Below are 90,777 nucleotides of genomic sequence, written 5' to 3' on the forward strand. Positions count from 1 at the left end.
GGGGTGGGAATAATTCCGTCCATCGACGTATTTATTCCGTTTTGTGCTGTGCTTCCCCCGGAAAACCAGCCCAACCCTTCTTATTCGTTAACTAAACGGATGGCCGCAAACCAAGTGGTTGCCGGCCCTCCTCAAGCAGCTGGAATCAGCGGTGCTGAATTACCAGGAAGACTTGGTGATGCCCGGGAGCTCACCGCGGTGAGCCATGTCGCGGAAGCGAACACGGGAGATACCGAACTTCTGGAAGGTACCGCGCGGACGGCCGTCGATGATGTCGCGGTTACGCAGACGGATCGGGGAGGCGTTGCGGGGCAGCTTCTGCAGGCCGAGGCGTGCAGCTTCGCGTGCTTCGTCAGTCGCGTTCGGGTCAACCAGGGTCTTCTTCAGCTCGAGGCGCTTTGCAGCGTAACGCTCAACGATGACCTTGCGCTGCTCGTTGCGAGCAATCTTGGACTTCTTAGCCATGTGTTTAGCGCTCCTCTCGGAATTCGACGTGCTGGCGGATCTTGGGGTCGTACTTCTTCAGGACCAGGCGGTCCGGATCGTTACGACGGTTCTTACGGGTTACGTAGGTGTAACCCGTGCCCGCGGTCGACTTGAGCTTGATGATCGGACGTACGTCCTTGTCCTTTGCCACTAGAGCTTCACTCCTCGTGCCAGGATGTCGGCGACGACAACGTCGATGCCGCGTACGTCGATGGTCTTGATGCCCTTTGCAGAGACCTGCAAAGTGACATTACGGCGCAGGGACGGAACCCAGTAGCGCTTCTTCTGGATGTTCGGGTCGAACCGGCGCTTGTTGCGACGGTGCGAGTGCGAAATGCTGTGTCCAAAGCCCGGCTCGGCTCCGGTCACCTGGCAGTGTGCTGCCATGACGACTCTCCTCTGAAAAAATGAAATGAAACGGCTGGCAGAGTTCTGCTTCACCGTGCGGCAGGCGGCGTCCGGATCCAGTCTCATGTGTCCGCACGCTCCAACACCGGCGAACCGGGTTTACTGCTGCGGGATACGACGAGCCGCGAACACCTGGCAATGGAAGCCACTGCGAAGTGCCGGGATACTGGGCGAATACAGGAATGCACGCAACTTGAGCCCCTAACTACCGGCCTCCGGGACTGTGAATACTGCCAACAGCCACCGCAAACCGGAGCAATTGCACACGCTCCGCGCCACCTAGCGCCAACCAAGTCTACGAGACACGCGAATTAAAGACCAATCCGGCGTGGACTGGTGTTATAGAGCAGCCCCGGCCGTTCAGCGTGCACGGCCCTCCGGCCACCCCCGTCGGGACGGCCTTTCTCCAAGACATATCCGGAAAGAAGGCTCCTCACAGCAAAGTCAAAGGCTCGGGGCGGAATCTTGAGCCATGAACACACAGCTCTTGCCCTCCCCCGGGGCCGGCACTCCGACGCGTCCGCACCGCCGGCCTGCTCCGGTTCGGGAGACCGGCCGCTTCGCCGGCCAGCACCGGCGCAGGCTTCTCCGCGCCGACGCCCTGACAGTGGCGGCCTGGTCCTCGTTGGCAGCCTCGCTTGCGCTCTGGCTTGCCGACGGCGGCCTGACGGCGGCGTCCTCGCCGGCCGGCATGATCACGGCGCTGGGCATCATTGCCGGCCTTGCCGGCATGGACCTCGTGCTGCTCATGCTCCTGCTGGCCGCCAGGATCCCCCTGATCGACAGCGCGGTGGGGCACGACCGGGCCCTGGAGTTTCACCGGAAGCTCGGGAAACCGTCGCTATACCTGCTGTTGGCCCACGGTCTCCTCATCGCGGTGGGCTACGGCATGGCAGAAGGGCTCGACCCGGTCAGCGAAGCGGTGGCGCTCTGGGTGCTGGTGCCCGACATGTGGCTCGCGTTCATCTCCCTGGCGCTCTTCATCGCGGTTGTTGTCACGTCCCTGGTGGCGGTCCGCCGGCGCTTCCCTTACGAATTCTGGTATGCGGTGCACCTGCTCACTTACGCTGCCGTGCTCACGTCGCTGCCGCACCAGTTCAGCGTGGGCGGGCTCTTCGCCGTCGGCACCTGGCAGCGCTGGTACTGGCTCGCCATCTGCATCGCCACCGGGGCCGCCCTGCTGTACTACCGGATCATCCAGCCCGTACGGGCCACCTTCAGGCATCAGCTCACGGTTGAGCGGGTCACCCCTGTGGCTCCCGGCGTGGTCAACATCGAAATGAGCGGACTGCAGCTCGGCTCCCTCGCCGGCAACGGCGGACGGTTCTTCATCTGGCGCTTCCTCGCCCCGGGCCTGTGGTGGCATCCGCATCCGTTCAGCCTGTCTGCGGAGCCGGTGCGGACCGGACCGGACGGGCACGGGAGACTGCGGATCACGGTGCGTAATCTGGGCCGGGGTTCGGCGCAGCTGCTCAGGCTGCGGCGCGGAACGAAGGTTGCCGTCGAAGGACCCTACGGACTCTTCAGCTCAGCAGCACGCAGCAAGGACCGCGTGGTCATGATCGGCGCCGGCATCGGTATCACGCCGTTGCGGGCTCTCCTGGAGACCACCCCTTTCGCCCCGGGCCAGGCGACGGTCCTGCTCCGCGGGCACAGCGGCCAGGAGCTCTACCTGGGCGAGGAAATTCTCGAACTGTGCCGGCGGCGCGGCGCCACCCTCTTCCACCTGACCGGCGGACGGGACCCCGGCTCGCCCGACAGCTGGCTTCCGGCCGCCGAGCACCGCTCGGGGTATTCCCTGGCGGACTACGTCCCGGAAATCTCCCACGCCGACGTCTATGTCTGCGGGCCCTCACGGTGGGCAGGCAACGTCCTGGACGCCGCCCGCGCCGCAGGCGTCCACGAAGATCAGCTCCATCACGAAAGGTTCGACTGGTGAGAATCAGAGCAGCAGTTTCAGCCGCCCTGGCTTCGGCCGGCATCCTCCTGGTCGGTTGGCAGTCAGGTGTCCATGTGGCCGACACACGCAGCGCGGTTGCGGCCGCAGCAACGGGAAATCAGGCTTCGGGGACGGGAACCACGGACGGCAGCGGCACCGGCTCGTCGGGATCATCGGCGTCGTCCGGCACGACAGACAGTTCCGGCACGACTGGCGCATCCGGCGCGGCCGGAGCCGCAGGCGCGGCAGGCGCGGCGGCCAAGGCCGGCGGCACGTACGACGGCGATGTGGTCCAGACCCGCTTCGGTACCGTGCAGGTCCAGATCACCGTGAAGGCCGGTCAGATCACCGACGTCACGGCCCTGAAACTGACCGACGCCGAGGGCCGGTCCGTACAGATCAGCAACTACGCCGCCCCGGTTCTTCGCAGCGAGGTGCTCCAGGCACAGTCTGCCAACGTGCAGACCGTGGGTGGCGCCACCGTGACCAGCGACGCCTATCTCACCTCCCTCCAGGCAGCCCTCGATGCAGCAAACCTCTGAGGTCACCCACCGCCTCCGGGCCCGGACCTTCACCTGCATGGGGACTGTCATCAGCCTGACTGTCCCCACGGACGCGCACAAAGCACCCCAGGCTGCGGCTGATGAGCTGGAAGCGGCCACCGCCGTCGTCGAACGCCTTTTCACGCAACTGGACAGCATCTTCAGCCTCTACCGCCCCGATTCGGAGGCGAGCCGGCTGGTGCGCGGTGAACTCGCACTGCCGGAGGCGTCGGCGGAAATGCGGGCGCAATACGAGGAGGCGGCCGAGTGGAGGCTCCTCACCGAGGGTGCGTTCACGCCGGAACGTCCGGACGGCGCGCTGGATCTCTCCGGCATCGTGAAGGGGCACGCCATCAGGGAAGCCGGCACGTCGCTGCTGGCCCTGGGCATGGGCAACTGGTGCCTGAACGCCGGCGGGGACGTGCTGGTCAGCGGCTCTCCCAGCCCCGGCACCGATGTGCCCTGGCGGGCGGGGATCGTTGATCCGGCCGACCGGAGGACCCTGCTGGCCGGTTTCCCGCTGGGCGGAAAGACGGCCGACGGCGGGACCAGGCTGGCGCTGGCCACCTCCGGTTCCGCTGAACGCGGGGACCACATCTGGAGCGTCACGGCAGGGGCCGTGGAATTCCGGCAGGTCTCCGTCGCCGCGGCGGACGTTGTCACGGCCGATGTTCTGGCAACCGCGATCGTGGCCGGCGGGGTTCCCATGCTCAACCGCGCCACCGCCATGTGGGACATCGAGGCGCTGGCCGTCCGTGCAAACGGCGAACTGCTGGCGACGAGCGGATTCCGGCAGGGTTAGAGCCGGGTGAGCTGGGCGTACCTCGGCTGGAGGTAGTCACCGGAGGACTTTCCGGTGACCCGCCGGACCACCCACGGAGCGGCGAATTCCCGGACCCAGCGGGCGTTGGCCCGCAGCGCCTCCGCCTTGCTGAGCTCCGGAACGGGGGTCATCGGCGGAACCTCGATGGAGTGCTCGTGTTCGAGAACCGTCAGGACACGCCTGGCCATGTTGGCGTGGCCGGCGGCGGACATGTGCATCCGGTCCTTCGCCCACATGCCCCAGTCGTAGTATTCGTTGAAGCGCCAGTAATCCACCAGCAGGGCGCCGTGGTCCCCGGCGATGCCGCGCACGAGTTCGTTGTAGATGGCCGTACGCCCCCGCATGGTGCCAAAGACCTTCGAGCCCCGCGCGTCGAACCCCGTGAACAGCACCACGGTGGCACCAGTGGCCGCGAGCTTTTCCACAGCTTTTTCGTAATCCGCGAGCAGGTCGTCGATGTCGATTTTGGGCCGGAGAATGTCGTTGGCACCGGCATAGAGAGTCACCAGGGTTGGCCTGAGCGCAATGGCGGCATCAACCTGTTCGGCCAGGATCTGCCGCAGCTTGCGGCCGCGGATGGCGAGGTTGCCGTAACCGAAGCCGGGGTCAGCCGAGGCCAACTGCTCCGCTACCCTGTCAGCCCAGCCGCGCACCCCGTTGGGCCGCATAGGGTCGTCGTCGCCGACGCCCTCCGTGAAGGAATCTCCAAGGGCGACGTAGCGGGCCGTGAAATCCATGGGAGCAAGTCTGCCACCCGTTGCCGGGAGCAACCAAGACACAGTGCGTGGCGCGCCGGGGAAACGGATTGCCCGGGTGGTGCTACTGCTGCTCGCGGAGGATCCAGTGATTGCTGTCCAGGCGGGCCACAATCTTTTCGCCGATGCGGGCGAGGTCCGCCACGTCACGCTCAGTCAGGGCGTCAAGGAACAGCGAGCGCACGGATTCCACGTGGCCAGGGGCCAGTTCCACGATGGTGGACATGCCCTCTTCGGTGAGGTGCGCGGTGGTGACGCGGGCGTCGCCGGGATGCGGCCGGCGTTCCACCCAGCCACGGTTCTGGAGCTTCGTGACCACATGGGACAGCCGGGAGAGGGAGGCGCTGGTCCGGGCCGCCAGCTCGCTCATGGGCAGGAAGCGCCCTTCGGCCTCGGAGAGCATCGCCAGCACGTTGTAGTCGAACAGCGACACCTTGCCCGCGGCATGCAGTTGGGTATCGAGCGACGCGGGCAGCATGGTGTTGATGCTCAGCAGGGCAAGCCATGCCCGGCGTTCATTGGCGGTCAGCCAGCGCGGTTCGGTCATTACTCCATCCTAGGAGAACTGACGCTTGACGGTTCAAGGCCGCTTCCGGCGGCGGCGAGCCGCCGGGAGCCGGGCCCTGGCGGTAGGCTGGCGGTCATGTACGTAGTTTCCCTGACCTACAAAGTTGCCCAGGAGATCGTGGACCAGCACCTGGACGCCCACGTGGACTGGCTGAAGGATGCCTTTGACCAGGGCGTCTTCATCGCCGCCGGCCGCAAGGTTCCGCGCACGGGCGGCGTGCTGCTCTCCAGGACCGACCGTCCGACGCTCGACGAGTCACTGGCCAAGGACCCGTTCAACGTGCACGGCGTTGCCGACTTCGAGGTCATGGAATTCGCCGCGAACCGCGCTGCCCCGGGGTTCGAAAACCTGCTCGACTAATCGCGGGCTAATCGGCCGGCGGCTCCATCAGCTTTTTCAGGCCGCCCTTGCGCGGGACCTTCACCGGTTGCGGCCACCGCGGGCAAAGGTTGTCGCCCAGTGTGACGCCGCGAAGCTTCCGGCCAAAGAGCGGCAGCACCCAGTCGTTCACCCAGCGCCGCTGCCGACGTTCCCAGTCGCGGAGCGTCACCCTGGCCAGCGGCTCCCACTCCTTGAGGCTGATCTTGTGCGGCACGCCCAGATGGTCCAGGACTTGGGCGGCGAGGTACTTGTGGCCGGCCTTGGACATGTGCAGCCGGTCGGTGTCCCACATCCTGCGGTCATGGAAGGCCTCGAAACACCAGTAGTCCACCAGTACAGCCCCGTACTTGGCCGCGATCTCACGGACCCGCCGGTTGTACAGGGTATTCCGCTTCTTCAGCGGTTCCAGCACCGCTGACACCTTGACGTCGAACCCGGTGAACAGGACCAGAGTGGCGCCGGTGGCCGCCAGCCGGGCCACCAACTCCTCGTATTGGGCCAGGAGTTGGTCCATGTCGGTGCCAAAGTCCAGGATGTCGTTGCCGCCGGCGTAGAGGGTAACGAGCGTGGGTTTCATGGCGAGCGCCGGTTCCAGCTGTTCATCCACGATGTGGCGCAGCCGCTTGCTCCTGATCGCAAGGTTGGCGTAATGCCAGCCGGGTTCTGCCTTGGCCAGCTTCTCCGCAACGCGGTCCGCCCAGCCGCGCACTCCGTTCGGCATCCGGGAACTCCGGTCACCGACGCCCTCGGTAAACGAATCCCCGAGGGCAACGAACACCCGCCGTCTGCCCCGGTCGGGAAGCAATGGAGAGACACCCACCCGGACAAGGTACACGTGCGGAGCAACACCCAAGGAAACCGGAGATGAACGACGGCGGGCCTTCACCCAAGCCTTGAAGGTGCGGAAGCGTCGTGGTTCATGCGACGAAACCTGAGGAAGGGTCGGGGTTGAGGCGACAGGAACTGAGGGAGCGTCTGTGCCGCCCGGGCCCCTGGGTCAGAGCTCGGCTTTCCCCTGCCGCCAGTACCCCATGAACGCCACCTGCTTCCGGTCCATCCCGACGTCGCGGACCAGGTAGCGGCGCATCCCCTTGATGACCCCGGCCTCCCCGGCGATCCACGCGTAGAAGGGCAGGGCACCCGCGGGCTTGTCCGGGTTCTTCGTGGTGCTGACGGCGGCTGCGTCGAGGCGGGCCGGGGTTTCCCAGAGGATCTCCTGGTCCACGTTCACGTCGTCGGGCTCCGGTCCGGCGGCTGCGGCGGACTTGATGCCCACCCAGCCGGGCACGGGGACGGCCGCGCGAACCGCTTCCTGAAGGAGTTCGCCGTGCGGCTGGGACCTGCCGATCGAGGCGCCGCGCGCCAGCCAGGTGATTTCGACGTCGGCCGCTGTCTCCAGGTCCAGGAAGTCGCCCGCCTCGGGAACTTCCAGGAAAGCGTGCCCGGTCATGTATCCGGGCAGGCTTTCGAGGATGGCGCTGATCGCGGGGACCGCCGTCTCGTCACCAGCCAGGAGCACGCGCCCGGCCAGGCCGGGCCGCCATTCGATGCCCGAGTACGTTTCCGCTGTGACGCAATGCGCCGCCCGGTTGTTCGGCCCGATCAGGGTGAGGGCGTCGCCCGGCGTGGCCGTCAGCGCCCAGTTCGCCCCAGGGCCGCCGTTCCCGTCGGCGTCGAAATGCGTCACGAAGTCGACGTCGATTTCCGGATACACGGCGTCCAGCCGGGCCTGCCGGACGGTGTAGGTGCGCATGGAGCCGCGGGTGGCCGGATCCATGGCCAGCCACTCTTGGTACCAGCCGCTCTCCTCCATCCGGAACTTCGGCAACGGAAGCCGGCTGCCGTCCGGTGCCAGCGACGGGATCATGAGCTTGATGCGCAGGTCCAGGCTGTCGCCGTGGACGCCGAAGTCGCGCAGCGAGTAGCCGCCGAACGTCACGCGCCGGAAGTTCGGGCTGAGCTCCTGCACGGCCGAGACGGTGACATCAAACGCCAGGGTCATCGGCTCGGTGGCAAAGCCCGGACGGTCCGTGGTGGAGGTGCGGGCGGAACTGTTCTGTACTGCGCTCATGAAGCCATCTCCAGGGTCGTGGTCGGAACTTTTGGGTCGGCGTGGTGCCTGCCGAGCGGAATGATCAGCGGCGTGCCGGACACCGGGTCCGGCACCACACGGGATTCCAGCCCGAAGACATTCCGGACCAGCTCCTCGGTAATCACGCTGGACGATGGGCCCTCGGCCACGATCTGCCCGGCCTTAAGCGCGATGACGTGGTCCGCGTACCGCGCGGCAAGGTTGAGGTCGTGCAGCACGATCGCCACGGTGGTGCCGCGCTGCCGGTTGAGGTCCGTGACCAGGTCCAGCACCTCAACCTGGTGCGCCAGGTCCAGGTAGGTGGTGGGCTCGTCGAGCAGCAGCACCTCCGTTTCCTGGGCGAGCGCCATGGCGATCCACACCCGCTGGCGCTGACCGCCGGACAGTTCGTCGACGTTCCGCCCGGCGAGCTCCAGCGTTTCGGTGGCTTCCAGCGCACGCTGCACGGCGGCGTCGTCCTTCTCCGACCAGCTGCGGAAGAAACCCTGGTGCGGATAGCGCCCGCGGCCCACCAGGTCATGGACGGTGATGCCGTCCGGCGCTGCCGGGTGCTGCGGCAGCAGGCCGAGGGTGCGGGCCAGCTCGCGCGCCGGGCGGGAGTGGATGTCCTTGCCGTCGAGGGTGACGCTGCCGCCGGCAGGCTTGAGGAGCCGGGACAGGCCACGCAGGAGCGTGGATTTTCCGCAGGCATTGGCGCCCACGATCATGGTCACCCTGCCCTCGGGTATCTCCGCTGTGAGGTTTTCCACGACCCGGCGCTGATCGTACTGCAGCGTGAGGTCCCGGGCTTGCAGAACAGCCATCAGGCATCCTTTCGGTTGGACGTGACCAGGAGCCACAGCAGGAAGGGGGCACCGAGGGCGCCGGTGACGACGCCGACCGGCAGGACGGTGCCGTCCAGCAGCAGCGGGGCGATATTGGCCGCGAAGTAATCCGCAGCCAGGACGGTCAGGGCGCCCACCAGGGCCGACGCCGGGAGGCTGGATCGGCCGGTAAAACGGCGCGCGATGGGGCCGGCCAGGAAAGCGACGAACGCCACGGGTCCGGCAGCCGCCGTCGCCACTGCGGCCAGCGCGACGGCGGTGAGTACCAGACCCAGCCGGGTGGCACCCACCCGGATGCCGAGTCCCGCAGCGGCGTCGTCCCCCAGCTCGAGGATGCGCAGCGGCCCGGCCAGCAGGGCGGCGGCCGGAACCAGGACCGTCAGCGCCAGGGCCAGGACGCCGGCACGGTCCCAGCTGGCGGAGTTGAGTGAGCCGTTGATCCAGATCAGCGCCTCGGCGGCGGTGCGGATGTCGGCCCGGGTCATGAGGAAGCTGACCACGGCGTGCAGCGCAGCGGCGATGCCGACGCCGGCAAGGATGAGGCGGCTGCCGGCGGCGTTCCCGCGGCTGCCGCCTCCAATACCCAGGGATCCCCTGCGGGAGATGCCGTAGATCAGCGCCGCCACGGCCATCGCACCGCCGAGGGCAGCGCCGGACACCGCGGCGCCGGAGGCCCCGAACACCACAATGGCCAGGACCGCGGCCGCGCTGGCGCCGGAGCTGATGCCGATCACGTCCGGGCTGGCGAGCGGGTTCCGGAGCATGGTCTGGAACAGCGTGCCCGAGAGCCCGAAGGCCAGTCCGATCAGCGTGCCAATGACCGCCCGCGGCAGCTTGGCCTCCATCACGATGAAGCTGGCGCCGGGGATCTTCTCGCCGCCGGTGAAGTGGACGGTGAGGATTTTGAAGAAGTCCGGGATGGTGACGGTGTAGCTGCCCAGCAGGATGCTGGCGGCCAGGAGAAGCACGACGGCGGCGGCCAGTACCGTTGTCCGGTTCAGCAGGCGTCCGCGAGATGGCAGATAACGGCGATGTTTGCGCGCAGCACTGCCGCCAAGTGCCATCTCGGTGGCGGATTCCCGGGCCTGGGACGCGGTAGTCACAGGCCGGCCCCCTTGCCGCGGCGGACCAGCCAGACGAACACCGGCGCACCGATCAGCGCGGTCATGATGCCGGCCGGGACCTCGCCGGGCAGCAGGACGACACGGCCCACGACGTCGGACGCCAGCAGCAGCGCGGGGGCGAGCACGGCGGAGAACGGCAGGATCCAGCGGTAGTCGGGGCCGGTCAGGGAGCGGACAGCGTGCGGGACAACGAGGCCCACGAAGCCGATGGGGCCGGCCAGCGCCGTCGCCGACCCGCACAGCAGGACGATGCCCAGCGCGGTGACCGCCCGCGCCAGGCCGACGTTCTGGCCCAGGCCGCGGGCCACGTCGTCGCCGAGGGCCAGGCTGTTTAGGACCCTTCCGGTCAAAAGCACGATCAGCGCCCCCAGGATGAGGAACGGCAGGCCGGGCAGCACCACGGACCAGTCCCGCCCCGCAATGCCGCCCACCTGCCAGAAGCGGAAGCGGTCCAGGGTGTCCTGGCTGGAGACCAGGATGACGTTCATCAGGGAGAACAGCCCCGCGCTCAAGGCGGCGCCCGCCAACGCGAGCTTGACCGGCGTCGCGCCGTCCCGGCCCATGGAGGCGATGAGGTAGACGACGACGGCGGCAGCCGCCGCGCCGATGAACGCGAACCAGATGTAGCCGGTCAGCGAGGAGACGCCGAAAACGTAGATTCCGGTGACCACGGCCAGGGCGGCGCCGGCGTTGACGCCGATGATGCCCGGGTCTGCCAGCGGGTTGCGCGCCACGCCCTGCATGGCGGCCCCCGCCAGGCCCAGGGCGGCGCCCGCGAGCAGGCCCAGCACGGTCCGCGGGATCCGGGCGTTCACCACCGCGTGGTCGCCGTTCGCGGGATCGAACTGGGTCAGGGCCTGCCACACGGTTCCGAGGGACAGGCCCCGGGCGCCGACGGCCAGCGAGGCGCAACAGACAACAGCGAGCACGACGGCGGACGCCAGCAGCCAGGCGGCACGCGGCCCGGGGGCTTTGCGCGCGGGCTGGGCGCGAACTGGCAGGTAATGCCCCTTCGCACGCATTTTGGCGTCGTTATCTGCCAGTTCGCGCTGGGTGGCGGGGGCCGGCGTCGTGCCCGGTGTCATCAGGGGTTGCTTACTTGACTGGGCTTACTTGACCGCGTCAGCGCCGGCTGCGAGCTGCGGCAGGAACTTGTCCAGGGCCCAAGGCAGGCTCAGCGGGGACGACGCGGAGATCGCCAGTGTCAGGGTGTTGTCCGAGTCGGCAACCAGGGCGCCCTTCTTGACGGCCGGGATCTGGCTCAGCAGAGGATCCTTGACGATCTGGTCCTTGGTCTTGGCATCCGGAACCCAGGTCACGAAGACGTCGGACTCCAGCTCGTTGGCCTTCTCGGCGGACCACCCGGTGAAGAACTCCTTCGAGCCCTTGGACTTCTCCTCCACAATGGCGGCCGGCTTCATGCCGATGTCGGTCAGGAAGCGCGGGCGGTTGTCGGCGGCGAGGTAGACGTTCACGCCGTCACCCTTGGCCGGTTCCAGGTTGCCGTAGATGAAGGTCTTGTCCGTGATCTGTGGGTACTTGGCGGCCTCGGCCTTGATGGTGGCCTCGGTGTCGGTAACGAGCTTCTCCGCTTCGGTGGTCTTGCCGAGAGCCTTGCCGATCAGGGTCGTGGCTTCCTGCCACGGAGTGCCGTACGCGAGCTCAGGCTGAGCCACGACGGGGGCGATTTCGCTGAGCTTCTTGTAGTCCTCTTCCGTCAGGCCGGAGTAGGCGCCCAGGATGACGTCGGGGTTAAGCTTGGCGATTTCGGTGAAGTTGATGCCGTCCGCCTCGGAGAACTGGGCCGGCGCCTTGTCCGAACCGAAGCCCGCGCCGAGCTTCTCCAGCGCGGCGTCCTTCCACGGCGTGGAGCCCTGGGCGTTGCCGCCCCACTCGTTCTTGGGAACGCCCACCGGCACCACACCCAGAGCGATGGCAACGTCGTCATTGACCCAGGAGACGGTGACGACGCGCTTGGGCTGCTCCTTGATGGTGGTTTCACCAAAGACGTGCCTGAGGGTCACCGGAAACTGTGCGCTGGCGGACGATGCGGCGCTGGCCTCCGAAGCGGTGGAGGCCGGCCCCGTGGAGCACGCGGTCAGGGAAAGTGCCGCGGCGGCGAGGACGGCGGTGGCCTTGCCGGCGGTCCTGAGCAGGGAGCGGCGCGTGGTGCCGGCGGCAGCAGCGCCGGAGACGGCCTGCCGGCCGGGGAAGAGGGGGGAAGTCACGGAACTCCTTAGGTGAATGAAGCGAACCTAAGTAAGGCTAGCCTATCCTTTCGGAGATTACGAAAGGTTTGCGTCACGTAATTGCCCCGAGTGGCCAGACTAGCGCCCCCGCACCTTGCCAGCCTAGGGTGAACAATGGTTCACTCGAAGGAGTAAACGCCCGTTCACCCTTATTCCGGGCACCCCCTCCGCCACAAAGGCCGCACATGACAGCACCCCCTGCCCCGAAACCGACCCGCAGCCCGTCCGCCATCACCACGGTCCTGGCGCTCAGCGGCACGCTCGTGGCACTGATGCAGACCCTCGTGGTGCCACTGTTGCCCGATTTTCCGCGGATCCTCTCGGTCACGGCCGACGACGCATCCTGGCTGGTGACCGCCACGCTCCTCGCCAGCGCCGTCGCCACGCCGATCGTGTCCCGCAGCGCCGACATGTACGGCAAGCGGAAGATGATGGTCGTCTGCCTGGCGATCATGGTGGCCGGTTCGGTCATGGCCGCCGTGGGCGGGACGTTCCTGTGGCTGATCATCGGGCGGGCGCTTCAGGGGTTCTCTGCGTCGCTGATCCCGGTAGGCATCAGCATCATGCGCGATGAACTGCCCAAGGAAAAGATGGGCTCCGCAGTGGCACTCATGAGCGCCACCCTGGGCATCGGCAGCGCCATGGGCCTCCCGCTCGCCGGCCTCCTCTATGAAAGCCTCGGCTGGACGTCGATCTTCTGGGTTTCCGCGGCCGCCGGAACGCTGCTGCTCCTCGCCGTCGTGTTTGTGGTTCCGGAATCCAAGGTGCGCACTCCCGGGCGGTTCGACTACGCGGGCGCGCTGGTGCTCTCCGCCGCACTGGGCTCGCTGCTGCTGGCCATTTCCAAGGGCGGCGCCTGGGGCTGGGGCTCGGAGCCCGTGCTCGTGCTGTTCCTCGCGGCGGCGCTGCTGCTGGCCGTCTGGATTCCCTACGAGCTCAGGGTGGGCCAGCCCATGGTGGACCTTCGCACCACCGCCCGGCGGCCTGTCCTGATGACCAACCTCGCGTCGCTGCTGATCGGTTTCGCGATGTTCGCCAACATGCTCCTCACCACCCAGCAGCTCCAACTCCCCGGCGCCACCGGCTACGGCTTTGAACTGAGCGTCATCACGGCCGGCCTCTGCATGGTGCCCTCCGGACTCGCCATGGTGGTGTTCGCCCCCGTGTCCGGCAGCATCATCCGGCGCTTCGGCGGCAGGTCCGCCCTGATGACGGGCGCCGGCGTGATGATCGTCGGTTACGTGGGACGGGTGTTCTTCTACGACTCCATCACCTCGGTGATCATCGGCTCCACCGTGGTGAGCGTCGGCACGGCCATCGCCTACGCCGCGATGCCGACGCTGATCATGGGTGCCGTCCCGATCACGGAGACCGCCTCCGCGAACGGCCTCAACAGCCTGGTCCGCTCCATCGGCACATCGACCTCCAGCGCCGCCGTCGCCGCCGTGCTGACCTCTGTCACCATCCCGCTCGGCGCCGCCCGGCTGCCCTCGTTCGACGCCTTCAGGGATGTGTTCTGGATGGCCGCGCTGGCGTCCGCCGCCTCCGTCCTCGCCACCATCTTCATTCCGCGCGCCACCACCCACCGCCCGTCCGCGCCGGCGGCAGCAGAGCTGGTGGTACAAGGGCGCGTCCTGGCACCCGACCACCGCCCGCTCACGCCCGCCGTCGTCACCGTCCTCCAGACCGAAGGCGAACCGGTGGACTGGAGCCGCGTGGACACCGAGGGCAACTATTCGGTGGCACTGCCGGGTGCCGGGAAGTACCTCGTGGTGGCCAACGCTGCGGGCTGGGCGCCGATGGCTGAGGTCTTCGACTTCGACGGCCGCACGCTGAAGCAGAACTTCCTCCTGCAGGAGCGGCTGGAAGTCAGCGGCCGGGCGGCCGTCGGCGGCGAGCCCGTGGCCGGCGCCGTGGTGACGCTGCTGCATGCCACCGGCGAGCATGTGGACACGGCCAGGACGGACGACGACGGCGTGTACACACTTCCGCTGCCCGCCGCCGGACGCTACATAGTGGCTATGCTTCATCCCGTGACTCATCAAGCCGTGGCGCGGAAGCTCGCCGTCGACAACCGGTCCATGACCGTGGACCTTTCAGCCGAACCCGCGGGTGGGACAAGCGCAGAACGGAGCGGCGCAGGCCGGACCGGCGGGGAGCCGGTGCGGGCATGAGCAGCCCCAGCCAGGAGTCCATCCTCACCGCGGCAGGCCGGCTGTTCGGCGAACGCGGTTACCGCGCTGTGACGGTCCGGGACATCGCCGCGGAGGCCGGGGTTTCCGCGGCCCTGGTGATGAAACTGTTCATCTCCAAAGCCAAGCTGTTCGCCGCGGTGCAGCCGGACGAGTCGCTGCTCACCGAACTGACCGTCCCTGCGTCCGAGCTCGGCGGCGCCCTCGTCTTCCGCGTGCTGATGCGCCGGGAACGCGGCATGCAGGAGCCCTGGGCCATCATTCCGATCAATGTTCACGATGCCCCGGACCCCGAGGCGGCGCGGAACGAGCTGCGCGAACGCTACCTCGGGAGCATCGCAAAGCTGATCGGGGATGCGACGCCGGACCGCCGCTATGCGTCGACGGTCACCGCTCTGATGACCGGCTTCGGCGAAACTGTGCGGACCCTCGGGCTCTTTGACGGCTGGGATTTTGACGAGCTGGTGGCCTACTACGGCGGGATCGTCCAGGCCCAGATCGACGCCTGCACGGCCGCCCATTCCTGACTCACGACGCCTCCTCACATTCCGTCGCCCACACGCCAACGCTCCCGCACATCCCGTCGCCCAGACACCGACGCTCCCGCATACACATGTGCGGGAGCGTTGGTGGATTCGCTGCAGGAACTGAGGAAGGGTCAGGCCAAACCCGACCAAACCTGAGGAAGGGTCGGACCGGCGATCGAAGGCTCCGACAAGCTCAACCAGATCGCTCAACCAGCGGGAAACGCCTCAGCTGTACGAGATGCTCAGCAGCAGCGCCTTGAGGGCCTGCCCCTCGGTGCCTGCCAGCCAGGACTTGGCCGCGGCGTCGTTGGCGAAGGGCTTCTCGATGAACTTCACGTCGGCCAGGATGACACCGTTCCCGGCGCGGATGATGCCGTCGAGCGCGGACCCCTGCCCCGGCTTGGGAGCTCCTGCCGCCAGGTGCATGCGGTAGGTCGCATTGGTGTCCATCCGGTCCACATAGAACGCGTAGTGGGCTGCCGGCGCAGGCTGGGCCGCGAGTCCCGGAACCGGCGCGGACTCGAAGACGGTGCGGGTGACCGGGTGCGAGACGCCGTCGGCGACCGGTCCGGAGTACACGGTGGCCTGTTCGGTGCCGCTGGCGTCGATGACCGTCGCGGTAGCTGACTCCGACGGCGACCCGGAGCCGGTGAAGAGTTCAACCTTCCAGCCGGCCGGGTATTTGAAGGACACATGCCCGTTCGGGAACGTGTAGGTGTTCAGCTCGGCCGGAGCCGGTGCGGAGGCGGAGGCTGAAGGGTTCGGTGAAGCCGATGCCGTTGCGGAAGGGCTCGGTGAAGCCGATGCCGTGGCGGAAGCGGCCGGGGAAGTCGACGACGGAACTGCCGAAACCACGGCCCCGCAGCCCGCCAGGGAGAGGGCGGCGGCAGCAAGGGCAGAGACGAAGGGGGCGCGGAACGCAGGACGCATGAGGGTGCCTTTCATGATGACGCCGTCAGGCTCGCAGGGGCTGCTCTGCCCGCCGCATGGGAGTGTCCATGACCCTGTGGAGCGTTTGGCGAAGACTGGTGGAGTCACCACAGTGGCACGCCAAAACAGGCCGTCACTAGGGGCGCTTCAATAAATCCATCGATTTGTTATAAAACCCGCCAAAGCGTTACGGACTAGCGCAGCACGATATCGACGGGATTGGCCTCGGACCGCCACTGCCCCTCCGTACCCGGTTTCGGGGTGATAACGGGAGCAGTGAGCACGCCGGAGCGGTTGGTCCGCCTGTCCCGCAGGATCTCGGTGACTGAGCCCAGGTGCCGGGACAGGTCGATGACGTTCTCCGGTGCCGCCAGGAGCAGCTGGAAGCCAAACTCGTGCAGCGCCTTGATGCCTGCGCCCGCGAATTCCTCGGAGGCCAGCACGAACGCCTCGTCCATCATCACCGTGCCGTACGTGGTGAAGCCCTGCTCGGCGATGCCCAGCTGGTAGCTCAGCGCCGCGGCCATGATGAACGCGGTGAACCGCTGGCGTTCACCGCCGGACATGGAGCCGGTGTCCGCGTGCATGAACACGTCGGTCCGCTTGCCGCCACGGGGCCCAACCACCTCGCGGTGCTCCTTGCACTGGATGAACAGGTGGCCGCGCACGTCCAGCACCTCGGCCCGCCAGCGGCGGTCCTCAGGGGTCTGCGATCCCAGCCGCTTCACCAGCGTCTCCAGGGACTTATAGCGGGCGGTGAGTTCGGCGTCGTCGTTCTGTCCCGGGTGGGCGGTTTCCGCCCTGCCGTGCCGGGCGTGCCGGGTCTTCAGCGCGTTCTGGATGGCGTCCTTGAACTGCTTGGCCGTGGCCGGGAGGGTCTGCTTGATATCGAGTTCCAGGTAGCTGCCCTCGTGGAAATTCACCTCGGACAGGATCCCGTTCAGCGGCAGGATCCTGCTGGTGATGGAACGACGTTCCTCATCCAGCAGGTGGAGCAGGGTGCTGAACGACTCGTGCGTGCGCTGGTTGAAGAACTGCCGGAATTCGGCCTCCTGGGCGGGCAGCCCGTCATTGATGATGGCGTGGTACCGGGCCTCGAACTCGCCGACGGCGCCTATGGATGTGCCGTGATCGGCCGAAATGGCGGTGCCCCAGTCGCGGACGAAGCCTTCGAAAATCCGCGTGAGCCGCTCCGACGTGGCCTGGGCGCGGGACTCTGCACCGTGCAGGTCACCGAGCAGCTCGGTCCGCACCCGGCCGGCCAGGTTATCCAGCTCGTGCATTTCCGTGACGTCGCCGAATTCGGCGAAGTACGGTGCCAGGGCCGCGGTGGTGGAGTCCGACGGCGGGGCCTGGTTCAGGCGCGTGCGTGCGGCTTCCAGCAGCGAATCGGAGGCGGTAAGTTGCTGGTCCAGTGCCTTGTACTCGCTCTGCAGCACCGCTGCGGCCTCGGTGCTGGACTGGTGCGTCTGCCGCGCCGCTTCGATTTTGGCGCGCAGCGGTTCGAGGTCAGCCTGGGCGGCAAAGGCGTCCTTGAGCCGCTGTTCAATCCGGCCGAGCTCGTCTGCAGCGACCGCTGCCGATACCTGTTCCCACGGGCGGTGGTCCTCGGCAACCCGGCGCAGGGCCTCCAGCTGCCGCGACATGCCCTGGTGTGATTCCTCGCGGCTTTGGGCCAGCTGCGCCGCCTTGGCCAGTTCCTGCCGCAGGTCTTCAGCCTGCCCGGCCACGAGCTCCAGCTTGGAGGCGTTGTCGAACCCGAGGACGTAATCCTGCCGGCTGGTGAACCGGTCGTCCTTTTCCACGGTATGCCGGTTGCGTTTGACCACGCCGCCGAGGCTCAGGCCCTTGTCCAGGGCCGCCAGTTCGTCGGGGTTCTCCACACACGGGTAGGCGAAGTCGAGGGCGATCCGCTCACGGATCCACACGCCTGCCTGTGGGGCGGAGCCGCCCTTTGTCCCGGTGGTGAGGATGTCCAGCTTGGTCAGCAGGTCGCCGTCGGCCACGTCCTCCACCGCGAGCGCCGCTCCGGCGAGCGGCTTGGACACGTCCACCGCGCGCAACGCGCCGCGGACGGTGTGCCCGTTCAGGTAGCGGGTGACGGCGGCGAAGTGCTCGCCCGGGACCAGCAGCGTGGTGGCCAGGTTCCGCAGGGCACGTTCCGCGGCGGGTCGCCACTGCTCCTGGCCTTCGGCCAGGTCAATCAGCTCGCCGCCGAACGGCATCTGCTCCTCGGGGACGCCGGTGGCGGCCGCAATCGCGGCCCGGTTTTCAATGCTCGACGGCGGCAGCAGGGACTTGCGCGTTTTCAGCGACACCAGCTCCTGCTCGGCGGCGGCAAGCTCACGCTTCTTCGTGGCGTGGGCATCGAACGCCTCGAAGCGGAGCTCCTGCAGGGCAGCGGAGTCGTCCTTCAGCTCAGCCGAGCGGGTGGCCGCCTGTTCGTGGGCCTGCTCCCAGCCTTCAGCCGTCCACTCCAGGTCCAGGCCGGCATCCGCCAGCGCCTGCCGGGCTGCTTCCTCCACCTGCTGGCGGAGCTTCAGCCCCACCCGGGCGTTTTCGAGGGACTGCTCGATCGAGGAGATGGCGTTGCCACCCTGGTTGTTGTAGTCCGCTTCGAGCTGCCGGACGTCCTTGGCCAGCCCGTCCCGCACGCCGCGTTCCGCTGCGAGCTCCTTGGCCTTCGCCTGGCCGAGCGCTTTGAAGCGGGCCAGCGTTTTCTCGTGCACGGTGACCGCAAGCTGCTGCCGGTAGGCCTCGAACTCCTCGCCCGCGAGCTCGCGGAGCCGGTTCGCGTCCAGAAGCGACTGGGCGTACTCCCGGTTCAGCCCCGGGACGGGGGCCAGCTGGTCGCGCTGCTGCCGGACGTCCTCCAGGCGCTGCCGGATGGACATGAGGTTGCTGAATTCCTCGACGACGTCGTCCGCCGCGGCCAGGGTGGCTGGGGCGTCCAGCACCTGGTCGCGGAAGAACGTGTTCACGCTGCCGCCGAGGCCCTTGCCGGCCTGGATGACGCGGAGCAGGGGCAGCGCCTGGTCCGAGTTGATGCCCAGGAGCCTGCGGAACCGTTCGGCGAAGGCCTTGTGGACGTCAAAGACCTGGGCGTCCGGGAAGATGTTCTCCAGCGCGGCCCGGGTGAATCGCTTCTCCGCGATGTCCTCGATGGCGGCGAGGTCCAGTGGCCTGTTGTCGATCAGGTAGTACCGGCCGACGCTCGACTCTGTGCCGTTCTTGGGCAGGTCAAACAGCGCTGACACCGTCACCTTCGTGCCGGCCGCGTTGTCGAACGTCAGGGCGACGGCGGACCAGGTGGCACCAGGGCGCTGGAACGCACTGGCCGAGCCCTCCCCGACGGCCTTGTCCCCCACTTTGCCGCGCATGTACGTGAACGTGGTCCGCTTGTCCTCCACGGCGCCCGAGCGCTGGGCTGCGGCCTCGTTGGAGCGCGGCCGGGCGTCAAACACCCGCAGCATCGCGTCGAACAGCGTCGACTTGCCCACGCCCGAGTTGCCGGTCAGCAGGGTGCCGTTGCGGTCCACGTGCATGGTGTGGGCGCCGTGGAACGTGCCCCAGTTGACCACCTGCACCAGGGCCAGGCGCATCTGGCCCGGATTGACGACGTCGCCCAGCGGGAGCATGCTCGCAATACTCACTTGGCTGCCTCCTCGTTAGCCGTGGTTGCCATTGACTCCGCAGCCGATGCCGCGTCTGCAGTTCCGTCACCTTCCGATTCGTCCTCAGAGTCATCATCCGAGCGGACCGGATCTTCGCCGTCGAGTTCTATTAGGGGTTCTGTTCCTGACGGGTCTGCTGTGGCGGCTATGAGGGCTTCGATTTGGGCGGGGATGTCGCCTATGTTGTCGAAGGGGAGGGCCAGCGGCAGGGCGTTGGAGATGGTGTAGACGTCGTCGAGGCCGGTGGTGAGCAGGAGCTGGCGGGCGAGGAGTTTGGTGATTGCCCGGTTTACGACGTCCGAGTCGCGCAGGGCGTCCTGCTGGCCGGCCGGCTGGTAGTGGGCCACGAGCTCGGCAATTTCCTCGCGCGTGATGGTGGGGTCCGTCTGCGCCGTGACGTGGCGGTCCAGCAGGAGCCGCAGGCGCAGCAGCACGATCGTTTCCACCCGGCTCAGCGCACGCTGCTGGCGCAGGATGCTGGAACGGGCGCTGCCGCCTATCGCCTCCGGGTCAACGGGACGCAGCACCGCGATCTTGCGCTCGTGGTCCAGCTGCAGCGTGAGGAACAGCTCGGAGAGCCGGCTGCGCAGGATCAGCTGGTTGTCCAGCAGCGTCGTCCAGAGTTTTTCGTCCCGGCCGCCGTCGACGTACGGGCCCTTCAGCAGCTTCACCAGGGCCTGGCGCACCTTCATGGGGAGCACGCCAGTGTCCCCGGGGAAGAGTGCGGCGCCGTCCACAAACGTGTCGCGGGGGGTTACGCCGCCGCTGGTTGAGCTGGTCGGAACAGCGGGGGTTTCGGTTTCGGCCGGCTCCACGGGCGGCGTTTCTCCAGGCCCAACCAGCGGCGCCCCGGGGTCCGCCGTCGTAATCTCTTCAGTCATCGCTAGTCCTTCTTGAGCGTTACCACCGGCAGGTACGCCTTGCGGGTGGTGCCGTCTATCTGTTCGAAGTCGAGGGCCTCCCACGCCAGCTGGTCAAAGCCGGCGCCGGTGTGGAGCGCGTGCGAGAGGAGCGCCCGGATGGAGTTGATGTGCTGTTCCTCCGGCGGCAGCTGCCCCCACGCCTCGGACAGGGTCGAGGCGCCGGCTGCCGCCGTGCGGATCGCCTCCGGCCTGGCCTTGGCGGTCCGGGGCGAGCGGACCCGGTCCGAGTCGCTGAACGCGATGGGGTCGGCGAGTTTGGGCGGGGCGGCAAACTCGTCCGGATCGAAAAGCTTGACCATGGCAAGGGATTCGAAACCGGCGTTGAACAGCACCGGGCCGCGGACCAGGCCCGGCCGTTCGCGCTCGTAGGGCAAGGACCTGATGGCCTGCTCCGCCTCGCGCAGCACCTTGCGGAGCCGCACCGACTGGCGAAAGTCGTCGCTCTGGATATAGGTGTTCAGGCTCTCGCTGAGCTTTCCGTAGATGCGCTGGATCTGGCTGTGCTGCTGCCGGAGTTCCGCCACCAGGTTTTTCAAGGTTTCGCGGTCTTCCGGCGACAGGTCGTCCGCGAACTGGCGGCTGAGCACTTCGCCGATGGCGGAGCGGAAACGCAACTGCTGCTGCGGATCCTCGAGAAAGGCGGTAAAGGAACGGAAGGTCCTGCCCTCCGGGCTCTGGCGCAGCCGCTTGTCTGCCTCCAGAACCTGGGCCATCGTGGCGCCCTTGGTCAGCGATTCCTCGATGATCTGGTTCCGGAGCTCGCCCACGAGCTCCTCAATCCGGTCACGCATCTTCTTGTAGTCGGCCGGCAGGCTGGCTGCGAGATCCAGGATGTTGCCGGCCGCTTCCACCGCCTGGTCGTCGTCGAGCAGGCCGTCGAAGTCGCCGGAGCTGATGTCCTCGATCAGCTGCTGCCGCTCCCCGATCTCCTCCTCCAGCGCTTCCAGCCGGGCGCTCTGGTCCGGGTTGGTCTCGTTGGCGAGCTTCTCCACGTCACCCAGGAGCGTGCCCAGCCGGGAGCCATTAAGCGTGGACCTTTCGCTGGAGAGGCTGTCCAGGAACGCCAGCACGCGGGCGGCCGGCTCGGTGACCTCGTACACGATCTGCCCCGACTGGTTCCGGCGAGTCAGGAACTGCTTGCGGGTCCACTCATCGCCGAAGGACTTCCCGTTGGCATGGCCGCCCAGCCCGGGGTCCTGCCGGCGCAGCTGCTCAAGGAAGGAGTCGACGTCGGCATGGAATTCTTCCAGCGGAAGCTGGGGCCGGGTGCGGGTGAAGGATGCCTGCAGGACCGCGATCACCCACGGGGCGGAACGGGTGAGGGCCCATGCGGGCCCCTTGGTGAGGAGCTCAAGGTCCCTGAGCCTTGCGCTGATCGCGTCAGCGGAGGACGTGGCGGACCGGGGCACACACTCTCCTTCAGCAACTTGGGGGATGGTCTGGGCAGCGGAAACCCGAAAACTGCCAACTACAAGGTTAACGCAGAGCCGCGCCCCGGCCGGCGCCGCGGTCCCCGCGATCCCGGGAGCGGGCCCGGGAGCGGGCCCGAAACGAACCGCGAAGCGGGCCCGGTTCCGCGCCAGGCAACGTTACGGGTGTGACAGAAGAGGTTTTCGCAATCACTCCGTGACCTACGCAGGAGTATTGTCTCGATCCCGTATCAACGCGGCCACAGCATGGGCGGGAGGCTGGAGGAAGCTTCGCTCCTGGCCCTAGTCTCGAGCTACTGATCCATCCGCAGCAACGGCGCAGGGGGAAGCATGCAGTTCGACTTGAGTGCAGTGGAGACAGCCACCTTGGTGTTCATTGGAACGCTGATGTTTGCCCTGGTGCTTGTCTTGTTCGTGGCGTTGGCGGCATTCGCCGCGCTCGTCCTGGTGGGGGTGGGACGGCTGGCCTGGCTGGTCGTTGCCGCGGCTCTGCTCAGGACCGTCCACGCGATCAACCACGCCTGGGACAGGCTGGTGCACCACGCCTCTGCAGTCGAGTTTCCCACGGATTTTCAGGGTCAGCCGTCCCCTAGCACCGGAACCTACCCGCGGGTAGCATTGAGGGACAGCTGAAGGGTTCTCCACCCGCGGCGGACCCAGGGCTTTGAGCCGGCCATCCGGTTAGAGGAGATGCCCCGTGAGCTCCGCCACTGACAGCCAGGCGACCGAACGCCCGGCCACTGACAGCACAGCACCAGGCCCCACGGCTGCGGACGGCACTGGCGCCGTCCCGCCCGTGGACAGTCCCGCGTCCGAGACACCTGTCGCTCCGGAGAAGATCGGTGCGGGCGCGTCCGCCGAGGACGCCCGCGCCATTGCCGAGGCAGCACGCGAAACCGAGTGGGCCAGGCCCAGTTTCGCCAAGGGCCTGTACCTCGGCAGCTTTGACCTAGGCCTCATCCATCCCTGGCCCGCCGCCAATCCCGATGACGTGGAGCGCGGCGAGGCTTTCATGGCGCGGCTGACGGAGTTCTGCCGCACCATGTCCGGACGGACTATCGAACGCGACGCGAAAATTCCCGACGAGTACCTGCGCGGCCTCGCCGGACTGGGCGTGTTCGGCATGAAGATACCGCAGGAGTATGGCGGCCTGGGCCTGTCCCTGGTGTACTACGGCCGGGCGCTGGCCCTGCTGGGATCTGTTCACCCGAGCCTGGGCGCCCTGCTCTCCGCCCACCAGTCCATCGGCGTGCCGGAACCGGTGAAGGTGTTCGGCACCCCCGAGCAGAAGCGCCAGTACCTGCCGCGCTGCGCGGAGGGGGCCGTCACCGCATTCCTGCTGACCGAGCCCGACGTCGGCAGCGACCCCGCCCGGATGGGCAGCACTGCCGTGCCCGCTTCCGACGGCGGATCGTACGTGCTGGACGGCGTGAAGCTATGGACCACCAACGGCGTGATCGCCGAGCTCGTGGTGGTGATGGCCGTGGTGCCGCAGCACACCGATGCGGACGGCGCCGTCCACAAGGGCGGCATTACCGCGTTCGTCGTGGAGATGAGCTCCCCGGGAATCACGGTGGAGAACCGCAACACCTTCATGGGCCTGCGCGGCATCGAGAACGGCGTGACCCGGTTCCACCAAGTCCGGGTGCCGGCCGCCAACAGGCTTGGCCGTGAGGGCCAGGGGCTGAAGATTGCGCTCACCACGCTGAACACCGGCAGGCTCTCGCTGCCCGCACTTTGCGTGGCGACGGGCCGCTGGAGCCTCAAAATCGCCCGGGAATGGTCCAACGCCCGCACCCAGTGGGGCCGCCCCGTGGGCAAGCACGAGGCAGTGGGCAAGAAGATCGCATTCATCGCCGCCACGGCGTTCGCCCTTGACGCCGTGTTCGAGCTGTCCGCGGAGATGGCCGACGCCGGGCAAAAGGACGTCCGCATCGAGGCGGCCCTGGCCAAACTGTGGTCCACCGAGATCAGCTACCGGATCGCGGACGAACTTGTGCAGATCCGCGGCGGCCGCGGCTTTGAGACGGCCGACTCCCTGGAGGCCCGCGGCGAGCGGGCCGTCCCCGCCGAGCAGCAGCTGCGCGACCTGCGGATCAACCGCATTTTCGAGGGTTCGTCCGAGATCATGCGGCTGCTGATAGCCCGCGAGGCCGTGGATGCGCACCTCGCCGCCGCCGGGGACCTGGCCTCCGCGGAGGCGAGCCTTTCGGACAAGGCGCGGGCCGCCGTCGGCGCTTCCGGCTTCTACGCAAAATGGCTGCCCAAGCTGGTGGCGGGCGCCGGCATGGATCCGCGGTCCTACAGTGATTTCGGGCGGCTGGCCAAGCACCTCCGCTTCGTGGAGCGGTCCTCGCGCCGGCTGGCCCGGCAGACGTTCTACGGCATGGGCCGCTGGCAGGCCCGCCTTGAGCACAAACAGGCGTTCCTGGGCCGGATCGTGGACATCGGGGCCGAACTGTTCGCCATGGCCGCCAGCTGCTCCCGCGCCGAGATGCTGCTCCGCTCTGCCCCCGAACGGGGCGCCACCGCTTTTGAACTGGCCGACGCCTTCTGCGAGCAGGCACGCGTGCGGGTGGACGAATACTTCGACCAGCTGTGGCGGAACACCGACGACGGCGACCGCGACGTCGCGCGCAAGGTACTCGCCGGAGACTACACATGGCTGGAAGCCGGCGTACTGGACCAGTCCGAGGGGACGGGCCCTTGGATCGCCGATGCGTCCGCCCGCGAGTCGACCAGGGAGAATTTGCACCGCGCCTACCGCTGACCGCGCCCGGCGCCACGCACCGCTCCCCGCCCACCAGGCACCGGCCCCGACCTCAATACCGCCTTTGACAAGGGAAGACGCGCCAAACCAGGATACTAAGCATCCTTGCTAATGCCCATTGAACGGAGTTAGCTAGAAACTGAGGCCAGTGCCTTGGCCTCGGCATTGCGTTGCCCGGCTTAGGCCCCTGAGTCCGGGTCCGTTCAATGAAAGCGAGTCGCTGATGAGCAGCCCAACCGGCGCCGGGGAAAGACGCCCCCGGCGCACCTCCCCTGAATCAGACACCTCCGAATCCACCGGGCCCGATCTCAACAGGCCACAGCACAGCACGGCAGAGTCCTACCCTGCCGACTACAGCACTGCGGAGCGCAGCCCGGCGGACACCCCCACGGAAGCCACTCCTGTCTACGACGCCACCCAGACCCGGCGGTCGGACCGCCCCGGCGTCACCAGCACCGGCGCCACGGCGGACACGCGCACCCGGGCCCTCAACACCACGGCCGCAGACACGCCGTACGCCGAGCGCGACTACACACCCGACAATGAACCCGACGGCCGCCCGGACACGGCACGGCCCGACGATCCGGCCTTTGCCACCCGGGAGATGGCCGCGGCCCGCCAAAAGGAGGCCTTCGGCGGCATCAAGATTGGCTCGGCGTTCTTTGGCTGGCTGGCCGCCACTGGCATGGCCGTGCTGCTGACCGCCCTCGTCGCCGCTGCCGGCACCGCCGTGGGACTTGCCACGAACACCGACGTGAACGCCGCCGTGGGCCGGGCCGCCTCGAACCAGACGGTGGGGATCGTGGGCATCATCGTGCTTCTGGTCATCCTCTTCGCTTCCTATTACAGCGGCGGCTACGTCGCCGGCAGGATGGCCCGGTTCAATGGCGCGAAGCAGGGGTTCATGGTGTGGATCTGGGCCCTGATCGCCGCGGTGCTGGTGGCCGTGCTCGGCATGATCGCGGGCGAGCGGTTCAATATTCTGGCCCAGCTGAACAGCTTCCCCCGGATTCCGGTCAACGAGGGCCAGGTAACCACCACGGGCATCATTGCCGCCGTCGTGGTCGCTCTGGTGGCCCTGGTGGGTGCCGTCCTGGGCGGCATGGCCGGGATGCACTTCCACCGTAAGGTGGACCGTGCCGGCTTCACTCCCACGGCGGACTATGAGGAGCGCTGAACGCGGGACTACTGACCCCGGCGTCCGCCGGGCAGTAGCCGCTACGGGCTAAGCCCGACGGCGACGCCGTCGATGTAGTACCAGCGCCGGTCCACCCTGCGGAAGCGGCTCGATTCGTGGTGGACGCCGCGTTCGCCGTCCTGACGGAAGTGCGCCTTGAACTCCACGACGCCCTCGGTGTCGAGCGGGCCGCCCCGCTCGACGGACACGATGTCCAGCCGCCGCCATTCCAGACCAGGATCGAACTCCAGCTCCGCGGGCCGGCTGCTGGCATGCCATGTTTTGAGGAGGTAGCCGGCATCCAGCAGGACGAAGGCGGAGTAGCGGGAACGCATCAGCTGCTCGGCGGTGGCTGCCTCCGCCGAACCGCTATGGAACCGGCCGCAGCAGTCCGCGTACTGCTCCCCGGACAGGCAAGGGCAGTTGCCGGAGAAGGGTTCTGGCTGGGTCATGGCATCCTTGGGAACTTTGGTGGTCGCTTGCCGGAACAGCCTATCGGCGCGTTGATAAGGCCGGGTCCTATAACAGCTTTGAAACAACAGTTGCCGGCACTTGTCATGAGGGCATGTCGGCAGTAAATAGTCCGTATGGTGGTTAGGGGCTGTTTCCGGCGTGACCACCGGGCTCGATCACGTGGGTGACGGGCCGGGCGCCGATGGTAAGGAGGGTAACGTGCAGGATCCGACAACGATTGCACTGAACCTGACCTTTTTTGGCACCCTGGGTGTTGCCTTCCTCATGTTCATCGGCCTGTGCATCAGCGTCATGCTCACGCTGGTGATTGCGGGGCTGGGACGCCTCGCGGCGCTGATCGTGATGGCGCTGTTCGGCCACCTCCCCAGGAACGAGACGATCGAGATCGTGCGGCTCGCTGCTGACGGAAGCCCGCTGCCCGCGGACGCCGAAGTGGTGCCGGCAAAAGGCAAGGCGAAAAAGGCCGCCAAGGCCCCCCGGCCGGTCCGCGAGCCCCGTGCGCCGATCGACTGGAACAAACTGCGGACCCGCGCCGGCCTCCGGGAGGCGCTCCGCGGCGCCGTCGTCCACCACCCCCTGGTGACGGCCGCCCGGCCGGTGCCGCCCGTCCTTGCGAAGAACTGGGCCGACGCCGTCGCTGCTGCCGACGCCCGCGCGGTGGCGCGTGCCCGGGCCGCCGCGCCGGACGTCAAGGTCACCGTGCGCGACCTGCCGCCGCCCGACGTCGCCGCGGCCAGCGTGACCGAGGTGGCGCCGCTCGTGGAGTCGGCCCTGCGCCACAACGCCGTGCCGGGCGAACCGTCCAGCACGGGCGCCTCCGGCACGGGGGCCGCCAGCAAAGGCGAAACGGTCCGGTCCGCCTTGGCGCTCTCCGCCCAGCCGCCGCGTCCTGCGCGGAAACCCGCCGTTGCCGGACATGTCTCCGTCCTGGACACCGGTTCCATGACGTCGCTCGCGCAGCACCCGGACGCCCGCACCCGCGCCTGAGCGCCCTGGTTCCGCGCCACCGGCCTCAGACCACAAGCCTGGCCGCGGAGGCAGCAGGGACGCCGGCCGCGAGATAGGCCGCCGGCATCCCTTACCCTGAGCAACCATGTCCGCTAGCGTGAAACCCATGGAATTCAGATACCTCGGAAACAGCGGCTTCAAGATTTCGGAAATCACGTTCGGCAACTGGCTCACGCATGGCTCGCAGGTGGAGAACGACGTCGCCACCCGGTGCGTGCGGGCGGCACTGGACGCCGGCATCAGCACCTTCGACACGGCGGACGTCTACGCCAACACGGCGGCGGAAACCGTTCTGGGCGAAGCGCTCAAGGGCGAACGCCGGCAGTCCATCGAGATCTTCACGAAGGTGTTCGGTCCCACCGGCCCCAAGGGGAAGAACGACCTCGGCCTGTCCCGCAAGCACATCATGGAATCCATCGACGGGTCCCTCAGCCGGCTGCAGACGGACTACGTGGACCTGTACCAGGCGCACCGCTACGACTTTGAGACGCCGCTCGAAGAAACGATGCAGGCGTTCGCGGACATCGTCCGGCAGGGAAAGGCCCTGTACATCGGGGTCAGCGAATGGACCGCCGAGCAGCTCCGCAACGGCCACGCCCTGGCCAAGGAACTGGGCTTCCAGCTGATCTCCAACCAGCCGCAGTACTCCATGCTGTGGCGGGTCATCGAGGAGGAGGTAGTGCCGGCGTCGGAGGAACTGGGTGTCTCCCAGATCGTCTGGTCCCCCATGGCGCAAGGTGTGCTGAGCGGCAAGTACCTGCCGGGCCAGCCGTTGCCGGAAGGCAGCCGCGCCACCGACGACAAGGGCGGCGCGAAGATGATCCAACGCTGGATGCGGGACGACGTCCTGGCCGCGGTGCAGGAGCTGCGGCCGGTCGCCGAGGAAGCCGGGCTGACCATGCCGCAGCTGGCGGTGGCCTGGGTGCTGCAGAACCCGAACGTCGCCTCAGCGATCGTGGGCGCCTCCCGGCCCGAACAGGTGGCCGACAGCGCCGCAGCCGCCGGTGTCCGCCTTGACCCGGACGTCCTGAAAAGGATCGACGACGCCGTTGGCTCCCTTGCCGAACGGGACCCGGCCGAAACCAAGTCCCCCGCAACCCGCGAAGGCTAGGAATCCCCCATGACGGAACTTCCAGACCTTGCCGTGACCGGCTCCACCGGGGTCCTGGGCGGCATGGTGGCACGCCAGCTCTCCGACGCCGGGTTCTCCCAGCGCCTGCTGGTGCGGGACACCCTGCGGGCGCCGGACCTGAGGGACGCTCCGGCGGTGGCGGTCAGCTACGGGGACCCGGCGCTGTCCCGGCCCGCCCTGGAAGGCGTCAAGATCCTGTTCATGGTGTCGGCGGCGGAGGCGGAGAACAGGCTGCAGCAGCACTACGCCTTCGTGGACGCCGCCGCGGAGGCCGGAGTGCAGCACATTGTGTACACGTCCTTCTTCGGGGCGGCGCCAGACTGCACCTTCACGCTGGGGCGCGACCACTATGCCACCGAGGAGCGGATCAGGGCGTCCGGGATGGGATTCACGTTCCTGCGGGACAACTTCTACCTGGATTTCCTGCCCATGCTGGCCGGTCAGGACGGTGTTATCCGGGGCCCGGCAGGCGACGGCGTCATGGCCGCCGTCGCGCGGGAGGACATCGCCCGGTCCGCGGTGGCCGTGCTGCGAGACCCGGCCGTCCACGCGGGGGCAACCTACGACCTGACCGGGCCGGAGGACATCTCGCTGGGGCACGCCGCCGAGGTGCTTACACGCGCCACGGGCAGGACCGTCACGTACCATCACGAAACCGTGGAGGAGGCGTTCGCCTCCCGTGCGTCCTACGGCGCACCGGAATGGCAGGTGGAGGCCTGGGTCAGCACGTACACGGCGATTGCCGCCGGCGAACTGGCCGGGGCGACGTCGGACGTGCACGGCCTCACCGGCCAGGATCCGATGACGCTCGAGGACCTGGTGAAGCTGCCGCAGCTGTAAAGGGCGGTTGGCGGGGCGGGGCTGTTGACGGTCATATTGGGGGCGGCGTAAACCTGTGAAGAGGAGCACGCCAATCAGCAGCACCACACAACACGCAGCACCGAGCAGAATCGCAAGGCCATGTCCAAGCTGATCTACCGCCGCCGACCGTCCGCCCGCCCCGCGCCCCATACCGGTGTACCAGCGCATTCCGGTGAACCCACGCATGGCCCGATCTCCAGGGAAGAGCTGCAGCTCGCCGTGCGGAACCACTCGATGCCGCTCGAGGCCCTGCGCGAGGACGTGACTCCGCCCGGGCTGCACTACGTGCTCACGCACTTCGACATTCCGCAGGTCAGCGGCGCCTGGCACCTGCGGATCGGCGGCGCCGTGGAGCGCGCGATGGAACTGAGCCTTGCTGCGCTGAAGCGGGATCCGGCCATCAGCGTCCAGGTGACCATGGAGTGCGCCGGCAACGGCCGGTCCCTGCTCCGGCCGCGGCCGCTCAGCCAGCCCTGGACGCTGGAGGGCGTGGGGACGGCCGTGTGGACCGGAGTTCCGCTGGCGTACCTGCTGGCCCAGGCCGGCGTCGAGCCGGAGGCCGTCGAGGTGGTGTTCACCGGTCTTGATGCCGGGATCCAGGGCGGCGTCCGGCAGCAGTACGCCCGGAGCCTGCCGATTTCGGAAGCGTCCCGGGCCGACGTCGTCCTCGCCTACAAGATGAACGGCAGCGAACTGCCGCCGCAGCACGGCTATCCGCTCCGGCTGGTGGTCCCCGGCTGGTACGGCATGGCCAGTGTCAAGTGGCTGCAGTCGATCCAGGTTGTCACGACGCCGTTCCAGGGCTTCCAGCAGTCGGTCGCCTACCGCTACCAACACAACGCGGACGACGCCGGCACCCCGGTTTCGCGGATCAGGGTACGGTCGCTGATGGTCCCGCCGGGCATTCCGGACTTTTTCACCCGCCGCAGGTACCTGCAACGCGGGCCGGTCATGCTCCAGGGGCGGGCGTGGTCCGGTGAAGCCGCTGTGACAAGGGTGGAGGTCGGCATCGACGGCAAGTGGGTTCCGGCGCAGCTGGACAAGCCTGCCGGCGCCTTTGCCTGGCGCGGCTGGAGCCTGCCGTGGGTGGCCGATACCGGCCACCACGAACTGGCGTGCCGGGCCACCGACGCGACCGGCGCAGTGCAGCCGCTGGAGCAGCACTGGAATTACCAGGGCATGGGGAACAACACGGTGCAGCGGGTGCGGGTCATCGTCGAATAAGTGTGCTCAGCACCCTTCGTAATCGCTAAGCACATTCAGCTTGCCTGCCGACGCCGACTCCGGGTCGAAGGCGTAGCCCACCCATTCCCGCGCGAGCCTGCGCGCCAGTTCCAGGCCGACCACGCGCTGCCCCATGGTGAGGACCTGGCAGTTGTTGGAAAGCACGGACCGCTCAACCGAGAACGAGTCGTGGGCAGTGGTGGCACGGATGCCCGTCACCTTGTTGGCGGCGATGGCCACGCCGATCCCCGTACCGCAGTGCGGGAGCGGCGGCGGCGGTCATACCGTGGCCTCCGCTTCGTCGCGGGCATGCGCTTCGTCCTGTCCCGCTTCGTTCTGTCCCGCAGCGGGCGGGGCGGCGTGACGGGCCAGCTGTCCGCCCATCACGGTGAAGATCATGGCCAACGACGTGGCCCCCGGATCGGCGGTGCCCAGGCTTTTTTCCGCCAGCGGCCGGGCGCGGCCCTTGAGCGGGCGAAGCGTGGCGGTGGCCGCGGCGGCGGGCGTCGCAGCGGCGGCGGCTTCCTGCCAGGCGGTCTCGGCGCCGGCCCCTTCCGCCGTCCGGCGGGCCAGGGTTTCGGCGAACGGCAGGAGAGCATCCACCATGGTTTTGTCCCCCACCCCGGCCTTGCCCAGGCCGGTGATGCGGCCGGCGAACGCCGTCACGGCGGCCGAAAGCTCCGCCGGTTCCGGCGCCTGGCTGTTGCCGAGCGACTCGCCGAGGGCCCGCAGACCCGCACCCCAGAGGACCCCCGATGTTCCTCCGGCCCGGTCCGCCCAGGCATCCCCGGCGGCCGCCAGGACGTCTCCCGCGCCGGCACCCCGGGTGAACGCGTCAGCTGCTGCGGCCACCGCTGCATCGACGCCCCTGACCATGCCGCGGCCGTGGTCGCCGTCGCCGGCAACGGCATCCATGTCCCCCAGCCGCGGCTCCTCCGCGCGCAGGAGATTACGTGCCGCCTCGAGCGCGGCGACGCATGCGGTTGCGTACTCCCGGGAGGAAGCGGTGGCGGCGAACGCAACGGCGGTGCTGTCGTCGTCGGACACCTCAGCGGCGGGAAGGCTGCCGGACTGCGCGGCAGTGGTTCCCCGGCGGTACGCCGGGGTTTCCGCCGGCGCCGCCCAGAGCGGCTCCAGTTCATCATCCAGCCACGTGACGGTGAGGGACACTCCGGCCATGTCCAGGCTGGTGACCAGTTCGCCCACCTCCGGCAGCACCAGGGTGTAGCCGGCATCGCGGAGCAGCGGAGCAACCGTCCCCCAGAGCACGAACAGCTCCTCGTGCTTGGTGGAGCCGAGGCCGTTGAGGATCACCGCAATGCGCTGCCCTGCCCCGTCCGGTGTCTCGGCCAGCACCCGGGACACCAGTTCGCGGCCCAGGTCAGCAGCCGGCGGAAGGTCCGTGTCGAAGAGGCCGGGCTCGCCGTGGATCCCCAGGCCCAGCCCCATCTGCCCCTCGCCCAGCGAGAACAGCGGCGCGTCGGCGCCCGGGAAGGTGCAGCCGGCAAACGCGCTGCCGATGGTCCGGGTGAGGCTGTTGGCCTTGCGGCCCAGGCGGACAACCCCGGCCAGGTCCGCGCCGGCTTCGGCGGCCGCCCCCATGACCTTGAAGACCGTAAAGTCCCCGGCGATGCCGCGCCGCTTGGACGCTTCCGACGGCGGTGCGCTGGCGACGTCGTCCGTCACCAGGACGTTTTCGACGGCGATGCCCTCGGCGGCCAGCCGCTCGCTGGCCATCCCGAAGTTCATCACGTCGCCGGCGTAGTTGCCGTAGGTGAACACCACACCGGCGCCGCTGTCCGCGGCCTTGGCCACGGCGTAAGCCTGCTGGGCGGACGGTGACGTGAAGATGTTTCCCACCACCGCGCCGTCGGCAAAACCGGGTCCGATAAGCCCGGCGAAGGCGGGGTAGTGGCCCGAGCCGCCGCCGGCGAGGACCGCCACCTTCGGTGCCGCAGGGCGGTGGCGGCGCACCGCGCCGCCGGGAACCTGGCGGACCAGTCCGGAGTGAATATCGCAGAAGCCGGCGAGGGCTTCCTCGGCGAAGTCCGCTGGATTGTTGAAGATTCTGGTCATGGCTGGCTCTCTCTGCGGCGTATGTGGTGTGCGGCGGGGCGGCTGGGTGTGCTGGGCGGGTTTTGCAGCGCTTTGGGCCCTCTTAGTGCATGTGGCTTCCGCCGTTGATGTCGATGGTGGTGCCGGTCAGGTAGGCGGATTCCTCGGAGGACAGGAAGGTGATGACGGCGGCGACTTCCTCGGTGCTGGCATTGCGGCCCAGCGGGATGCCGGCATTGATGGCGGCTTCCTGCTCCTCCGTGCTGCCGACGCGGATGTTGGTGTCCACGGCGCCCGGGGTGATGGCGTTGACAGTCACGCCGGAGTCGCCCAGTTCGCGGGCCAGGGCCTTGGTGAAGCCGAGGATGGCGGCCTTGGCGGCGGAGTAGGGCACCTTGCCGAAGACGCCGCCGCCGCGCTGCGCGGAAACGGAGGACATGTTGACGATCCGGCCCCAGCCGTTGTCGATCATGTCCGGCAGGAAGGCCTTCGTGACGAGGTAGGTGCCGGTGGAGTTCACGGCCATGACCTTGTTCCAGAGGTCAAGAGTGGTTTCCAGGAAAGGCACCGGCGAGGTGATGCCGGCGATGTTGGCCAGGGCGCCGACGGCGGGAAGGGCGCCGCTCGTGACCTCGGCGGAAACTGCCTTGTACGCGGCGTTGACGGACTCCTCGTTGGTGACGTCGACCTCGTAGCCGAACGCCGGGACGTTGAATTCGTTGCCGATTTCGGTGGCGACCTTCGCGGACTTTTCGCCGTCGAGGTCCAGGATCACCACGCCCCAGCCCTGGCTGGCGTAGCGGCGGGCGGTGGTGATGCCGATGCCCCGCTCGGAGGTGGCTCCGGTGAGGACGGCGGTGCGCTGAATGGCGGTCATGATGCTCCTTGGTGGTTTTGTGTGGTGGTTCAGATGAGGTCGGTGATGAAGCTGGCTGCCTTGGCGGCGGCCGCCGGGCGTTCGTCGTGGGTGATGTCCCGGGTTTCCAGTTCCAGGCTGAAGTGCCCGGTGTAGCCCTGCTCGGCCAGGCCCCGCAGCCCGGCGGCGAAATCGGCCTGGCCGTTGCCGATGCTGAGGTTGATGTTCCCGGGCACGGCATCACGCAGATGCACGTGGGCTATCCGGCCCTCGTGGCGTGCCAGGTACTCCAGCGGGTCCTCGCCGGCGGCGACGATGTGGCTGAAGTCCATGACAATTCCGACGCCGGAGCCCGCCAGCCGCCGTGCCAGCAGTTCGGCGCGTTCCAGGTTCCAGCAGAACCGCAGGAAATGCAGCGACTCAGTCCAGAGTTCGACGCCGAACCCGGCCGCGCGCTCCCCGGCCCGGATGAGCTGTGCCGCGACGGTGTCCAGGTCCTCCTCTATGCTGCGGACCGGCTCGTGGCTCAGCGCACCGCAGGGAAGGACCAGTGCCTTGGCCCCCGTTTTGGCGGTGAGGGTGAGCAGTGCATCAAGGTGCCTGTCCCGCTCAGCCTGCTGGCCGGCGCCGAGCACTGCATTGAGGTCTCCGATGTCCCCGTTGACGGAACGCACCCGCAGTCCCGATGCGGCCACGTCACCGGCGACTGCTGAAACGGCGTCCGCGTCGAGCTCATACGGAACGTGATCGCAGACGCCGGGGAGGGCGCCCAGGTCGATCTCAGCGAAACCGAGCCCGGCGATGGTTCGCAGGGCTGCCGGCAGGTCCTGGTGGCGGAAGCTGATGGATGAGCACCCGAGTCGGGAATGGAACATCGTTGTTGATCCTCTGGTTCGTGCCCGGCAGGCGGTAGTGATGGGCACCACATTAGCGGTGACGACTGTTAACAGTCAACTCCTGACGGTGACTGTTGACAGTCAGCATGACGTCGGTCACACTGGAACACATCTTGTTAACAGTCGACAGCGCTGGAGCTTCTCCAGCCGCTCTTCGAAAGGGAACCACCATGAGCAACGAAGCTCTGAACATGCGGGGGCCGGTCCACGGCACCAAGGACGCCCGGCGGGTCGCCATCGGCTCGGGCGTCGGCGCCGTGATCGAGACGTACGACTTCATCGGCTTCGGCACTGCGGCGGCTCTGTACTTCGGAACCGCGTTCTTTCCCACCGGCGACCCGGTGACCGGAACGCTGGCAGCCTTCGCCACGCTCGGCGTCGGCTTCGCCGCCCGCCCGCTGGGCGGCATCATCGGCGGCCACCTGGGCGACAAGGTGGGACGCAAGCCGGTCCTGGTGGCGTCCCTGATCCTGATGGGTGTTGCCACCTTCCTGATCGGCCTGCTGCCCACGTACAGCCAGGTGGGCCTGCTGGCCCCGGCGCTGCTGGTATTCGTCCGCGTGGTCCAGGGCCTGGCCTTCGGCGCCGAATGGGGCGGAGCCATCCTGATGAGCTACGAGCACGCGCCCTGGAAGTCCAAGGGCAAGTACACGGGCATCGTCCAGGCCGGCTTCCCGGTGGGCCTGCTGCTGGCCAACCTGGTGTTCCTGGTCAGCGTGAATCTCGGCGGCGAGCTCGCCTGGCGCATCCCCTTCCTCGCCAGCATCGTGCTGGTGGTGGTCGGCCTGATCATCCGCTCCAAGGTTCCCGAGTCCCCGGTCTTCGATGAGGTCAAGGACCACGGCGACATCGTCAAGTCCCCCATCGTGGAGGTCATCAGGACCGACTGGCGCAACATCGTCAAGGGCATTGGCCTGCGCATCGCCGAGACCGCCGGCTACGCCGTTTCCATCACCCACATGATTTCCTACATCAACAGCCAGCACCTGGCCGACAAGACCCAGACGCTGGTGGCCCTCTGCATCGCGTCCGCCATCGGCATCTTCGCCACCCAGGCCTGGGGGCGCCTGACCGACCGGATCGGCCGCCGCCCCCTGTACATCTGGTCCACCGCCTTCGCCGCGCTGTTCGCCATTCCGATGTTCCTGCTGGTCAACACCGGCCTGTTCGTCTTCATCATCGCCACGATCGTGATCTCCTACGCGGTGTGCCAGAACTCCCTCGCCGGAGCCCAGGGCGCCTGGTTCCCCGAGCTCTTCCAAGCCAAGACCCGTGCTTCCGGCGCCTCGCTGGCCTACCAGATCTCCGCCATGGTCTCCGGCTTCACCCCCTTCATCACCACCCTGCTGTTCGTGAGCTTCGGCTGGATCGGCCCCGCCCTGCTGTTCGGCCTCTACGCCCTGATCGGCCTGTGGGCAGCCTTCGCCACCCGGGAAACCTGGGGCAAGCGGGAGCGGCAGCTGGCTGATGAGATCACCAAAAGCACCCCCCAGTCAGTGAGCGCCTGATGACTGCCGTCAACGAAACCGTCCCGCAGGAACTGCACACCCGGGCTCCCCGCCAGAAGGAACGAATGACCCAGGAAACTGCAGCAGAACGACTCGAACGGGTCAGCGCCGCCGCCTACCGGATCCGGCACCATTCGCTGAACATGGGCGAGGTCCAGGGCCAGGGCTACGTGGGCCAGGCGCTCGGCGCCGCGGACATGCTCGCCGTCGTGTACGCCGACCAGCTTCGGTTCCGCGCCGAGGACCCGCACTGGGAACAGCGCGACCGGTTCCTGCTCTCCACCGGGCACTACGCCATCGGCCACTACGCGGCCCTGGCCGAGGCCGGCATCGTCCCCGTCGCCGAGTTGGAAACCTATGGTTCAGATGATTCCCGGCTCCCCATGTCCGGCATGTCCACCTACACCCCCGGCATGGAAATCTCCGGCGGTTCCCTGGGCCACGGACTCACCATCGCCGTAGGCATGGCCCTGGGCCTGCGCTACCAGGCCTCGGACGCCAGGATCTACAACTTCCTCTCCGACGGCGAACTGGACGAGGGCTCCACCTGGGAAGCCGCCATGGGCGCCCACCACCACCAGCTCGGCAACCTCACCGCCATGGTGGACATCAACGCCCTGCAGGCCGACGGCAAGACCGACACGGTGCTCCGCACCGAACCCATCACCGAAAAGTGGGAAGCCGCCGGCTGGTACACCCAGCGCGTGGACGGCAACGACGTCGCCGCGCTGCTCGCCGCGTTCGACAACGCCGCAGCGCAGGCCGCCGCCAGCGGGCGGCCCTCCGTGATCCTGTGCGACACCAAAGTGGGCCGCGGCGTGCCGCTGCTGGAGGAACGCGAAAAGGCGCACTTCATGCGCATCGAAGAACACGAATGGCAGCTCTGCCGCGAGCAGCTGACCGCAGGATACGAAGGAAAGGCCGCCCGATGAGCACCACCGCAGTGAAGGCCATCGGCACCGCCCCCAGGCTCAAGACCTCGGCCATGATCGCGTCCTTCGCCGATCCGGGCCAGAAAACCGCCTCTGCCCCGTTCGGGCACGCCCTGGTCAAGGCCGCGCAGGAGAATGACAGGATCGTCGGCCTCACCGCGGACCTGGGCAAATACACCGACATGCACATCTTCGCCAAGGCCTTCCCTGAACGGTTCTTCCAGATGGGCATGGCCGAACAGCTCCTCTTCGGCGCCGCCGCCGGCCTTGCCGAGACCGGCCTGGTGCCGTTCGCGTCCACCTATTCAGTGTTCGCCGCCCGCCGCGCCTACGACTTCCTCTGCCTGGACGCCGCCGAACCCAACCTGAATGTCAACATCGTCGGCGGCCTCCCCGGCCTCACCACCGGATACGGCCCCAGCCACCAGGCCACCGAGGACATGGCAATCTTCCGCGGCATGCCCAACCTGACCATCGTGGACCCGTGCGACTCGATCGACATCGAGCAGGCCGTCCCGCAGCTGGCCGCTTCGGAAGGGCCGACCTACCTGCGCCTGCTCCGCGGCAACGTGCCCACCGTCCTGGATGAGTACGACTACACCTTCGAACTCGGCAAGGCCAACGTCCTGCGCGGGGGCAACGACGTCGTCTTCGTCTCCAGCGGCCTCATGACCATGCGCGCCCTCCAGGCGGCCAAGGCGCTGGCGGAACACAACGTGGACGTCGCCGTCGTCCACACGCCCACCATCAAGCCGTTCGACGCCGAAACAGTCCTGGCCGAAATCAACACCGACCGCCTGGCCGTCACCCTGGAAAACCACTCCGTGGTGGGCGGGCTGTTCGAAACCGTCGCCTCCGCCGTCGTCACCGCAGGCATCGGCAAGCGCGTGGTCCCGGTGGCGCTGCCCGACCAGTTCCTCGACGCCGGCGCCCTGCCCACGCTGCACGAACGCTACGGCCTGACCGTCCAGCGCATCGTCGCGAAGGTCCTCGCCGAACTCGGCTAAAACCGGGCTTCGGCGCCGCTGGAACGCCGCCGCGGCGGGAGCGCAGGGGACAAAGCTTGCCCAGCGCTCCTGCCGTGGCATCATTGTTAACACGGCAACTGTAGACAGTTGACCTCTGACCTTGGGGAGAATCCGATGGCCGCAGCAGCCCTTCTGGGACTGGAAAAGAAAAGCCTCCGCGAGCAGGCGCTGGCCGCGCTGCGCACCGCCATCACCAGCGGAGCGCTCGAACCTGGCCGCCACCTGGTGGAAACCGAGCTCTCCGAGATGCTGCAGATCAGCCGCGGCACGCTCCGGGAAGCCCTGCGGCAGCTCCAGCAGGAGGGCCTCGTGTCCGCGGGCGCCCGCGGCAGGCTCTCGGTCCGCCACCTGGATGCCAAGGAAATCCGCGACATCTATTCCGTCCGCGCGGCCCTGGAATCCCTGGCGGCCCGCACTCTCTGCGAACTGCCGGACCGCCAGCACGTCATCGGCTCACTCCGCACCGCCATCCAGGCCATGGAGGCGGCCACCCAAGGCACCATGGAGGAGCGGGTCGAATCCGACCTCGACTTCCACCGCACCATGTGCCGCCTCACCGGCAACGAGACCCTGCTCCACTCGTGGGAATCGCTGGAAGGGTCCATCCGGATGTCCATCATGTTCGCCGGGCCCGACAAGGGCGTCCGGAACATGAGCGTGGACCGGCACAACGACATCGTCGCCGCCATCGAAACCGGCGACGCCACGTTGGCCCGCGACACCATCCGCGAACATATGGACTCCGCCGCGGCCATCCTCGTCGCATAGTTTCTTCATGGCGGCGCGCCGACGCGCCGAGAGGTGAGATCTCATCGTTTTCGCCGGGCCTAAGCATCGAGACCTCACCTTTCGCCGCCCGGATATACTCGGCTGCAGTCATGAGCAGCCTTCCCTCAGCCCCCAGCACCGTACGCGTCGACGCCTGGCTCTGGGCCATCCGCGCCTACAAGACAAGGTCCGCCGCCACCGCCGCCTGCCGCGCGGGGCATGTGCGCATCAACGGAAATCCGGCCAAGGCCTCGCAGTCACTCGTGCCCGGGGATACCGTGCGCGTCCGCCAGCCCGGCTACGAACGGATCCTCGAGGTGCGCCGGCTTATCGCCAAGCGGGTGGGGGCGGAGGCAGCGTCGCACTGTTTCACCGACCACACCCCGCCCCGGCCTGTGGCTCCGGCGCTGGGGCTGCCGCAGCGGGACCGCGGGACCGGCCGGCCCACCAAGAAGGACCGCCGTGAAATGGAGCGGCTGCGGGGATCCGGCAGCTGAATGTTGCTTTATTCCTTGATCTGCTCGCGGCCCTCGCGCACCTCGAACTCCCCTACCTCCATGTCTGCGCCACCGAAGGTGGCCGGCAGGAGGGTCAGATGGACCGCACCCGAGGACGTCGCCTTGCTCCCGGCCAGGGTAAATGCCGACGGCGTGACCCCGGGTTCGAAGAGCCGCTTGCCCTGGCCGAGGACCACCGGGAAGATGATCAACCGGTACTCGTCCACGAGGCCGGCATCGTGCAGGGCGCGGACCAGCCGGTGGCTGCCGTGGACCTGCATTTCCCGGCCTGGTTCGGACTTGAGGTCGTCAACGGCCTCGAGGAAGTTCGCGGGGAGGATGGTGGTGTTGTTCCAGGTTGCCTCGGTGAGCGTAGAGGACACCACATACTTGGGCAGGCTGTTCAGCGCCTTCGCCACGGCGTCGTCCGGGTCCGTGACCTGCTCCCAGTACGGCTGGAACATCTGGTAGGTGGTGCGGCCCAGCAGGATGGCGTCGGCTTCGGCGAACCACGCGTTCACCATCCTGCCCATGTCCTCGTCGAAGAGCGGCACCAGCCAGCCGCCGTATTCGAAGCCGCCGCTGGTGTCCTCGTCCCGGCCGCCAGGGCCCTGCATGACGCCGTCGAGGCTCACGAAGGTGTGAACAGTGAGTTTCATGACGGCCCTCTGGGTGGAGTGGCCTGTGGACTCATGGCCGCGGGTTCACCGGGATCAACCGGGCCCATGTCGAGCCGGAACGGTGGATACTCGTCCCGCATCAGCGCCACGTAGGCTGCGACGCGGTAGACCCAGCGGTTGAGTCCGATCAGCAGGTCGAACAGGCTCCGGAGGTATCTGCCGGTGAACAGCAGAATGACGCCGGCGATGAAGGCCAGGAGCGAGAGCAGCGAGACGGTCCCGCCGGACGAGTAGCGGGCAGCGCCGCCAACCATGTCGTCGTCCGAGGACGTCGCCACCCAGGTGCGCGACGTTCCTACGAGCACGCCCACAATCACGAGGTGCGGGATGGCGAGCAGCCAGGACTTCACCAGCACCAGGCCGCGCGAGAGGTGGTCCGGATAGTCGACCTCGAAGTCGGCCGGATAGTCCGTGCGGGCCAGGGTGAACGGCGGATAGCGGTCCGTGCCGATCGCCGTGAACGCGTAGAAGGACACCCGCCAGCTCCAGCGCAGCACGCCCACGTTGAAGTTGAACAGCGAATGCGGGTAGCGGGCGGTGAACAGGATCGCGAACCACGCCACGATGGTGGTGACAAAGAGCGCGAACCAGAGGAAGAACAGCACGATCAGGTGCGGAATGGCCAGGAACCACTTGACCAGCCACATCCACCGGGACAGCGCCGGGTCGACGTGTCCGGTCAGGCGGGCCGGGTACCTCGGGTTTTCAAACTGCCCGACGACGGCGGGTGGTGGGGGTGCGCCCGCCCCGCCACCGTAGGCGGCATAGCCAGGGGCCGGGTACCCCGGTTCCGGGTAGCCGGGGGCGGGATAGGCTCCCGGCTGCATGCCCGGAGGCACTGCGCCCGGCGGTTCTGCGCCCGGCACACCCGCATCGACGGGCGGCACAGCCGCACCGGACGGGACACCTGCGCCTCCACCCGGGACACCCGCGCCTCCGTCTGGGACGGTTGAGCTGGCGTACGGTCCGGTTGCGCCGGCAGCGGCGGGAGCTCCCGCCGTCGGGGTTTCCGCTGGCGGGGCATGCCCCGCGAGCGGGTGCCCGGGCGGATAGTGACCAGGGTGATACTGGCCCGGCGGGTAGGTGCCGGGACGATACTGGCCCGGAGGAACGTGCGGCGGCGGCCCGTGCCGTCCCAGCCCCATGGCGCCGGCAACGATCAGCGGGACACCGATGACCAGCAACACGATCCCCGCAATGAGCAGCCACAGGAACAGCGGCCAGAGCAGGTCGGAGCGGACACCGGCCTGCAGGTCCACGGACAACGGGGCGGTGGCGTCGGCATTCATGACCACTACTGTCCAGCTGCCGGGGAGGATGTTCCATTTGAGTTCCTGCGTACCGGTGCCCTCGGCGGACGCGACCCAGAAGTTCTGGGCTCCGGGGCGGGCGGGGGTCCGGGTCCCGGGCACTTCGGTGTAGTCGACCCTGAAGGGCCGCAGGTTCAGTTCCCGGATCTCGGAGCGCTTGACGCCGTCGAGGTAGCGCGCCGCGTCCTGCTGCGGTGCGACGCCGATGAAAATTCCTTTGCCCGGGCTGGCTGCCGATCCGCGGAGCAGGATGCTGCCGGCCACGTCCGACGGAATGACGTCCGGCAGCCTGCCGCTGACCATGACGTCCAGCCCTGCGGAGGTGATGGCGGAGGATGCTGCGTCGAAACGGTGCGGCTGGGTGGTGAAGTAGCCTTCGTCGCGCTGCTGGAAGTTGAGCCAGCCTACCCCGGCCGCACCCGCCAGCAGACCCAGTCCCAGGAGTGCGGCGAGTGTACCGAGGACGAGCATTAATATGCGGCCAGGTTTCATGCCGGTTCCTTATCTCGGGCCCTGCGGCGGGGTGCCACCCGTGGTTCGGCATCGCCGGGGTGGGCGTCCGGTTCCACGGGAGTTGCTCGGGCGGCGGTTGTTTGGACGTCACTTGATCGTGCGGTGCCTGACCGGGCGGCGGGCTGTCCGGCGCTGCGTTCCTGGGCCATGCCGGCCCTGTCGCTGTGCTTGCCGTTCGGGTGCTGATTGTCCTCGTGCTTGCCGTCCGGATGCTTGTGGTCACCGCGTTGACGGTCAGGATGCTTGTGGTCACCGCGCCCGTGGGTGAATGAGGGGTGCTGGTGGATGCCCGGCCGGGGGTCCAGAATGCTCAGCCGGCAAGGCTTCTCGGACGTGCCCTCGCCGCTGAGTTGGGTGAGTTGGGCGGGGTCATGGAGCGCGGTGATGGTGTCCATGGCGGCACGGGCCATGGACAGATCCAGAATGAGGTCCTTGCCAGGCAACAGCGTCCTGGCGCGCCGTGCAACAACGTAAAGCGCCCGGATGTTGGCCGGCGTCAGGGTTCCGCGGACCTCAATGCAGGCGCGCTCCATGTTCGCGTCGATGTGGACCACGACCTTGAGGCGGTGATGGCTGGCAGTGAAGTCCACGGCGCTCACGTCCCCCTGGCGGGCAGTCGCTGCCCAGGCTGGCCCGGCCGGAACGTGTGAGGGGACCGGATATTAAAGTTCATGTGCCCAACGCCTCCCCGACTTCATTGTCGGAACCGTGTCACGTCCAGAATGCACCCTTCGGCCAGCGCTGGGAAGAGGCGTTCGGGCGAAGCCCCGTCGGCGCGGACCAAGGGAAAGGGCGCCACGACGGGGCGGGGCGGATTGGCGCTGGCCGGATACGTGCCTAGCCTGTTCCTATGCCTTGCAGCCAGGACGATCCAGCAGCACGAAACCGGATGCCCACAGACATGGTGCTTGCCGCCGTGAGGCTGCCCGGCCACGCAGAATGCTCCGACGTCCATATCCGCAACGGCCACGTATCCGCGATCACCGCAACCGGAGAACGCCCCGAGGGTTTCACCACAGCGAATACCGCGGCCGATACCCAGGTGGTGGATCTTGAGGGGCGTTTCGTCATTCCGGGCCTGTGGGACGAGCACGTCCACATGACGCAGTGGGCGCTGGCCGCCAACCGGATCGACCTTTCCGGCGCCGCTTCGGCGAGGGCCGCCGTCGAGCTTGTCCGCAACCGGATTGCGGCGACAGGCCTCGGGGCAGAACCGACCATGACGGTGGTGGGCGCGGGCTTCCGGGACGCCGTGTGGGAAGACGTTCCCAGCGCGGAAATGCTCGACGACGCCACCCGCGGCGTGCCGACGGCCCTCATCAGCCATGACCTGCATTGTGTCTGGCTTAATTCAGCGGCCGCCCGGAGATACGGTGTCCAACTACCGGCAGACGGGCTGCTCCGTGAGGAAGCGGCGTTCACCGTCACGCGCGAACTCGGAAAGCTGCCCGACGACGTCGTGGACGGTTGGGTGTCCACGGCCGGCCGGGAAGCCGCGGCCCGCGGAGTTGTGGGCGTGGTGGACCTGGAGATGACGTGGAACCGCGACGTCTGGCTGCGCCGGATCGCCGGCGGGTTCAGATCCCTGCGCGTGGACGCGGGTGTGTATCCGGAGGATCTGGAGCGGGCGGCCGGTGAAGGGATGCGCACGGGGCAGGAGGTCGACGGCGGGGCGGGACTCTTGCGGGTTGGTCCGCTGAAGGTGCTGATCGACGGTTCCCTCAATACGCGCACCGCCTTCTGCGTTGACCCGTACCCGCACGGCGGGCACGGCGTCCTGACCGTGAGCGAAGCCGAGCTGGTTACCCTGCTTGGCCGGGCACGGGAGACGGGCTTCGTGCCGGCCGTCCACGCCATCGGCGACGGCGCCAACCGGGTTGCGCTGGACGCCTTCGCCGAGGCCGGGACCGGCGGCCGGATCGAGCACGCCCAGTTTGTGCGGCAGGAGGACTTCGCCCGGTTCGGTGAACTTGGCCTGACGGCCAGCGTCCAACCCGTCCACGCGCTCGACGACCGCGACGCCGCTGACGCGAACTGGGCCGGCCGCACCGACCGGGCGTTCCCGCTCCGCTCACTGCTGGACGGCGGTGCGCGGCTGGCGCTCGGTTCCGATGCGCCGGTGGCGCCCCTGGATCCGTGGCTGGCAATGTCCGCCGCAACGGCGCGGGCGCGGAACGACGGCCGCGGCCCATGGCACCCGGAGCAGGCCCTGACCCGGGAGGAGGCGCTGCTCGCGTCAACGCGGGGGCGCGGCCGGATCCGGGCCGGGAATGTGGCGGATATCGCCGTGCTGGATGCGGACCCCCTGGCCGCGCCCGACGCCGTGTTCGCCGGGATGCCCGTCGCTGCGACGCTCGTGGCGGGCCGGTTCACGTTCCGGGGCGCAGGGGTTTAGGAGTCCTGTTGGGTCGGCGGAAACTCCCCCACGCACCCTAACCGTCAAAAGCGTAGAGTGGCCTAAGACGCCTGATTCTTGGACGCCATGCAGCTAAGGGAGAAATCGTGACGATTGACTGGGACGAAAAGAAAGCCCTGCTACAGGAACCGAACATCGCAGCAGTGACGCAACTGTGCGATGAACTCATGGAGAAGAAGCCGGGATCGACCGTTCCTTATATCGACCCCGTCCATGACGAGGACGAATGCCGGATTGTCAGCCTCCAGGTCAGCCCGGGCAAGGGAACCGAGTCCGGCTTCGTATCCCATTTCAACGACGACGAGGCCGCCCGGCGGGCCACCCAGATCTATGAGCTCGCCGAGCTGGATCCGCGCTATGTCATGCCATGGAACGCCTACCCCTGGGTGCGCGACCCGGACATGCCCTCCGCCCTCAGCGTGCAGGAGAAGACCGATGGCCTGCGCCCCTTCCGGCAGTTCATGAAGATCAACAAGCGCGTCTCGGCCATCATCGCCCACGGCACGGACGCTGCCACCTTCCTGACCCTCTTCGAGAAGACCTACCACTCCTCGCTGAAGAACAACGGCATCAAAATCTACAAGGCCAGCGCGCTCGGCGGGCGGGCCTTTGCTGTTTCCGACGCCAAGCAGGAGGAGCTCCTGACCAAAAGCGTGGACACCTACAAAGACGCCATGCAGCGCGCAGGCATCCAGCACCTGTAGCTCCCGGTCCTGGCCCGGATAAACACGTGCTCGACTGGTTGCTCGATTCCGACCCATCGATCCGGTGGCAGGTCCTGCGTGACCTGACGGATGCGCCTGCCGAGGAAGTGCGTGCCGAGCGTGCACGCGTGGCCACCGAGGGCTGGGGCGCGCGCCTGCTCGCCCTGCAGGGCGCCGACGGCCAGTGGGACGGCGGCACGTTCTTCCCGGTCCCGTATGACGGCTCCGAGCCGGGCCAGCCCTGGACCGCCACGACCTACAGCCTCCTGCTCCTGCGCGATCTCGGTCTCGACCCCGGCAGTGAGGAAGCCCGCGCCGCTGTCCGGCAAGTGAGGGAGAACAGCCGCTGGGAAGAGGGTGGCCAGCCGTTCTTCGACGGCGAGGTGGAGCCCTGCATCAACGGCAAAGCCGTGGCCCTCGGGGCGTACTTCGGCGAGAACGTCGACGGCATCGTCCAGCGGCTGCTCGGGGAGCAGCTCGCCGACGGCGGCTGGAACTGCGAGGCGGAGCGTGGATCGGTGCGCTCGTCCTTCGCGACCACCATCAACGTGCTGGAAGGGCTGCTGGAACATGAGCGGGTCACCGGCGGAACTCCTGAATCCATTGCTGCGCGGAGGCGGGGCGAGGAATACCTGCTGGACCGGGCGCTGCTGCGGCGCAAGAGCACCGGCGAGCTGGTGGACCCGGACTGGCTGCAGTTCTCCTACCCGACCCGCTGGTTCTATGACGCGCTCCGCGGCCTCGACTACTTCCGGGAAGCGTGCTCCCAGGATGCGCACCTCCAGGATGCCGACCTGCAGGACACGGGCGGACCGCCGGACACCCGCCTTGCCGAGGCCATCGGTTTGCTTCGCTCAAAACGGCAGCCCGACGGAACCTGGCTGCTCGAGAACACCCATCCCGGCCGCATCCACTTCGCGATGGAGGACGGCGACGGGCGCCCCAGCCGCTGGAACACGCTTCGCGCCCTGCGTGTGCTCCGCTGGTACGACGGCGGCCCGGAGCTTTAAGCTCCGGAGCTCCAGCCTTCCGGGTCACCCCTCAAGCAGCCTCCGGCGGTGTTTGAGCTCCTTGACCCATGCTCTGGTGACCATGTCCGGAAAAGGCGAGGCGCCGCCGTCGCCCTTTGAAACAGTGCCCTTTGAAACAAAGTCCGTTGTAGCGGTGGACGTTGACATGGGCGCCGTTGCCGCGAAGGCCGTCCCGGCTTCCAGGTCCGCGAGCAGCGGGCCTGCGGCCCTCAAGGCCAAATCCACCGCTTGCGCAGCCGCGCGTTCGGGCAGCCCGAGGGCCGTGGCCCAGGCCAGGAAGTGCTTGCGGGAGATCCCGCTGCGCTTGCCGCCGAGCGTCAGTGCGAGCGTCTTGTCGCCGTAGACCACTGTGGAGGGGATGTCGTAAACGGGGGCGATGGACCATTCCCCGTGCGGCTGCTGCACCATGGACACGTTCTTCGCATGCAGGTCCCCGTTGCCGCTAAGCAGAGCGAAGGCGGCCTGGATGGCCAGGTTCCGCAGCGCCGGCAACGGCGCCGCGCAGTATTCGGCGAGCGCATTGCACACCGTTCCGAACCCCACGTTGTACTTGTCCGCCGGGTACAGCTTCAGCACCTGGGCACCGTCCTCGACGGCGAGGCGCTGCACCGCGTCCGGCGCACCTGCCGCGCCGGCCATCCCGGCCGTCAGGGGCACCCGATCGAACCGCTCCACCAGCAGCCCGGGCCGGCCGGCGACGTCGCGCATCAGCTGCACCCGGCTTAGCGGAACCCTCAGCTTCGCCGCATAGCGGAACATGATGAACTCGTTCTCCACTACGTGCGGAAACTCCGGGGCGTTGAGCTTGAGGATGAATCGCCGCCCGGCACTGGCCACGGGCATGGAAATCATGCCCGCGGACAGCTTGTCCTGCACGCCGGCGAGCGCCACGGGATCAATCAGGCCAGAGTCGCCCAGCAGTTCGTCGAAGTCCACGGGCTTGCGCGGGTCGACCTCGACGGCGTGCTCCTCCGGATCCAGCGGCTCCCCGTGGCCCACGATCTGCACGTCGCCCACCGGGTTGCCGCCGGCGGCGATGAGCAGCGAGAGGTCGTCGTCCGCGCTGGTTTTGATGGACCGTCGCAGCGCGTTCAGCCGCCGGCCCTCCGGGAGCAGGCCCGTGAAGTAAGGCGGCGCTGCACCTGCCCCGGAGAGCACGGCCTCCGGTGACAGCGGCAGTGAACTCGCGACGGCGGGTCGGCCGCTCTGCAGGTAGGCAGGCAGATAGCTGAACTTCGTGCCGCCGTCGTACCGTTCCAGCCGGGCGGCCAGGACACCGCGCTTGTAGATGTCCGCTACGCGGTGCCTCACGGCTGGGCCTCCCGTTCGCTGCGAGCGCTGCCCTCCAGCGGAACGTCCGACGGCGGCCGCTCCGACAGTGGTTGGGTCACCAGTGCTTGGGTCACCAGTGCGCGGGCGGCAGCGCTGGTGCGGGTGGCGAGCTGCAGCTCGAGTCCGAGCGTGTCCAGCAGGGCCACCAGCGTGTCCAGCCGGAGGCTCGGCTTGCCCTGCTCCACGAAGCGGACCAAGCGTTCGGAGACTCCGGCCATGTCGGCGAGGTCCTGCTGGCTCAGGCGAAGGGCGGTCCGGCGTGCGCGGACGGCTACGGCCAAGTGGGTTGTGAACGGGTCGGCCAAGATTCCCCCAAGGGATGAGCAATGCAGTTTTGTAATGGGTAATAGGTACGATCGTGCCGTTTCTGCTTCAGACCCAGTTTATCCGGCCGGACAACCGCTGCATAGGGCAAATCCGGCACGATCGTGCCGCTGCCTGCGTGGGGTTCACGGTACAGGTAACGCCAGGGCCTCCCTGCGGGCCGGCGGTGCGCTTAGCGTTGAAGTTCCGGCGGACGAGCAGCCGGCCCTTTAGGAGGAATGACGTGAAACGCCTGCTGGTTCCCTCGGCCGCACTGTTGTGGGGTCTGCAGTTCGCATTCCTCAACCCTGCCCTGGCCTTCCTGCTCGTGGCACTGTTCAATGCCACTCCCCAGGATGTGGGCTGGGTCCTTGCCGTCTACAACGCCAGTGGATTCGTCGCCTCGCTCCTGGTGCCCGCCTACGCCGACCGGACCCAGAACTACCTGCGCCCCCTGCTTGCGTGCGGCGCCCTCACCGTGGCCCTCGCCGGGCTCCTGGCACTGAGCACCTCACTGCCGGTAGCCGTCGTCGGCCTCATCACCCTGGGCGGACCCGCCGGCGTTGGCAGTTCGCTCCTCTTCGCGCACCTCAAGCACTCCGGCGCAGCGCCATCGGACGTCATGAATACGCGGGCCATCGTCTCCTTCGCATGGGTGGCCGGGCCGCCGCTGGCCACCTTCATCATGGGGACGCTGGGGAGCCGGGCCATCCTGCCCGCCCTCGCCGCGGTTGCCCTTCTCAACGTCGCCACCACTGCGGCGATGATGGCGCGGCGGCGGGCAACCGCGGTGGCCGACACTTCGGCCATGTCGGCAGACGGCGACGCCCCGGAGAGCGGCGGCACCGGCGCCACTGTTCCCGCGGCCAGCGAGGTTGCCGCCGGCAGGAGGCTGGTGGCGGCCACAGTCATCGGGTTCATCGCACTCCAAGCCACCAACAGCGCAGCAGTCTCTGTCATGGGCCTCTTTGTGACCGAGAACCTGGGACTGGACGTCATGTGGGCGGGCATTGTCCTCGGCATCTCCGCGGCCCTCGAGATTCCGGCCCTCCTGCTGATGGGGCGGCTCACCAGGCGCTTCCCGAGCCGCGCACTCATCATGTCCGGATGCCTGGCCGGCGCGGCCTACTATGCGGCCATGGCTTTCGTCGCCGGCCCCATAGCCCTCATCGCGCTGCAGCTCCTCAACGCCTGGTTCTTTGCCGTAGTTGCAGGAGTTGGGCTCACCCTGTTCCAGGAGATCATCCCCCGGCCGGGCCTCGCGGCCGGCCTCTACGCCAACACCCGGCGGCTCGGCGCCATCGTTTCCGGTCCGGTTATTGGCTTCGGCTCCATGACGGCATTCGGCTACCGCGGAGCCTTCGCCGCCTGTGCCTGCCTTGCCCTGTTGGCGCTGGCCGTCATTTCAACCTCAGCAAGCCGGCCGGGGCTCAAGCGGAGCAGGCCGGCGGAGACTGTCCCTGCCGCAGCCCCGGGCCGCTGAGACCCCCACCCACCCGGGGCGCCAAACGTCTTCCGAAGACGGCGCCCCAACGCCCAGGCGGTTGACACCCGCCTGTGACCCGTGCCATATTCTTAACCGTGAACCTGTCAGACAGCCGGACAGCCGGACAGCAAGGCCGCCCAAGTGCCTTCCCGCTGGCGCGCCTCAGCGCGGCCGAGGCCGTGTTCAACGCTATCCGCGGGGACATCCACAGCGGGGCTCTGGCCGTCGGGGCCAAGCTCAGCTCGGAAGCTGCCCTGGCCTCGCAGTACGGGGTGAGCCGCTCCGTGATCCGCGAGGCGCTGCGGTCCTGCACCGCCCTCGGCCTGACAGTCACCAAGACCGGGCGGGGGACGTTCGTCGTAGCGGACCATGTTGCCAACGACCTCGTCCTGGGCCAGTTCTCGGCGCGGGACCTCACCGAGGCCCGGCCGCACATCGAAGTCCCCGCCGCCGGCCTCGCCGCCGAGCGCCGCACCACCGAGGACCTGGAAATCCTCCGCGGCATGATGGCGTCCATGGCCGCGGAAACCGATCCCGAAGCCTGGGTCACCCTCGATTCCAGCTTCCATGCAGCCATCGCCCGCGCCAGCGGCAACAAGGTGTTCGAAAGCGTGGTGGCTGACATCCGCGACGCCCTCGCCCACCAGTCCGAGACCCTTAACATGGTGGCCGACCGCCAGCACGCCTCCGACGTCGAACACCGCCTGATCCTCGACGCCATCGAAGCCGGCTCAGCGTCAGACGCCAGCGCCGCCATGGCCGGACATCTGCGCGCCGTCGGCGAAGCCCTCGACTCCATCCTTGGTACCAACGAAACAGCCCCGTAGCGGCGCCTGCCTTCCTGGCACCCCGAACCAACCAGCCGCACCCGACTCGTCCACGCCATACCCAACTCAAGCCAACACGCAACCCAGAGGACGCCATGCCTTCCCCCGCCATGCCGGCAAGCCATTCCCCTTCCGCGCCGCCCACCGCCGCACCACCCGCAGCTATCCTGCCGCGGCACGAGCCCCTCGCGTTCCAGACCCGGGACGGGCTGGTGGAGAGCGTCCACTATGGCTCCCTGATCGCCACCGCGCCCGACGGCCGTACGCTGCTCTCCGCCGGCGAACCCCAGGCCGCGTTCTACCCCCGGTCCTCCCTCAAGCCACTGCAGGCCGTGGCCATGGTCCGGGCCGGGCTGGATCTGCCCGCCGACCTGCTGGCCCTCACCGCCGCCAGCCACTCCGGCGCACCCCGGCACCTCGACGGGGCCAGCCGCATCCTGGAACTTCACGGGCTGACGCCCGCAGCACTCGAAAACAGCTCCGACCTCCCCTACGGCGCCCGCGAGCGCGAGGAGTGGCTGCGCGGCGGCGGCCGGCCCACGCAGCTGGCCCAGAACTGCTCCGGCAAGCACGCCGCCATGGCCGCCACCTGCGTCATCAACGGCTGGCCCGTACAGGGCTACCTCGACCCCTCCCACCCGCTGCAGAGGCTCGTCGCCGAGACCGTCACCGAACTGACCGGCGAGGAACCCGCCGGCATCAGCACCGACGGCTGCGGCACCCCGCTGTTCGCCCACACCCTCGCCGGCATGGCCCGCGCCTTCGGCCGCCTCGCCTCGGCCGAACTGGCTGATGGCGCATCCGCCCCCGAAAGCCCGGAAGCCGCCGTCGCACATTCCATGCGCCGCCATCCGGAAATGGTGGCGGGCGAGGGCCGCGACGTCACGGACCTCATGCGGCTCCTGCCCGGCGCCCTGGCGAAGGACGGCTTCGAAGGCGTCCAGCTGGTGGGGCTGCCGGACGGACGCGCCGTCGCCGTCAAGATTTCCGACGGCGGTGACCGGGCAAGGATGCCCGTCACCGTCCGCGCGCTGGAAGCGCTCGACGTCGACACCTCCGCCCTTGCGGGCATCGCCACCGGGGCGGTCCTCGGCGGAGGCCGTGAAGTCGGCCTGCTGCAGGCCGCAGACTTTTCCTTCCTGTCCCCGACCGACGACGTTCTTTAAGGACTGCACATGACCGACACCCAATCCCTGCCGGACGCCCAATCGCTGGCTGTCCGTTCCGAGCATGACCTGCTCGGTGACCGCGACATCCCCGCCGCCGCCTACTGGGGCGTCCACACCCTCCGCGCCGTGGAAAACTTCCCCATCACCGGACAGCCGCTCTCCACCAACATGCACCTGGTCCGCGGCCTCGCCGCCGTCAAACTCGCCGCCGCCCGCACCAACCACGAACTCGGGCTCCTGGACCCCGAACGCGCCGCCGCCATCGAAACCGCCTGCACCGACGTCATGAACGGGCACCTGGCCGACCAGTTCGTCGTCGACGTCATCCAGGGCGGCGCCGGCACCTCCTCAAACATGAACGCCAACGAGGTCATCGCCAACCGCGCCCTGGAAATCCTCGGCCACCCCAAAGGCGACTACGCCCGCCTGCACCCCAACGACCACGTCAACCTCTCCCAGTCCACCAACGACGTCTACCCCACCGCCGTGAAACTCGGCACCATCTTCGCCGCCCGGGAACTCCTCTCAGCCCTCACCGAACTCGAAGAGGCCTTCGCCGCCAAAGCCCTCGAATTCCGCACCGTCGTCAAAATGGGCCGCACCCAGCTCCAGGACGCCGTCCCCATGACCCTCGGCCAGGAATTCGGCACCTACGCCGTCACCATCGGCGAAGACCGGCAGCGGCTCGCCGAAGCCGACCTGCTCATCCACGAAATCAACCTCGGCGCCACCGCCATCGGCACCGGCCTGAACGCCCCCGCCGGCTACGCCGACACCGCCTGCCGGCACCTCGCCGACATCACCGCACTGCCCCTCGTCACCGCCGTCGACCTCATCGAGGCCACCCAGGACGTCGGCGCGTTCGTGCACCTCTCCGGCGTGCTCAAACGCGTCGCCGTCAAACTCTCCAAAATCTGCAACGACCTCCGGCTCCTCTCCTCCGGCCCGCGCGCCGGCCTCGGCGAAATCAACCTCCCCGCCGTCCAGTCCGGATCCTCCATCATGCCCGGCAAAATCAACCCCGTGATCCCGGAAGTGGTCTCCCAGGTGGCCTACGAGGTCATCGGCAACGACGTCACCATCACCATGGCCGCCGAAGCCGGCCAGCTCCAGCTCAACGCCTTCGAACCGGTCATCGTCCACAGCCTGCACAAGAGCATCACCCACCTCGAAGCAGCCTGCCGCACCCTCACCACCCGCTGCGTCCACGGCATCACCGCCAACACCGAACACCTCCGCCTCACCGTGGAACAATCCATCGGCCTGGTCACCGCCCTCAACCCCCACCTCGGCTACACCACCGCCACCGCCATCGCCCAGGAAGCCCTCGCCACCGGCCGCGGCGTCGCCGAACTCGTCCTCGAACACGGCCTGCTCACCGAAACCCAACTCCAGGAACTCCTCAGCCCCGAACGCCTGGCCAACCTCAGCAAATAGCGTCCTACCCGTCCGACCCAACCGGAAACCAAAGGATCCCCCATGTCCAACACCCCACAGGGCGCCGCCTCGAACGCGGCAGTCACTGACCATACGGTCCCGGCCCAGGCGCATGCCACCGAAAACCTCCTCCACGCCGAGGACAAGGGCTACCACAAGAGCCTGAAGCCGCGGCAGATCCAGATGATCGCCATCGGCGGCGCGATCGGCACCGGCCTGTTCCTGGGCGCCGGCGGCCGGCTCAACGCCGCCGGACCGTCGCTGGTCATCGCCTACGCGGTCTGCGGCTTCTTCGCCTTCCTGATCCTGCGCGCCCTCGGCGAACTGGTCCTGCACCGGCCGTCGTCGGGCTCGTTCGTCTCCTACGCCCGCGAATTCTTCGGCGAGAAGGCAGCTTTCGTCTCCGGCTGGTTCTACTGGATCAACTGGGCCACCACCACCATCGTGGACATCACCGCCGCCGCGCTCTACATGAACTTCTTCGGCAACTATGTCCCCTGGATGGCCGACGTCCCCCAGTGGGTCTGGGCACTCACTGCCCTCGTCGTCGTGCTTGGACTGAACCTCGTCTCCGTCAAGGTCTTCGGCGAAATGGAATTCTGGTTCGCCATCATCAAGGTCGCCGCCCTCGTCGCGTTCCTGCTCATCGGCACCTACTTCGTCATCTTCGGCACCCCGGTACCCGGCCAGGAAACCGGCTTCAGCCTCATCACCGACAACGGCGGCATTTTCCCCAACGGCCTGCTGCCCATGATCATCCTCATGCAGGGCGTCCTTTTCGCCTACGCCTCCATCGAACTAGTCGGCACTGCCGCCGGCGAAACCGAGAACCCGGAAAAGATCATGCCCAAGGCCATCAACTCCGTGGTCTTCCGGATCGCCGTGTTCTACGTCGGCTCCGTCATTCTGCTGGCCCTGCTCCTGCCCTTCACGTCCTACCAGAAGGGCGTCAGCCCGTTCGTGACGTTCTTCGGCTCCATCGGCATCCAGGGCGTGGACGTCATCATGAACCTCGTGGTCCTCACCGCGGCCCTGTCCTCCCTCAACGCCGGCCTGTACTCCACCGGCCGGATCCTGCGCTCGATGTCCGTTGCGGGCTCCGCCCCCAAGTTCGCCCAGCGCATGAACAAGGCCGGCGTCCCCTACGGCGGCATCGCCATCACCGCCGGAGTCTCCCTGCTCGGCGTCCCGCTGAACTACCTCGTCCCGTCGCAGGCCTTCGAGATCGTCCTGAACATCGCCTCCGTGGGCATCATCGTCACCTGGGCCACCATCGTCCTCTGCCAGATCCAGCTCAAGCGCTGGGCGGACAAGGGCTGGCTCAAGCGCCCCTCGTTCCGGATGTTCGGCGCGCCCTACACGGGCTACCTGTCCCTGTTGTTCCTTGTCGGCGTCCTGGTTATGGTCTTCATCGACTCGCCCCTGACGCTCGTGGTCACGCTCATCGCCATCGCCCTCATGGTGGCCGGTTGGTACGCCTGCCGCAAGCGGATCCACGAGATCGCCGAGGCCCGCGAAGGCTTCACCGGCCTGTCACCCGTCATCGCCAACCGCCCCGGCCCAGGCGCAGCGGACCGGATCTGACCCGCGGGCTCTTCTCCCCCGCAACAACCACGCGAACGCATAGCGCGAACGGACACTTGAGGCCCCAGTCCGAAGGGCCCCAGGTGTCCGTTGGCGCCTTTACGGCCAGCGCCGGGCTCCCGACTGTTGACCGGCGTTTGGGGCGGGAGTAATTTACGACTAGCCGTGCTGTAACCGCTGGGCCACCGGCCCCAACCCGCCGACACGAGGGCGGACCTCGTTCTAAACACGCCAAGGCAACCGCGCGACGTTGCTGCGTTGCCAAGGTGCATCCGGTCTCCGCCGCTGTGGAAGCCTGCGGCATAGGCTCTTGCCCGCCACTATGCAGGACCCCATCGGCTGCTCAACCAGTCACCCGGTACGACCGCCATGCGGCCGCGCCCAGTTGCCCGGGCAGGCCTGCCTGGGTGAATCGGAGTACACCGTGGAAAGCAGCTCCTTCCAGGCCCTGCAGGAGAAAGTGCGCGGCCAGGTCATCACCGCGGATCAGGCGGACTACGACAACGCCCGGGCCGTTTTCAACGGAATGATCGACAAACGCCCCGCGGCCATCCTGCGCGTTTCTCAGGTCGCGGACGTGATTGCCGGAGTCAATTTCGCGCGTGACGCAGGCCTGGACCTGGCGCTGCGCGGCGGCGGGCACAGCGCGCCCGGGTTCGGGACCTGCGACGGCGGCCTCGTCATCGACTTCGCAGAATGCCGGGGAGTGCGCGTGGACCCTGCCACTGCCACCGCGCGGGCCGAGGCCGGAGTGACCTGGGCGGACTTCAACCACGCAACAGGCGCCTTCGGTCTGGCCACCACGGGCGGCATCATCGGATCGACAGGCGTCGCGGGACTCACCCTGGGCGGAGGCATCGGCTACCTCGCCCGGAAGTACGGGTTGTCGTGCGACAACCTCAGGTCCGCTGACGTGGTGACTGCCGACGGAAACTTCGTGGTCGCAAGCGCCACGGAAAACGAGGACCTCTTCTGGGCGCTCCGCGGCGGGACCGGCAATTTCGGCGTCGTGACTTCCTTCGAATTCAACCTGCACCCGGTGGACGTTCTCTACGGCGGAGTGATCATTTACCTACTGGAGCACGCCGGAGCGGTGGCACGCCTCTACAGGGATTACATCGCGACGGCACCGGAGGAAATGGGCGTGTTCCTGGGTTTCCATCAGGGGCCGCCGGTCCCGTTCCTGCCGGAGGAGTATCACGGAAAGCCGGTGGTGGTGCTGGTTGGCGGCTGGGCAGGCCCCCATAACGAGGGCGAGCGCCAATGGCAACCGTTCCTTGACGTTGCGCCCGTCGCCGGCTCCTTCCTGGCCCACTTCCCTACACGGTTCTCAACACACTCTTCGACCCCATGTACCCCAAGGGCCTGCAGGCCTATTGGAAGTCAGAGTTCCTGCCCGGCCTCACCGACGACGTCCTCCGTGTCGCCGAGAAGTTCGGCGAGGGCATTCCGAGCGTCCAGACGGCCAACCACTTTTACCCAGTTAACGGCGCTGTCCAGCGGGTCGGGCGGGACGAGACCGCATTCCCGTACCGCGACGTCAACTTCGCCGTGGACATTGCCTGCCATTGGGAGGATCCGGCGCACAACCAGGCAAACATCAAGTGGGTGCGGGACTACTACGCCGAGCTCCATCCCCTGGGATCCGGTGCGGGCTACGTGAACTTCCTCGATGCCGACGACCAACCGCACATCAAGGACACCTACGGCGGGAACTACTCCCGCCTGGCCCGGGTGAAGGCCACATACGACCCCGGGAACCTGTTCCACATCAACCAAAACATCAAACCTGCCTCGGCCTGAACCTGTCCCCGGCAGCACGTATTGCGGCATTTCTGCACCACTTTTCGACGCCGGCGGACGCTCCGGCCGCGCCAGCCCGGGCGCGCGCACCCGAGTGCCCGGTGAAAGCGGTGCAGAAATGCCCACCACAGGAGTCCGGCAGGCCCCTTCTGCCGCCAATCGGCCTACCATGGAGGCATCCGGGGCGAGGCCCGCGATAAGCGGCGCCTCTCCGGTGCGTCGAAGGGGCCAGACCATGGACGTCGTCGTCATCGAAACCCCGCAGCTCGGGGACCGCAGCTACCTGGTCCACGACGGCCGCGTGGCGCTGGTGGTCGACGCCCAGCGGGACACGGACCGCATCGAGGAGGCCGCCCGGAAAGCCGGCGTGCAGATCACCCACGTGGCCGAAACCCACGTCCACAATGACTACCTCACCGGCGGCCTGATCCTCGCCCGCGCCTATGGCGCCAAGTACCTCGTAAACGCCGCGGACCACGTCGCCTATGAGCGCGAACCGGTTGAGGACGGCCAAACCACGCAAATCGGCACGCTCACGCTCCGCGCGGTGGCCACGCCCGGTCACACCCGCACGCACCTGTCCTACATCGTCACGGACGGACGGGCCCGGGCCGTGTTTTCCGGCGGCAGCCTGCTCTTCGGTTCCGTCGGCCGCACCGATCTCCTCGGACCCGGAGACACCGCCGGGCTAACGCGGGACCAGTACGCGTCCATCCACCGGCTCGCCGACGAAGCCGGACCCGATGCTGCCCTCTATCCCACCCACGGGTTCGGCTCGTTCTGCTCAGTCGGGCCCGCCGCGCGTACCGAGACGTCAACCATCGCGGAACAGCGCGAAGCCAACCACGCCCTGGCGGACCCGGATCCCGAGCACTTCGCTGCCGAGCTCATGGCCAACCTCTCCGCCTACCCGTCCTATTACGCGCACATGTCCCCCATCAACATGACCGGCCCCGAACCTGCGGACCTGAGGCTGCCGGAGTCCCTCGGCGCCGGCGAACTGACGGAGCGGCTGGCCAGGGGCGAGTGGGTGGTGGACCTGCGCCACCGCGTGCTGTTCGCCAGCAACCATCTGCAGGGCACCGTCAGCTTCGAGTACGGTTCAGGGCGAAGCTTCAGTTCCTACCTCGGCTGGGTCCTGCCCTGGGGCGAAAAGCTGACGCTCGTCGGCGGCCGCGAGGACCTGCAAAACGCCGTCCGGGACCTTTCCCGCATCGGCATCGACCGTCCCGATGCCGCGGTGGGAACGGAACCCGGTGAACTCGCGCCGGCCGCCCCTGTCGCCTCCTATCCCCGGGCGGGCTGGCCCGCCGTCGTTCATGAAAAGCCCGACGGCGACACCGTCCTCGACGTCCGGCGTGAAGACGAGTTCGCGTCCTCCCACGTTGCCGGCGCCATCAACGTGCCGCTGCATGAACTGCTGGAGCGCCTGGGCGAGCTGCCTCAGGGGCGCCTCTGGGTGCACTGCGCCACCGGATACCGTGCCGGCGTCGCGGCCAGCCTGCTGCAGCGGGCGGGCCGGGACGTGGTGCAGATCGATGCCCGTTTTCGGGATGCCGCGGCCGCCGGGGTCGCCCTGCAGATGCAGCCGCTGCGGCGGTGACCGGCCGGTCCGTGACCGGGGCGGCCGGTCACGGTTTTAAAGTCCAGTGCTTCAAAGTCCAATGTTGCAAAGTCGAGGTCGCAAAGGAGAACAACGATGGATGCCGAGGGCAAAGTGGTTGTGGGAGTGGACGGCTCGGACTCCTCGGTGGAGGCCCTCCGTCTGGCGGCGCGGCTGGCACCGGGCCTGGGTGCCCGTGTCCATGCCGTGGCGTGCTGGCATTTCCCGGAAATGTATGCCGGGTACATCCCCCCGGATTTCGAGGCGTTCGAAACCTCTGCTGCCGACATCCTGGCCCAGTCCATCGAGAAGGCCTTCGGGCCGGACGTTCCGGAGACCCTGACCAGTGAACTCGTGCGCGGCCCGGCCCCGGCCAAGCTGGTGGAGGTGGCCGCCGGAGCCGCGATGCTGGTGGTGGGGCGCAGGGGCCACGGCGGATTCATGGGCCTGCACCTCGGCTCGGTGAGCACGGCATGCGTTGCGCATGCCGAATGCCCGGTCCTGGTGGTGCACACCAAGGATGACCATGAGCGCACCCATCACTTCCGCAGGGGTGCAGCGGGCAAGGACTCATCCGTAGACGCGGACAAGCGCTGACCGCCCGCGTAACGCAACGCACCTGCAACCCCGTACCGGCGCGGCATCGCCTAAGCTCGGCTCAGCGCCTCGAAAAGCAGGCAGCTCAGAACTGGCTCAACGTCGAACCACGGGAGAGAACCTCATGACCAACTGGCGGATCCGGGACTTCCACTCCGCGGACCTTGACGGCATCCTGCACCTCTGGGAATCACTGAAGGCCACCAACGTCGAGCCGGTCTATGCGCTCTCCGAAGTGCTGGCCTCCTGCGAAAAGGACCATGCTGTAGTGGCTGTCCTCGGCGACCAGGTGGTGGGCGCCGCCGTCGGCCGTGCAGCCCATGACCAGGGGTGGGTCGTTTTCCTGGCCACCCTGCCCGAATTCCGCGGCCGGGGCATCGGCACCTCGCTGCTCGCCGCCGTCGAAAACCGGATGGCACCGCACGGGCTGAACAAGCTTTCCGCCCTGATGCCCGAGTTGGAGACCCGGGTGGAGGCCTTCCTGAGCCGCGGTTTCGTGCTCAAGAAAAACCTGCGCTACTTCGAGCGCACCATCCCTGTGCAGCGCCAGGAACTCGAGCCCCTGGGCCTGCTTGGCGGCCGGATACTGGCCCGGGACCTGTGGGAGAACGTGGCGGGCATGCGCCGGGAGAAGGAGCTCCTGGAGCGCCGCCTGGTCCTGCCGCTGGCCGAGGCCGACCTCGCCGACGAATTCGGCGTGGTGCCGCCGCGGGCCGTGGTGCTGTTCGGGCCGCCCGGCACCGGCAAGACCACCTTCGCCAAGGCCATTGCCTCACGCCTCGAGTGGCCCTTCGTCGAGGTCTTCCCCTCCCGCCTGGCCGCCGACCCCAAGGGCCTGGCCGGTGCGCTGCGGGAGACGTTCCTGGAGATTTCGGAACTCGAGCACGCCGTCGTGTTCATCGACGAGGTGGAGGAAATCGCTTCCCAGCGTGCCGGGGACCCGCCGTCGCCGCTGCAGGGCGTCACCAACGAACTGCTCAAGATCATCCCCGCCTTCCGCGAACAGCCCGGCCGCTTGCTCGTGTGTGCCACCAACTTCATCCGAGCCCTCGACACCGCCTTCCTCCGGCACGGCCGCTTCGACTACGTCATCCCCATCGGCCTCCCCGACCGGCAGGCCCGCGAAGCCATGTGGCAACGCTTCATCCCCGCCGCCGTCGTCGACAATGTGGACGTGGAGCAGCTGGTGGACCGCACCGAGGGCTTCTCACCCGCGGACATTGAGTTCGCCGCGCGGAGCGCCTCCCAGCGGGCGCTGGAAAAAGCCGTGTACGACGACGGCGGGCTGGCGTCCGGGGGCGGCGTCTCCGTCCGCGAGGCGGTCCGGAAGGGCCCCGCCACCCAGGACTACCTCGACGCCATCGCCGATACCCGCACCACCGTCAGCGAGGAAGTGCACCAGGAGTTCCTGGAGGACATCGACGCCCTCGGCCGGGTCTAAGGGAATTTGCCGGCCATTTCGACGGTTCCGTGCGTGTTAGACGCGGACGGCCGTCTAGCCGGCAGGGAACCGTCGAAACGGACCACGAAGGGAGGAGAGGCGTGATCCTGTTTCTCACCATAGTCAGCGGCCTGGCCTGGACCGTCGTCTACGTCGAGGCGATCAGGTTGGGCTTCCAGGAGCGCACCTACGCCATCCCGGCGGCGGCCCTGGCGCTCAACTTCGCCTGGGAGGCCATCTACGCCTCGCGGTCCGTGGCCACCGGACTTTCGGCCCAGGGTGTCTTCAACATTGTGTGGGGTCTGGCGGACGTCCTGATCGTCTTCACCTTCCTGCGGTTCGGGCGGGCGGAGCTGCCGCACTGGGTCACCCGGCCGCTCTTCCTGGCCTGGGCCGTCCTGCTGGGCATCACGTCGTTCGCCGTGCAGCTGCTGTTCGTGGCCGAGTTCGGCTGGGACGACGCCACCAAGTACGCCGCATTCCTGCAGAACCTGCTGATGTCCGGCCTGTTCATCGCGATGTTCGTCTCGCGCGGAAGCGGCCGGGGACAGTCACTCGTCATCGCCGTGGCCAAGTGGATCGGCACGTTCGCCCCCACCATCGTCTACGGCGGATACGGAAACTCGGCCCTGATACTGGGCCTCGGCACGCTGTGCAGCGTGTTCGACCTGGCCTACATTGCCCTGCTCTGGCGGGCGGGGTTGCGGTTCCGGCGCGGACCTGCCCTGCAGCCTTCCTGACACACCAGCGGCGCCCCGTTGTGACACGCTACGTTTGACCCATGCCCTCTTCTAATCCCCTCCGGCATGCCGTGGCCCGCATGGGTGGCCGGGATCCCCACCAGCCGCACCGGACAGCCACCCCGCTGGAGCTCTTCTTCGACCTGACCTTCGTGATCGCCTTCGGGGTGGCCGGCAGCCAGTTTGCCCACGAGATCGCGGAGGGACACTTCGGCGCCGGACTGCTCGGCTTTTCCTTCGCCATGTTTGCCGTGATCTGGGCCTGGATCAACTTCACCTGGTTCGCCAGCGCCTACGACACCGACGACTGGGTGTTCCGGGTGGTCACCATGGTCCAGCTGGTGGGCGTCCTGATCCTGGCGATGGGAATCGAGCCCATGTTCCACTCCCTCGTCGAGGGGAAGCACGTAGACAACACCGTCATCGTGGGCGGCTATATCATCATGCGGCTGGCCCTGGTCTTCCAGTGGCTGCGGGCCGCCCGCCAGGACCCGGCCCGGCGGAAGACGTGCCTGCGATACGCGGGATACCTGGCCATGGTCCAGCTCGGGTGGATCGCGGTGCTGCTGATTCAGGCGGATGTGCCCACCACGTTCCTGATGATTGCACCGCTGTATGTCCTGGAACTGGCCACCCCGTATGTGGCCGAGCGCAATGCCGCCACCCCCTGGCACGCCCATCACATCGCCGAACGCTACGGCCTGCTGGCCATCATCGCCCTCGGCGAATGCCTCATCGGCGCTGTCGAGACACTCCGGGCCATCGTGGCCAACCACGGCTGGTCGGCTGATGCCGCCCTGGTGGGTTTCGGCGGCACGGCGCTGGCCTTCGGCATGTGGTGGATCTACTTCATCCTGCCCGCCGGCCGGGCCCTGCACCTGCAGCGCCACCGCTCCTACTTCTTCGGCTACGGCCACATCCCCGTCTTCGCCGCGATCGCCGCCACCGGGGCGGGCCTGCATGTCGCGGCGTACTACATTGACCACGCCGCGCACATCAGCGCCGCCGTCGCCGTCGCCAGCATCGCCGTTCCCGTGGCGCTGTTCAAGGTAACGCTCACGGCACTTTTCAGCGTCATGACGTGCGTCGACCGCACCCTCGTTGCCGTCACCACCGGAGTGGTGTGCGTACTCGCCGGAGCTGTGGCCCTGGGCGCGGCGGGCGTCTCTGTTCCCGTCTGCCTGCTCATCATTGTTGCCGCACTCGGCGCCTCGATCGTTATCGATGAACGCCGGAGCGCGGACCTGCTCCACTCGGCGCTGGAGCAGCTGGATCAGCGGGCCAAGCTGGGCTAGTGCGCCGGGGTCCCGACGGGCCTGACCGGCGGCGGAGCCCCGATGCTACACCCCGGGCCACACCCATGGCCCGCGCGGCAGGCTGGCGGGCGAAAATCCCTGAAGGGCCGTCTCGAGGGACGCGCCCGGCAGGCCCAGCGACTCCAGGATCGCCCGCTGCACGGCTTCCGCGGGGAGTCCGACGGCGGCCAGATCAGCCAGGGTAACCGCACCGTCTCGCTTGGCCAGCCGGGCGCCGTCGGCGTTCACCACCAGCGGGACGTGCGCATATTCCGGAACGGGCATATTCAACAGGGACGCCAGATATGCCTGCCGGGGTGTGGACGGCAGGAGATCGTCGCCCCGGACCACTTGGTCTATGCCCTGTTCGGCATCATCCACGACGACGGCCAGGTTGTAGGCGGTCACGCCGTCGTTCCGGCGCAGGACAAAGTCATCCACCACTCCGGTGAACGTCCCGTGCAGCACATCCCGCACCGTCCATTCGGCCACGGAGGAACGAAGCCGGATGGCCGCCGGGCGGCTGCACCGCTTGAACTCAACCTCCGCCGCTGACAGCCTCCTGCACGTTCCGGGATAAGCGCCCTGCGGCGCATGCGGCGCGGAGGGTGCCTCCTGGATCTCCCGGCGGGTGCAGAAGCATTCGTAGGTCAGCCCGGCCGCGGCCAGCCGTCCGATGGCTGCCGTGTACAGCGGCTCCCGGTCCGTCTGGCGCACCACCGCGCCGTCCCAGGTCACGCCGACGGCGGCAAGGTCGCGCAACTGCGCGGCTTCAGCGCCGGCCCGCGCCCGGTCGAGGTCCTCGACCCGCAGCAGGAACCGCCGCCCGGTGGAACGGGCAAAGAGCCAGGCCAGGATTGCCGTCCGGAGGTTTCCCACGTGCAGCTCACCAGACGGGCTGGGGGCGAAGCGGCCAGCAGAAGTCATGCCCTCCAGCCTATGCCGAACACCACAAGAGCCCCTCAGCTACCGCACACTCCGGGCGTTGGCCGGGAATCGGTGGCTCAGGGGCTCTTGCCGTGCCTGCCCCGGACGGAACTCCGTCCAGGAAATCGAGGCACTTCTTGCGGAAAGACGAATGCGTGAACAAGTGTCAATCAGCGGCTGCCTCCTTGCGGGAAGCGTGGTCCAGGGGGCCGGGTGGTGTGCCGGGAGCCTGTTGCCTGCCGGCTGCGGGGGTAACCGTCGCCTGCGTTGCCACTATCTGAGCAGAACACCTACAGTAGGCGCAATGGGCATGGCATAGCCTGGTCAATCTGATCAGTTGTGCCCCCGGAAACCGGACAGGAAGTGATCAGATTGCAGCAGCTCGACGCCACAGACCGGCGGATCCTCGCCGCCCTGGACGAGGATCCCCGGCTGCCCATCATGGTCCTGGCCCAGCGGCTGGGCCTGGCGCGCGGTACTGTACAGTCCCGCCTGGAGCGGATGACGGCGTCGGGCGCCCTCCGGCCCAACAGCAGCCGCGTGCTTCCCGCGGCCCTGGGCCGCGGCGTTGCCGCTGCTGTCAGCGCCGAACTGGACCAGAGCCATCTCAACGAGGCCATCGCCGCGCTGCGCGAGATCCCCGAGGTGCTGGAATGCCACGCCCCGGCCGGCGACACGGACCTGCTGATCCGGGTAGTCGCCACCAGCCCTGACGACCTGTACCGGGTTTCCGAGGAGATCCGGCTGTGCCCGGGAATCGTGCGGACGTCCACCAGCATGTTCCTCCGCGAGGTGATTCCCTACCGGACCACGGGCCTTCTAGAGCACTGATTCCGGCGGCCCGGAGCGCCGCTCCGATATTGCGCAAATCATTGGGGAAAACTGCGGATATCCCGGCGGCTGTCCTGCGGCGGCAACTGTAACCTGATTGCGCATCTGCAGCAGCGCTGGGCCGCAGCGGGTGCATTGTTCACTCAGGGTCTCCGCCGGGGGGTCGGTCTCAATAAGGAACTCAATGCGCTCTTTTTCCCGTTCAATCGCGTCCGTGACCGGCTTGCTGGTTTTGGCCGCGGGTCTCGTCTCGCTTCCCGCCACCGCCATGGCAGCCACGAATCCTGCCGGCAACGGCACGTCTCTGCCGGTCGAGTCCGGTTCGGAACGGGTGCACCACGGTTACGAATCCGCTCCGGGCGTTCCGGCGGACGGGCCGCCTGCCGGGCTGGCCCTCCAGACCGAGGCGGGTGGGACGGCCGCAGCGGCCCTCACAGTCAAGGTCGTCGTCGCCACGCTGGTGGACAACAAGGCCGTGGTTCCGATGGCCCAGGCCGAAGCAGCCGTGACCGCCTCCAGCAACTACTGGAAGGCGATGTCCGGCGGCCGGATTTCCATGACCGTGACCGAACGCGCCACGCTGGCGTCCAAGACGGCGAGGTCGACGGACTCCTACTACGACATGATCAACAAGATCACCACCGAGCTGAAGTGGACCTACGGCGCCAACAAGGGGCTGGTGATCTTCGTCCCCAGCGCCACGCTCTCCGGCGGCGCCCTCGGCGCCGGCTTCAGCAGCACCGGCAACAGCGGGCGGGTACTGATGCCGCAGATCAGCGGCTTCACCAACAGCGTGATCGCCCACGAGTTCGGGCACGTCCTCGGATCCATGCACGCCGACGCCCTGCAGTGCAGCAGCGGCATTTCGGACGTGGGAACCACGAGCACCGGGCAGTTCACCGATTCCTCCTGCTACATCCGGGAGTACGGCGACAGCACCGACATCATGGGCCTGTCGAGCTACAACATGCCGGTGATCAGTTCGCCGTTCTGGGATGCCAAGGGCCTGGGCGCAGCGACGGACATCCGCGACCTCGGCGTGGCATCGGGCGTGAAGAGCTACACGCTGAAGCCCTGGGGTGACACCAAGCTGGCCTACCGTGCGGTGAAGTTCACCGATCCCGTCAGCAAGGAGATCTACTACCTGGAACTCCGGCAGCCTGCCGGCTACGACGCGTACCTGGCCAGCGGACCTGCCGGCAACAGGGGCGTGAAGGTGGTCCAGCGGGGCGGCGCCACCCCCTCGTCCTCACTGGTGCTGATGCCGTCCACCATTCCGTTCACCGGGTCCTACGCCACCAACCACACCTGGCAGGCCGGCAGCACGTTCATCACGCATGCGGGAACCCGGGTCACGGTCAATGCCGTCACCGCCACCTCGGCCACCGTCACCATCGACGCCGACCTGGCCCTGCACACCAGGATCCAGTTCTCGGCCGGCGACTTCAACGGGGACGGGAAGGCGGACATGATCTCCCGCGAGGCAGACGGTTCGCTCCTGCTGCTCCCGGGACTGGGCGGCAACAAGCTTGGTACCGCCGTGAAGATCGGAACGGCCTGGAACAGCTTCAACATGGTCCTCGGCAACGGCGACTTCAACGGGGACGGGAAGACGGACCTCATTGCCCGGACGTCCAACGGAGCACTGTGGCTGTACCCGGGCAGCGGCACCGGCGGTTTCCTGGCCCGCACGCAGATCGGCTCCGGCTGGGAGGGTTTCAAGCGAATCATCGCGCCCGGTGACTTCAACGGCGACAAGCGCGCCGACCTGCTGGCCATGCGCGCCGACGGAACGCTGTGGCTGTACCCCGGCAACGGAACCGGCGGCTTCCTGGCGTCCACACAGGTGGGTTCCGGCTGGCAGGGTTTCACGGCCGTCACCGCAGCGGGCGGGCTCGCCACGGGCCCCGGCCTGCTCGCCCGCTCCAGCACCGGGACCGTCTACCTGTACCCGGGCAGCGGAACCGGAGGCTTCCTGGCGCGCCGCACGCTGGCCACAGGCTGGGCCAGCACGGAGCTGATCGCCGGCCAGGACTTTACCTCCGACGGGCTCACGGACATCCTGTCGGCCAGCACCAGCGGTGCCATCACCGCGTACGCGGGCAACGGCGTCGGCGGTTTCGCGACCAAGCTGAAGATCGGCGCCGGCTGGGCCGGCTTCAGCCAGGTCTGGGAAGCCGGCGATTACGACGGCGACGGCAAGCCCGACATCCTGGCCCGCACGGCCCAGGGCGTCCTGCGGCTCTACTCCGGCAACGGCTCGGGCGGGTTCCGCACATCCCGGCAGCTCGGCACCGGCTGGCAGGTCTTCGACCAGGTGGTCTCCGCCGGCAACTTCAACGGCGCTGGGGGCCCTGACCTCCTGGCCCGGAAGCCCGACGGCTCGCTCTGGCTCTACCCCACCAACGGAACGGGACTCTTCCAGGCACCGAAAAAGATCGGCACCGGCTGGCAGGCCTTCGCGCGGATCATCGCCCCCGGCGACTTCTCCGGCGACGGAAAGGCGGACATCATCGCCCAGGAGCCGGACGGCAAGCTGTGGCTCTACCCCGGCAACGGGACGGGCGCCTTCCTTGCCCGGAAGCAGGTCGGTTCCGGCTGGGCAGGCTTCAGCCAGGTGGTTGCCGGCAACGACTTCAACGGTGACGGAAAGGCCGACCTGATGGCCCGCGCGTCGGACGGCACGCTCTGGCTCTACCCCGGCAGCGGCGCCTCCGGTTTCCTGGCCCGCACGCAGCTCGGCACCGGCTGGAACGCCTTCACCACCTTCGCCAGTGTGGGACGCTTCGCCGGAACGGGCAATCCGAACGTCGTTTCCGTGTCGGCCGACGGAGCCCTCTGGCTCCACACCGGCACCGGGAAAGGCGCCTTCCAGAACGTCGTGCTGAACCCCCGCTGAGCACGGGAGACAGTCCAGCGCGAGCGGACACTTAAGGCCCCCGATCCACCCGGATCGGGGGCCTTAAGTGTTCGTTCGCGCTGTTGGTTAAGTTCGCGGTGTTGATCAAGGACGTACGACGGCGGGCGGCCGGCTGATCAGACGGGCGGGCCTGCGTTGGATTTCAGGTTCTTCATCACCAGGGTCGAAGTCAGCCGTTCGACGCCCGGAAGGACCGTCAGCTCGCTGTCGTAGAAACGCTGGTAGGAGGGCAGGTCCGCTGCGATTACCTTGAGCAGGTAGTCCGGGGACCCGAACAGCCGCTGTGCCTCCACGATGTTCGGGTTCTCCGCCACCCGGTTCTCGAAGATCTCCATGGTGGGGCGGTCCACCTGCCGGAGCGTCACGAACACAATCGCCTCAAAACCAAGCCCGACGGCGGCCGGGTCAATGTCCGCTTTGTAGCCGCGGATCACGCCGGACTGCTCGAGGTCGCGGAGCCTGCGATGGCAGGGGGCGACAGTGAGCCCCACCTTGGCGGCCAGCGCCGTGGCAGTCATTCTGCCGTCCTCTTTGAGATGGCGCAAAATGCTTCTGTCGATATGGTCAATCACGCAAAAATCTTACTCCGGCGACCGCGATCCGGGCGAAATTGGCGAGCACTTCTGGCTGCGTTTTGCCTAGGCTTTTCTTACAGCCCAACACGCAGGAGCCCCCCATGAATCCCCAGCTTTTCCTCGCCTTTATCGTGGTCGCAGCCGCCCTCGCCTGCACCCCGGGGGTGGACTGGGCCTACTCCATCACCGCGGGCCTGGGCCGCCGCAGTTTCGTGCCTGCCGTGGCGGGGCTGTGCAGCGGCTACGTGCTGCACACCGTCCTCATGGTGGCCGGGCTCGCCGCCGTGCTGGCGAGCATGCCGGGCCTGCTGGGCTGGATCACGGTAGCCGGCGCGGTCTACCTGCTGTGGCTGGGAACCGTCACCATCAGGTCATGGCGCGGCGCCAGCTTCACGGCTGCGGCCGCCGTCGGGAATGCGGGACAGAACCAGCTCAGGTCCTTCCTTCAGGGCATGGGGACCAGCGGCATCAACCCCAAGGGGCTGCTGTTCTTCCTGGCCCTGGTGCCGCAGTTCGTCAGTGCCGACGCGCCGCTGCCGGTGCCGGTGCAGTCCGGCCTGCTGGGCCTCACGTTCGTGCTGCTGGCGGCGCTCGTGTACACCTGCGTTGCCCTGCTCTCGCGGAGACTGCTGCAGTCCCGGCCGAACGCCGCCCGCAGGGTCACGCTGACCAGCGGAATCATTATGGTGCTCCTGGGTGCCGCCCTGCTCTCGGAACAGCTGCTTCCGGCCCTCAGCAGATTTGCCTAGGAGCCGGTTCGTAGAGGAGCCAGCCCGGAAGCCGGCCCCGCGGCAGGCTCAGACCTTGCGCTCCATGAACCACTCAGTGAAGCCCGACGCCCGCCCGCCGGGATCGAGCCGGACCACCCAGAGGTTCTCGTAGCTCAGGCGGTCATCAAGGTACGTGGTGCGGCCCTGCACGAACGCGAGGTCGCCGTCGGACCCCAGCAGGGACCATTCGAACCTCCAGTCCCCGGGCTGGTCCGCCGAGCCGATCCAGCGCTCCACGATCTGTGCCCGGCCGCGCCACGGGTCGGGGTCGTAGGGCCTCGTGGCGTACACGGCCTCCTCGGTGAAGAGCGCCCCGATGTCCTCGGGGTCGTTGGTGGTCCATGCTGCGATGTACCTGTCCATCCACTGCCTGATTGCGTCAGTCATGGGTCCGTTGTATCGCGGCCCTGTACTGCCCACAAGGGCCGGGCGCCCACAGGAGAGCCTCAGTCGCCGCCGAACTGCTTCCATTTCTGTTCCCACGCCCGGCGCGCCTCGATGTCCTTCCGGATGACGTCGAACGTTTCGAGCTCCGCCTGCCTGCCGCGCTGCCAGTCCCGCGGGTTGAGGGACTTCCGTCCGTTGTCCAGCAGGATCAGGGCACGGTCAGTCAGGGCGTCGTTGCGCAGGGACATGCTGGTCTTCTGCCGCCGCAGGACCTCCTTGAGCGCCTGCTGGGCCTGGCTGTAGGCGCCGAGCCGGCGGAGGGAGCGCGCCCGCACCAGGAGCAGTGCCGCGGAGAGGTCATCGGCGTTCAGCAGGCCTTCCGTCCAGACCACCACTTCCTGGTCCCGGCCCAGGGCGGCGGCCAGTGCGCATCTCGCCAGTGCGGTGGGCAACGACGGCGGCAGCCTGACCAGCGTTTCAAAAGCCGCCTCGGTCTGCCCCGTTTCCCGGAGCGAGTGGGAGAGGGCAAGGAACACCGACTCCTCGCTGAAGAGCACGGGCACCACGATCCGTTCGGCCACCTCCACCCGGGTGACCACCCGGGTCAGGTAACTGGCGGCGAACTGGTTCGCCTCGTCGTCGTTCCTGACGGAAAGCCCGCGCTGCAGCAGCTCCGCGGCCCGCAGGTAGCCGCCCTGCTTGTAGGCGAGGAGACCGGCCAGCACGCAACAGAGGCCGGCCCAGCCGGGATAGGCGCGGCCGGCGGCGATGAGCCCGTTGGGGTCGGTGTTGGAGAAGACGGCGTCGTAAACGGTCCTGGCAGCCTTGCCCGGCAGCAGCTTGAGCCGCGGGACGCTGCCGTCCACGCTGATCCGGGAGTCCCCGCCGCCGAGCATTCCGTGGATAAGCCCGCCCACGCCCTCGGCCATTTCGCGCACCGGGGTGCGGACCGTGCCGCCGCCGAAGGGGGTGAGGTCGCGCGTGTCGCGGTAGATCGGTCCTGAAAACTCCCCCGCGCTCATTCCTCCATGCTAATGGCGGCCCGGAATTAAGCCGAAGCGGCGCCCACCCACACGCCCACCACCCAGGTGCTGGCCGCGAGGCAGGCCAGGCCGAACTCCACGAGCATTCCCAGACCGGTGGCCTTCAGGGCCGCCCAACTGGAGGTCAGCGCTGCCCGGAAGTTGCGCGTGCGCTGGACTTCGCTGAGCAGCAGCCCGACGGCGAAGCCCACGAACAGGCCCACCACCGGAATGACGAACATGCCGGCGATGCCCAGCACAACCCCCAGAGCGACGCTCCGGTTTGGAATCCGGTGCTCCTTCAGTTTGCGGCCGGCGAGGACGGCGCTGGCCGCCATCCCTGCCAGCACAAACATCATGCCCACGGCAAAAACCACCCAGCCAGTCACGCCCTCGCCGCCCCAGATGGCCCACGCCAGCAGGCTCAGCCCGATCAGGAAGCTGCCCGGCAGGACGGGGATCACGGTGCCGGCAACGCCAACCAGGATGGCCAAGCCGCACAGAACGGTCACAAGGGTCTGGGCGTTCATGCCCCCAGTCTAGGATCCGGGCGGTCTGCGGCTGGAGTGCCGGTCCGGCGGTGCGGTCCACGGTGCGGACTTTGCCGGGAACGACGACGGCGGTGCCTCCCCAGCACGGGAGGCACCGCCGTCGGACTCCAGTTAGCCCTGGTTGGCTTCCGCGGCAACTGCCGCGGCAACCGCGGCAGTGACGGCCGGCGCAACGCGCGGGTCCAGCGGGCTGGGCACAATGTAGGACGCGGACAGCTTGTCATCGGCCAGCTCGGCAATGGCGCGGGCCGCGGCAACCTTCATCGCAGGGGTGATGCGGCGCGCCCCGGCGTCCAGAGCACCGCGGAAGATGCCGGGGAACGCCAGGACGTTGTTGATCTGGTTGGGGAAGTCGCTGCGGCCGGTGGCCACCACCGCGGCGTACTTGGACGCGACCTCGGGCAGGACTTCGGGGTCCGGGTTGGACAGTGCGAACACGATGGAGCTGTGGTTCATCAGCTTCAGGTGCTCCTCGTCCAGCTTGGAGGAGGACACCCCAACGAAGACGTCCGCGCCCAGGAGGGCTTCCCCGGGGCCGCCTGAGATGCCGCGCGGGTTGCTGCGCTGTGCCATCTGGGCCTTCTTGCTGGCGGGGTCGGCGGCGATGTCGGCACGCTCGGAGTTGATCACGCCGCGCGAATCAAGCAGCACCACGTCGTCGATGCCGGCGGTGAGGAGGATTTCCGCGATGGCGATGCCTGCGGCGCCTGCACCGGAGATCACCACGCGGAGTTCCTCGAGCCCGCGGCCGGTGACCTTGGCGGCACCGGTCAGCGCGGCGAGGACCACCACGGCGGTGCCGTGCTGGTCATCGTGCATAACGGGGCAGTCCAGGGCTTCAATGAGCTTTTCTTCCAGCTCGAAGCAGCGCGGGGCGGCGATGTCCTCGAGGTTGACGGCACCGAAGCTGGGGCGCAGCCGGACGAGGGTCTCCACGATCTCGTCCACGTCGGTGGTGTTAAGGACCAGCGGGATCGAGTCCAGCTCGCCGAAGGCCTTGAAGAGGGCGGACTTGCCCTCCATGACGGGCAGTGAGGCGCTGGCGCCAATGTTTCCCAGGCCAAGGACGGCGGTGCCGTCGCTGACGACGGCCACGAGGCGCTGCGCCCAGGTGTGGCTCTTGGCGAGTTCCGGGTCAGCGTGGATGGCCCGGCTGACCTGGGCAACGCCGGGTGTGTAGGCGATCGAGAGGTCGCGCTTGTTGTTCAGGGGAACGGTGCTGGCAATGGAAAGCTTGCCGCCCTCGTGGGCAGCGAAAATTTCCTGGTCGGTCAGCTCTGCGGCTGCGCTGGTGTCATTCGGAGCGATAGTTTCAGTGGACACGTCGTTGTCTCCTGTGGCTAGCCGTGGGCAAACGGCACAGTATGGCTCAAGCATTCGAGGCTCAAGATGGTCAGATACGCGCTTCAGCTGACGGCCCAAGGGTGGCGGGTCCCGTCAGAAAGCCCGTGGAGCTGCTGGGTGCTGGCCACTCCGCTGATGCCATGTTAGACAGGACAAAGGCCCACTTAATGCCACTTGGGGCCCGCTGGTCCGGATAGCGCGCGTTTAAAGCTGATTTGTGGGTTATTTCACCGTTTGTGCGGCTTTTATTACTCGACTGGTCTAGACCGGTTACGCGGTATTCCGCGCGAGACGGGCTGCCGGCATCAGCAGGGTACACGCCTTCTTCAGGTCTTCCTCCGCCTCAAACAGCGAAAGCCTGCGGCAGCGCACCGACTGGACTAGACCGGTGACGGTCAGCAACACAACCCGGGCCACGGCCGCGTCCCCGCACACGGCGGTGACGGCGCGTTCCGCCAGGGAGTCGATATCCCGCAGCAGGCCTGTGGTGTCCCGGTCCTTGAGGTAAACGCCCTGGCTGAGGCACTGTTCCACGGCGGGCTGCATGACGCGCATGTGGAAGATTTCCATCGCCACACCGGAGAGTGCATGGATACGGACGGCGCCCGGCCCGGTCCCTGTTTTGAACTCGCCGAGCTGGTGCCGGTAGAGGGCAAGCATCAGGTGGGTGGCGGAGGGAAAGTAACGGTAAAGAGTGCCGAGGGGGACATTGGCCTGTGCCGCTACCTCGGAAAGGGTGACGGACTTGAGGCCCTTCCGCGCGAAGCCGGCAGCCACCTCCAGAATCCGGTTGTAGCGGCGCTGCTGCCGGGGAAGGGTAGGCGGGGCGGCCATGGGCGGAAGATCAGGCATTAAGTCAAGCATCATCAGTCCGGAGGTTGAGATTCCTGGTGCAGTCAGGAAAGAGCCCCATTCCCGGTCCTGCCGCGATTCGCACTCCAGTATATGGCACCGATCCCGGGTGCTTCCTGAGAGCGGGTGCCGGCGCCGGCTGGGTTCCCCTGAGAGCCCAGCATGCTGCAGGGTGCCATGCAAAGGGTGCGGAGCCGGAAAATCCCGAAATGTCGCTACCGCGGAGTAGTCTCATCTCACTGGTCTTGTCCGGCCGTTTCGGTTCGGGCCGTTTTCTGGTCAATTGGGGGAAATTTTGGGGTCTCTTGCTGCTGTCATGTCTCCGGCCTGCGCGCGAGTTTGCGCGGACGCGGGCGCGACGTTCCGCCGGGGCCTGGGGTTCCTTGTCGCGTTTGCCATGGTGGCGCTCCTGCTGGTTCCAGCGTCGCCTGCCGTGGCCGCTGACGAGCCTGCCCTGCTGTCCTTCGAGCGGACATCGCCGGCGGTGCTCGAGGCCGGCGGCACGGTCAGTTTCAGCTTCACCACGTCGGTGCCGGTTAAGGGCATTCAGGTCGAACTGAAAGACCTGGCCGGCAGGGAGTACGCCAGATGGTTGGGTTCTGAGGGCGTCCTTTCCGGAGCGGTGACGCTGGTGGCGGCCGCCGACGCGTGGCCCAGCGGGCAAGTGCAAGTCAGCGCTATCGGCCTTGACCTCGTTTCCGGGATCGACCAGTGGTACTACCGCGACGGCAGGACCGTCCCGGCGGGCCTGACTCTTGCGCCTTCGTTCGGTTCCCTGGCCCGGCGGGACTTTGAGATCGCGAATCCGCAGCTCATATTCGAGGATCCCCGGCTGACACATCTGGGTATGGCAACGGAGGGGCCTCTCACACCGGGGCAGACCGCGAGCGTGAACTTTTCATTGGCCCAGGGCGCCAAGGAAGTGCTGTTTGTGTACGCGAGCTCCGTGGACACCTCCCAGCAGGTGTTGACCTGGCAGGGAACGGCGTCCCGCGGTCCCCTCAGCGACACCGCCTCAGCCCCGGTCACGCAGGCCTGGACGCCCGGGGGATATGAAATCGACTACGTGCGGGTGATCTACCTCGGGGGCCGCGGAGTCACCCACTACTTCCGCGACGGCAAAATTTCGCGGATTCCTGCGACTGTGCCGGTACCGTCAGCGGCACTCGCGTCTCTCACCGGCGGCAACTTCATTGTCAGCAATCCGGCGAAGGCCCTCAAGGCCATGCACAACACCGCTCCGCCCAAGGTCACCGGACCTACCACGACAGATACCCGTCTGTCTGCCGAACCGGGGATTTGGGACGCTGACACTCCCGAAAGCTTCACATACCAGTGGCTGCGCAACGGAATCGCCGTTCCGGGAGCCACGTACAGCGATTACAACTACAACAGTTCTGTCGACGGCGGTACGAAGATGTCGGTGCGGGTCACAGTCAGGGCCCCTGGCTACCAGCCTGCAACAGCAACCAGCGCCGCCGTCGGTCCCCTGCCGCGCTACATCGAAGCACAGCCGCCGGAAGTCGTCGGGGATTCTTCTGTCGGAGGCACGGTGCGCGTTGTTCCCGGCTATTCACGTGTCATTCCCGCTGGCGGCAGCCCCTCATACTCCTACGTTTGGAAGCGCAACGGCGCCGCAATCCCGGGCGCGACCCGGGGAAGCTACGTCCTCGTGGCGGCGGACAAAGGCAAAACCATTACCGTCGACCTGACCGTGGCCTACGATCCCCTCAGCAAAATCAAGGTGACCGGAAAGCTGCGCACTGTCGTCGCCAACAAGCCGAAGGCTCGCGGGTTCAACGCGGACGGCACCACGGACTTCTTCGTCCGGGACACCGCCGGCAACCTGTATCTCTACCCAACCAACGGCAAGGGCAACTGGCTGCCGCGGCAGAAGGTCGGCGTCGGCTGGAGCGGGTTCGACAAGCTGATGGCCACCGGTGACTTCAACGGTGAGCTCAACAATGACGTGATGGCCCGCGACCGGTCCGGGCGGCTGTTCCTGTACCCCGGGAACGGAAAGGGCGGCTGGCTCAAGAAGGTCCAGATCGGTGTCGGCTGGGGAGGATTCAAGGACATCATCGCGCCGGGCGACTTCACCGGCGACGGCAACAACGACATCATCGCGCGTGATGCATCCAACCGGATCTGGCTTTACCCGGGCAACGGCCGCGGCGGCTTTCTGGCCAAGTCGGTCATCGACACGGGCTGGGGTGAGATGAGTCCGATCGCAGCCTCCGCCAAGTTCTCGGGTACCAACGAGGTTGACATCATCGGACGCGACAGCTTCGGTTACCTGCGGCTCTTCCCCGGCAACGGCAAGGGGCAGTTCGCCCTCGACGCGCCGGCCTTTCACTTCCAGATCGGGCAGGGCTGGGGCGGCGTACGCCGGTTCGATGCCGCCGGAGATTTCAACGGCGACGGCGACGAGGACATCTGGGGAATCAATGGCGCCGGGGCCCTCACCATGTACTACGGCAACGGACGATATGTTTCCACGCATGGCCTGGACCACAGCTCAGGATTCAAGGGGAAGGCGGTCGTCGGCACCGGGTGGGGTGTCTTCACGGCCGTGTTCTAGACGGCCCGGGTGGGTTGGGACTAGTCGACGCCCTTGATCTTCACCACGAACACAGCTCCCAGAAGGCCGATCACGGCGGCGGCTACGTAGAGGGACACGTAGCCGCCCCAGAGGGTGACGAACGGCCACGCCAGCACGGGGGCGATCACCTGCGGCAGGGAGTTGGCGATGTTGATGACGCCAAGATCCTTGCCCCTGTCGGAAGCGTTGGGGAGCACCTGGGTAATGAGGGCGAAGTCAACGGCGAGGTAGGCGCCGAACCCGATGCCCAGAACGCTGGCTCCCACGATGCCGCCCACCCAGGTGGGGGCGAAGGCGAGGATCAGCGAGGCCAGCGCGATGATTGCGGACGATGCGATCACCAGCGGCTTGCGTTTGCCCATCCTGTCACTGAGCCTGCCGCCCACCACGCTGGTGATGATCACGAATACAGCGTAGAGACCGGTCAGCACCAGCACGCCGAAGGCGGGTTCGAGGCCGGTGGTCTCCTTCAGGTGCACTGCGTCTGCCAGAAAGAAGATCAGGTACAGGGTGACCATGTGGTTGCCGATATTGACCAGCAGCCGGGTGATCCAGGCCCAGGCGAAGTCGGGGTGCCTAAGCGGCCTGATGAACCCAAGCAGGAAGCCGGCCCAGCTCATCGGCCGGGCAGTCCCGGCCGGGAGGGGGTCGTCGTCACTCTTGGCCAGGTACATCACGACCCCCGCCACGAGGGCCGCCGCACAGAGAATGTAACCCAGCACGAAGTTTCCGCTGACGACGGCGGCAATCACCGCGCCGGCGAGGATCCCGGCGGTCTGCCCCATCGCCGCCAGGCCGCCAACGGTAGCGCGCTGGGGGACGGGAACACGGTCGGGAACGGCAGCGGTGATCGCGGCGTAGGCGCCGTTGCAGCCGGCCTGGACCAGGCACCAAAGCAACGTCATCACTGCGACGTTCGGGGCGCCCGCCAGCCCCACCAGCCCGGCCGCGCCAAGGACGGCGCCGGCCAGCACCCATGGCACGCGCCGGCCGAACCGGGACGCCGTGCGGTCGCTGAAGGCGCCAAAGAGCGGGTTGGCCACCAGCGACACCGCGGCACCGGCACCCGTGACGAGGGCGAGGATGGCTTCCTTCTGTCCGGGGTCGAAATGTTCCGCCTGCTGTGCGAGGAGCACCTGGATGGGGCCGAAAAACGCGGCATTGATGCCGAGGTTGACCAGCACCACGCCCGTGATCCAGAGGGACCTGACCCGCGCCGTCGGTTCAGCGAGCGCGGCGGACTGCCGGGTGCCCGCCAGGCCGGGGTCGGGTACCGCGCCGGGTATGTCGGACAGGCTCATAGCGGTCTCCCCCTGGAACATCGTGATGATGGAATCAGACTATCGTGGGAGCCAAGAGCCGGACCCGATTCCAGAGCCGAGGAGAACCAATGACCGCTTCGCCTGCCAATGCCGCCGTCAACACCGCCGACCTCTACGACGAGCGCGGCGACGAGCTGGACTCCATCGCCCTCCAGTTCCAGTCCCTGGGCGGCCGCACGCATTTCAGCGGCCCGGTCCGGACCGTTCGCTGCCTGGAGGACAACGCCCTCGTCAAGGCCGTCCTCGCCACACCCGGCAACGGCGCCGTCCTGGTCGTCGACGGCGCCGGCTCGTTGCGGACCGCGCTGATGGGGGACCTGATCGCGGCGAGCGCCGTGGCAAACGGCTGGGCCGGCGTCGTAATTAACGGCGCCATCCGCGACCGCGAGGCCATCGCGGAACTGCCCCTCGGCGTCAAAGCCCTGGGCAGCAATCCGCGCAAGAGCGCCAAGACCGGGGCGGGAGAGACTGACGTGGACCTGCTGATCGACGGCGTGACCATCCGCACCGGTGCCACGATCTGGTGCGACCCGGACGGAATCCTCATCGAGCGCTGAAGAACGCGCGGCGAAGCGTGAGATCTCGGCGCTTCGGTGCAATCTAAGCGCCGAGATCGCACCCCTCGGTCCACGCTTGCCCACCAAACCGGCCGGCACGAGGCAGCCGCAAAAAGATTCCGTTGCTCCGGGGAACAAAGCAGCAAGTAACATAGTTACTGAAAGCAACTATCAAATGCGATCCCCTTTCTCTTGACCCTGGAGCAGCCATGTCCAAAACCACCGCAGGACCCGCGCCCGGAGAGGCCCTGACGCAGCGGCAGACCATCACCGTCATGGTGGGGCTGATGCTCGGCATGTTCCTGTCCTCGCTGGACCAGACCATCGTTTCCACCTCCATCTACACCATCGCCAACGACCTCGACGGGCTGTCCCTGCAGGCGTGGGCCACCACCGCGTACCTCATTACGTCCACCGTCACCACGCCGCTGTACGGCAAGCTCAGCGACATCTTCGGCCGCCGCCCGCTCTACCTCGCGGCGATCATCATCTTCCTGGCCGGCTCACTGTATGCCGGCTCGGTGCACTCGATGACGGAACTGGCCATCGCCCGCGGCATCCAGGGCATGGGCGCCGGCGGCCTGCTGGCACTGGCGCTGACCATCATCGGCGACATCGTCCCGCTCAAGGACCGGGCCAAGTTCCAGGGCTACTTCATGTCCGTGTTCGGCATCTCCTCGGTGCTGGGCCCTGTGGTGGGCGGCGCCTTCGCCGGTTCGGAGAGCATCCTCGGCTTCGACGGCTGGCGCTGGGTCTTCTTCATCAACCTGCCCATCGGGCTGGCCGCGCTGGCCGTGGTGTTCCTCTACCTCCACCTGCCCGCCAAGCACGTCAAGCAGCGGATCGACTACTGGGGCGCGGCCGCCATCACCCTGGCGATCGTGCCGCTCCTGCTCGTCGCCGAACAGGGCCGCAGCTGGGGCTGGACCTCGGCTAACTCCTTCATCTGCTACGGCCTGGGCGTCCTTGGCATCGTTGCCTTCCTGCTGGCCGAACGCCGCGCCGGCGACTACGCGCTCATCCCGCTGCGCCTCTTCCGGAACGTCACCTTCGGGCTGTCCTCGCTGCTGAACTTCATCATCGGCATCGGCATGTTCGGCGCAATCGCCATGCTGCCCATGTACCTGCAGCTGGTCAAGGGCCTCACCCCCACCGAAGCCGGCCTGATGATGATCACGTTCACCATCGGCATCCTGACCGGTTCCATTACCGCCGGACGCACCATCTCGTCGTCGGGCACCTTCCGGATCTTCCCGATCCTCGGCACGGCCATCCTGACCACCGCCGCCATCGTCATGGGGCTGTCGCTTGGCGCCGACACCGAACTCTGGGTCCCCGGACTCATCGCGGTCTTCTTCGGCCTGGGCCTGGGCTTCTGCATGCAGCCGCTCACCCTCGCGATGCAGGTCTCGGTGCCCTCGAAGGACATGGGCGTGGGCACCTCCACTGCCGCGTTCTTCCGCTCCATGGGCGGCGCGGTGGGCACTGCGGTGTTCATCTCCATGCTCTTCAGCCTGGCCGCGGACAAGATCGCCAACGGCATGAAGGACGCCATGCAGAGCGCCGACTACGTCAAGGTCCTCCAGGACCCGGCCGTCGCTGCCGATCCCGCCAACGCCAAGCTCTACGACTTCTTCAAGAACGGCGCCAGCAACGACTCCCTGAACGACACCAGCTGGCTGCACTCGGCGAACCCGGTGCTCACCCGGCCCATCACCGAGGGATTTGCCCAGTCGATCGACGCTGTCATGCTCACCGCGGCCGTCCTCACCGGCATCGCCTTCCTGATCAGCTTCGCGCTGCCGAAGAAGAAACTGACGGACCCCAAGGCAGTCATGAAGGAGCCCGCGGCTGCCCACTAAGGGATTCCCCGCAGCTGCGTCACGGCAGGCACCCTTTCGGGGTGCCTGCCGTTTTGTTTCGGCGGATGTCCGGGCTTTCTGTGCCCCGGGAGGACCAAAAAGCGGCGCCCCGTGACGGCGCTTTCCGTACAACTCCCGCCTGGGGCGCCCCAACGGACGGACGACGACGGCGGGACCGCCCGCCGTCGTCGTCCTCCGTCCCGGAGTGGATCAGCGGGCGGTGACGTGGCACACTGTTAGGCGCGTGTGCGCCGGCCGACAGGGCCGGTTTCCGCAGCCGACGACGTTTGCACCGCATCCACCCACCCCCGAACCAAGGGAGAACCATGTCCACCGACAAGCAGACAACCGCGAAGATCCCCAAGCGGGTGATCTGGCTGGCGCTTGCCGGCGCCGTGGGCGGCTTCCTGTTCGGCTTCGACTCCTCCGTGGTCAACGGCGCCGTGGATGCCATGAAGGACGAATTCAAGCTTGGTGAGGCCGTCACCGGCTTCGCTGTGGCCGTGGCACTGCTGGGGTGCGCCGCCGGCGCCTACCTGGCCGGCAAGGTGGCGGACCGCTACGGCCGCATCCCGGCGATGAAGCTGGGGGCGCTGCTGTTCCTCATCAGCGCGATCGGCACCGGCTTCTGCTTCAGCGTCTGGGACCTCATTTTCTGGCGCCTGGTGGGCGGGCTCGGCATCGGCCTGGCCTCGGTGATTGCGCCGGCCTACATCTCTGAAATCTCGCCACGCCACGTCCGCGGCCGGCTCGCGTCGCTGCAGCAGCTGGCCATCACCACGGGTATCTTCGCCGCCCTGCTCTCCGACGCCCTGTTCGCCACGTCTGCCGGCGGTGCGCACCAGGCATTCTGGCTGGGCATCGAGGCCTGGCGCTGGATGTTCCTGGCCGCCGCCGTTCCGGCCGTGCTGTACGGCGTCATCGCTTTCACGCTGCCCGAGTCCCCGCGCTTCCTGGTGGTCCAGGGCAAGGAGGACCTGGCCCGGAAGGTCTTCGACTCCATCGCCCCGGATGAGGACACCGACCGCCACCTGCGCGAGATCCGCGAGGCGATCGAAGAGGACCAGCTCGCCGGCCGGAAGGGCTCCCTCCGCGGCAAGGCCTTCGGGCTGCAGGCTGTGGTGTGGATCGGCATCACCCTGTCCGTGCTGCAGCAGTTCGTGGGCATCAACGTGATCTTCTACTACTCCACCACACTCTGGAAGGCCGTGGGCTTCCAGGAGAAGGACTCGCTGACCATCTCGGTGGCCACGTCCATTACCAACATCCTGGTCACGCTCGTGGCCATCGCCCTCGTGGACAGGATCGGCCGCCGCCCCATCCTGCTGGCCGGCTCCATCGGCATGGCCGTTTCCCTCGGCGCCATGGCCCTGGCCTTCGCCTCGGCCACGGGCACCGGCTCCGACATCGCGCTGCCGGGCGCCTGGGGCCCCGTCGCCCTGGTAGCCGCGAACGTGTTCGTGATCAGCTTCGGCGCATCCTGGGGACCGCTGGTGTGGGTGCTGCTGGGCGAGATCTTCCCGGCGCGGATCCGCGCCCGCGCCCTGGGCCTGTCCGCCGCGGCCCAGTGGATCGCCAACTTCGCCATCACGCTGAGTTTCCCCGTGATGGCCGCAGGCTCGCTGCCGCTGACGTACGCCATGTACGCACTCTTCGCGGCAGCTTCATTCTTCTTCGTCTTGTACAAGGTGCCGGAGACGAATGGCATGTCGCTGGAACAGGCTGAGACCCTGTTTGTTCCGAAGGGGTCCGTGAAGGTCTGATTCCCGGCCCTGCTCCGCGCGGCTACCTTCCCGAGAGCGTCGGTGCGGCTCAGACCACGTGCGGTTCGTGGGCGGCGAGGTAGCGCCGCCCACCGGCCACCACGGCCATGGCGACAACCATGGCCGCCGCGCCGGCGAAGAACGGCACCTGCGGCCCGAAGTGCTCGCCTAACTGCGCCGCGGCAAAGGGCGCCAGGGCGCCGCCCATCCAGCGCACGAAGTTGTACCCCGCCGAGGCCACCGGGCGCGGCGAATCCGAGACGCCCATGGCGAGTTCGGTGTAAATGGTGTTGTTGATGCCCAGCAGCGCCCCGGAGACCACCACGAGCGTAACGACGGCGGGCACGGAATGGCCCGCGGCCAGCCCGAGGCCGGCAAGGTCCAGCATCAGCAGGAACAGAGTCCCGAGGAGCACTTTCGTGGCACCGAAGCGGTTCTGCAGCGGCGGGGCCACGAAGACCGAAAATACGGCGACGGCGACGCCCCAGCCAAAGAACACCCCGCCGATGCCGTAGGCGTCCATGCCAAGGATGAACGGGGTAAAGGCGAGCACGGTGAAAAAGCCGTAGTTGTAGAACAGGCCGCTGGCCGCCGTCGTCCGCAGTCCCTTGTTGCCCAGGGCGCGCAGCGGATCGGCCAGGCTTACCTTACGGGCGGGCAACGGGGTCTTCGGGAGCAGCGCGGTGAGCGCAATGAAAGCCGCCGCCATCAGCGCGGCCGTACCGAAGAACGGTGCCCGCCACTGCCAGCCGCCGAGGAGGGCGCCGAGGAGCGGCCCCAGTGAAATGCCCAGGCCCAGGGCGGCCTCGTAGAGAATGATCGCCGTGCCCGCGCCGCCGCTGGCCACACCGACAATGACGGCGAGCGCGGTGGCCACGAAGAGTGCGTTGCCGAGCCCCCATCCCGCCCGGAAACCGACCAGTTCACCGACGCTGCCGGACAGGCCGGAGAGGGAGGAAAACACCACGATCACGGCCAGCCCGGCCAGCAGGGTGCGCTTGCCGCCGATCCGCGACGAGATGAAGCCGGTGAGGAGCATGGCCACGGCTGTGATCAGAAAATAGCTGGTGAACAGCAGTGAAACCTGGCTGGGGCTGGCGTCCAGGTTCTTGGCGATGGCCGGCAGGATGGGGTCCACCAGGCCAATGCCCATGAACGCGAACACTGCCGCCAGCGCCGTGGCCCAGACCGCCTTGGGCTGTTTGAGGAATGAGGCCTTCTCTGCCTCGAGGGTGGATTGTGGTGCCGGCAGGGTGTCTGCGAGCTGGCCGTCCATGGAGGGAACTCCTAAGTGTCGCTGAATCAGTGTGGGTTCGCTTGTCAGTTTTGAAGCGTGCTGTTGATCTTTTCGATGACCGGGAGGGCGGCCGCGAGGGCACGCCTGTCGTCATCGGTGAGGGATTCGAGAATGCCGGCCATGACGGCGTTCCGCCGCCGGTTGGCGGATTCGACGGCGTCGCGGCCTTCCGCGGTCAGCACGACGCGGACCGCACGGGAATCGTCCGGATCCGCTTCCCGGCGGACGAGTCCTGCCCGCTCGAGCTTGATGATCTGTTCGGTGGCGCTGGGCACCTTGACGCCCAGGTTCCTGGCGATCTCGCCCACCCGGACGCCGTCGTCGAGCAGCATTTTGAGGGTGCCCAGCTGGGCGGCGCTGAGTTCACCGTCCGCATCGAGGCGGCGGACCAGGTACACGCTGTGCCGCAGTGCCTCGCGGAAGTCCTGGGCAAGCTCCTGCAGCTCCGGGGCGTTCTTTGATTCCATACTTAGGTATCCTAATAGTTAGGATACCTAATATCAAGAGGCGGGGATGGGCCCGGTGGTGCGCCGGACGACGAGGCTCGGCGCCACGACCGTCGAAACCGCCTCCCGCCGGCCTTGAATGCGCTCCACGAGCAGTCTGGCCGCCAGCGAGCCCATTTCGACGCCGGACTGGTCCACGCTGGTGAGGGCCACCTGCGGCAGCGACGCAGAGAAGACGTTGTCGTAGCCCACCACGGAGAACTCCTCGGGCACCTTGACGCCCGCCTCATAGAGTCCGGTGAGTACGCCGAGGGCGGCCATGTCGGTGCCGGCATGCACGGCCGTCGGCGGGTGCGGCCGCTGCAGCATCAGCTCCGCCGCGTGCTGCCCGCCGGCCTGGTGCCATCGGCCTTCGATGACGTCGATTTCACCGCCCAGCCCATTGCGGACCATCGCGTCGATGTATCCCTGGGCGCGCACCACCTGCGGCATGCCGTCCTCATTGTTCTCCCGGCCGACGTGCTTCAGATGCGAAATGCGGCGGTGGCCGAGCGCCGCGAGATGGTCCACGATCAGGGCACTGCCCGCCACGTCATCACTGGCCACCGTGTCATAGGATCCCCCCGGGCCGTGGCGGCCAAGAACGACCATGGGCGTGGTGCGGCCTATTTCTTCGAGATCCTCCGCCGTGCCGAAGGGCGCGATGAGCAGGAGCCCGTCCATTTTCCGGTCAAGCATGGCCTCGATCATCTGCCTCTGCTGGCTGAGTCCGCGGCTCGCTTCACCGATGAACACCTGATACCCGCTGACCTCAGCCTCGGCCCGGATGCCCTCAATCAGCACCGACATGAAGGTGTTCTGCAGGTCCACCACGAACACGCCCAAGGTAAAGCTGCTGCCGCGCATGCCGCGGGCCAGCGCGGACGGCCGGTAGCCCAGAGCCGCCATCGAGGCATCGACGCGGGCTTTCATTGTCTCGCTGACGCCATACGCCCCGCGGAGCACCTTCGAGACCGCCGCCCTTGAGACTCCGGCATGCAGGGCAACATCGCTGATGGTTGCCCGCTTGACCTGCTCGGACATGAATCCCCCTCCGGTGCGCACCTGCCCCTTTTTAAGAAATTGTAGACTGATCTACACAAATCCCTTGCCCTCGCCTGTGACATGCCTTACAGTGATTTTGGACGTAGACCGATCTACACAAATAACCGCCCCGCTGGCCGCATGCACGTGGAACATTTCTTGAAACGTTCCACACCAGGTAGGCCCGGGCTTTACGAGGAGGTAAAGATGACCACATCGAGCAGGCGGCCCTGGGCGTCCCTGGCCGTAGGCGTGACTGCACTCGCCGTGGCACTGACAGGCTGCGCAGGGGGAAGCAGCAGCGCCGGTGGCGGGGAATCCAAGACCATCACGTGGCTGGTCGACAACACGGAAAACACCGTCACTTACGCGGAGCAGATTGCCAAGGACTTCAACGCTGCGAACCCGAATATCAAGGTCGAGGTCGAGACGCGCCCCCAGGGCGGGGAGGGCGACAACATCGTCAAGACCCGTCTCTCCACCGGGGACATGTCAGATGTTTTCTCGTACAACTCCGGTTCGCTCTTCCACCAGATCAGCCCGGAGCAGAACCTGGTGCCCGTGACCAGCGAGCCCTACATGGCCAACGTCTCCGATTCCTTCAAGCCCGTGGTGACCGCGGGCAAGGAGGTCTACGGCGTGCCGGTGGGCACCGGCAACGCCGGCGCAGTGCTCTACAACAAGAAGGTCTACGAGAAGCTTGGCCTGTCCGTGCCCAAGACGTGGGCCGAGTTCATGGCCAACAGCCGGAAGATCAAGGACGCCGGCATCGCCCCGATCATCCAGACCTACCAGACCACCTGGACCTCCCAGCTGTTCGTCCTGGGCGACTTCGCCAATGTTGCCAAGGCGGATCCGAATTTCGCCGCCGATTACACGGCGAACAAGGCCAAGTACGCCACCGATGCCGCAGCCATCAAGGGCTTCGAGCACCAGGAAGAGGCGGCGAAGGCCGGCCTGTTCAACGACGACTTCGCTTCCGCCACCTACGCCCAGGGCCTGGAAAAGCTGGCCAACGGCGAGGGCGCGCAGTACCCGATCCTGAGCTTCGCGCTGCCGGAGATCAAGGTGACCTTCCCGGACAAGCTCAACGACATCGGCCTCTTCCCGCTTCCCGGCGAGGATGCCGCCAAGAACGCCCTCACCGTCTGGCTACCGGGCGGCGTCTACATCCCGAAGTCCACGAAGAACCTTGAGGAGGCCAAGAAGCTCCAGGCCTTCATCGCCAGCAAAGCCGGCTGCGACTCCCAGACCAAGGCCGTCGGAGCCAACGGCCCCTACCTCGTCAAGGGCTGCGATCTCCCCTCGGACGTTCCCGCGGCAGTGAAGGACATGCTCCCCTACTTCGAGGACTCGTCCAGAAACAGCCCCGCCCTGGAGTACCTCTCCCCGGTCAAGGGCCCCGCCCTGGAGCAGATCACCGTTGAGGTGGGCTCCGGAATCCGCTCCGCCAAGGACGCGGCCGCCCTCTACGACGAGGACGTCAATAAGCAGGCCACGCAGCTCACCCTGCCGGGTTGGAACTAACCTCAACACCCACTCCGCCGTCCGGGCCGCGCGCCGGCCCGGACGGCACCGACGGAGACACACCATGACAATCAAGACAGTTGCCCCCGCGCCTGCCACCGTTGCGCGGCGGGCCGAGCACCAGCCCCGCCGCCGCAAGGGCAAGTCCCCGTACCCGTACTGGTTCTATCTTCCGGCCGCGGTGGTCTACACCGCACTGTTCCTGGTCCCGACCTTCGCGTCCTTCTTCTTCAGCTTCACCCGCTGGACCCTCACCGACTTCACGTTCATAGGCCTTGACAACTTCGTCCAGTTCTTCCAGGAGCCCGCGCTTCTGAAGGGCCTGACCAACACGTTCATCTACGGCGCGGTGACCTCCACCCTCAAAGTGGTCCTGGGCATGCTCCTGGCTGTACTGCTGACCTCGCAGATCATCGCCCGCGGCTACCTCAGGTCGGTCATCTTCTTCCCCGTCCTGCTGAGCAGCATCGGCGTGGGCATCGTCTTCACGGTGCTGATGGACCCGTCCAAAGGCATGATTAACCAGGCCCTGGCCGCCGTCGGGATCGAAGGGCCGGCCTGGCTTGTCGACCCTGCATGGGCCCTGCTGTCCGTCGCCCTGGTCGACGTCTGGAAGGGTGTGGGCCTCGCCACCGTCATCTACATCGCGGGCATCGTGTCCATTCCGCAGGAGTACTTCGAAGCGGCCAAGATGGACGGCGCCAGCTCCGCCAAGAGCTTCTTCAACATCACCCTTCCCCTGGCCCGCCCGGCCACGGCGACCGTCATCATCCTCTCCCTCATCGGCGGGCTCCGGTCCTTCGACCTCATCTGGGCCATGACCAAGGGCGGCCCCGGCTTCACCTCCGACGTGATCGCCTCGGTCATCTTCAAGCAGTACCAGGCCGGCTTCTACGGCCTCTCCACAGCCGGCAACGTTGTGCTGTTCCTGATCGTCACCGCGATCATCCTGCCACTGTCCATGTTCCTGAACCGCAAGGAGGTCGAACAGTGACCACCGCATTCAAGCGCTACGGCCTGGGCGTCCTGGCCATCGCCGTCACCGTCGTCCTCTTCATCGTCCCGCTGGCGTTCATGGCACTCACCGCCGTGAAGGACCGCCGCGAGGCCGCCAAGCTGAACTTCGCCTGGCCCACCACCTTCAACTTTGTCGAGAACTTCCAGGACGTCCTCTCCGCGCGCAAGTTCATGCTCGTGACCGCCTTCATCAACAGCACCATCCTGACCGTTGCCAGCGTGACCATCCTGGTGATCCTGGCCGCCATGGTCGCCTGGATCCTGCAGCGCCGCCGCTCCCGCTGGAACGGCGTGGCGAACTTCCTCATCCTCTCCGGCCTGATCATCCCGCCCGCCGTGGTGCCCACCATCTGGGTGCTGCAAAGCATGGGGCTATTCAAGACGCTCCCCGGCCTGATCCTGATCGAGGTGGCCTTCGGCCTCTCCTTCTGCGTGATGCTCTTCCGCGCCTTCATCGCCAGCATCCCGAAGGAACTGGACGAGGCAGCGGTGATCGACGGCTGCGGCCCGGTCCGGCTGTTCTTCCGGGTCATCTTCCCGCTGCTGCGCTCCGTCATCGTCACCGTGATCGTGGTCCAGTCGGTGCACATCTTCAACGACTTTCAGAATCCGCTGTACTTCCTCCCGGGAGACGCCAACGCCACGGTGCAGCTGACCCTGTTCAACTTCCAGAGCCAGTTCACCACCAGCTACAACCTGCTGTTCATGAACATCCTCCTCATCACCGTCCCGCCGTTCGTGATGTACCTGTTCTTCAACCGCCAGATCGTCGCCGGCATGACCGCGGGCGCCGTCAAGGGCTGACCGGCAGCCCGCCGGCCCGGGCCGCCGGCTTCGGCCGCCCACCACCGGATCACACACCAGCATTCGCCGTCAAAGGCATCAAAGGAGAGCATGCGCATGTCCACCACCGTCCGACCGGTGACCTTCGAACACCTTCCAACAGCCCTCGGCATCGGCACAGGCACCCCGCGCTTGTCGTGGAAAACGAGCGCAGCGCCCGGCTGGACCCAGACCGCATACCAGCTCGCCGTCACCACCGCCGAGGGCAGCTGGCTGAGCGAACGGCTGGACTCCGCGGAGTCGGTGCTGCTTCCCTGGCCGGCAGCTCCGCTGGAATCCGGCGAGCGCGCCGAGGTGAGCGTGCGGGTCTGGGGCGAAGCGGACCAGGAGCCCAGCGACTGGAGCCCGGCCGCCGCCGTCGAACCCGGACTGCTGTCCGCCACGGACTGGATTGCCCAGCCGGTCGCCCCGGCCTGGCCCGAGGACCCGGATTCGGACCGGCGGCCGCCGCTGCTGCGGAGGTCCTTCGCGCTGCACCGTCCGGTGGTTTCCGCGCGGCTCTACGCCACAGCCCACGGGCTGTATGAAATGGAGATCAACGGCGTTCGGGTTGGCACCGACGCCTTCTCGCCCGGGTGGACCGTCTACGGGCAGCGGCTGCGGTACTACACCTATGACGTGACGGACCATCTCCAGCAGGGCGAGAACGCCCTGGGTGCCTGGCTGGCCGACGGCTGGTACCGTGGCCGGATCGGCTTCAACGGCGGCCACCGCAACCTGTACGGCGACAAGGTCGCCGTCCTTGCCCAGCTCCACGTGACGCACGACGACGGTTCCGTCACCGTGCTTGGCACGGACAGTGAGTGGAAAGCCTCCTTCGGCCCCATCCGGTTCACCGGCCTCTATGAGGGTGAAACGTACGACGCCCGCGAGCTGCCGGAAGCCTGGAACCGCCCGGGCTTCGACGACGCGGACTGGCAACCCGTCGTCGTCGTTCCCCGCGACCCGGCCACCCTCGTGGCACCGGAGGGGCCGCCGGTGCGGTGCACCGGCGAAATCCGCCCGGTGAGTGTCACCGAGTCGCCGTCGGGGAAGCTGGTGCTGGACTTCGGCCAGAACCTCGTGGGCCGGCTCCGCATCACCGTGCGCGGCGAGGCCGGAACAACTCTCACGCTGCGGCACGCCGAGGTCCTCCAGAACGGTGAGATCTACACCCGCCCGCTGCGGCTGGCCGACGCCACAGACCGCTACACGCTCGCGGGAGAAGCTGAGGAAACCTGGGAGCCGCGCTTCACCCTGCACGGCTTCCGCTACGCCGAGGTCAGCGGGTGGACCGGAGGGAACCCGGCCGAGAACATCGTGGCCAGGGTGTATCACACGGACATGGAGCGGACCGGCTGGTTTGAGAGCTCTGATCCTGAACTGAACCGGCTGCACGAGAACGTGCTGTGGAGCATGAAGGGCAACTTCGTGGACATCCCCACCGACTGCCCGCAGCGGGACGAACGGCTGGGATGGACCGGCGACATCCAGGTCTTCACGCCCACCGCGACCTTCCTCTATGACTGCTCCGGCATGCTGTCCTCCTGGCTGAAGGACGTCGCGGCCGAGCAGCTGCCCGACGGAACGGTCCCCTGGTATGTGCCAGTGATCCCGGGCGGCAACTACTGGACCCCAATCCGCCCCGGGGCGGTCTGGGGCGACGCCGCCGTCCTCACCCCCTGGAACCTGTACGAACGGTTCAACGACCCGAAGATCCTCGCTGACCAGTACGCGAGCGCCAAGGCCTGGGTGGATCTCCTGGACAGCCTGGCCGGGGACACGCATCTCTGGAACACGAGCTTCCAGCTCGGCGACTGGCTGGACCCCAGCGCGCCCCCGGAGGATCCCACCCAGGCAATGACGGATCCGAACATCGTGGCCACCGCGTACTTCGCATGGTCTGCCCTGCACCTTGCCAAGGCGGCCGGCGTCCTGGGCAAGGCCGACGACGAACTCCACTACCTGGAGCTTTCACGCGCCGTCGCCAGGGCCTTCGCCAACGAATACATCGGCCCCGACGGTCGGATGGCCAGCGATGCCCAGACGGCCTACGCCCTCGCCATCGTCTTCGGGCTGTTTCCGGATGACGAGCTGCAGCGGGCTGCCGGGCAGCGGCTGGCCAGCCTGGTCCGGGCCGCGGGCAACCGCATCGCCACCGGCTTCGCCGGCACTCCTGTAATTACCGATGCGCTCACCGTCACCGGGTCACTGGACGCCGCCTATGACCTGCTGCTGGAGAAGGAATGCCCGTCGTGGCTGTATGCCGTGAACCAGGGCGGTACCACCATCTGGGAACGGTGGGATTCCATGCTCCCGGACGGAACGGTCAACCCCGGGGAGATGACGTCCTTCAACCACTACGCACTGGGCGCGGTGGCCGACTGGATGCACCGCACGGTAGCGGGCCTCGCACCGCTGGAACCGGGCTACCGCCGCATCCTGTTCCGGCCCCAGCCGGGCGGCGGGCTCACCTTCGCGAGCGCCAGCCACGAGACGCCGTACGGGCGGGCGTCGATTGAGTGGCACAGCAACGACGGCGTTTACAGCGTGACACTTGAGGTTCCCACCGGCAGCACGGCACGCGTTGAGCTGCCGGGACGGGAACCGCACGACGTCGGGTCCGGCACCTTCGAATACACCGTGGCCCACACCGGCTAGGGCCCCGGGGCTTAGGAGCCCCGCGGCTTAGGAGCCCGCCGGGCGGTTCACGATCGCCTCCGCGTGTTCGGCAACCCAGGCGACCAGGGGCAGCATCAGGGCAGTCAGTTCCTCCCCGCGGCCGGTCAGGCTGTAGTCCACGCGGGGAGGAATGACGGGCTGGGCGTCGCGGCGGACGAACCCGTCGGCTTCGAGGGTCTTCAGTGTCTGGGCGAGCATCTTCTCGCTGATGCCCTCGGCCCGGCGGCGTAGTTCGCTCCAGCGCTGGGGACCCTCGGACAGGGAAACCAGCAGCAGCACGCCCCACTTGCTGGTGACGTGGTCCAGCACGGTCCTGCTGGGGCATCCCGCCGGGAAGATGCCGTCGGCGAAGGGAAATGCGGCGGCCTTGGCTGGGGTACTAACCTTCATGACAGTACCTTACCTGAAAGTGCGTACTCTCTTTTGGGAAGCATTACGGAATGAACGGGGTTGGCACCCATGACAGTCACCTCAGAAAGGACCATCATGACCATCGTCATCACCGGAGCCACCGGCCAGCTCGGCCGGCTCGTCGTCGAAGCCCTCCTTGAAAGCGGCCTGCCCGCGGGGCGGATCGTGGCCGCAGGCCGGACCGTGCACAGGATCGCCGACCTCGGCAAGCGCGGCGTCCAGGTCCGCAGCATCGATTACAGCCAGCCGGAGTCGCTGCGGCAGGCCTTCGCCGGCGCGGACAAGGTCCTGCTGGTTTCGGGCAGCGAGGTGGGCCAGCGCGTCGAGCAGCACCGGAACGCGATCAACGCAGCCAAGGAAGCCGGCGTCGGCCTGATCGGCTACACGAGCATCGCCAATGCGGACACCACCGCCATGCAGCTGGCCGCCGAGCACCTGGCCACCGAAGAGATCCTCCGGGACTCCGGCGTCCCGTTCGCCCTGCTCCGCAACGGCTGGTACCTGGAGAACTACACCGGCCAGCTCCCGGTTCAGGTCCAGCACGGCGCCGTATTCGGCAGTGCGGGGGACGGCCGCGTCAGCGCCGCGGCCCGTGCCGACTATGCCGCGGCGGCAGCGGCCGTGCTGCTCCGGGACGACCAGGCCGGCAAGGTCTACGAGCTGGGCGGCGACCACGCCTTCACCCTCAGTGAGCTGGCGGGCGAAGTCAGCGCGGCGTCCGGCAAGCCGGTCACGTACACGAATCTGCCCGCGGAGAAGTACACCCAGGTGCTCGTGGAGGCCGGGCTGCCGGAACCCTACGCAGCCATCCTTGCGGACAGCGACCTCGGCATCGCCCGCGGCGATCTCCTGGTTACCAGTGGCGACCTCAGCGCCCTGCTCGGCCGCCCCACCACCCCACTGCGCGAGGCCGTCCAGGCGGCCGCCGTGAGCCTCCAGGCCGGCTAGCCACAACGCTTCCTCACCTCCCGCAGGTTTCCAGGCAACGCTTCCTCACCTCCCGCAGGTTTCCAGGCAACGCTTCCTCACCTCCCGCAGGTTTCCAGGCAACGCTTCCTCACCTGACGCAGGCAGGTCTCGGCCTGTGGGACTGTAAATTTGTCGGTGTAACTCCTGAGGAAAAAGGAGAGCTCCGTGACGGATGTGACGGCCGCTGCGATTGATGCGGTGGATGAGGAACTGGTTCGGCAGCTGACGGAGCGTGCCCGGGCTGAGGGGCTGCAGTTGACCGGTGAGGGCGGTCTGCTGCAGAAGCTGACGAAGCTGGTGATGGAGTCCGCGCTGGAGGGCGAACTGGACGACCATCTCGGTTATGGCAAGCACGATCCTGCTGGGCGCGACGGCGGCAACTCCCGTAACGGCCGGCGGTCCAAGACGGTGCTGACCGAGGCCGGGCCGGTGGAAATCTCCGTGCCCAGGGACCGGGACGCGTCGTTCGAACCGCGGATCGTGGCTAAGCGGCAGCGCCGGCTGAGCGGGGTGGACGACCTGGTGCTGTCCCTGTCGGCCAAGGGCCTGACACATGGCGAGATCGCGGCGCACCTGGCCGAGGTTTATGGCGCCGAGGTGTCCAAGCAGACCATCTCCACGATTACTGACCGGGTGCTGGAGGGGATGGGCGAGTGGCAGAACCGCCCGCTTGACCCGGTGTATCCGGTGATCTTCATCGATTGCGTGAACGTGAAGATCCGCGACGGCCAGGTCGCGAACCGGCCGATCTACGTCGCCTTGGCCGTCACGGTGGACGGCACCCGGGACATCCTGGGACTGTGGGCCGGCGAGCACGGGGATGGCGAGGGCGCGAAGTACTGGCTGCGGGTGCTGACGGAGATCAAGAACCGGGGCGTGGCGGACTGCTGCATCGTGGTCTGCGACGGTCTCAA

Annotated in this window: 81 protein-coding genes and 2 pseudogenes; 46 read left to right on the top strand and 37 right to left on the bottom strand. The window is 67.5% G+C overall.

Going from position 1 to position 90,777, the window contains the following annotated elements:
- Nucleotides 1–159: 159 nt before the first annotated feature.
- Genes rpsN through rpmB form a run of 3 tightly spaced genes read right to left on the bottom strand, consistent with a single transcriptional unit; the run spans nucleotide 160 to nucleotide 873 of the window.
- Nucleotides 160–465 carry a 30S ribosomal protein S14 gene (rpsN, locus tag ACFQ50_RS07910; protein WP_003798555.1) on the bottom strand — a complete coding sequence of 102 codons (306 nt, stop codon included), beginning with the start codon at nucleotides 463–465 and terminating at the stop codon, nucleotides 160–162.
- Nucleotides 466–469: 4 nt separating this feature from the next.
- Nucleotides 470–637: a 50S ribosomal protein L33 gene (gene rpmG, locus ACFQ50_RS07915; protein ID WP_003798558.1), complete on the bottom strand. Its 168-nt coding sequence runs from the start codon at nucleotides 635–637 to the stop codon at nucleotides 470–472.
- Nucleotides 637–873, bottom strand: a complete 237-nt coding sequence (rpmB, locus tag ACFQ50_RS07920; protein WP_003798559.1) for a 50S ribosomal protein L28 — start codon at nucleotides 871–873, stop codon at nucleotides 637–639. Before rpmB ends, rpmG begins: the two co-directional genes overlap by 1 nt.
- Before the next feature lie 493 nt (nucleotides 874–1,366).
- On the opposite strand from rpmB, the gene ACFQ50_RS07925 reads away from it, so the two are divergent.
- Genes ACFQ50_RS07925 through ACFQ50_RS07935 form a run of 3 tightly spaced genes read left to right on the top strand, consistent with a single transcriptional unit; the run spans nucleotide 1,367 to nucleotide 4,177 of the window.
- The gene (locus ACFQ50_RS07925) at nucleotides 1,367–2,833 is read left to right on the top strand and encodes a ferric reductase-like transmembrane domain-containing protein (RefSeq protein ID WP_377994979.1); all 1,467 of its coding nucleotides are present in this window, start codon (nucleotides 1,367–1,369) and stop codon (nucleotides 2,831–2,833) included.
- Nucleotides 2,830–3,375 (top strand): FMN-binding protein, encoded by a 546-nt coding sequence (locus tag ACFQ50_RS07930; protein WP_377994980.1) that lies wholly within the window; start codon nucleotides 2,830–2,832, stop codon nucleotides 3,373–3,375. The genes ACFQ50_RS07925 and ACFQ50_RS07930 overlap by 4 nt, the downstream gene beginning before the upstream one ends.
- Nucleotides 3,376–3,412: 37 nt before the next feature.
- The gene (locus ACFQ50_RS07935) at nucleotides 3,413–4,177 is read left to right on the top strand and encodes an FAD:protein FMN transferase (protein WP_377995049.1); all 765 of its coding nucleotides are present in this window, start codon (nucleotides 3,413–3,415) and stop codon (nucleotides 4,175–4,177) included.
- On the opposite strand, the gene ACFQ50_RS07940 is transcribed toward ACFQ50_RS07935, so the two are convergent.
- Complete coding sequence (locus ACFQ50_RS07940; protein WP_377994981.1) at nucleotides 4,174–4,935, bottom strand: SGNH/GDSL hydrolase family protein; 762 nt, start codon at nucleotides 4,933–4,935, stop codon at nucleotides 4,174–4,176. The two genes, ACFQ50_RS07935 and ACFQ50_RS07940, sit on opposite strands and share 4 nt — an antisense overlap.
- A gap of 82 nt (nucleotides 4,936–5,017) precedes the next feature.
- Entirely contained in the window at nucleotides 5,018–5,500 is a 483-nt protein-coding gene (locus ACFQ50_RS07945; protein ID WP_377994982.1) for a MarR family winged helix-turn-helix transcriptional regulator, read from the bottom strand.
- 96 nt (nucleotides 5,501–5,596) lie between these two features.
- Here ACFQ50_RS07945 and ACFQ50_RS07950 point away from each other — a divergent pair, with 96 nt between their 5' ends.
- Nucleotides 5,597–5,881, top strand: a complete 285-nt coding sequence (locus ACFQ50_RS07950) for a YciI family protein (RefSeq protein WP_377994983.1) — start codon at nucleotides 5,597–5,599, stop codon at nucleotides 5,879–5,881.
- Between the two features lie 7 nt (nucleotides 5,882–5,888).
- Here the strand turns inward: ACFQ50_RS07950 and ACFQ50_RS07955 are convergent, their stop codons facing one another.
- From ACFQ50_RS07955 to ACFQ50_RS07980, 6 genes are all read right to left on the bottom strand, one after another.
- A complete protein-coding gene (locus tag ACFQ50_RS07955; RefSeq protein WP_377994984.1) occupies nucleotides 5,889–6,722 on the bottom strand; it encodes an SGNH/GDSL hydrolase family protein in 834 nt (277 codons plus the stop codon).
- A 177-nt stretch (nucleotides 6,723–6,899) separates the two neighbouring features.
- Complete coding sequence (locus tag ACFQ50_RS07960; protein WP_377994985.1) at nucleotides 6,900–7,973, bottom strand: siderophore-interacting protein; 1,074 nt, start codon at nucleotides 7,971–7,973, stop codon at nucleotides 6,900–6,902.
- Nucleotides 7,970–8,797: an ABC transporter ATP-binding protein gene (locus ACFQ50_RS07965; RefSeq protein WP_377994986.1), complete on the bottom strand. Its 828-nt coding sequence runs from the start codon at nucleotides 8,795–8,797 to the stop codon at nucleotides 7,970–7,972. The genes ACFQ50_RS07960 and ACFQ50_RS07965 overlap by 4 nt, the downstream gene beginning before the upstream one ends.
- Nucleotides 8,797–9,882 carry a FecCD family ABC transporter permease gene (locus ACFQ50_RS07970; protein ID WP_377995050.1) on the bottom strand — a complete coding sequence of 362 codons (1,086 nt, stop codon included), beginning with the start codon at nucleotides 9,880–9,882 and terminating at the stop codon, nucleotides 8,797–8,799. The genes ACFQ50_RS07965 and ACFQ50_RS07970 overlap by 1 nt, the downstream gene beginning before the upstream one ends.
- A 35-nt stretch (nucleotides 9,883–9,917) precedes the next feature.
- Nucleotides 9,918–10,964 (bottom strand): FecCD family ABC transporter permease, encoded by a 1,047-nt coding sequence (locus ACFQ50_RS07975; protein ID WP_377995051.1) that lies wholly within the window; start codon nucleotides 10,962–10,964, stop codon nucleotides 9,918–9,920.
- Between the two features lie 87 nt (nucleotides 10,965–11,051).
- Nucleotides 11,052–12,170, bottom strand: coding sequence for an iron-siderophore ABC transporter substrate-binding protein (locus ACFQ50_RS07980; RefSeq protein ID WP_377994987.1), 1,119 nt, complete (start codon nucleotides 12,168–12,170; stop codon nucleotides 11,052–11,054).
- Between the two features lie 206 nt (nucleotides 12,171–12,376).
- On the opposite strand from ACFQ50_RS07980, the gene ACFQ50_RS07985 reads away from it, so the two are divergent.
- Together ACFQ50_RS07985 and ACFQ50_RS07990 are read left to right on the top strand one after the other, a co-directional pair.
- Nucleotides 12,377–14,365, top strand: a complete 1,989-nt coding sequence (locus tag ACFQ50_RS07985) for an MFS transporter (protein WP_377994988.1) — start codon at nucleotides 12,377–12,379, stop codon at nucleotides 14,363–14,365.
- Nucleotides 14,362–14,910, top strand: a complete 549-nt coding sequence (locus tag ACFQ50_RS07990) for a TetR family transcriptional regulator (protein ID WP_377994989.1) — start codon at nucleotides 14,362–14,364, stop codon at nucleotides 14,908–14,910. The genes ACFQ50_RS07985 and ACFQ50_RS07990 overlap by 4 nt, the downstream gene beginning before the upstream one ends.
- A gap of 225 nt (nucleotides 14,911–15,135) precedes the next feature.
- Here the strand turns inward: ACFQ50_RS07990 and ACFQ50_RS07995 are convergent, their stop codons facing one another.
- From ACFQ50_RS07995 to ACFQ50_RS08010, 4 genes are all read right to left on the bottom strand, one after another.
- Nucleotides 15,136–15,855 carry a hypothetical protein gene (locus tag ACFQ50_RS07995; protein WP_377994990.1) on the bottom strand — a complete coding sequence of 240 codons (720 nt, stop codon included), beginning with the start codon at nucleotides 15,853–15,855 and terminating at the stop codon, nucleotides 15,136–15,138.
- A 179-nt stretch (nucleotides 15,856–16,034) separates the two neighbouring features.
- Nucleotides 16,035–19,493 carry an ATP-binding protein gene (locus ACFQ50_RS08000; protein WP_377994991.1) on the bottom strand — a complete coding sequence of 1,153 codons (3,459 nt, stop codon included), beginning with the start codon at nucleotides 19,491–19,493 and terminating at the stop codon, nucleotides 16,035–16,037.
- Nucleotides 19,490–20,395 (bottom strand): DUF4194 domain-containing protein, encoded by a 906-nt coding sequence (locus tag ACFQ50_RS08005; protein ID WP_377994992.1) that lies wholly within the window; start codon nucleotides 20,393–20,395, stop codon nucleotides 19,490–19,492. The genes ACFQ50_RS08000 and ACFQ50_RS08005 overlap by 4 nt, the downstream gene beginning before the upstream one ends.
- A 2-nt stretch (nucleotides 20,396–20,397) precedes the next feature.
- Complete coding sequence (locus tag ACFQ50_RS08010; RefSeq protein WP_377994993.1) at nucleotides 20,398–21,846, bottom strand: DUF3375 family protein; 1,449 nt, start codon at nucleotides 21,844–21,846, stop codon at nucleotides 20,398–20,400.
- Between the two features lie 351 nt (nucleotides 21,847–22,197).
- On the opposite strand from ACFQ50_RS08010, the gene ACFQ50_RS08015 reads away from it, so the two are divergent.
- The 3 genes from ACFQ50_RS08015 (at nucleotide 22,198) to ACFQ50_RS08025 (ending at nucleotide 25,814) form a co-directional block, all read left to right on the top strand.
- Nucleotides 22,198–22,500, top strand: coding sequence for a hypothetical protein (locus ACFQ50_RS08015; RefSeq protein WP_377994994.1), 303 nt, complete (start codon nucleotides 22,198–22,200; stop codon nucleotides 22,498–22,500).
- A gap of 163 nt (nucleotides 22,501–22,663) precedes the next feature.
- Complete coding sequence (locus ACFQ50_RS08020) at nucleotides 22,664–24,637, top strand: acyl-CoA dehydrogenase family protein (protein ID WP_377995052.1); 1,974 nt, start codon at nucleotides 22,664–22,666, stop codon at nucleotides 24,635–24,637.
- Between the two features lie 223 nt (nucleotides 24,638–24,860).
- Complete coding sequence (locus tag ACFQ50_RS08025; protein WP_377994995.1) at nucleotides 24,861–25,814, top strand: hypothetical protein; 954 nt, start codon at nucleotides 24,861–24,863, stop codon at nucleotides 25,812–25,814.
- A 41-nt stretch (nucleotides 25,815–25,855) separates the two neighbouring features.
- Here ACFQ50_RS08025 and ACFQ50_RS08030 read toward each other — a convergent pair whose 3' ends face one another.
- On the bottom strand, nucleotides 25,856–26,266 hold the full coding sequence (locus tag ACFQ50_RS08030) for a YchJ family protein (protein WP_377994996.1): 411 nt from the start codon (nucleotides 26,264–26,266) through the stop codon (nucleotides 25,856–25,858).
- A gap of 220 nt (nucleotides 26,267–26,486) precedes the next feature.
- Between ACFQ50_RS08030 and ACFQ50_RS08035 the strand changes: the two genes are divergently transcribed.
- From ACFQ50_RS08035 to ACFQ50_RS08050, 4 genes are all read left to right on the top strand, one after another.
- Nucleotides 26,487–27,275, top strand: coding sequence for a hypothetical protein (locus tag ACFQ50_RS08035; protein ID WP_377994997.1), 789 nt, complete (start codon nucleotides 26,487–26,489; stop codon nucleotides 27,273–27,275).
- A 127-nt stretch (nucleotides 27,276–27,402) separates the two neighbouring features.
- On the top strand, nucleotides 27,403–28,407 hold the full coding sequence (locus ACFQ50_RS08040) for an aldo/keto reductase family protein (RefSeq protein WP_377994998.1): 1,005 nt from the start codon (nucleotides 27,403–27,405) through the stop codon (nucleotides 28,405–28,407).
- A 9-nt stretch (nucleotides 28,408–28,416) separates the two neighbouring features.
- Complete coding sequence (locus tag ACFQ50_RS08045; RefSeq protein ID WP_377994999.1) at nucleotides 28,417–29,268, top strand: SDR family oxidoreductase; 852 nt, start codon at nucleotides 28,417–28,419, stop codon at nucleotides 29,266–29,268.
- Nucleotides 29,269–29,388: 120 nt separating this feature from the next.
- The gene (locus ACFQ50_RS08050; protein ID WP_377995000.1) at nucleotides 29,389–30,513 is read left to right on the top strand and encodes a sulfite oxidase; all 1,125 of its coding nucleotides are present in this window, start codon (nucleotides 29,389–29,391) and stop codon (nucleotides 30,511–30,513) included.
- Between the two features lie 6 nt (nucleotides 30,514–30,519).
- Here the strand turns inward: ACFQ50_RS08050 and ACFQ50_RS08055 are convergent.
- The 4 genes and pseudogenes from ACFQ50_RS08055 to ACFQ50_RS08070 all read right to left on the bottom strand — a co-directional run.
- Nucleotides 30,520–30,771, bottom strand: a pseudogene (locus ACFQ50_RS08055) (RpiB/LacA/LacB family sugar-phosphate isomerase); the annotation flags it as partial.
- Between the two features lie 21 nt (nucleotides 30,772–30,792).
- Entirely contained in the window at nucleotides 30,793–32,589 is a 1,797-nt protein-coding gene (locus tag ACFQ50_RS08060; protein WP_377995001.1) for a dihydroxyacetone kinase family protein, read from the bottom strand.
- A gap of 82 nt (nucleotides 32,590–32,671) precedes the next feature.
- Nucleotides 32,672–33,445, bottom strand: a complete 774-nt coding sequence (locus tag ACFQ50_RS08065) for an SDR family NAD(P)-dependent oxidoreductase (protein ID WP_377995002.1) — start codon at nucleotides 33,443–33,445, stop codon at nucleotides 32,672–32,674.
- A 29-nt stretch (nucleotides 33,446–33,474) separates the two neighbouring features.
- A complete protein-coding gene (locus tag ACFQ50_RS08070; RefSeq protein WP_377995003.1) occupies nucleotides 33,475–34,299 on the bottom strand; it encodes a sugar phosphate isomerase/epimerase family protein in 825 nt (274 codons plus the stop codon).
- 191 nt (nucleotides 34,300–34,490) lie between these two features.
- On the opposite strand from ACFQ50_RS08070, the gene ACFQ50_RS08075 reads away from it, so the two are divergent.
- The 5 genes from ACFQ50_RS08075 to ACFQ50_RS08095 all read left to right on the top strand — a co-directional run bounded on the left by ACFQ50_RS08075 (nucleotide 34,491) and on the right by ACFQ50_RS08095 (nucleotide 39,053).
- Complete coding sequence (locus ACFQ50_RS08075; protein WP_377995004.1) at nucleotides 34,491–35,828, top strand: MFS transporter; 1,338 nt, start codon at nucleotides 34,491–34,493, stop codon at nucleotides 35,826–35,828.
- A 65-nt stretch (nucleotides 35,829–35,893) separates the two neighbouring features.
- Nucleotides 35,894–36,760 carry a transketolase gene (locus ACFQ50_RS08080; RefSeq protein ID WP_377995053.1) on the top strand — a complete coding sequence of 289 codons (867 nt, stop codon included), beginning with the start codon at nucleotides 35,894–35,896 and terminating at the stop codon, nucleotides 36,758–36,760.
- Entirely contained in the window at nucleotides 36,757–37,767 is a 1,011-nt protein-coding gene (locus tag ACFQ50_RS08085; RefSeq protein WP_377995005.1) for a transketolase family protein, read from the top strand. The genes ACFQ50_RS08080 and ACFQ50_RS08085 overlap by 4 nt, the downstream gene beginning before the upstream one ends.
- 135 nt (nucleotides 37,768–37,902) lie before the next feature.
- Nucleotides 37,903–38,556 (top strand): GntR family transcriptional regulator, encoded by a 654-nt coding sequence (locus tag ACFQ50_RS08090; protein WP_377995006.1) that lies wholly within the window; start codon nucleotides 37,903–37,905, stop codon nucleotides 38,554–38,556.
- Nucleotides 38,557–38,666: 110 nt separating this feature from the next.
- Entirely contained in the window at nucleotides 38,667–39,053 is a 387-nt protein-coding gene (locus ACFQ50_RS08095) for an RNA-binding S4 domain-containing protein (RefSeq protein ID WP_377995007.1), read from the top strand.
- 8 nt (nucleotides 39,054–39,061) lie between these two features.
- Here the strand turns inward: ACFQ50_RS08095 and ACFQ50_RS08100 are convergent, their stop codons facing one another.
- The 3 genes from ACFQ50_RS08100 to ACFQ50_RS08110 are packed head-to-tail and all read right to left on the bottom strand — an operon-like array spanning nucleotide 39,062 to nucleotide 42,155.
- The gene (locus ACFQ50_RS08100) at nucleotides 39,062–39,712 is read right to left on the bottom strand and encodes a dihydrofolate reductase family protein (RefSeq protein WP_377995008.1); all 651 of its coding nucleotides are present in this window, start codon (nucleotides 39,710–39,712) and stop codon (nucleotides 39,062–39,064) included.
- Nucleotides 39,709–41,535 (bottom strand): DUF4389 domain-containing protein, encoded by a 1,827-nt coding sequence (locus tag ACFQ50_RS08105; RefSeq protein WP_377995009.1) that lies wholly within the window; start codon nucleotides 41,533–41,535, stop codon nucleotides 39,709–39,711. Before ACFQ50_RS08105 ends, ACFQ50_RS08100 begins: the two co-directional genes overlap by 4 nt.
- The gene (locus tag ACFQ50_RS08110; RefSeq protein WP_377995010.1) at nucleotides 41,532–42,155 is read right to left on the bottom strand and encodes a hypothetical protein; all 624 of its coding nucleotides are present in this window, start codon (nucleotides 42,153–42,155) and stop codon (nucleotides 41,532–41,534) included. The genes ACFQ50_RS08105 and ACFQ50_RS08110 overlap by 4 nt, the downstream gene beginning before the upstream one ends.
- A 251-nt stretch (nucleotides 42,156–42,406) precedes the next feature.
- Here ACFQ50_RS08110 and ACFQ50_RS08115 point away from each other — a divergent pair, with 251 nt between their 5' ends.
- The 3 genes from ACFQ50_RS08115 to ACFQ50_RS08125 all read left to right on the top strand — a co-directional run bounded on the left by ACFQ50_RS08115 (nucleotide 42,407) and on the right by ACFQ50_RS08125 (nucleotide 45,686).
- Nucleotides 42,407–43,951, top strand: coding sequence for an amidohydrolase (locus ACFQ50_RS08115; RefSeq protein WP_377995011.1), 1,545 nt, complete (start codon nucleotides 42,407–42,409; stop codon nucleotides 43,949–43,951).
- 107 nt (nucleotides 43,952–44,058) lie between these two features.
- Nucleotides 44,059–44,676: a uracil-DNA glycosylase gene (locus ACFQ50_RS08120; protein ID WP_377995012.1), complete on the top strand. Its 618-nt coding sequence runs from the start codon at nucleotides 44,059–44,061 to the stop codon at nucleotides 44,674–44,676.
- Nucleotides 44,677–44,702: 26 nt separating this feature from the next.
- Nucleotides 44,703–45,686: a hypothetical protein gene (locus tag ACFQ50_RS08125; protein WP_377995013.1), complete on the top strand. Its 984-nt coding sequence runs from the start codon at nucleotides 44,703–44,705 to the stop codon at nucleotides 45,684–45,686.
- Nucleotides 45,687–45,710: 24 nt separating this feature from the next.
- Here ACFQ50_RS08125 and ACFQ50_RS08130 read toward each other — a convergent pair whose 3' ends face one another.
- Nucleotides 45,711–47,018, bottom strand: a complete 1,308-nt coding sequence (locus tag ACFQ50_RS08130; protein ID WP_377995014.1) for a type II toxin-antitoxin system HipA family toxin — start codon at nucleotides 47,016–47,018, stop codon at nucleotides 45,711–45,713.
- Nucleotides 47,015–47,320: a type II toxin-antitoxin system Y4mF family antitoxin gene (locus ACFQ50_RS08135; RefSeq protein ID WP_377995015.1), complete on the bottom strand. Its 306-nt coding sequence runs from the start codon at nucleotides 47,318–47,320 to the stop codon at nucleotides 47,015–47,017. Before ACFQ50_RS08135 ends, ACFQ50_RS08130 begins: the two co-directional genes overlap by 4 nt.
- A 266-nt stretch (nucleotides 47,321–47,586) precedes the next feature.
- Between ACFQ50_RS08135 and ACFQ50_RS08140 the strand changes: the two genes are divergently transcribed.
- From ACFQ50_RS08140 to ACFQ50_RS08195, 12 genes and pseudogenes are all read left to right on the top strand, one after another.
- Entirely contained in the window at nucleotides 47,587–48,825 is a 1,239-nt protein-coding gene (locus tag ACFQ50_RS08140; RefSeq protein WP_377995016.1) for an MFS transporter, read from the top strand.
- A 98-nt stretch (nucleotides 48,826–48,923) separates the two neighbouring features.
- On the top strand, nucleotides 48,924–49,655 hold the full coding sequence (locus tag ACFQ50_RS08145) for a FadR/GntR family transcriptional regulator (RefSeq protein WP_377995017.1): 732 nt from the start codon (nucleotides 48,924–48,926) through the stop codon (nucleotides 49,653–49,655).
- 95 nt (nucleotides 49,656–49,750) lie between these two features.
- Nucleotides 49,751–50,821, top strand: coding sequence for an asparaginase (locus ACFQ50_RS08150; RefSeq protein WP_377995018.1), 1,071 nt, complete (start codon nucleotides 49,751–49,753; stop codon nucleotides 50,819–50,821).
- 9 nt (nucleotides 50,822–50,830) lie between these two features.
- Entirely contained in the window at nucleotides 50,831–52,261 is a 1,431-nt protein-coding gene (locus tag ACFQ50_RS08155; RefSeq protein WP_377995019.1) for an aspartate ammonia-lyase, read from the top strand.
- 42 nt (nucleotides 52,262–52,303) lie between these two features.
- On the top strand, nucleotides 52,304–53,845 hold the full coding sequence (locus ACFQ50_RS08160; protein WP_377995020.1) for an amino acid permease: 1,542 nt from the start codon (nucleotides 52,304–52,306) through the stop codon (nucleotides 53,843–53,845).
- Between the two features lie 526 nt (nucleotides 53,846–54,371).
- Nucleotides 54,372–54,728: pseudogene (locus tag ACFQ50_RS08165) on the top strand (FAD-binding oxidoreductase); the annotation flags it as partial.
- A gap of 467 nt (nucleotides 54,729–55,195) precedes the next feature.
- Entirely contained in the window at nucleotides 55,196–55,648 is a 453-nt protein-coding gene (locus tag ACFQ50_RS08170) for a BBE domain-containing protein (protein ID WP_377995021.1), read from the top strand.
- Between the two features lie 235 nt (nucleotides 55,649–55,883).
- Nucleotides 55,884–57,251 (top strand): rhodanese-like domain-containing protein, encoded by a 1,368-nt coding sequence (locus ACFQ50_RS08175; protein WP_377995022.1) that lies wholly within the window; start codon nucleotides 55,884–55,886, stop codon nucleotides 57,249–57,251.
- 96 nt (nucleotides 57,252–57,347) lie between these two features.
- A complete protein-coding gene (locus ACFQ50_RS08180) occupies nucleotides 57,348–57,848 on the top strand; it encodes a universal stress protein (protein WP_377995023.1) in 501 nt (166 codons plus the stop codon).
- 124 nt (nucleotides 57,849–57,972) lie between these two features.
- Nucleotides 57,973–59,289 (top strand): ATP-binding protein, encoded by a 1,317-nt coding sequence (locus tag ACFQ50_RS08185; RefSeq protein WP_377995024.1) that lies wholly within the window; start codon nucleotides 57,973–57,975, stop codon nucleotides 59,287–59,289.
- A gap of 101 nt (nucleotides 59,290–59,390) precedes the next feature.
- The gene (locus tag ACFQ50_RS08190) at nucleotides 59,391–60,029 is read left to right on the top strand and encodes a hypothetical protein (RefSeq protein ID WP_377995025.1); all 639 of its coding nucleotides are present in this window, start codon (nucleotides 59,391–59,393) and stop codon (nucleotides 60,027–60,029) included.
- Between the two features lie 41 nt (nucleotides 60,030–60,070).
- A complete protein-coding gene (locus ACFQ50_RS08195; protein WP_377995026.1) occupies nucleotides 60,071–61,324 on the top strand; it encodes a low temperature requirement protein A in 1,254 nt (417 codons plus the stop codon).
- A 45-nt stretch (nucleotides 61,325–61,369) separates the two neighbouring features.
- Here the strand turns inward: ACFQ50_RS08195 and gluQRS are convergent, their stop codons facing one another.
- A complete protein-coding gene (gluQRS, locus tag ACFQ50_RS08200; protein ID WP_377995027.1) occupies nucleotides 61,370–62,251 on the bottom strand; it encodes a tRNA glutamyl-Q(34) synthetase GluQRS in 882 nt (293 codons plus the stop codon).
- A 372-nt stretch (nucleotides 62,252–62,623) separates the two neighbouring features.
- On the opposite strand from gluQRS, the gene ACFQ50_RS08205 reads away from it, so the two are divergent.
- Complete coding sequence (locus tag ACFQ50_RS08205) at nucleotides 62,624–63,082, top strand: Lrp/AsnC family transcriptional regulator (protein ID WP_307105708.1); 459 nt, start codon at nucleotides 62,624–62,626, stop codon at nucleotides 63,080–63,082.
- A 184-nt stretch (nucleotides 63,083–63,266) separates the two neighbouring features.
- The gene (locus ACFQ50_RS08210) at nucleotides 63,267–65,981 is read left to right on the top strand and encodes an FG-GAP-like repeat-containing protein (RefSeq protein ID WP_377995028.1); all 2,715 of its coding nucleotides are present in this window, start codon (nucleotides 63,267–63,269) and stop codon (nucleotides 65,979–65,981) included.
- A 137-nt stretch (nucleotides 65,982–66,118) separates the two neighbouring features.
- Here ACFQ50_RS08210 and ACFQ50_RS08215 read toward each other — a convergent pair whose 3' ends face one another.
- Nucleotides 66,119–66,574, bottom strand: coding sequence for an Lrp/AsnC family transcriptional regulator (locus tag ACFQ50_RS08215; RefSeq protein WP_307098179.1), 456 nt, complete (start codon nucleotides 66,572–66,574; stop codon nucleotides 66,119–66,121).
- Nucleotides 66,575–66,678: 104 nt separating this feature from the next.
- On the opposite strand from ACFQ50_RS08215, the gene ACFQ50_RS08220 reads away from it, so the two are divergent.
- A complete protein-coding gene (locus ACFQ50_RS08220) occupies nucleotides 66,679–67,326 on the top strand; it encodes a LysE family translocator (protein WP_377995029.1) in 648 nt (215 codons plus the stop codon).
- A gap of 48 nt (nucleotides 67,327–67,374) precedes the next feature.
- On the opposite strand, the gene ACFQ50_RS08225 is transcribed toward ACFQ50_RS08220, so the two are convergent.
- From ACFQ50_RS08225 to ACFQ50_RS08245, 5 genes are all read right to left on the bottom strand, one after another.
- Nucleotides 67,375–67,734, bottom strand: a complete 360-nt coding sequence (locus ACFQ50_RS08225) for a YybH family protein (protein ID WP_377995030.1) — start codon at nucleotides 67,732–67,734, stop codon at nucleotides 67,375–67,377.
- A 59-nt stretch (nucleotides 67,735–67,793) separates the two neighbouring features.
- Nucleotides 67,794–68,756, bottom strand: coding sequence for a hypothetical protein (locus ACFQ50_RS08230; RefSeq protein WP_377995031.1), 963 nt, complete (start codon nucleotides 68,754–68,756; stop codon nucleotides 67,794–67,796).
- Between the two features lie 26 nt (nucleotides 68,757–68,782).
- Nucleotides 68,783–69,286, bottom strand: a complete 504-nt coding sequence (locus tag ACFQ50_RS08235; protein WP_377995032.1) for a DUF456 domain-containing protein — start codon at nucleotides 69,284–69,286, stop codon at nucleotides 68,783–68,785.
- Nucleotides 69,287–69,418: 132 nt separating this feature from the next.
- Nucleotides 69,419–70,630 (bottom strand): NADP-dependent malic enzyme, encoded by a 1,212-nt coding sequence (locus ACFQ50_RS08240; protein WP_377995033.1) that lies wholly within the window; start codon nucleotides 70,628–70,630, stop codon nucleotides 69,419–69,421.
- 291 nt (nucleotides 70,631–70,921) lie between these two features.
- Complete coding sequence (locus ACFQ50_RS08245; RefSeq protein ID WP_377995034.1) at nucleotides 70,922–71,485, bottom strand: TetR/AcrR family transcriptional regulator; 564 nt, start codon at nucleotides 71,483–71,485, stop codon at nucleotides 70,922–70,924.
- Between the two features lie 334 nt (nucleotides 71,486–71,819).
- Here ACFQ50_RS08245 and ACFQ50_RS08250 point away from each other — a divergent pair, with 334 nt between their 5' ends.
- A complete protein-coding gene (locus ACFQ50_RS08250; protein ID WP_377995035.1) occupies nucleotides 71,820–74,084 on the top strand; it encodes a hypothetical protein in 2,265 nt (754 codons plus the stop codon).
- Between the two features lie 20 nt (nucleotides 74,085–74,104).
- On the opposite strand, the gene ACFQ50_RS08255 is transcribed toward ACFQ50_RS08250, so the two are convergent.
- Nucleotides 74,105–75,406: an MFS transporter gene (locus tag ACFQ50_RS08255; RefSeq protein WP_377995036.1), complete on the bottom strand. Its 1,302-nt coding sequence runs from the start codon at nucleotides 75,404–75,406 to the stop codon at nucleotides 74,105–74,107.
- Nucleotides 75,407–75,495: 89 nt separating this feature from the next.
- On the opposite strand from ACFQ50_RS08255, the gene rraA reads away from it, so the two are divergent.
- From rraA to ACFQ50_RS08270, 3 genes are all read left to right on the top strand, one after another.
- Entirely contained in the window at nucleotides 75,496–75,984 is a 489-nt protein-coding gene (rraA, locus tag ACFQ50_RS08260; RefSeq protein WP_377995037.1) for a ribonuclease E activity regulator RraA, read from the top strand.
- Nucleotides 75,985–76,193: 209 nt separating this feature from the next.
- On the top strand, nucleotides 76,194–77,846 hold the full coding sequence (locus tag ACFQ50_RS08265) for an MDR family MFS transporter (RefSeq protein ID WP_377995038.1): 1,653 nt from the start codon (nucleotides 76,194–76,196) through the stop codon (nucleotides 77,844–77,846).
- 326 nt (nucleotides 77,847–78,172) lie between these two features.
- Nucleotides 78,173–79,609, top strand: a complete 1,437-nt coding sequence (locus ACFQ50_RS08270; protein WP_377995039.1) for a sugar porter family MFS transporter — start codon at nucleotides 78,173–78,175, stop codon at nucleotides 79,607–79,609.
- Between the two features lie 49 nt (nucleotides 79,610–79,658).
- Here ACFQ50_RS08270 and ACFQ50_RS08275 read toward each other — a convergent pair whose 3' ends face one another.
- The 3 genes from ACFQ50_RS08275 to ACFQ50_RS08285 are packed head-to-tail and all read right to left on the bottom strand — an operon-like array spanning nucleotide 79,659 to nucleotide 82,435.
- On the bottom strand, nucleotides 79,659–80,885 hold the full coding sequence (locus ACFQ50_RS08275; RefSeq protein ID WP_377995040.1) for an MFS transporter: 1,227 nt from the start codon (nucleotides 80,883–80,885) through the stop codon (nucleotides 79,659–79,661).
- Nucleotides 80,886–80,929: 44 nt separating this feature from the next.
- On the bottom strand, nucleotides 80,930–81,373 hold the full coding sequence (locus ACFQ50_RS08280; RefSeq protein ID WP_377995041.1) for a MarR family winged helix-turn-helix transcriptional regulator: 444 nt from the start codon (nucleotides 81,371–81,373) through the stop codon (nucleotides 80,930–80,932).
- A gap of 33 nt (nucleotides 81,374–81,406) precedes the next feature.
- The gene (locus tag ACFQ50_RS08285; RefSeq protein ID WP_377995042.1) at nucleotides 81,407–82,435 is read right to left on the bottom strand and encodes a LacI family DNA-binding transcriptional regulator; all 1,029 of its coding nucleotides are present in this window, start codon (nucleotides 82,433–82,435) and stop codon (nucleotides 81,407–81,409) included.
- A 207-nt stretch (nucleotides 82,436–82,642) separates the two neighbouring features.
- Here ACFQ50_RS08285 and ACFQ50_RS08290 point away from each other — a divergent pair, with 207 nt between their 5' ends.
- The 4 genes from ACFQ50_RS08290 (at nucleotide 82,643) to ACFQ50_RS08305 (ending at nucleotide 88,462) form a co-directional block, all read left to right on the top strand.
- Nucleotides 82,643–83,962 (top strand): ABC transporter substrate-binding protein, encoded by a 1,320-nt coding sequence (locus ACFQ50_RS08290; protein ID WP_377995043.1) that lies wholly within the window; start codon nucleotides 82,643–82,645, stop codon nucleotides 83,960–83,962.
- A gap of 64 nt (nucleotides 83,963–84,026) precedes the next feature.
- Nucleotides 84,027–84,956, top strand: a complete 930-nt coding sequence (locus tag ACFQ50_RS08295) for a carbohydrate ABC transporter permease (protein WP_377995044.1) — start codon at nucleotides 84,027–84,029, stop codon at nucleotides 84,954–84,956.
- On the top strand, nucleotides 84,953–85,783 hold the full coding sequence (locus ACFQ50_RS08300; RefSeq protein WP_377995045.1) for a carbohydrate ABC transporter permease: 831 nt from the start codon (nucleotides 84,953–84,955) through the stop codon (nucleotides 85,781–85,783). Before ACFQ50_RS08295 ends, ACFQ50_RS08300 begins: the two co-directional genes overlap by 4 nt.
- Nucleotides 85,784–85,879: 96 nt before the next feature.
- Nucleotides 85,880–88,462 carry a family 78 glycoside hydrolase catalytic domain gene (locus ACFQ50_RS08305; RefSeq protein WP_377995046.1) on the top strand — a complete coding sequence of 861 codons (2,583 nt, stop codon included), beginning with the start codon at nucleotides 85,880–85,882 and terminating at the stop codon, nucleotides 88,460–88,462.
- A 27-nt stretch (nucleotides 88,463–88,489) separates the two neighbouring features.
- Here ACFQ50_RS08305 and ACFQ50_RS08310 read toward each other — a convergent pair whose 3' ends face one another.
- A complete protein-coding gene (locus ACFQ50_RS08310; protein WP_377995047.1) occupies nucleotides 88,490–88,873 on the bottom strand; it encodes a winged helix-turn-helix transcriptional regulator in 384 nt (127 codons plus the stop codon).
- A gap of 96 nt (nucleotides 88,874–88,969) precedes the next feature.
- Between ACFQ50_RS08310 and ACFQ50_RS08315 the strand changes: the two genes are divergently transcribed.
- Complete coding sequence (locus ACFQ50_RS08315) at nucleotides 88,970–89,842, top strand: SDR family oxidoreductase (protein ID WP_377995048.1); 873 nt, start codon at nucleotides 88,970–88,972, stop codon at nucleotides 89,840–89,842.
- A gap of 210 nt (nucleotides 89,843–90,052) precedes the next feature.
- The coding region (locus ACFQ50_RS08320; RefSeq protein WP_377995054.1) for an IS256 family transposase at nucleotides 90,053–90,777 on the top strand (725 nt) is incomplete at its 3' end.

This window comes from Arthrobacter sp. NPDC056493 (assembly GCF_042795115.1).
GTDB lineage: Bacteria > Actinomycetota > Actinomycetes > Actinomycetales > Micrococcaceae > Arthrobacter.

Coding starts and splice junctions, on each gene's coding strand:
- ACFQ50_RS08255 (WP_377995036.1), bottom strand. CDS start 75,406: ATGAGCCTGTCCGACATACCCGGCGCGGTACCCGACCCCGGCCTGGCG.
- ACFQ50_RS08070 (WP_377995003.1), bottom strand. CDS start 34,299: ATGTTCCATTCCCGACTCGGGTGCTCATCCATCAGCTTCCGCCACCAG.
- ACFQ50_RS08090 (WP_377995006.1), top strand. CDS start 37,903: ATGGCCGCAGCAGCCCTTCTGGGACTGGAAAAGAAAAGCCTCCGCGAG.
- ACFQ50_RS07995 (WP_377994990.1), bottom strand. CDS start 15,855: ATGAAAGGCACCCTCATGCGTCCTGCGTTCCGCGCCCCCTTCGTCTCT.
- ACFQ50_RS08250 (WP_377995035.1), top strand. CDS start 71,820: ATGTCTCCGGCCTGCGCGCGAGTTTGCGCGGACGCGGGCGCGACGTTC.
- ACFQ50_RS08100 (WP_377995008.1), bottom strand. CDS start 39,712: ATGAAACTCACTGTTCACACCTTCGTGAGCCTCGACGGCGTCATGCAG.
- ACFQ50_RS07950 (WP_377994983.1), top strand. CDS start 5,597: ATGTACGTAGTTTCCCTGACCTACAAAGTTGCCCAGGAGATCGTGGAC.
- ACFQ50_RS07925 (WP_377994979.1), top strand. CDS start 1,367: ATGAACACACAGCTCTTGCCCTCCCCCGGGGCCGGCACTCCGACGCGT.
- ACFQ50_RS08150 (WP_377995018.1), top strand. CDS start 49,751: ATGCCTTCCCCCGCCATGCCGGCAAGCCATTCCCCTTCCGCGCCGCCC.
- ACFQ50_RS08185 (WP_377995024.1), top strand. CDS start 57,973: ATGACCAACTGGCGGATCCGGGACTTCCACTCCGCGGACCTTGACGGC.
- ACFQ50_RS08175 (WP_377995022.1), top strand. CDS start 55,884: ATGGACGTCGTCGTCATCGAAACCCCGCAGCTCGGGGACCGCAGCTAC.
- ACFQ50_RS08305 (WP_377995046.1), top strand. CDS start 85,880: ATGTCCACCACCGTCCGACCGGTGACCTTCGAACACCTTCCAACAGCC.
- ACFQ50_RS08005 (WP_377994992.1), bottom strand. CDS start 20,395: ATGACTGAAGAGATTACGACGGCGGACCCCGGGGCGCCGCTGGTTGGG.
- ACFQ50_RS08195 (WP_377995026.1), top strand. CDS start 60,071: ATGCCCTCTTCTAATCCCCTCCGGCATGCCGTGGCCCGCATGGGTGGC.
- ACFQ50_RS07940 (WP_377994981.1), bottom strand. CDS start 4,935: ATGGATTTCACGGCCCGCTACGTCGCCCTTGGAGATTCCTTCACGGAG.
- ACFQ50_RS08235 (WP_377995032.1), bottom strand. CDS start 69,286: ATGAACGCCCAGACCCTTGTGACCGTTCTGTGCGGCTTGGCCATCCTG.
- ACFQ50_RS08060 (WP_377995001.1), bottom strand. CDS start 32,589: ATGACCAGAATCTTCAACAATCCAGCGGACTTCGCCGAGGAAGCCCTC.
- ACFQ50_RS08265 (WP_377995038.1), top strand. CDS start 76,194: ATGTCCAAAACCACCGCAGGACCCGCGCCCGGAGAGGCCCTGACGCAG.
- ACFQ50_RS08220 (WP_377995029.1), top strand. CDS start 66,679: ATGAATCCCCAGCTTTTCCTCGCCTTTATCGTGGTCGCAGCCGCCCTC.
- ACFQ50_RS08095 (WP_377995007.1), top strand. CDS start 38,667: ATGAGCAGCCTTCCCTCAGCCCCCAGCACCGTACGCGTCGACGCCTGG.
- ACFQ50_RS08225 (WP_377995030.1), bottom strand. CDS start 67,734: ATGACTGACGCAATCAGGCAGTGGATGGACAGGTACATCGCAGCATGG.
- ACFQ50_RS07985 (WP_377994988.1), top strand. CDS start 12,377: ATGACAGCACCCCCTGCCCCGAAACCGACCCGCAGCCCGTCCGCCATC.
- ACFQ50_RS07965 (WP_377994986.1), bottom strand. CDS start 8,797: ATGGCTGTTCTGCAAGCCCGGGACCTCACGCTGCAGTACGATCAGCGC.
- ACFQ50_RS08105 (WP_377995009.1), bottom strand. CDS start 41,535: ATGAAACCTGGCCGCATATTAATGCTCGTCCTCGGTACACTCGCCGCA.
- ACFQ50_RS08080 (WP_377995053.1), top strand. CDS start 35,894: ATGACCCAGGAAACTGCAGCAGAACGACTCGAACGGGTCAGCGCCGCC.
- ACFQ50_RS07935 (WP_377995049.1), top strand. CDS start 3,413: ATGGGGACTGTCATCAGCCTGACTGTCCCCACGGACGCGCACAAAGCA.
- ACFQ50_RS08295 (WP_377995044.1), top strand. CDS start 84,027: ATGACAATCAAGACAGTTGCCCCCGCGCCTGCCACCGTTGCGCGGCGG.
- ACFQ50_RS08230 (WP_377995031.1), bottom strand. CDS start 68,756: ATGAGCGCGGGGGAGTTTTCAGGACCGATCTACCGCGACACGCGCGAC.
- ACFQ50_RS08160 (WP_377995020.1), top strand. CDS start 52,304: ATGTCCAACACCCCACAGGGCGCCGCCTCGAACGCGGCAGTCACTGAC.
- ACFQ50_RS08030 (WP_377994996.1), bottom strand. CDS start 26,266: ATGACCCAGCCAGAACCCTTCTCCGGCAACTGCCCTTGCCTGTCCGGG.
- ACFQ50_RS07945 (WP_377994982.1), bottom strand. CDS start 5,500: ATGACCGAACCGCGCTGGCTGACCGCCAATGAACGCCGGGCATGGCTT.
- ACFQ50_RS07970 (WP_377995050.1), bottom strand. CDS start 9,882: ATGGCACTTGGCGGCAGTGCTGCGCGCAAACATCGCCGTTATCTGCCA.
- ACFQ50_RS08245 (WP_377995034.1), bottom strand. CDS start 71,485: ATGGCCGCCCCGCCTACCCTTCCCCGGCAGCAGCGCCGCTACAACCGG.
- rpmB (WP_003798559.1), bottom strand. CDS start 873: ATGGCAGCACACTGCCAGGTGACCGGAGCCGAGCCGGGCTTTGGACAC.
- gluQRS (WP_377995027.1), bottom strand. CDS start 62,251: ATGACTTCTGCTGGCCGCTTCGCCCCCAGCCCGTCTGGTGAGCTGCAC.
- ACFQ50_RS07960 (WP_377994985.1), bottom strand. CDS start 7,973: ATGAGCGCAGTACAGAACAGTTCCGCCCGCACCTCCACCACGGACCGT.
- ACFQ50_RS08285 (WP_377995042.1), bottom strand. CDS start 82,435: ATGTCCGAGCAGGTCAAGCGGGCAACCATCAGCGATGTTGCCCTGCAT.
- ACFQ50_RS08115 (WP_377995011.1), top strand. CDS start 42,407: ATGCCTTGCAGCCAGGACGATCCAGCAGCACGAAACCGGATGCCCACA.
- ACFQ50_RS08025 (WP_377994995.1), top strand. CDS start 24,861: ATGAGCAGCCCAACCGGCGCCGGGGAAAGACGCCCCCGGCGCACCTCC.
- ACFQ50_RS08045 (WP_377994999.1), top strand. CDS start 28,417: ATGACGGAACTTCCAGACCTTGCCGTGACCGGCTCCACCGGGGTCCTG.
- ACFQ50_RS08310 (WP_377995047.1), bottom strand. CDS start 88,873: ATGAAGGTTAGTACCCCAGCCAAGGCCGCCGCATTTCCCTTCGCCGAC.
- ACFQ50_RS08075 (WP_377995004.1), top strand. CDS start 34,491: ATGAGCAACGAAGCTCTGAACATGCGGGGGCCGGTCCACGGCACCAAG.
- ACFQ50_RS07975 (WP_377995051.1), bottom strand. CDS start 10,964: ATGCGTGCGAAGGGGCATTACCTGCCAGTTCGCGCCCAGCCCGCGCGC.
- rpsN (WP_003798555.1), bottom strand. CDS start 465: ATGGCTAAGAAGTCCAAGATTGCTCGCAACGAGCAGCGCAAGGTCATC.
- ACFQ50_RS08155 (WP_377995019.1), top strand. CDS start 50,831: ATGACCGACACCCAATCCCTGCCGGACGCCCAATCGCTGGCTGTCCGT.
- ACFQ50_RS08180 (WP_377995023.1), top strand. CDS start 57,348: ATGGATGCCGAGGGCAAAGTGGTTGTGGGAGTGGACGGCTCGGACTCC.
- ACFQ50_RS08210 (WP_377995028.1), top strand. CDS start 63,267: ATGCGCTCTTTTTCCCGTTCAATCGCGTCCGTGACCGGCTTGCTGGTT.
- ACFQ50_RS08270 (WP_377995039.1), top strand. CDS start 78,173: ATGTCCACCGACAAGCAGACAACCGCGAAGATCCCCAAGCGGGTGATC.
- ACFQ50_RS08290 (WP_377995043.1), top strand. CDS start 82,643: ATGACCACATCGAGCAGGCGGCCCTGGGCGTCCCTGGCCGTAGGCGTG.
- ACFQ50_RS08280 (WP_377995041.1), bottom strand. CDS start 81,373: ATGGAATCAAAGAACGCCCCGGAGCTGCAGGAGCTTGCCCAGGACTTC.
- rraA (WP_377995037.1), top strand. CDS start 75,496: ATGACCGCTTCGCCTGCCAATGCCGCCGTCAACACCGCCGACCTCTAC.
- ACFQ50_RS08040 (WP_377994998.1), top strand. CDS start 27,403: ATGGAATTCAGATACCTCGGAAACAGCGGCTTCAAGATTTCGGAAATC.
- ACFQ50_RS08085 (WP_377995005.1), top strand. CDS start 36,757: ATGAGCACCACCGCAGTGAAGGCCATCGGCACCGCCCCCAGGCTCAAG.
- ACFQ50_RS08315 (WP_377995048.1), top strand. CDS start 88,970: ATGACCATCGTCATCACCGGAGCCACCGGCCAGCTCGGCCGGCTCGTC.
- ACFQ50_RS07990 (WP_377994989.1), top strand. CDS start 14,362: ATGAGCAGCCCCAGCCAGGAGTCCATCCTCACCGCGGCAGGCCGGCTG.
- ACFQ50_RS08065 (WP_377995002.1), bottom strand. CDS start 33,445: ATGACCGCCATTCAGCGCACCGCCGTCCTCACCGGAGCCACCTCCGAG.
- ACFQ50_RS08170 (WP_377995021.1), top strand. CDS start 55,196: ATGTACCCCAAGGGCCTGCAGGCCTATTGGAAGTCAGAGTTCCTGCCC.
- ACFQ50_RS08015 (WP_377994994.1), top strand. CDS start 22,198: ATGCAGTTCGACTTGAGTGCAGTGGAGACAGCCACCTTGGTGTTCATT.
- ACFQ50_RS08275 (WP_377995040.1), bottom strand. CDS start 80,885: ATGGACGGCCAGCTCGCAGACACCCTGCCGGCACCACAATCCACCCTC.
- ACFQ50_RS08050 (WP_377995000.1), top strand. CDS start 29,389: ATGTCCAAGCTGATCTACCGCCGCCGACCGTCCGCCCGCCCCGCGCCC.